Annotated in this window: 98 protein-coding genes, 4 tRNA genes and 1 pseudogene (1 of these 103 cut by a window edge); 61 read left to right on the forward strand and 42 right to left on the reverse strand. The window is 65.7% G+C overall.

The window, feature by feature from the left end:
* A pseudogene (locus tag GTP77_RS31260) lies at positions 1–108 on the forward strand (IS110 family transposase); the annotation flags it as partial.
* An 85-nt stretch (positions 109–193) separates the two neighbouring features.
* Here the strand turns inward: GTP77_RS31260 and GTP77_RS17880 are convergent.
* From GTP77_RS17880 to GTP77_RS17895, 4 genes are all read right to left on the reverse strand, one after another.
* Entirely contained in the window at positions 194–3,169 is a 2,976-nt protein-coding gene (locus GTP77_RS17880; RefSeq protein WP_223149366.1) for a TonB-dependent receptor, read from the reverse strand.
* A gap of 53 nt (positions 3,170–3,222) precedes the next feature.
* Positions 3,223–4,434 carry a BT3233 family polysaccharide utilization protein gene (locus tag GTP77_RS17885; RefSeq protein ID WP_161073510.1) on the reverse strand — a complete coding sequence of 404 codons (1,212 nt, stop codon included), beginning with the start codon at positions 4,432–4,434 and terminating at the stop codon, positions 3,223–3,225.
* A 9-nt stretch (positions 4,435–4,443) separates the two neighbouring features.
* Positions 4,444–5,850 carry a glycoside hydrolase family 88/105 protein gene (locus GTP77_RS17890; protein ID WP_161073511.1) on the reverse strand — a complete coding sequence of 469 codons (1,407 nt, stop codon included), beginning with the start codon at positions 5,848–5,850 and terminating at the stop codon, positions 4,444–4,446.
* Positions 5,851–5,984: 134 nt separating this feature from the next.
* Positions 5,985–6,683, reverse strand: a complete 699-nt coding sequence (locus GTP77_RS17895; RefSeq protein WP_161073512.1) for a FadR/GntR family transcriptional regulator — start codon at positions 6,681–6,683, stop codon at positions 5,985–5,987.
* A 155-nt stretch (positions 6,684–6,838) separates the two neighbouring features.
* On the opposite strand from GTP77_RS17895, the gene GTP77_RS17900 reads away from it, so the two are divergent.
* From GTP77_RS17900 to GTP77_RS17910, 3 genes are all read left to right on the forward strand, one after another.
* Positions 6,839–7,582 (forward strand): SDR family oxidoreductase, encoded by a 744-nt coding sequence (locus GTP77_RS17900; RefSeq protein WP_161073513.1) that lies wholly within the window; start codon positions 6,839–6,841, stop codon positions 7,580–7,582.
* Positions 7,583–8,042: 460 nt separating this feature from the next.
* Entirely contained in the window at positions 8,043–8,906 is an 864-nt protein-coding gene (locus GTP77_RS17905) for a hypothetical protein (protein WP_161073514.1), read from the forward strand.
* Between the two features lie 190 nt (positions 8,907–9,096).
* Positions 9,097–10,134: a hypothetical protein gene (locus GTP77_RS17910; RefSeq protein ID WP_161073515.1), complete on the forward strand. Its 1,038-nt coding sequence runs from the start codon at positions 9,097–9,099 to the stop codon at positions 10,132–10,134.
* A 342-nt stretch (positions 10,135–10,476) separates the two neighbouring features.
* Here GTP77_RS17910 and GTP77_RS17915 read toward each other — a convergent pair whose 3' ends face one another.
* Positions 10,477–11,313, reverse strand: a complete 837-nt coding sequence (locus tag GTP77_RS17915) for a hypothetical protein (RefSeq protein WP_161073516.1) — start codon at positions 11,311–11,313, stop codon at positions 10,477–10,479.
* Positions 11,314–11,537: 224 nt separating this feature from the next.
* Between GTP77_RS17915 and GTP77_RS31265 the strand changes: the two genes are divergently transcribed.
* Together GTP77_RS31265 and GTP77_RS17930 are read left to right on the forward strand one after the other, a co-directional pair.
* On the forward strand, positions 11,538–11,933 hold the full coding sequence (locus GTP77_RS31265; protein ID WP_161073517.1) for a GIY-YIG nuclease family protein: 396 nt from the start codon (positions 11,538–11,540) through the stop codon (positions 11,931–11,933).
* A complete protein-coding gene (locus GTP77_RS17930) occupies positions 11,870–12,391 on the forward strand; it encodes a hypothetical protein (RefSeq protein WP_161073518.1) in 522 nt (173 codons plus the stop codon). Before GTP77_RS31265 ends, GTP77_RS17930 begins: the two co-directional genes overlap by 64 nt.
* 515 nt (positions 12,392–12,906) lie before the next feature.
* On the opposite strand, the gene GTP77_RS17935 is transcribed toward GTP77_RS17930, so the two are convergent.
* The 3 genes from GTP77_RS17935 to GTP77_RS17945 form a co-directional block, all read right to left on the reverse strand.
* Positions 12,907–13,479 (reverse strand): hypothetical protein, encoded by a 573-nt coding sequence (locus GTP77_RS17935; protein WP_161073519.1) that lies wholly within the window; start codon positions 13,477–13,479, stop codon positions 12,907–12,909.
* 147 nt (positions 13,480–13,626) lie between these two features.
* Entirely contained in the window at positions 13,627–14,619 is a 993-nt protein-coding gene (locus tag GTP77_RS17940) for an alpha/beta fold hydrolase (protein WP_161073520.1), read from the reverse strand.
* A 50-nt stretch (positions 14,620–14,669) separates the two neighbouring features.
* On the reverse strand, positions 14,670–15,368 hold the full coding sequence (locus tag GTP77_RS17945) for a dienelactone hydrolase family protein (protein ID WP_161073521.1): 699 nt from the start codon (positions 15,366–15,368) through the stop codon (positions 14,670–14,672).
* A gap of 135 nt (positions 15,369–15,503) precedes the next feature.
* Here GTP77_RS17945 and GTP77_RS17950 point away from each other — a divergent pair, with 135 nt between their 5' ends.
* Positions 15,504–16,385: a LysR family transcriptional regulator gene (locus GTP77_RS17950; protein WP_161073522.1), complete on the forward strand. Its 882-nt coding sequence runs from the start codon at positions 15,504–15,506 to the stop codon at positions 16,383–16,385.
* Positions 16,386–16,397: 12 nt separating this feature from the next.
* Here GTP77_RS17950 and GTP77_RS17955 read toward each other — a convergent pair whose 3' ends face one another.
* Genes GTP77_RS17955 through GTP77_RS17965 form a run of 3 tightly spaced genes read right to left on the reverse strand, consistent with a single transcriptional unit; the run spans position 16,398 to position 20,698 of the window.
* Complete coding sequence (locus GTP77_RS17955) at positions 16,398–19,409, reverse strand: sensor histidine kinase (protein ID WP_161073523.1); 3,012 nt, start codon at positions 19,407–19,409, stop codon at positions 16,398–16,400.
* Positions 19,410–19,460: 51 nt separating this feature from the next.
* Positions 19,461–19,826, reverse strand: coding sequence for a GFA family protein (locus GTP77_RS17960; protein WP_161073524.1), 366 nt, complete (start codon positions 19,824–19,826; stop codon positions 19,461–19,463).
* Between the two features lie 8 nt (positions 19,827–19,834).
* A complete protein-coding gene (locus tag GTP77_RS17965) occupies positions 19,835–20,698 on the reverse strand; it encodes a hypothetical protein (RefSeq protein WP_161073525.1) in 864 nt (287 codons plus the stop codon).
* 297 nt (positions 20,699–20,995) lie between these two features.
* On the opposite strand from GTP77_RS17965, the gene GTP77_RS17970 reads away from it, so the two are divergent.
* The 3 genes from GTP77_RS17970 (at position 20,996) to GTP77_RS17980 (ending at position 24,826) form a co-directional block, all read left to right on the forward strand.
* Complete coding sequence (locus tag GTP77_RS17970) at positions 20,996–21,448, forward strand: type 2 periplasmic-binding domain-containing protein (RefSeq protein ID WP_228896178.1); 453 nt, start codon at positions 20,996–20,998, stop codon at positions 21,446–21,448.
* Positions 21,445–24,120 (forward strand): bifunctional diguanylate cyclase/phosphodiesterase, encoded by a 2,676-nt coding sequence (locus tag GTP77_RS17975; RefSeq protein ID WP_229202252.1) that lies wholly within the window; start codon positions 21,445–21,447, stop codon positions 24,118–24,120. The genes GTP77_RS17970 and GTP77_RS17975 overlap by 4 nt, the downstream gene beginning before the upstream one ends.
* A 67-nt stretch (positions 24,121–24,187) precedes the next feature.
* Positions 24,188–24,826, forward strand: a complete 639-nt coding sequence (locus GTP77_RS17980) for an FABP family protein (protein WP_161073526.1) — start codon at positions 24,188–24,190, stop codon at positions 24,824–24,826.
* Between the two features lie 69 nt (positions 24,827–24,895).
* On the opposite strand, the gene GTP77_RS17985 is transcribed toward GTP77_RS17980, so the two are convergent.
* A complete protein-coding gene (locus GTP77_RS17985; protein WP_161073527.1) occupies positions 24,896–25,276 on the reverse strand; it encodes a hypothetical protein in 381 nt (126 codons plus the stop codon).
* 80 nt (positions 25,277–25,356) lie between these two features.
* On the opposite strand from GTP77_RS17985, the gene GTP77_RS17990 reads away from it, so the two are divergent.
* Positions 25,357–25,920, forward strand: a complete 564-nt coding sequence (locus tag GTP77_RS17990; protein ID WP_161073528.1) for a dihydrofolate reductase family protein — start codon at positions 25,357–25,359, stop codon at positions 25,918–25,920.
* 33 nt (positions 25,921–25,953) lie between these two features.
* Here GTP77_RS17990 and GTP77_RS17995 read toward each other — a convergent pair whose 3' ends face one another.
* Positions 25,954–26,979, reverse strand: coding sequence for a transporter (locus tag GTP77_RS17995; protein ID WP_187358761.1), 1,026 nt, complete (start codon positions 26,977–26,979; stop codon positions 25,954–25,956).
* 37 nt (positions 26,980–27,016) lie between these two features.
* The gene (locus tag GTP77_RS18000; protein ID WP_228896183.1) at positions 27,017–27,295 is read right to left on the reverse strand and encodes a TehB family protein; all 279 of its coding nucleotides are present in this window, start codon (positions 27,293–27,295) and stop codon (positions 27,017–27,019) included.
* Positions 27,296–27,394: 99 nt separating this feature from the next.
* Here GTP77_RS18000 and GTP77_RS18005 point away from each other — a divergent pair, with 99 nt between their 5' ends.
* Both GTP77_RS18005 and GTP77_RS18010 read left to right on the forward strand, forming a co-directional pair.
* Positions 27,395–29,404, forward strand: coding sequence for a PAS domain-containing hybrid sensor histidine kinase/response regulator (locus tag GTP77_RS18005; protein ID WP_161073529.1), 2,010 nt, complete (start codon positions 27,395–27,397; stop codon positions 29,402–29,404).
* An 11-nt stretch (positions 29,405–29,415) separates the two neighbouring features.
* Entirely contained in the window at positions 29,416–30,624 is a 1,209-nt protein-coding gene (locus tag GTP77_RS18010) for an EAL domain-containing response regulator (protein WP_161073530.1), read from the forward strand.
* 186 nt (positions 30,625–30,810) lie between these two features.
* Here GTP77_RS18010 and GTP77_RS18015 read toward each other — a convergent pair whose 3' ends face one another.
* The 6 genes from GTP77_RS18015 to GTP77_RS18040 are packed head-to-tail and all read right to left on the reverse strand — an operon-like array spanning position 30,811 to position 35,332.
* A complete protein-coding gene (locus GTP77_RS18015; RefSeq protein WP_161073531.1) occupies positions 30,811–31,188 on the reverse strand; it encodes a group III truncated hemoglobin in 378 nt (125 codons plus the stop codon).
* A 3-nt stretch (positions 31,189–31,191) separates the two neighbouring features.
* Complete coding sequence (locus GTP77_RS18020) at positions 31,192–31,818, reverse strand: hypothetical protein (RefSeq protein WP_161073532.1); 627 nt, start codon at positions 31,816–31,818, stop codon at positions 31,192–31,194.
* Positions 31,815–32,468, reverse strand: coding sequence for an SCO family protein (locus tag GTP77_RS18025; protein WP_161073533.1), 654 nt, complete (start codon positions 32,466–32,468; stop codon positions 31,815–31,817). The genes GTP77_RS18020 and GTP77_RS18025 overlap by 4 nt, the downstream gene beginning before the upstream one ends.
* Complete coding sequence (locus GTP77_RS18030) at positions 32,443–33,045, reverse strand: c-type cytochrome (RefSeq protein WP_161073534.1); 603 nt, start codon at positions 33,043–33,045, stop codon at positions 32,443–32,445. Before GTP77_RS18030 ends, GTP77_RS18025 begins: the two co-directional genes overlap by 26 nt.
* Complete coding sequence (locus GTP77_RS18035) at positions 33,042–33,656, reverse strand: cbb3-type cytochrome c oxidase subunit II (RefSeq protein ID WP_161073535.1); 615 nt, start codon at positions 33,654–33,656, stop codon at positions 33,042–33,044. Before GTP77_RS18035 ends, GTP77_RS18030 begins: the two co-directional genes overlap by 4 nt.
* A 2-nt stretch (positions 33,657–33,658) precedes the next feature.
* Positions 33,659–35,332 (reverse strand): cbb3-type cytochrome c oxidase subunit I, encoded by a 1,674-nt coding sequence (locus GTP77_RS18040; protein WP_161073536.1) that lies wholly within the window; start codon positions 35,330–35,332, stop codon positions 33,659–33,661.
* 183 nt (positions 35,333–35,515) lie between these two features.
* Here GTP77_RS18040 and GTP77_RS18045 point away from each other — a divergent pair, with 183 nt between their 5' ends.
* Positions 35,516–35,983, forward strand: coding sequence for an RrF2 family transcriptional regulator (locus tag GTP77_RS18045; RefSeq protein WP_161073537.1), 468 nt, complete (start codon positions 35,516–35,518; stop codon positions 35,981–35,983).
* Here the strand turns inward: GTP77_RS18045 and GTP77_RS18050 are convergent.
* Both GTP77_RS18050 and GTP77_RS18055 read right to left on the reverse strand, forming a co-directional pair.
* The gene (locus GTP77_RS18050; protein WP_161073538.1) at positions 35,980–36,819 is read right to left on the reverse strand and encodes an HDOD domain-containing protein; all 840 of its coding nucleotides are present in this window, start codon (positions 36,817–36,819) and stop codon (positions 35,980–35,982) included. The genes GTP77_RS18045 and GTP77_RS18050 overlap by 4 nt on opposite strands.
* A gap of 187 nt (positions 36,820–37,006) precedes the next feature.
* Positions 37,007–38,290 (reverse strand): D-amino acid dehydrogenase, encoded by a 1,284-nt coding sequence (locus GTP77_RS18055; protein WP_161073539.1) that lies wholly within the window; start codon positions 38,288–38,290, stop codon positions 37,007–37,009.
* Positions 38,291–38,401: 111 nt separating this feature from the next.
* Here GTP77_RS18055 and GTP77_RS18060 point away from each other — a divergent pair, with 111 nt between their 5' ends.
* Together GTP77_RS18060 and GTP77_RS18065 are read left to right on the forward strand one after the other, a co-directional pair.
* On the forward strand, positions 38,402–38,893 hold the full coding sequence (locus GTP77_RS18060; RefSeq protein WP_161073540.1) for an Lrp/AsnC ligand binding domain-containing protein: 492 nt from the start codon (positions 38,402–38,404) through the stop codon (positions 38,891–38,893).
* A 140-nt stretch (positions 38,894–39,033) separates the two neighbouring features.
* Positions 39,034–40,578, forward strand: coding sequence for a hypothetical protein (locus GTP77_RS18065; protein ID WP_161073541.1), 1,545 nt, complete (start codon positions 39,034–39,036; stop codon positions 40,576–40,578).
* Between the two features lie 20 nt (positions 40,579–40,598).
* Here GTP77_RS18065 and GTP77_RS18070 read toward each other — a convergent pair whose 3' ends face one another.
* From GTP77_RS18070 to GTP77_RS18085, 4 genes are read right to left on the reverse strand one after another with little or no spacing between them, the layout of a single operon-like run.
* Positions 40,599–41,756 carry an HlyD family secretion protein gene (locus GTP77_RS18070; RefSeq protein WP_161073542.1) on the reverse strand — a complete coding sequence of 386 codons (1,158 nt, stop codon included), beginning with the start codon at positions 41,754–41,756 and terminating at the stop codon, positions 40,599–40,601.
* Positions 41,757–41,764: 8 nt separating this feature from the next.
* A complete protein-coding gene (locus GTP77_RS18075; RefSeq protein WP_161073543.1) occupies positions 41,765–43,267 on the reverse strand; it encodes an efflux transporter outer membrane subunit in 1,503 nt (500 codons plus the stop codon).
* 2 nt (positions 43,268–43,269) lie between these two features.
* Positions 43,270–44,736 carry an MDR family MFS transporter gene (locus GTP77_RS18080; protein WP_187358762.1) on the reverse strand — a complete coding sequence of 489 codons (1,467 nt, stop codon included), beginning with the start codon at positions 44,734–44,736 and terminating at the stop codon, positions 43,270–43,272.
* A 35-nt stretch (positions 44,737–44,771) separates the two neighbouring features.
* Positions 44,772–45,206 (reverse strand): MarR family winged helix-turn-helix transcriptional regulator, encoded by a 435-nt coding sequence (locus GTP77_RS18085; protein WP_161073544.1) that lies wholly within the window; start codon positions 45,204–45,206, stop codon positions 44,772–44,774.
* Between the two features lie 107 nt (positions 45,207–45,313).
* Between GTP77_RS18085 and GTP77_RS18090 the strand changes: the two genes are divergently transcribed.
* From GTP77_RS18090 to GTP77_RS18100, 3 genes are all read left to right on the forward strand, one after another.
* Positions 45,314–46,126: a transporter gene (locus GTP77_RS18090; protein WP_229202253.1), complete on the forward strand. Its 813-nt coding sequence runs from the start codon at positions 45,314–45,316 to the stop codon at positions 46,124–46,126.
* Positions 46,127–46,211: 85 nt separating this feature from the next.
* Positions 46,212–46,682 carry a type 2 periplasmic-binding domain-containing protein gene (locus tag GTP77_RS18095; RefSeq protein ID WP_161073545.1) on the forward strand — a complete coding sequence of 157 codons (471 nt, stop codon included), beginning with the start codon at positions 46,212–46,214 and terminating at the stop codon, positions 46,680–46,682.
* A gap of 23 nt (positions 46,683–46,705) precedes the next feature.
* Complete coding sequence (locus tag GTP77_RS18100) at positions 46,706–48,022, forward strand: NAD(P)/FAD-dependent oxidoreductase (RefSeq protein ID WP_161073546.1); 1,317 nt, start codon at positions 46,706–46,708, stop codon at positions 48,020–48,022.
* Positions 48,023–48,041: 19 nt separating this feature from the next.
* Here GTP77_RS18100 and GTP77_RS18105 read toward each other — a convergent pair whose 3' ends face one another.
* Positions 48,042–48,755, reverse strand: coding sequence for a sensor histidine kinase (locus GTP77_RS18105; protein WP_161073547.1), 714 nt, complete (start codon positions 48,753–48,755; stop codon positions 48,042–48,044).
* 80 nt (positions 48,756–48,835) lie between these two features.
* Positions 48,836–50,452 carry a response regulator gene (locus GTP77_RS18110; protein ID WP_161073548.1) on the reverse strand — a complete coding sequence of 539 codons (1,617 nt, stop codon included), beginning with the start codon at positions 50,450–50,452 and terminating at the stop codon, positions 48,836–48,838.
* Between the two features lie 198 nt (positions 50,453–50,650).
* Here GTP77_RS18110 and GTP77_RS18115 point away from each other — a divergent pair, with 198 nt between their 5' ends.
* A complete protein-coding gene (locus GTP77_RS18115) occupies positions 50,651–51,070 on the forward strand; it encodes a hypothetical protein (protein ID WP_161073549.1) in 420 nt (139 codons plus the stop codon).
* Positions 51,071–51,131: 61 nt separating this feature from the next.
* Here the strand turns inward: GTP77_RS18115 and GTP77_RS18120 are convergent, their stop codons facing one another.
* The 3 genes from GTP77_RS18120 to GTP77_RS18130 all read right to left on the reverse strand — a co-directional run bounded on the left by GTP77_RS18120 (position 51,132) and on the right by GTP77_RS18130 (position 56,220).
* Positions 51,132–52,121, reverse strand: a complete 990-nt coding sequence (locus tag GTP77_RS18120) for a diguanylate cyclase domain-containing protein (protein ID WP_161073550.1) — start codon at positions 52,119–52,121, stop codon at positions 51,132–51,134.
* A gap of 138 nt (positions 52,122–52,259) precedes the next feature.
* Positions 52,260–55,256 (reverse strand): hybrid sensor histidine kinase/response regulator, encoded by a 2,997-nt coding sequence (locus GTP77_RS18125; RefSeq protein ID WP_228896211.1) that lies wholly within the window; start codon positions 55,254–55,256, stop codon positions 52,260–52,262.
* A 124-nt stretch (positions 55,257–55,380) separates the two neighbouring features.
* Positions 55,381–56,220 (reverse strand): response regulator, encoded by an 840-nt coding sequence (locus GTP77_RS18130; RefSeq protein WP_161073551.1) that lies wholly within the window; start codon positions 56,218–56,220, stop codon positions 55,381–55,383.
* A gap of 331 nt (positions 56,221–56,551) precedes the next feature.
* Here GTP77_RS18130 and GTP77_RS18135 point away from each other — a divergent pair.
* From GTP77_RS18135 to GTP77_RS18155, 5 genes are all read left to right on the forward strand, one after another.
* Positions 56,552–56,628 (forward strand) — tRNA-Arg (locus GTP77_RS18135).
* A 60-nt stretch (positions 56,629–56,688) separates the two neighbouring features.
* Positions 56,689–56,765 (forward strand) — tRNA-Arg (locus GTP77_RS18140).
* A 33-nt stretch (positions 56,766–56,798) separates the two neighbouring features.
* Positions 56,799–56,875, forward strand: a tRNA-Arg gene (locus tag GTP77_RS18145).
* Between the two features lie 41 nt (positions 56,876–56,916).
* A tRNA-Arg gene (locus GTP77_RS18150) sits at positions 56,917–56,993 on the forward strand.
* An 87-nt stretch (positions 56,994–57,080) separates the two neighbouring features.
* Positions 57,081–58,238 carry an alpha-hydroxy acid oxidase gene (locus GTP77_RS18155; RefSeq protein ID WP_161073552.1) on the forward strand — a complete coding sequence of 386 codons (1,158 nt, stop codon included), beginning with the start codon at positions 57,081–57,083 and terminating at the stop codon, positions 58,236–58,238.
* Positions 58,239–58,241: 3 nt separating this feature from the next.
* On the opposite strand, the gene GTP77_RS18160 is transcribed toward GTP77_RS18155, so the two are convergent.
* Entirely contained in the window at positions 58,242–58,757 is a 516-nt protein-coding gene (locus GTP77_RS18160) for a hypothetical protein (RefSeq protein ID WP_161073553.1), read from the reverse strand.
* Positions 58,758–59,119: 362 nt separating this feature from the next.
* Here GTP77_RS18160 and GTP77_RS18165 point away from each other — a divergent pair, with 362 nt between their 5' ends.
* Together GTP77_RS18165 and GTP77_RS18170 are read left to right on the forward strand one after the other, a co-directional pair.
* Positions 59,120–59,566 carry a YciI family protein gene (locus GTP77_RS18165; RefSeq protein ID WP_161073554.1) on the forward strand — a complete coding sequence of 149 codons (447 nt, stop codon included), beginning with the start codon at positions 59,120–59,122 and terminating at the stop codon, positions 59,564–59,566.
* A 110-nt stretch (positions 59,567–59,676) separates the two neighbouring features.
* Positions 59,677–59,985: a hypothetical protein gene (locus GTP77_RS18170; RefSeq protein ID WP_161073555.1), complete on the forward strand. Its 309-nt coding sequence runs from the start codon at positions 59,677–59,679 to the stop codon at positions 59,983–59,985.
* Positions 59,986–60,000: 15 nt separating this feature from the next.
* On the opposite strand, the gene GTP77_RS18175 is transcribed toward GTP77_RS18170, so the two are convergent.
* Together GTP77_RS18175 and GTP77_RS18180 are read right to left on the reverse strand one after the other, a co-directional pair.
* Positions 60,001–60,957, reverse strand: coding sequence for a D-2-hydroxyacid dehydrogenase (locus GTP77_RS18175; protein ID WP_161073556.1), 957 nt, complete (start codon positions 60,955–60,957; stop codon positions 60,001–60,003).
* Positions 60,954–61,904: a LysR family transcriptional regulator gene (locus GTP77_RS18180; RefSeq protein ID WP_161073557.1), complete on the reverse strand. Its 951-nt coding sequence runs from the start codon at positions 61,902–61,904 to the stop codon at positions 60,954–60,956. Before GTP77_RS18180 ends, GTP77_RS18175 begins: the two co-directional genes overlap by 4 nt.
* A gap of 123 nt (positions 61,905–62,027) precedes the next feature.
* Here GTP77_RS18180 and GTP77_RS18185 point away from each other — a divergent pair, with 123 nt between their 5' ends.
* The 7 genes from GTP77_RS18185 (at position 62,028) to GTP77_RS18215 (ending at position 73,779) form a co-directional block, all read left to right on the forward strand.
* Positions 62,028–62,237 carry a hypothetical protein gene (locus tag GTP77_RS18185; RefSeq protein WP_161073558.1) on the forward strand — a complete coding sequence of 70 codons (210 nt, stop codon included), beginning with the start codon at positions 62,028–62,030 and terminating at the stop codon, positions 62,235–62,237.
* A complete protein-coding gene (locus tag GTP77_RS18190) occupies positions 62,234–63,073 on the forward strand; it encodes an alpha/beta hydrolase (RefSeq protein WP_161073559.1) in 840 nt (279 codons plus the stop codon). Before GTP77_RS18185 ends, GTP77_RS18190 begins: the two co-directional genes overlap by 4 nt.
* 189 nt (positions 63,074–63,262) lie before the next feature.
* Positions 63,263–64,504, forward strand: coding sequence for an efflux RND transporter periplasmic adaptor subunit (locus GTP77_RS18195; RefSeq protein ID WP_161073560.1), 1,242 nt, complete (start codon positions 63,263–63,265; stop codon positions 64,502–64,504).
* 20 nt (positions 64,505–64,524) lie between these two features.
* Complete coding sequence (locus tag GTP77_RS18200) at positions 64,525–67,707, forward strand: efflux RND transporter permease subunit (RefSeq protein ID WP_161073561.1); 3,183 nt, start codon at positions 64,525–64,527, stop codon at positions 67,705–67,707.
* Positions 67,707–69,176 (forward strand): efflux transporter outer membrane subunit, encoded by a 1,470-nt coding sequence (locus GTP77_RS18205; RefSeq protein ID WP_161073562.1) that lies wholly within the window; start codon positions 67,707–67,709, stop codon positions 69,174–69,176. Before GTP77_RS18200 ends, GTP77_RS18205 begins: the two co-directional genes overlap by 1 nt.
* Positions 69,177–69,436: 260 nt before the next feature.
* A complete protein-coding gene (locus GTP77_RS18210) occupies positions 69,437–70,612 on the forward strand; it encodes an efflux RND transporter periplasmic adaptor subunit (protein WP_161073563.1) in 1,176 nt (391 codons plus the stop codon).
* A complete protein-coding gene (locus tag GTP77_RS18215; protein ID WP_161073564.1) occupies positions 70,609–73,779 on the forward strand; it encodes an efflux RND transporter permease subunit in 3,171 nt (1,056 codons plus the stop codon). Before GTP77_RS18210 ends, GTP77_RS18215 begins: the two co-directional genes overlap by 4 nt.
* A 7-nt stretch (positions 73,780–73,786) precedes the next feature.
* On the opposite strand, the gene GTP77_RS18220 is transcribed toward GTP77_RS18215, so the two are convergent.
* Positions 73,787–74,467: a substrate-binding periplasmic protein gene (locus tag GTP77_RS18220; RefSeq protein ID WP_161073565.1), complete on the reverse strand. Its 681-nt coding sequence runs from the start codon at positions 74,465–74,467 to the stop codon at positions 73,787–73,789.
* 271 nt (positions 74,468–74,738) lie between these two features.
* On the opposite strand from GTP77_RS18220, the gene GTP77_RS18225 reads away from it, so the two are divergent.
* Positions 74,739–75,371: a purine nucleoside phosphorylase YfiH/LACC1 family protein gene (locus GTP77_RS18225; RefSeq protein WP_161073566.1), complete on the forward strand. Its 633-nt coding sequence runs from the start codon at positions 74,739–74,741 to the stop codon at positions 75,369–75,371.
* Between the two features lie 56 nt (positions 75,372–75,427).
* A complete protein-coding gene (gene ligD, locus GTP77_RS18230; protein ID WP_161073567.1) occupies positions 75,428–78,022 on the forward strand; it encodes a DNA ligase D in 2,595 nt (864 codons plus the stop codon).
* Between the two features lie 21 nt (positions 78,023–78,043).
* Here ligD and ku read toward each other — a convergent pair whose 3' ends face one another.
* Both ku and GTP77_RS18240 read right to left on the reverse strand, forming a co-directional pair.
* A complete protein-coding gene (ku, locus tag GTP77_RS18235; protein ID WP_161073568.1) occupies positions 78,044–79,012 on the reverse strand; it encodes a non-homologous end joining protein Ku in 969 nt (322 codons plus the stop codon).
* A 12-nt stretch (positions 79,013–79,024) separates the two neighbouring features.
* Positions 79,025–80,011: an SDR family oxidoreductase gene (locus GTP77_RS18240; RefSeq protein WP_161073569.1), complete on the reverse strand. Its 987-nt coding sequence runs from the start codon at positions 80,009–80,011 to the stop codon at positions 79,025–79,027.
* A gap of 164 nt (positions 80,012–80,175) precedes the next feature.
* Between GTP77_RS18240 and GTP77_RS18245 the strand changes: the two genes are divergently transcribed.
* On the forward strand, positions 80,176–81,660 hold the full coding sequence (locus tag GTP77_RS18245; protein WP_161073570.1) for a GGDEF domain-containing protein: 1,485 nt from the start codon (positions 80,176–80,178) through the stop codon (positions 81,658–81,660).
* A 238-nt stretch (positions 81,661–81,898) separates the two neighbouring features.
* Here the strand turns inward: GTP77_RS18245 and GTP77_RS18250 are convergent, their stop codons facing one another.
* Complete coding sequence (locus GTP77_RS18250) at positions 81,899–83,032, reverse strand: thiolase family protein (RefSeq protein ID WP_161073571.1); 1,134 nt, start codon at positions 83,030–83,032, stop codon at positions 81,899–81,901.
* Positions 83,033–83,125: 93 nt separating this feature from the next.
* Here GTP77_RS18250 and GTP77_RS31075 point away from each other — a divergent pair, with 93 nt between their 5' ends.
* The 15 genes from GTP77_RS31075 (at position 83,126) to GTP77_RS18325 (ending at position 100,902) form a co-directional block, all read left to right on the forward strand.
* A complete protein-coding gene (locus GTP77_RS31075; protein ID WP_161073572.1) occupies positions 83,126–83,698 on the forward strand; it encodes a TetR/AcrR family transcriptional regulator in 573 nt (190 codons plus the stop codon).
* An 82-nt stretch (positions 83,699–83,780) separates the two neighbouring features.
* Positions 83,781–84,860, forward strand: coding sequence for a S41 family peptidase (locus GTP77_RS18260; protein ID WP_161073573.1), 1,080 nt, complete (start codon positions 83,781–83,783; stop codon positions 84,858–84,860).
* Positions 84,861–85,170: 310 nt separating this feature from the next.
* Entirely contained in the window at positions 85,171–86,832 is a 1,662-nt protein-coding gene (locus GTP77_RS18265) for a SulP family inorganic anion transporter (protein ID WP_161073574.1), read from the forward strand.
* 8 nt (positions 86,833–86,840) lie between these two features.
* Entirely contained in the window at positions 86,841–87,365 is a 525-nt protein-coding gene (locus tag GTP77_RS18270) for a sugar O-acetyltransferase (protein ID WP_187358759.1), read from the forward strand.
* Positions 87,366–87,463: 98 nt separating this feature from the next.
* Positions 87,464–87,880, forward strand: coding sequence for a DUF2061 domain-containing protein (locus tag GTP77_RS18275; protein ID WP_161073576.1), 417 nt, complete (start codon positions 87,464–87,466; stop codon positions 87,878–87,880).
* 65 nt (positions 87,881–87,945) lie between these two features.
* A complete protein-coding gene (locus GTP77_RS18280; RefSeq protein WP_161073577.1) occupies positions 87,946–88,764 on the forward strand; it encodes a ferritin-like domain-containing protein in 819 nt (272 codons plus the stop codon).
* A gap of 198 nt (positions 88,765–88,962) precedes the next feature.
* Positions 88,963–90,213: a sensor histidine kinase gene (locus GTP77_RS18285; protein ID WP_161073578.1), complete on the forward strand. Its 1,251-nt coding sequence runs from the start codon at positions 88,963–88,965 to the stop codon at positions 90,211–90,213.
* Positions 90,210–90,815 (forward strand): response regulator transcription factor, encoded by a 606-nt coding sequence (locus tag GTP77_RS18290; RefSeq protein WP_161073579.1) that lies wholly within the window; start codon positions 90,210–90,212, stop codon positions 90,813–90,815. The genes GTP77_RS18285 and GTP77_RS18290 overlap by 4 nt, the downstream gene beginning before the upstream one ends.
* A 101-nt stretch (positions 90,816–90,916) precedes the next feature.
* The gene (locus GTP77_RS18295) at positions 90,917–91,291 is read left to right on the forward strand and encodes a response regulator transcription factor (protein ID WP_161073580.1); all 375 of its coding nucleotides are present in this window, start codon (positions 90,917–90,919) and stop codon (positions 91,289–91,291) included.
* Positions 91,292–91,304: 13 nt separating this feature from the next.
* Positions 91,305–93,026, forward strand: coding sequence for a methyl-accepting chemotaxis protein (locus GTP77_RS18300; RefSeq protein ID WP_161073581.1), 1,722 nt, complete (start codon positions 91,305–91,307; stop codon positions 93,024–93,026).
* A gap of 42 nt (positions 93,027–93,068) precedes the next feature.
* Positions 93,069–95,297, forward strand: a complete 2,229-nt coding sequence (locus tag GTP77_RS18305) for a PAS domain-containing sensor histidine kinase (protein WP_161073582.1) — start codon at positions 93,069–93,071, stop codon at positions 95,295–95,297.
* A 13-nt stretch (positions 95,298–95,310) separates the two neighbouring features.
* Positions 95,311–96,567 carry a sensor histidine kinase gene (locus tag GTP77_RS18310; protein WP_161073583.1) on the forward strand — a complete coding sequence of 419 codons (1,257 nt, stop codon included), beginning with the start codon at positions 95,311–95,313 and terminating at the stop codon, positions 96,565–96,567.
* Positions 96,568–96,604: 37 nt separating this feature from the next.
* Positions 96,605–98,833 (forward strand): EAL domain-containing response regulator, encoded by a 2,229-nt coding sequence (locus GTP77_RS18315; RefSeq protein WP_161073607.1) that lies wholly within the window; start codon positions 96,605–96,607, stop codon positions 98,831–98,833.
* Between the two features lie 16 nt (positions 98,834–98,849).
* A complete protein-coding gene (locus GTP77_RS18320; RefSeq protein ID WP_161073584.1) occupies positions 98,850–100,610 on the forward strand; it encodes a DUF885 domain-containing protein in 1,761 nt (586 codons plus the stop codon).
* A gap of 64 nt (positions 100,611–100,674) precedes the next feature.
* Positions 100,675–100,902: a hypothetical protein gene (locus tag GTP77_RS18325; RefSeq protein WP_161073585.1), complete on the forward strand. Its 228-nt coding sequence runs from the start codon at positions 100,675–100,677 to the stop codon at positions 100,900–100,902.
* 11 nt (positions 100,903–100,913) lie between these two features.
* Here GTP77_RS18325 and GTP77_RS18330 read toward each other — a convergent pair whose 3' ends face one another.
* The 3 genes from GTP77_RS18330 to GTP77_RS18340 form a co-directional block, all read right to left on the reverse strand.
* Positions 100,914–102,002 (reverse strand): hypothetical protein, encoded by a 1,089-nt coding sequence (locus GTP77_RS18330; RefSeq protein ID WP_161073586.1) that lies wholly within the window; start codon positions 102,000–102,002, stop codon positions 100,914–100,916.
* Between the two features lie 90 nt (positions 102,003–102,092).
* The gene (locus GTP77_RS18335) at positions 102,093–103,712 is read right to left on the reverse strand and encodes a hypothetical protein (protein WP_161073587.1); all 1,620 of its coding nucleotides are present in this window, start codon (positions 103,710–103,712) and stop codon (positions 102,093–102,095) included.
* Positions 103,713–103,766: 54 nt separating this feature from the next.
* Positions 103,767–105,074, reverse strand: coding sequence for a cation:proton antiporter (locus GTP77_RS18340; RefSeq protein WP_161073588.1), 1,308 nt, complete (start codon positions 105,072–105,074; stop codon positions 103,767–103,769).
* A 191-nt stretch (positions 105,075–105,265) separates the two neighbouring features.
* On the opposite strand from GTP77_RS18340, the gene GTP77_RS18345 reads away from it, so the two are divergent.
* From GTP77_RS18345 to GTP77_RS18380, 8 genes are read left to right on the forward strand one after another with little or no spacing between them, the layout of a single operon-like run.
* Positions 105,266–106,195, forward strand: a complete 930-nt coding sequence (locus GTP77_RS18345) for an urease accessory protein UreD (protein ID WP_161073589.1) — start codon at positions 105,266–105,268, stop codon at positions 106,193–106,195.
* 7 nt (positions 106,196–106,202) lie between these two features.
* Positions 106,203–106,505, forward strand: coding sequence for an urease subunit gamma (locus GTP77_RS18350; protein ID WP_161073590.1), 303 nt, complete (start codon positions 106,203–106,205; stop codon positions 106,503–106,505).
* 18 nt (positions 106,506–106,523) lie between these two features.
* A complete protein-coding gene (locus GTP77_RS18355) occupies positions 106,524–106,850 on the forward strand; it encodes an urease subunit beta (RefSeq protein ID WP_161073591.1) in 327 nt (108 codons plus the stop codon).
* A 2-nt stretch (positions 106,851–106,852) separates the two neighbouring features.
* The gene (ureC, locus tag GTP77_RS18360) at positions 106,853–108,553 is read left to right on the forward strand and encodes an urease subunit alpha (RefSeq protein ID WP_161073592.1); all 1,701 of its coding nucleotides are present in this window, start codon (positions 106,853–106,855) and stop codon (positions 108,551–108,553) included.
* A gap of 12 nt (positions 108,554–108,565) precedes the next feature.
* Positions 108,566–109,090: an urease accessory protein UreE gene (gene ureE, locus GTP77_RS18365; protein WP_161073593.1), complete on the forward strand. Its 525-nt coding sequence runs from the start codon at positions 108,566–108,568 to the stop codon at positions 109,088–109,090.
* Positions 109,090–109,770 (forward strand): urease accessory protein UreF, encoded by a 681-nt coding sequence (locus GTP77_RS18370; RefSeq protein ID WP_161073608.1) that lies wholly within the window; start codon positions 109,090–109,092, stop codon positions 109,768–109,770. Before ureE ends, GTP77_RS18370 begins: the two co-directional genes overlap by 1 nt.
* 12 nt (positions 109,771–109,782) lie before the next feature.
* On the forward strand, positions 109,783–110,439 hold the full coding sequence (gene ureG / locus GTP77_RS18375) for an urease accessory protein UreG (protein WP_161073594.1): 657 nt from the start codon (positions 109,783–109,785) through the stop codon (positions 110,437–110,439).
* Positions 110,436–111,029 (forward strand): HupE/UreJ family protein, encoded by a 594-nt coding sequence (locus tag GTP77_RS18380; protein WP_161073595.1) that lies wholly within the window; start codon positions 110,436–110,438, stop codon positions 111,027–111,029. Before ureG ends, GTP77_RS18380 begins: the two co-directional genes overlap by 4 nt.
* Here GTP77_RS18380 and GTP77_RS18385 read toward each other — a convergent pair.
* A complete protein-coding gene (locus GTP77_RS18385) occupies positions 111,026–111,637 on the reverse strand; it encodes a 1-acyl-sn-glycerol-3-phosphate acyltransferase (protein WP_161073596.1) in 612 nt (203 codons plus the stop codon). The two genes, GTP77_RS18380 and GTP77_RS18385, sit on opposite strands and share 4 nt — an antisense overlap.
* A gap of 189 nt (positions 111,638–111,826) precedes the next feature.
* Here GTP77_RS18385 and GTP77_RS18390 point away from each other — a divergent pair, with 189 nt between their 5' ends.
* Positions 111,827–112,099 carry the beginning of a sigma-54 dependent transcriptional regulator gene (locus GTP77_RS18390; RefSeq protein ID WP_161073597.1) on the forward strand. 1,191 nt of this gene lie beyond the right edge of the window, so 273 of the gene's 1,464 nt are visible here — the first part of the coding sequence; the start codon lies at positions 111,827–111,829; its stop codon lies beyond the right edge, outside the window.

The raw sequence follows: 112,099 nt of genomic DNA on the forward strand, positions 1-112,099 counted from the left end.
AAGCCGGCCAAGCTGGTGATCGGCGCCATGATGCGCAAGCTCGTCCACGTTGCTTTCGGCGTCTTAAAATCTGGCAAACCATTCAATCAGGAGCTTCAAAACGCTTGACCGGCATAACAGTATCTACAGGGACGCTTAACCATCGTAGGGCGGGTTAGCGGGCTTTGCCCGCGTAACCCGCCGCACACGGACCTTAGAACTTGTAGCGCAGGCCGGCCAGGAACTCGCGGCCGGTGACGTTGTTGACCACCACGCTGTTGCGGGCGCGGCTGACGAACTGGTCGTTCGGCTCGTTGGTCAGGTTCACGCCTTCCAGCGTCAGGTCCAGCTTGTCGTTGACCTTGTACGAGAACGAGATGTCGACGTTGGTGGACTTGTTCTTGCCTTCCACGTCGTTGTTGTTCTGGCCCGGTACGCGGGTGACGAAGGAGGCGCGCTGCGAGGCCGACAGGCGGGCGCTGAACTTGCCGTCGTCGTAGTACAGCGTGGTGTTCCACGAGCGCGGCGACAGGTTCAGCAGGTCGTCGGTGATGGTGGTGTTGCTCGTCGGCGAGACCAGGTACTCGATCTTGGACTTGACGAAGGTGTAGTTCATCAAGGTGCCGAAGTTGCGGCCCCAGCTTGGCAGGAAGGTGAACGGCTGCTGGAAGTTCAGCTCGAAGCCTTTCAGCTTGCCGCCGTCGGTGTTGACCGGGGCGGTGACCTGGAAGATTTCTTCGCCGTTGAAGTTGGCCGGCAGCAGCGACATCGGCAGGCCGGTGTCCTTGAAGGCGACGTTGGTGCGCAGGCTCTGGATGTAGGTGCCGATGTTCTTCTGGAACAGGCCCAGGCCAATGAAGGCGTTCTTGCCGTGGTACCACTCGAAGCTGGTGTCGAAGGTCTTGGCGCGGAACGGTTTCAGCAGCGGGTTGCCGGAGGTGATGGTCAGCGTGCCGGTGGTGGCCACGGTGCCACCCGGCGACAGGTTGCCCAGCTGCGGACGGGTCATCACCTTGGCCGCGGCCAGGCGCACGATGAAGTCCTTGGTCAGGTTGGCGGCCACGTTGAACGATGGCAGCACGTCGGAGTAGTCGTTGCCGACCGTGACTTGGGAGCCGCCGCCGGCCGACTGGTAGCCGGTGGCGCTCATGGCGGTGCGCACGTAGCGGGCGCCGAAGTTGCCGCGCAGCGGGATGCCGCCCAGCTCTTCGGTGAATTCGCCCATCAGGTAGATGCCCTTGTCCTCTTCGGTGACGGAGCGGTTGTTGCCGCGCGCGTTGCCGTTGGTGATGGAGGACAGCGTGAAGTCGCCGGGGCCGCCGGCCGGGCCGCTCTTGATGCAGTTGCAGTAGATGTCGTAGGCCTTGGCGATGGCGTTCAGGTCAGGTATCACCCACGAGGTCGGCGTGCCGGCCGGCAGGCTCTGGCCACGGCCGAAGCCGCTGATGGTGGTCATCAGGCTGGCCATGCTGGTGCCCACGGCCGGCGCGAAGATGGTGTCGCCCTGGTTGACGCGGCGGAACTCGTAGGAGTCGAAGGTGTATTTCTTGTAGTTGGCGCCGGTCTTGAAGCTCAGGCGGTCCGGGAAGGCTTCCCACACCAGGTCGACCTGGCCCACGTCGTTGGTGTTGGTGGCGCCTTGCGGACGGATGCGGATTTCGCTGGTGGTGGTGTTGGTCACCGACGCAGGCTGGGTGCCGCTGGTGACCACCGGCACGCCGACGATGCCCATCGCCGCGCCCGGATTGGCCGGGTCAAACGGGTAGGTGATGGACGGCATGCGGTCGTTCTGGCGGAAGTCGATGGTGTAGCCATTGACGTTCAGCGCGTCCAGCGTGGTGGTGGTCTGCACCGGGTTGCGGAACTTGGATTTGGCGCTGCCGACCTTGGCCAGCAGGCGCAGCGAGTCGCCGATGTCCTGTTCCAGCGTCAGCGTGGGCTGGGTGAAGGTGGTGGACAGTTCGTCGTAGCGCGATTCGGCGCGGATGTCGACGCCGTTGAATTTACCGTACAGCAGCGAGCCGTTGGGCGCGAACTGGGCTTCGACCACGCTGGTCTGCGGCTTGCCGCCCTGGGTAGCGGTGCGGCTGAAGGAGATCGCTTCCAGGAAGTCCTCCTGGCGCGTGGCGTCCAGCTTGGAGTACAGCATGTCGAAGGTCAGCAGGGAGCCGCGCGCCGGACGCCATTGGAAGGAGCCGGTCAGGCCCAGGCGGTCCTGGTCGTGCGTCAGGCGGCCGTAGCGCGGCAGGCGCGGCACGAAGTTCTCGGCCTTGCTTGCTTCGTTGTAGGCGGCGGTGGCGGCGGCCGAGGCGGGCAGGCGCGGCACGCCTTGCGCGGCCGGGCCGCAGGTGGTGGCGGTGGACGTGGTCGGGTTGGCCGGGGTCACGCCGATGGGGGCGCACCAGCCGCCGGACGAGGGGCCGTTATCCCAGCGCACGGTGGAGAAGCCTTCTTCCAGCACCTGGCGCTTGGAGTAGGCGCCGGACACCAGGAAGCCCAGCGTGCGGTCGGCATTGGTGTTGGAGACCAGGAAGCCCACGCGCGGGTCGGTCTTGCGCGACAGGTCGTTGTACTTGCCCTTGGCCATGACGGTGGCGTTGAAGCCTTTCAGGTCGAAGGGGCGGGTGGTTTGCAGGTCCACCGTGGCGCCCAGCGAGCCTTCGTCCACGTCGGCCGAGGAGCTCTTGCGCACCGTCAGGGAGTTGAACAGTTCGGACGGGAAGACGTTGAAGTCGAAGCCGCGCGAGCGGTTGGCGCCGCCGGAGCTGTCGGTGCCGCCGGTGGTGGCCAGGCCCTCGATGCCGTTGATGCGCACGCGGGTGAAGTCCTGGCCCAGGCCGCGCACGGTGATGCTGCGGCCTTCGCCGGCGTCGCGGTCGATCACCACGCCGGGCACGCGCTGCAGCGACTCGGCCAGGTTGGTGTCGGGGAATTTGCCCATGTCTTCGGCCTTGATGACGTCGACAATGCCGTTGTCTTCACGCTTTTTGTTCAGTGCGCTTTCCAGCGCGGCGCGCATGCCGGTCACCACCACGGTGGTGGGTTCCTGCGCTGCCGGCGGCGTGCTTTGCGCGTAGGCCGGCGCATAGGCCGCGCCGATGGCCAGGGCCATCGCCGTGATCGAGGTGGAGCCGGCCAGGCGCACGTTGAAGCGTGCCGGGCGGCGGATTGGTTGTTCGCTGTTGTCCATACTGTCTCCCTGTTTAGTTATGTATATCGAGTACGACGGCGGTTTGAAAAATCTTATTGTTTCCAGCTCACTTTCACCGGGTTGCGGGCACGCAAGGCCACGTTGCGCACATAGGTTTCCCACTGCGCTTGCGAGGTGATGTCGCCGGAACGCTCCCATGCGCCGCCAACGTAGTAGGTCAGCGGCTGGCCCGAGGTGGCGTTGGCCACGATCAGCTCGTTGAGCTTGTCCTCGGTGTAGTCGGTGGCGCCGGGCAGCACCATGGCCACGCCGAAGGAGCCCTTGGTGGCTTGCTGTATCCATTGCAGCACGGCAGTGGAGGCCTTGTCCTTGACCACGGCGATCTTTGGGTCTTCGCCCTTGTCGGTCGGGGTCTTGTTCAGGCCGATGGCGATGGGCAGCGTTTTCGGACCGGAGAAGGTGAAGGTGCTGTCGACGCGGTCCATATAGTGGCCGGCGTCCACGGTGAAGCGCTTCACTTCGCTGACCTGGGTGCCGTTGGCGTTCCAGGCGGAGTAGTTCAGCTCGAAGATGGTGCGCACCGGGCCGTTGGCCAGCACTTTCCAGCTGGCGTAGTTGCTGCTGGTGTACAGGGTGCCGCCCAGCCACACGCCGGCGCCGCCGGCGCCGCGCGACTTGCCGACGTTGTACATGTCCATGCCTTCACCTTCGTCGTGGTGGTAGTGGTCATGGCCCTTGTTGTACCAGCGGTCGACGATGGGGTAGTTCACGCGCTTGAACCACAGGTCCAGGCCGCTCGTCTCCAGCACTTCCTTGCCGCTGCCCGGCGCGGCCGGGGCGGCCAGCGCGGGGCCGTAGGTGCGGTGCGCCAGCTTGTCGTTTTCCCAGGCGAAGTCGTCCAGGCGTTCCGGCACGTAGCGGGCCGAGGACTGGCTGGCGAAGGGCGGGGCCAGCGCATCGATGGTTTCGACGGTGTAGCTGGCGGTTTTCTCGCCGGCCTTGAAGCTGTGCTGGAAGATCAGTTCGCCATACGCGACGCCTTCGTTCTTCGGGTCCTTGGCCTGCGGCGCCACATTGGTCACCTGGTGCGGCACCACGCGGCCGGAGGCGTCCTTCACGGCCAGGCGCTGGATCAGCGCGCCGGGCAGCTGCTTGTTGACCTCGACCCAGGGGATGGTCACGGTTTCGGACGGACGGGCGATGTCCAGGTCATGGCTCAGTTTGACGGTGAAGCTGGCGCCGTGGGCCATCGGCGCCAGGGTGGCCAGCATGGCGGCCAGCAGAGGGGTGGTGGTCATGTTCATGGCGTGTCCTTAGTGGTGTTCGCGGTAGTCGGTCTGGCCGCTGGTCTTCGGCATGTAGTGATAGGTGCGCACGCGGTGCTCCACGGCGATGTTCGGGTTCTTCAACAGCTTGATCATCTCGGCGCCGGCCAGCAGGGTCGGACCGTAGCCGTGCAGCGCGTTCACGCTGGTGGGACGGTGGTAGTAATAGGTCTGGTCGCCGGCCAGCGTGGTGCCCACGCAGATGCCTTCGATTTCGCCTTTTGCCGTGACTTTCGACACCAGGCCGGCCCAGCCCGCCTGTGCAATCGACCCGTAGGTGGTCGGGCTGATCCAGCCCTGGTTGATGGCGTGCGCCGTCACGTAGACGAACATGGCGCTGGCCGAGGTTTCCAGGTAGGAGTCGTTGCGGTCTATCATCTGGTGCCACAGGCCGCTGCCCGATTGCAGCTCGGCGATGCCTTTCAGGCTCAGGCGCAGCTGGGCCAGCACTTTCGGATAGCCCGGGTGGTCTTTCGGCAGCACGTCCAGCAGGTCGGACATGGCCATGACGGCCCAGCCGTTGGCGCGCGCCCAGTAGAAGCGCGGCGCGTCCGGGATGTTGGCGTGCCAGCCGTGGGTGTACAGGTTCAGCTGCGGGTTGAACAGGTAGTTCGACATTTGCAGCGCGTTTTTCACCGCGTCGTCGAAGTGCTCGCGCTTGCCGGTCATGCGGCCCATTTCCGCCAGCGCGGGGATGCTCATATACATATCGTCGCCCCACAGCGACACCGCTTGCGGACGCTTGCGCGCCATGGTGCCGTCTGGCAGGCGGAACTGCTTGTTGGCCACCCAGTCGCTGCAGGTGGCGATCATACCGCTCAGGTCGGGGCCGATCTTCAGCGCGCGGGCGCGCATCAGCGCGGCGCACATGGAGCCGGAATCGTCCAGCGCGCGCGGGTCGAGGAAGCGCGAGAAGCTGTTGTTGCGCTCCAGCTTGAACTGCTGTTCCTGGGCGCGGAAGTAGGGCTGGGTGTCGGCGAAGAACTGGAAGTGCCGCTTGGTCATGTCGGTGAAGTGCGGGTCGCCGGTGGCTTCGGCCGCCTTGAACAGGCCGGCGTGCACCACGCCCATTTCGTACACCATGATGCCGTAGTCGCCCGCGCTGGGCGCGAAGATGGCGTCCTTATTGGGCTTGCTGAAGTCGGTGATCTGGTTGCCGGTTTTCTTGTCGATCACGCGGGTGGGCGTGGACGCATCCATATAGCCGCGTATGCGGTTCAGCACCTCGGTGATTTCGGACACCACCGGCATCTTGTACGGCACGGGATAGGTGCCCTCGCCGGCGTCGGTCAGGCTTTTGTTGTCGGGGTTGCGGTAAGGACCTTCGGCGTGGGCCGAGCCCAGCAGCAGGGTGAGGGCGGCCGCGCTGGCCAGCAGTTTCTTGGTGGTGTGCATGTGTCTCCGTCGCGCGCTATTTAAGATGGTGCGTCATTTGGTCAGGCCATTCTAGTTTGGTCTGACCAAATGTGCAAGGCGGACTAGCCGCCTTGTTGCGCCATTTACAATTTAGGGGGCGGAGACTGTTGGGCTTAGCCCCGGGAGAAGGTGCGGGTCACGCGTTCCAGGTGGGCGCGCATGGCCTGGCGGGCGCCGGCCACGTCGTGCGCGGCGATGGCTTCCAGTACCTTGCGGTGATCCTGCAGCGTTTGCTTGCGCAGGTCCTCGGTCTGGAAGTGCTCCTTCAGCTTGTGCCACAGCGTGCCGCGCTGGTTCCACAGGTACTCAATCACGCCCACCAGCGCCGTGTTGCCGGTGGCGCGCGCGATGGCCAGGTGGAAGTTGCGGTCGGCCTGTTCGTTGCTGGTGCGGTCTTCGTGGTGCTGCTCCATCTCCATCACCGCGCGCAGGATGGCGTCGACGTGGGAATCGGTGGCCACCTTGGCGGCGATGGCCGCCACTTCGGACTCGATCAGGCGGCGCGCGGCCAGCACCTCGAAGGGGCCGGGGCCGACTTCGGGCATCTCGGCCGGGGTTTCCACCAGTTCGGACACATACACGCCGGAGCCGCCGCGCACCTCGACCATGCCGCCCAGTTCCAGCGCAATCAGCGCTTCGCGCAGCGAGGCGCGGCTCACGCTCAGCTTGGCGGCCAGTTCGCGTTCTGCGGGCAGGCGCGAGCCTGGCTGGATATCTTCGTCCTTGATCAGTTGTTGAATACGGGAGGCTACGACACGGTACAGGCGCGGCTCGGCCACAGTGGCTTCGCGCGGCGCAGGAGGTTTCTTCATTGGATGGACGTGTCCGAGAGAGGTGTTAAAGATGCAAGGTGGTCAGATTTTAGTTTGGACAGGCCAATCTTGCAAGGCGGACCAGCCAATACAGGCGCTCCTGCGCTACACTGGGCGCCCAGTTTGGCGGCAAGCTCACGAGAAACCAGGGAGAAATGATGAAAAAAGTATTGATCGTTACCGGCGCCGGGCGCGGCATCGGCGCCTGCATCGCCCTGCGCGCGGCGCAGGACGGCTATGCGGTGGGCGTCAACTATCACAGCGACGCGGCGGCTGCGGCCAGGGTGGTGGACCAGATCGTGGCCTCGGGCGGCAGCGCCGTCGCGGTGCAGGGCGACGTGGGCGTGCCTGCGGACGTGGCGCGCCTGTTCGCCACGGTGGAGGCGCAGCTGGGGCCGGTGACGGCGCTGGTCAACAACGCGGGCATCACCGGCGGGCTGGGGCGCTTCGCCGATGCGGACCCGGCCGGCATCGCCGCCGTGTTCCAGGTCAACGTGCTGGGGCTGATGGACTGCTGCCGGGCGGCGATCGCATCCTTCAAGCGCAGCGGTGTGAAAGGCGTGATCGTCAACATCTCCTCCACGGCGGCCAGCAGCGGCAGCGCGGGCGACTATGTGCACTACGCGGCCAGCAAGGCGGCGGTGGAAGCGTTCACGATGGGGCTGGGGCGCGAGCTGGCGCCGGAAGGCATCCGCGTGTGCGGCGTGGCGCCGGGCATGACGCTGACCGAGATCCACGCCCGTGGCGGCGACGCCTACCGCCTGGAGCGCGCCGCACCCGGCATACCGATGCGCCGTCCGGCCAATCCGGAGGAGATCGCGGAACCGGCGGTCTGGCTGCTGTCACCCGCTGCGTCTTACATTACCGCCACCACGTTGACGGTCGGCGGCGGCAAGTAAAAGCCGTGGTGGAGTTCGTGTCCCTCGCCAGATCTGCATGCTCATATGTGAATATTCTAAAATCCAACGATGACCCAATTAATTATTTAGGTCCTTGCGAAACGGACTATAATCAGCATTTTCACAGAGATTCACACTGAGCAATTTATCCGAATAAAAAAAGCCCTCAAGCAATTTATATGCATAAAAAGCTTAAACTTGGGCTTGCTCGTTATAGGTGATTTGGTCCCTTGAGAAATCCGATATGCTCATGAAGAAATTAGAGGAATTTGCCAAGACGCTGCAAAATGGAAGTAAAGAAGAGTTGGAGTTCTACAAGCTGTACTTTAGTTTGGCAAAAGAGTTCAGGGCGTACCTGCATTATTTGGAAAAATAAGAAGCAATGACAGGGTGTGCTGGAGTTGGGTGAGGTATGCATGTGGATCGAAGGCTATTTCGATACAATCTTAGGAATTCTCTTATGCTGAAAATATCTTTAATTGGGCGCGGCTGGTTTCATGAAGCATGGCATCACAAGACGTCAGTTATCGGCGGAATCTTGGCAATCATATCTCTATCGCTAGCGCATTACGCGGGTTTTCTAATGAAGGTGCCGCTACAGATCGTAGCAGTAGCCGGAATGCCACTAGTTAGAGGAGTAACTGCGACATTTTTGTTCTATGTCTTCTTTTGCGCGGTGTTTGCCCGAGTATTGGCATCGATTTTGCAGCTTGCGGTGCTTCCGTTCATAGCGGTGACCGATCGAATTGACCCCGCATTTCATCGAAAAATGGATTGGCCCCATCAACGTCGGTTTGTTCGATCTCATAGTCGCACCATCAAGTGGGAAGGACTTATTTGGATAGGCATTCAATCACTGATGTTTCTCTTGATGATGCTGTCGATATACGTTGAGTTCGCGGGTACTTGGACGTCGGTCGCAGGATTGTTCGCATCTATAGTATTAGTTATATTGACTGGGCTACTAAGAGCCGGGTTCTTCCTGCAACCAAAACCGAAAACTTTCATCAATAAAATCAAAGCACGTCGGGTGCGAGCAGGACGCGCATCATCTGCTGCTTTCGTTACAGCCACAGCTGCGCTGATTATCATTGCGTTTTTCATGGGGGTCATGCGAGCACATCTCTTGCGGGATCAACAGGAACATCCTATTGTAACGAAGGAGTTTTCTGGCAAAGCAGCCGTAATCGCAAGCGCTGATGGAGCGCTGCTTTTGCTCCAAAAGCAAGGTGCCGAAATGCGGTACATCTACTCAACGGCTGAATTTACTGCATCAATAGAGACAAAGTCAGTATTCCCGCCACTCGGCATGAGGAAGGAATAGTAGAGGTAACTAGCTATTTTGCAGAGGGAGTGGTGCTGATGAATTATAGATCGCGGTGAGTCGGTTTGGCCTGCGCTTTCAAGCTTTAGAGAAAGCACTCATAGTACACGTACAGGTCGCAGAAAGGATAATTATGTCGGAGCCGTTCAAATTTGAAACGATCCATTCGTTGGATTCCAGAGGCAATGTAATGCTCGACGTATTTGCCGACAGCTTTAATTTGTCAGACGAAGGAATCTTCAAGGAAATTCAACGAGGCTATTCCGATCTAGTGGCTTGCCTTGCAGCGAAGGGGATACGATACCAAGAGTTGAAGTCAGCATTGATTCCGGACGCAAAGAAGCTGGAAAGGGCCTATATGTTCGACTGGAACGCTTGTTCATCATCGTGGTATGGAAACGAGGTGCATAATCGCCTGCTGCCACTACTTCCACGGGACTCGTCTCGAAGTGTTCTAGTGGGCGATTGGCTAGGGAGATACAGCTTTGTAGAGATCCTTCAAGATTCAAAAAACGATCCTGGGGAGCATGTTTTTGTCCACGCTGCGGTACCGGAGACTGTCTATTTCGTGTATTTAAATAATCTTTCAGAGTCCGCTGCTCAGAAGATCGACACTGAGCTTAGGAAATACCATGCGTATATCGGATTTCTTGATCTAACCTATATGAGTCTCGTGAAGGCGATGTTGGCTCATATGCTGATGAAGATTTATATCCAGCATAAGTCGATCATCATCCAACATCATGAGGATGACACCCTACCCGAAGAAGATGAGAATCTTCTCGGCTACAATTTTAAGAAGCACGGATACCAAGAGCGAAGCGTACCTCAGACTTTGTATCAATGGTTCCTCTCATATAAGATTGAATGTCCAGTAATCCCAATTCATAGTAGTGATAATTGGTTCTCTCTAAATGCACTGACGCCAAACCCGGTTGCTCTTCAAGACTTAGAGCTCATATTGGATCGCGCCAAACATCAATATCTACTGAACGAAAAAGAAGGGTCAATGAAGCGAAGTGGCATGCTTCAGATGACAGCCGACGAAATCGCTGCTCAGATTAAAGCCAAGCTGGATAATAACTATCTCTACAATCTAGCGTGGACGGATCAAGACTCCACCCTCAAGTTCAACATTATGCTAGAAAAACCTGGGGTAGCAAAATACTTGGTTGCACTCAAGTATGTCCCGCATCACCGTGAACTGAGAGTGCTAACGATTTTTTGATTTCCATTATATACAACCCGCAAAAACCTTTTTAATCGATTCTCCTGCGATTCGCACCCGGTGACAATATTGAGGTGAAAAGTCAAGAGCGCATCTGGTGTGTATCGGAGTTGCTTCCCGTCGCCCGCAGTGTAGGTAATCTATTCGGCTGTGCTTCGATCATTGCCACCGTTGGGTCGGCCACCATCAATTCAAAAAAATCACGCTCAAGCGATGACTCGTAGCGAGCTCCGCTACGAGCATAGAATCCCGTGACTGCTCGATTGTCTATGGGATGTTTCGAACGGGCATAGCAACGCTTGCCTGCATAGGCAGTCTAAAACGGCGTAGCTCAGAGAAGTATTATGGTGTTGGAATGGCCAGAAGGTCGCCATTAGGGCACAGTAGTTTCCACCATCTTTTTATCTTTTCCTCTTGCACGGCAAAGCTTCCTTGAATAGATGCTACGGTTAAGTACTGAGCGTCCAGAACATCATGGCGCAATTTCTCCATCGCTGCTTCGCTTGAACGGATCACATCCGTGTCAGGGTATCTGGCAGCCAGGTCTAAAGCGAACAATCCCCTCACTTGATACCATCGATAAGTAATCCAACGCTCGTCAATCATCTCGGCTGGAATTTTTACTTTACCGGGATTCAGTTTCTGATCGACTTTGAGCTGATCATAGTGCCTTAAAAAAACATCCCGATCATTTACAATCTTGCTCTCTAACTCATAGCGAACTTCCTCGCGTTGGATATTCTTCAATTGGTGGGCATACTCCGCCCTGAACAAATCTATGTCTTGGAGAAAAACCTCAGTGTCGAGAAAAACCTCCTCTCGCCTTTTCTCTAATGCCTGAGCCAAGTGTGGCGCCAGCACGTACTTGGGATCGGAAAAATCTTTTACATGACCGTAGGCTATGTTACGCAGACCCTCGGATGGTTTCGCACAGGCTTGATGGTATGTAAGCTCCTGATTAAGAAACACTCCAACATGCGGCACAGGATAGAATGGCTTATCGACGGTTGGAAATTTTCTAAATTCCTTCGCTCTTTTTTCTGGGGTCGCTTTTGCTAACTCATAAGTAAATGCTTCAGGTAGAAGAAAATCATACTCTTCGAATAGCGAACGCAAGCCCGCAGTAGAGCTCGCCATCACATAACTTTTGTCTAAAACCACGAATTTCTTAACGTTCATTTGTCGGCCTCACCTAATTGAATTCCTAGGCATCTCGAAGTCGTTCTGCCAGATGACCTGGAACTTCCCCGCTGCCTTCACATGGGCCACAATCAGCATCTCCGTTGTAGCCTCTTCCCTTGCAGACTGGGCATTGCACCAACTCATACATTCTCTTATCAAACTGAACCGCGTATGCACTACTGACTTCTCGTTCTCCGCCGCAATAGGGGCACGGCTCTTCATTGTGCTCACCCGTACCTTCACAGAGGGGGCATTCGACTGGCTTAAACCGACTAACATCAATCCTTTCAGCCGAGCGTCGTTACATATACGTCCTTAGCAACCCAATCCTACCAAAGAATATTTTGAAGATTGGACTTACACGTCACAGCGCAATGAAGCGGGCTGCCGAGTTGAGTCGTTCGTCTTCTATTCCATTGAATCTCGTTTTGCGGTATGAGCAAGAAGTAAATGACGTTGCTGCTGCCGAGCGCCGTGTACATCTGATGCTTGATCATACACGCGTAATGAAAGAAAGGAATTTTTTAGAATTTCACTTGCTCAAGCGGTTGCCATGTGTACTGAAATCGCAGCATTTGAGGAGGAAGACTCTGCAATCTGCAATACAATTAATTTAACCTATAACCTTTTAGGTGCGCGCTATCAGCCCGATGTGCCGTTTCGTTGCCACAAGTTAATTTATAGCCTAATGGAAGCTACAGTTAATAACACGTTGATGGACCGTTTGTTCCAAACACGGCGCGGACTTGTTGACGGATTTCTCAGTTCTCGGGAAGTCGCCCAAGCAGCATCTATTAGCACGAGGGCTGCTGCTGATACTATGCGTGTGCTAGCTCAGCTTGGGGTTGGGATTTCTTGTAGTCTACGCATCAGCTACCCGCTAGCACGCAAAATTCGCACCTTCTTGGCTTGGGCCACGGGTACCGACGCACCAAAAGAAAAGATGGTGGTTTTCTTGCCGCTCAATCTGATGGTTGACTTGTTGGTGGGCGGTTTCTTGCAGACTTTCTATGACGCATCCCAAGTGTGCACGCTGTATCAACAGCCCCTTATCCCTTGCACATTCAAGTGCTGAATAAAGCTGCATAGCGAAAACGCATCAAGGGCAGGCTCGCCCTCTTGTGAAAAGCTGGCCGGGTTGCCGATTACACCCGCTGGGTGAAATTTGGCTGCGTCGATAAATGGCGCCGCACGTGCAGTGCCATGCAGCCGCCCCCAACCGCGCCGGTCAAACCGTTACAGTCTGCATGTCCCCTCGCCATATTTTTCAACCAGTATTCGCAAGCTTACATCCGCCTCACCAAGCTAGGGGGGCACGAGCTACATCATGGCGCAAGTAAAAAAAAGCCCGCTACGGGAGCGGGCTAAATCTAATCTCTTGGAGGAGAATAGAGGAGACAGGTGCATCATCTCGCATTGCAGCATATGCGTCCACTTTATCTTTGTGATGAGAGAGATGCGTGTCGTGAATATCCGTGGGCGCCAATGGGTGCTGTTCGACGGATCATGGCGGGTTACGTCGGCTGGCGCCGCCTAACCCGCCCTACGCACGTATGCCCGATATGCACTATGTGCCCAATGTGGCCATTCTTAATTTTCAAATATGCAGCCGACGTAGGCTTTTGTGATCAGTTGCATGCGGTCGGTGTCGCCGATCTGGCCGGGGTAGCGTTGGGCTGTGGCGGTGGCGCAAAGGTCTTCGCGCTCGTGCAGGCGGGCGATGCAGGCGCTTTCGCTCAGGTTGTATTTGTTGCGGGCGCAGGCTTTTTCCAGACGGCCGGACAGGCTTTTCAGCATGCCGGTGTCTGCGCCGGATACCTGCAGGGCGGTGTTGGCGATGGCTACGCCGGCGCCGCCACCCGTGCTGGATTCTGATTCTCTTTCTTCCGCCACGACCGCCTCCGCGTCGGGAACCGCCTTGGACCTGCGCTCAATGGCGGCGTTCAATCCCCAGCCCAATGCAACCAGCAGGATGGCTTTGAACAGCCAGCCCAGATTCCAGCCCTGGTCGGCGTGGACATAGGTTTCACGTGCGGGCCGGACCGGCTCGGCGCCGGGCTTCTGGAATTTGGCGTAGCAGATGCCGCAGGCAGGGCATTGCCAGTCTGGATTGGTGGCGTCGGGTGGCCGCACATGGCTGCATTTCGGGCAGATCACTGTCATGGGGATAAAGATGGCTGCTAGGACAGGGCGAGTATAGCGGGCGCTACGGCGGGAAAAATGCGCGGATTGTCACATGCAGCTATCTGAAAAGACAAAAAGCCTCCGGGGCTGGCCCCGGAGGCTTTCTGGCCCGGCTTTATGCCGGCATCAGGACTTGGCGAAGGCCAGCAGGTCGGCGTTGACCTTGTCCTTGTGGGTGTCGGTCAGGCCGTGCGGTGCGCCGGGGTAGACGATGAGCTTGGCGCCTTTGACCAGCGCGGCCGAGGCGCGGCCCGCTGCGTCGATCGGCACGATCTGGTCGTCGTCGCCGTGGATCACCAGGGTCGGCTTGTCGAACTTTTTCAGGTCGGCGCGGAAGTCGGTTTCCGAGAAGGCCTTGATCGAGTCGTAGGTGTTTTTATGGCCGCCCATCATGCCTTGCATCCACCAGGCGTTGATCATGCCTTGCGAGACCTTTGCCCCTGGGCGGTTGAAGCCGTAGAAGGGGCCGCTGGCGATGTCCAGGTAGAGCTGGGAGCGGTCTTTCACCGAGCCGGCGCGGATGCCGTCGAACACTTCGATCGGCAGGCCGCCCGGATTGTCGGCCGTTTTCAGCATCAGCGGCGGCACCGCCGACACCAGGGCCAGCTTGGCCACGCGCTTGGTGCCGTGGCGGCCCACGTAGCGCGCCACTTCGCCGCCGCCGGTGGAGAAGCCGACCAGGATGGCGTTCTTCAGGTCCAGCGCTTCGATCACGGCGGCCAGGTCGTCGGCGTAGTGGTCCATGTCGTTGCCGTCCCATGGCTGGCTGGAGCGGCCGTGGCCGCGGCGGTCGTGCGCGATGACGCGGAAGCCGTTGTTCGCCAGGTGGAACATCTGCGCTTCCCAGCTGTCCGAATTCAGCGGCCAGCCGTGGCTGAACACGACCGGCTGGCCCGAGCCCCAGTCCTTGTAGTAGATGTCCACGCCGTCCTTGGTGGTGATGGTGCTGGCGGTCTTGCGGACCGGCTTGCCGGCCGGCGCGGCTTGCGCTTCGCTGGTGGCGGCCAGCGGCAGCATGGCGGCTGCGGCGATGGCGGCCAGGCTGGCGCCGCCGGTCAGGGCGCCACGGCGGGCGGTGTTGATCTCATTCACAGCTTGATCCTGGGGCTTGGTGGACATGATGGGTTCTTCCTTTTAGTGTATGTTGGGTTAAAAAACGCTGTGCTACATTAGGCAAGATGCTGTTTGAAGAAAGCGGCGGTGCGCCCGTTCGCCAGTTCGGCTGCCGCGGCGTCGTAGTGGTTGCCGCCGGGACGCGCAAAAGCGTGGTTGCAGCCGGGGTAGGTATGCAGTTCGATCTGCTTGTTCTGGCCCAGCGCGGCATTGATGGCGGCCTGCGCTTCCTTGCCGATGTATTCGTCTTCGCCGGCCAGGTGGTAGAGCAGCGGGTCCTGCACCTTGCCCGCTTCGGACACGAACTTCTCGGTGCCGCCGCCGTAGTAGGCCACGAAGGCGTCGGCGCGGCCGCGCGCCGCGCTCAGGTAGGTGAGCAGGCCGCCCAGGCAGTAGCCGGTGACGGCCACCTTGCCGCTGGCGCCTTGCATGGTGCGGGCCGCCGCCACAGTGGCGGCGATGTCGCGCACGCCCTTGTCGAAGTCGTAGGCGCTGTACAGGGCGAAGCCTTTGGCCCAGTCGCCTTCGCTCGCTTCGGACATGTCCAGGCCCGCCTCGGCGCGCCAGAACAGGTCGGGGGCGACGGCGATATAGCCTTGCGCCGCGTAGTTGTCCGCAATGCTGCGGATGCCGGCGTTGACGCCGAAGATCTCCTGCAGCACCACGATCACCGGGGCTGGCGCGGCGCCGCTGGGGCGGGCTACGTAGCAGTTGAAGCTGCCGTCTTCGGCCTGGATGGAAATGCCTGGTTTCATCTGTTTTCTCCGTTGGGTAGTGCGATGCGATGGATGCATCTTAGGTCGGAAAACGCCGGGTGGGAACGCACAAAGCTGCAATGCCGCTTTGTAAAAATGCAGGTCTTTCGATAGGGATAGGGAAACAAGCGACGAATGGCTAACGATTTTGACTGGAACGATATTCCGCTGATTTTGTCGCTGGCGCGCACCGGCAGCATGAGCGCCAGCGGCCGCGCGCTGGGGGTGGACGCGTCCACCATCAGCCGCCGCATTGCAGCGGCCGAGAAGTCGCTGCAGCTGCGCCTGTTCATCCGCGATAACACGCGCTACCAGTTGACCGAGGCGGGCCGCGTGTTCGTGGAATATGGCGAGGCGGTGTACGGCAATGTGCAGAGCATGCTGCTGGCGTCGTCGCGCGAGGCCGAGGCCATTACCGGCGCGGTGCGCATCACGGCCATCGATTTCCTGTTCGACTACTGGCTGCTGCCGCGGCTGCCGGAACTGGCCGCGCAGTATCCGCAGTTGTACGTGCATCTGCTGGGCGACAACGACAACCTGTCCTTCACGCGCCGCGAGGCGGACTTTGCGCTGCGCCTGGCGCAGCCGGGCGAGGACGCGGCGCTGGTGATGCGCAAGCTGGGCGATATAGGCTGGACCGTCTACGGCAGCGCGGACGCCGAGCCGGTGCCGCGCGAACAGTGGGGCGAGCAACCCTGGATCATGTACGGCGACGAGTTGTCGCATGTGCCGGAGATGGCCTGGATACGCAGCCTGGGGCCGGACGTGCGCGGTTCGGTGCGGGTGAACAGCCTGACCACCATGCTGCGCGCCTGCGAGTCGGGACTGGGGCTGGCGCTGCTGCCCTGCCTGATCGGCCACCCGCCCGGCCTGCGGCGGCTGGGTGGCCAGGCCGAGCTGCAGCGCGAACTATGGCTGCTGAGCCACCGCGACGCCGGTTCCATCGCGCGCTTCAAGGTGGTGTCGGCCTGGCTGGCCAAGCTGTATGCGGACAGCCGGGACGCGATGTGCGGCTAGGCTGCGGACCAATTACTTGCCGGCGTAGGCCTGCGACGCCGCCAGCATCAGCAGCACTTCCACGCCGCTGCCTGCGCGGTTGCTGATCTCGAGCCGCGCGCCGATCTGCTCGGCGCGCTCGCGCATGCCGGTCAGGCCCCAGTGCCCGGCCTTGCCTTGCGTCTGGGTGGCGTGATTCAGGCCTTTGCCGTTGTCGCGCACGGCCAGCGTGAACTCGCGCGCGCCGTAGGCCAGCTGCACGTCCAGCACGCTGGCGCCCGCGTGGCGGCAGGCGTTGCTCATGGCTTCGCGCGCGATGGCGTACACCTCGTCGTGCACGGCCGGCGCCAGCTCGCGCTCCTTGCCTTCCACCCGCACGGTCAGTGCGAAGGGTTCCTCGCCCGGGGCTTCCAGGCAGCCGCCATTGGCCGCCATGGTCTCGCCGGCCTCCTTGAGCGCGGCCGACAGGCAGTTGCGGGAGACGCGCAAGTCCATCACCTGGTCGCGGCCTTCTATCAGCACCTGGTCGGCCTGGGTCAGCGTCTTGTCCATCAGCGCGCGGGTGTCGCTGCCGGGCGGCAGGCGGTTGGCCACGGCCTGGAAATGCAGGATCAGCCCGTGCAGGCTTTGCAGGAAGGTGTCGTGCAGCGCGCGCGCAATGCGTTCGCGCTCCACCAGCCTTTCGTGCATGCGCTCGCGCAGGCGGCGCGTGAGCTGGCGCAGCCGCAGCTGGTGCATGGCGTAGGCCAGCAGGGCCGCCGCCAGCGCGCACAGCGCCGCGAACCAGACGGTCTGCGTGAAGCGCGGCGCGATCACAAAGGCCTCCGCGCTGTGGATGCCGCTGGACACGCCGTCCTCGTTGACCGCCTCCACGTTGAAGCGGTAGTTGCCCGGCCCCAGGTTGGTGTAGTAGGCGGTGCGGCGCGGGCCGGCTTCCTGCCAGTCCTGGTCCACGCCGTCGAGCCGGTAGCGGAAGCGCACGCGTTCGGGCATGGTGTAGCTCAGGGCGGTGTAGTCGATCTGCAGCTTGCCGGTGCCGGGCGGCAGGCGCAGGCCCGCGTCCAGCGCGTGCGGCACGCCGTCGCTGTGCATGCCGGTCACGCGCACGGCCGGCACGGCGGTGTTGCGCTCCAGGCGGGCCGGATCGAACCAGGCGATGCCGCCGGTGCCCACGAACCATAGCCGGCCGCCGCTGCCGGCCAGCGCGGACGGCGTGCGCACCACCATGGCCGCCGCGCCGGGATAGCCGTCCGAGCTGTCCCACAGTTCGTAGCGCAGCGGCGTGTCCTCGTGCGCGATGCTGCGCTGCCAGTCGGCGGCGGTGACGTGGGCCAGGCCCTTGCTGGTGTTGAGCCAGCGGTCGCCGTCGGGCGTGATGGCCATGCCGGACACATTCGACAGCAGTCCCGGATCGGCGGCGCTCAGGGGCAAGAATTTGCCGTCGCGCAGCACCGCCATGCCGTTGTCGCCCGCGATCAGCAGCTCCTTCTGCGTATCGACAAAGGTGACCGCGCCCAGGTCTATGCCTTGCGCCGGCCCGTATTCGGTGAGCTTGCCGCGCTCGTGGTAGAGCAGCTTGTTGTTGCGGAAGCCGAACCAGGTGTTGCCCTTGCTGTCGGCGGCGGCGTACAGCGGCCCGCGCACGCCCTTGTGCTCGCCGGGCGATATCCATTGGCCGTTCTCGCGCCGGTAAAGGCCGCGTCCGCCTATGCCCACCCAGGTGCCGGTGGCGTCGTCCGACAGGATGAGCACGAAGTTCTTGCCGTTCTCGCCCTCGAGCAAGGGCGGCAGCGGCCAGATCTCGACCACGCCGCCTTTGCGCCGCTCGATGCGCTGGTCGCCGCCGATCAGCACCGAGCCGTCGCGTCCCTTGGCCACCACGTACACTTTTTGCCCGGTCTCCTGCTTGACGGCCTGGCCGCCGGCGTCCATGCGCCACAGCAGGCCGGCCTCCGCCGAGGCGGCCCAGGCGGTGCCGTCTTCCTCCTGCGCAAAGGCCAGGTAGCCCGCCGTGGGCGGGAAAAGCACGGTTTGCAGCTTGTTCTGGCGCAGGCGCTCCAGCCCGGCCGGCGTGCCGATCCAGATATTGCCTTCGCGGTCTTCCAGCAACGAGTGCACGTTCAGGCTGCCCATCTGCCAAGGCTGGTCCAGCCTGTCGTCCGCCGCGCTGCGGGGGAAGGCGCCGTTCTTGCCCTGCCAGGTGGACGGCAGCGTGCGGCACAGGCCGGCGGGGCAGCCGGCCCAGAGATTGCCGTGCCGGTCGAACAGATTGGACAGCGCCGTCGCGCGGTTGTGCCAGGGCGAGCGCGGCAGGGGCTGGCCGGGCGGCGGCGGCAGCGGCGTGTAGCCGTCCTTGCCGGTCAGCCACAGGCGGCCGTCGGGGGACTGGTTCAGCATCGGCGCGGTGGCGCTGTGGCCGGTGGACTGGAATTTGCGCGCGGCGCGGTCCAGCAGGTAGAGCTTTTGCTGGTCCGCCACCCACAGCCGGCCGTACTGGTCCAGGTGGACAAGCTCGGCGCGCGGGGACGGGTAGTTCCAGTCCGCGCCTATCTTTTCCCACTTCCCGCCGCTGTAATGCATCAAGCCGCTGGTGCTGGCGACCCAGATGTTGTCGTCGGACTCCACCACCAGGCCGTAGGTGGCGCCGATGGGATTGCCGGCGCCGGACGCGAGGTGCAGCAGGCGGCCGTTGCGCAGGCGGCTCAGGCCGCCGAAGGTGTAGCCTATCCACAAATCGCCATTGGGCAGGGCGGTGAGCGAGGTGATGCGCTTGCCCAGCAGGTTTTCGCCCGGCGCGGGCTTGAAGGCCTCGAAATGCACGCCGTCGAAGCGGTGCAGGCCGGTCACCGTGCCCAGCCACAGCCAGCCGTCGGCGGTCTGCGCCATCGTATCGACCTCGCGCGGCGCGCCTTCGCGGCTGGTCCAGATGTCGTGGTGGTAGCCGGTGATGGGAACGGCCGGGTCCAGCGCCTGGGCGGCAGTGCCGGCCATGAGCGCCAGCGCCAGGGCGGCCCGCAGGAAGTTTTTGTGCGTAAATATTGCCATAGATTCATTATGGCCAGCCCGGGGCTGTTGACGCAAGCGGAGGATGGTTTTTTACCTGACGGGCAGCCAGTTCGGCTTCTGGCCGGTGTGCCACTCGCGCTCCACGGGGCCGCTGAATTCCGGTTCCAGCGTGCCCAGCGTGACGGCGATGCGGTCCGGCGCCTCGGTGCTGCGCCAGTAGAGGTTCGAGCCGCACACGCTGCAAAAGCCGCGCCGTCCGTGGCTGGACGAGGCGTATTCCGTCACCCGCTCCGCGCCGCGCTCAATGGTGAAGCCGGCGGCGGCCACGTTGGCATACGATCCCGCTGCCGCGCCGTGCTGTTTTCGGCACATGGTGCAGTAGCAATGGCTGGCGTGCCGGACCGGGCCTTCCGCGCGGTAAGCCACCGCGCCGCACAGGCAGCTCCCGGTCAGCATGGGCTGGGCTAGCCGCGCACCAGCTGCGCGGGCTGCGGGGTGGGCTGTGCAGTGTGGGGTGCGGCGTAGAAGCAGGCCTGCGAGGCGTGCGGCGCATGCTGGCCGGTCTCGGCCGCCACCAGCGGCATGTCCACCGGCAGCGGCTGGGTGGATTGCTGCGCCAGCGTGCGCAGGATGGCAAAGCCGGGGGCAGGCGTATGCGCCATCGGGCCGGTGCGGCCTTCGGCCACCGATTGCAGCAGCGGGTAGGGGCCGGCGCCGATCTGCGCCGCCTGCTGGTCGTCCGCCAGCAGCAGGGCGGCGGCGCCTTCCCCGGCTTGCGCACCGCAGGCCAGCAGCACCGCCAGGCAAGGTTCGGTACTGTACTTGAGCGCGGCGAGTACTTGCGTAGGATGCTGGTTGCGGCGGGCGTTGCGCAGAATGCGCTCCTGCGGCCATCCCGCGTCCAGCAACTGCTGCTGCAGCCAGCGCCCAGCGGCGTCGCGCCAGGGGCCTTTCCATTCGGCGGGCAGCAGGGCGATCAGTTGCAGGTGGGGCAGCCCCGGCTGCGCACCGTCGGCCAGGCCGCCGTGCTTGCCGGCGGTGGCCGCCAGTGTACGCATGGCCGACGTGGCCAGCGCCATGGTGCGCCAGTACTCGGCGCTGGCGTCCAGCTTGCCCTGTCCGCTGGCCTTCATCCAGGCCGAGATTTCGGCGCGCAACGCCTGCTCGTCCAGATCCGTGCCCTTGCTTCCCATGGCGGCGTCAACCAGGCGCAGCGGTATGGCCGGCGGCTGGGCTGCGGGGGGGACTGGCTTGCCGGCCGCTGCGCCTTTGCGGCGCGGCCAGTATTTCAGTACCGAAAGGAATATATCTTTCAGTGAGGCTTGCATGTTGTCATCCCTGTAAGCGTTTCACATAGTATAGCCGAGCTTGCAACTTAAATTGCTGACAACGCTGAGAAATGACGGCATGGCGTTCTACTACAGATTAATATTTCCATAATCCAAATAAGTAGTTCTACCGAGAAAGTGATCGACAGTTACTAGCAGCTACGATAAAGTGCCGGGCTCACGCTGGATTCCCCATGACAGGCCTCATCCCAGCCTGCTCTCGCCCGGTTACCTTTGGTTAGCCACCGCCCCTGGCGGCTGGCATGTTGCACTGTCGCAGAAAAACAAATAAACGTCATGCTGAACGCCTTTTCCGTCCGCCGCCTCGCTATCAGGCTGCTATGCTGCCTGCTGTGCGCCTGCGCATGGCAGGCGCAGGCGGGTGCGCGCGAGCTGGTGGTGGTCGTATCGGCCAAGAGCCCGGTCATGGCGCTGCAGGCGCGGCAGGTGGCCGACATTTTCCTGGCCGAAGCGGCGCGCTATCCCGGCGGCGGCGAGGCCGTGGCGCTGGACCAGAAACTGGGCTCGGCGGCGCGCAACGAGTTCTACAGCAAAGTGGCCGGGCGCGCGCCGGAGCAGATGAAGGCGCACTGGACCAAGATGATGTTCACCGGACGCGGCCAGCCGCCGCGCGAAGCGGCCGGCAGCGCCGCCGTGCGCCGCATGGTGGCGGCCGACCCCGCCTTGATCGGCTATATCGACCGCGCCGCGCTCAATGCCAGCGTGCGCGTTGTGCTGGTGGTGAAATGATGGCGGGCGGGAGCAACTGGGGCAATGCGGGCGCAGCCGGCGGCGCCAAGCGCAAGCGCTGGCTGCGGCTGCTGCTGGAGACCTATGTCTCGCTGCCGTTTTTCACCGTGCTGCTGCTGGGCGCGATCTGGGCCTTCACTTTCCATTTCATCGGCATTGAGCGCGAGGCGGCCGGCAAGGGCGCGGCCGACTCGGTGCGCGAGCTGGTGGACACCTACGAAGCCCAGGTGGCGCGCAACCTCGGCGGCATAGACCAGAGCCTGAAAGTGATTGCCTACGCGGTCGAGCGCAGGGGCGCGGCCGACGCGCTGGCGGAACTGAACCAGCACGGCCTGCTGCCGTCCGCCCTGGTGTACTCGATCAGCATCGCCGACGCGCAGGGCCGCGTGGTGGCGCGCAATCCGGCGGCGCGGCCGGTATCGGTGGCCGACCAGCCCTATTTCAAATTCCACCAGGAGACGCCGGGCCACAGCGCCATCGCCGGCGAGACCCTGCGCGACGCCGCCAGCGGCGACGCCCGCCTGCATTTCACCCGCCGCCTTGACGACGCGGCCGGCCAGTTCGCCGGCGTGGCCGTGATGGAAGTGGACCCGGCCTATTTCACCAGCGGCTACGAGCGCCGCCGCCAGGGCGAGCAGGGCATGCTGGCGCTGGTGGGCAACGACGGCGTGGTGCGCGCGCTGCGCGTGGGCGACAAGATCAGCTGGGGCCAGCAGCTGGACCTGCGCGCCGAAGTCGGCGCCAGCCTGGCCAATTCCTGGGACGGCGTGGGGCGCTACACAATGGCCCGCCCCATGCACGGCTTTGCGCTGACGGCGGTTGCCGGCCTGGCCGAGCACGAGCAGCTGGCCGTGTTCGAGCGCCGCCGCGTGGCCAGCCTGTGGGAGGCCGGCGTGGCCAGCGCCGTGGTGGTGATGCTGGCGGCGCTGCTGTGGATCTGGACCTGGCAGGGCGCCATGGCGCGCCGCCGCATCCGCCACGCGCAGGAAACCTACGCCGCCGCGTCCGAGGGCAGCATGGACGCCTTCTTCGTGCTGCGCGCGGTGCGCGACCGGCGCGGCATGGTGACGGACTTCGACATCGCGGAGGCCAACGGCCGCGCCGAAGCGCTGTCCGGCCTGACGCGCGCCCAGCTCAAGGGCATGACCTTGTGCGGCTGGCTGCCGCAGGTGCGCGTGAGCGGCAAATTCGAAACCCTGGCGCACATTGCGCAAGTGGGCGGCGTCTACCAGGAGGAGCAGCGCAACGGCATGCCGCAGCTGCACGCCAACTGGCTGCACTGGCAGGTGGTGGGCGTGGACGGCGGCGTGGTGGCCATCGTGCGCGACATCAGCGAGCGCAAGCTGGCCGAGGAGCGCATCGTCCACCTGGCGCACCACGACAGCCTGACAGGCCTGCCCAACCGAAGCCTGATCGCCGACCGTCTGCAGCAGGCGATACTGCACGGCGAGCGCAACGACCGCGAAGTGGCGGTGGCCTTTATCGACCTCGATAGCTTCAAGCTGGTGAACGACGGCCTGGGCCACACCGCCGGCGACCAGCTGCTCACCGAGGTGGCCTCGCGCATGGTGGGCTGCGTGCGCCGGCACGACACGGTGGGCCGTTTCGGCGGCGACGAATTCGTGCTGGTGCTGCCGGAGCAGCGCGACAGCGAAGGCGCGCTGATGCTGCTGCTGGAGAAGGTGCGCGAGGCGGTGATACGCCCTGTGGTGCTGGGCGGCCAGCCGGTGCAGGTGAGCTGCAGCATAGGCGTGGCCATGTATCCGCGCGACGGCTGCGACGCCGACACGCTGCTGATGAACGCCGACGCCGCCATGTACCGCGCCAAGGACACCGGCAAGAACAATGTGCAGTTCTACACCATGGAAATGAACGCCAGCCTGGAGGAAAAGCTGGAGTTGATGGACGGCCTGCGCACCGCGCTGGCCGAGGAGCAGTTCCGCATTTACTACCAGCCCAAGGTGAGCCTGGACACCGGCATGGTGTTCGGCGTGGAAGCGCTGCTGCGCTGGCAGCATCCGGTGCGCGGCATGATGGCGCCGGACCAGTTCATCCCGCTGGCCGAGGAAAGCGGCGCCATCGTCTCCATCGGCGAATGGGTGCTGCTGACGGCCTGCCGCCAGGCGCGCGCATGGCAGCTGGGGGGCCTGGCGCCGGTGACCATTTCGGTCAACGTGTCGGCGCGCCAGTTCGACGACGCGCGCCTGGTCATGCGGGTGCAGCGCGCGCTCGAGCTGAGCGGCCTAGCGCCGCAGTGGCTGGAACTGGAAGTGACCGAAAGCCTGATCATGCGCGACCTGCAGCAGGCCATCGCCAAGATGCGCGAGCTCAAGGCCATGGGCATTTCGCTGTCCATCGACGACTTCGGCACCGGCTACTCCAGCCTGGCCGCGCTCAAGTCCTTCCCCATCAGCAGCCTGAAAATCGACAAGTCCTTCATCCGCGACCTGGATGTGAGCAGCGACGACCAGGCCATCGCGCGCGCCATCATCTCGCTGTCGCACCAGTTGCAGCTGCGCGTGATCGCCGAGGGCGTGGAAACCGTGCAGCAGCGCAGCTTCCTGCAGGACAGCGGCTGCGACGACATGCAGGGCTATCTGTTCAGCCGCCCGGTGATGCCGGAGCAGATCCAGGGCATGCTGGAAGCGCAGGGAGAAGCGCTCTCCACTTAGTCCAGCATCCCGCTCCCGTTGCATGCGCTACAATTGCTAAATCGCATCTATTAAGATTTCAGCAGCCATGAGCCAACAATTCTCCGACGATATCTACACCGAACCGTCCGACGTGGACGTCAATACCCTGGCCAACCTGGGCCCGCTGACCGCGATGGCTGGCATTTTCGAGGGCGAGCGCGGGCTGGACATCAAACCCAAGAAAGACGGCCCGCGCAAGCAGGCCTACGTCGAGCGCATCGAACTGCAGCCCATCGACCCGGTGACCAACGGCCCGCAGCTGTTCTACGGCCTGCGCTACGTTATCCTGATCACCAAGCCGGACCAGGTGAAGACCTACCACGAGCAGGTGGGCTACTGGCTGTGGGAACCGGCCACCAACACCGTGATCCAGACCCTGGCCATCCCGCGCGGCCAGATCGCCATGGCCTCCGGCACCGCCGCGCCGGACGCGAAGTCCTTCGAGCTGGTGGCCTACCGCGAGTCCGACACCTACGGCATCCGCTCCAATCCCTTCCTCGAATTCGGCTTCAAGACGGTGGAGTACCGCATCAAGGTCACCATCAACGACGACGGCACCTGGGGCTACGAGGAAGACACCGTCATGCTGATACGCGGCAAAGAGGACGAGCCCTTCCACCACGTCGACCGTAACCTGCTGCGCAAGGTGGCCGACGCCACGCCCAACCCCCAAGCCCGCAAATAAGCGAGCCGCGTAGGGCGGGTTAGCGCATCGCGCGTAACCCGCCAGCGCCGTCGAAACGCCAGCCCGGTCTCAGCGCGCCAATGCAAAGCGCACCAGCGCAAAGGCCAGCGCAAACAAGTAGCCATAAGCGAAGCGGTCGATGCGCAGCAGCGCCTGGCCGCGCCGCGCGCGCCACGCGCCGGCCGCGCACATGCACAGTCCTGCGGCCACCGGCGTGAAGACCAGGTTAGCGATGCGCAAACCCTGGCCCGACACGAGGTGCGAAGAGATCACCAGCAGGCTCAGGCCGCCCACCATGGCGCCGATCAGGAAGTAGCCTATGGCCGCGATCCAGGGCCGGGGCGGTTTGCGCAGCGGCTCCGCAATCGCGTGGAAGCCCATTTCTATCAGTGCCTCTCCCAGGATCTGGATCAGGAACTCGCCGAGGAACTGGAACAGGATTTCTATCATGGGCAGCCCGGGTATGCAGGAATCGCGATTCTCGCACAAGCTTGTTAATATGCCTATTCCATCGCCAAGGGAGGGGCAGCATGAAAACCCAATACTACGCAGCGACCAGCCTGGACGGCTTTATCGCCACCGAGGACGACTCGCTGGACTGGCTGTTCCCGCTGGGCGAGGTCGGCCAGTCCAGCTATCCCGAATTCATTGCTGAAGTGGGTGCGCTGGCCATGGGGGCGACGACCTATGAATGGATGATGCGCAATGCGGACAAGGTCATCGCCGAGGTAGGCTCGGCCTGGCCCTACAGGCAACCGACGTGGATCTTCACCAGCCGCAAGCTGCCCGCCATCGAAGGCGCGGACCTGCGCTTTGCCAGCGGCGACGTGCGCAGCGTGTACGCCGACATGCAGGCGGCGGCGGGCGGGAAAAATATCTGGGTGGTTGGAGGAGGGGATCTTGCCGGCCAGTTCTACGACGCCGGCCTGCTGGACGAGCTGATACTGCAGGTGGGTTCGGTCACGCTGGGCAAAGGCAGGCCGCTGTTCCCCCGCCGGGTTCTGAGTCCGGTTCTGAGCCTCACATCCATGCGCCAGATGGGCACCAGCATGGCCGAGCTGCGCTACGACGTCCACAAGGCGGCGCTGAAATAGCGTACGGCGGCTGGCGCCGCCCAACCCGCCTTACTATTCCTGGTCCTGCTGCTTGCGGTAAACCAGCCAGCCGGCGACCGCCGTGAACGCGGCCACGATGGTGGCCACCACCCAGAATCCCGACGGGTCGTTCGCCATCGGCACGCCGCCCACGTTCATGCCCAGCAGGCCGGCGATGATGTTGATGGGCAGGGCCAGCACGGTGACGATGGTCAGCACATACAGGCTCTGGTTGTTGCTCTCGTTGACCTGCGCCGCGATTTCCTCCTGCAGCAGCTTGATCCTCTCCTGCAGCGAGGCCATATCGTTCAGCACCACCGCGAATTCCTCGGTGGCCGCGCGCAGCTCCTCGCTGTCCACATCGGCCACCCAGCCGGGCGGCTTTTGTAGCAGGCGGAACAGCGCCGCCGGTTCGGGCGCCAGCAGGCGGCGCAGGCGCACCAGCACGCGCCGCAGCGCGCCCAGGTCGGTGCGCTTGCGTTTTAATTTCCCCTGCAGCAGATTGTCCTCGATGCCGTCCACGCGGACGATGGCGTCGCGCACGATCTTGACCAGCGCGTCCGCCTGGTCGCGCAGCAGATGCGTCAGCAGCTCCACCGGCGAGCGTATCGGCTCGCCGCCGCGCACGGCCTGGCGCAGGCCCTCGATGGCCTTGAGCGGCTGGCGCCGCGCGCTGATGACCACCTGCCGGTCCACGCTCAGCCACAAGGTGGCGATGTCGGAGGGATCGAAGGAAAAGTCGTGCACCACGTCGTTGACGACGGCGATCAGCGCATTGTCGGCCAGTTCGATGCGGGTCGAGCGCTGGCCTTCGTGCAGGCTCTCATAGAACTCCTCGGCCAGCGTGACGTGCTCCTTCATCCATTTTTCCGTGGCGGTGTTGGCCAGGTTGAAGTGCAGCCAGATGAATTCCCCCTCATGGTGGCCAGGCTGCGCCAGCCATTCCTGCGCCGCGCCGGCTTCGATCGGCAAGGGCTGATGGTCGCGGCCGAACAGATAGCCGCAAACCAGGCCGGATTGGTCCGATCCGTAGGCAGGCGCGTTGATCAGCATGGGCATCTCCAAGGTTGAGTGCCGCAAGCATAGCAAACGGTTGTTACCTGTGGAAGTCCACCTGGAAACGCACCGGTCCGATCACCTCGACTTCGTGCAGCACGCGCGGCTCGACGATGCCCGGCTGCTCCGGCGTGAGCCGTATGGTTTCCCGTTCCGGTTCACTGATGTGGTACAGCAGCGCGCCCTCGAGGATGGTGATGCGGCCCCACACGCCGGCGGCGGTATTGTGGTTGCGCTGCAGGGCGCCGGGCACAGTGTGCTCGGTGAAAACGGCGGTGCTTTTGTAGTGAGCGACGTTGTCGGGCAAGGTCTTCATCATGGACTCCTGGTTGAGGTTTGAAGCCATTGTAGACCAAAATTCTTAAACATGCATTTTAAATGCTTGATTTATTGATGAGGCTGGACTACGATGGTTTGCATGGAAACCACCACCACCTTATTGCTGATCGCCGCCGCCGTGGCGGGTGTGCTGCTGCTGATATCGCTGATACGCATCTGGAACGCCTCGCAGCGGCTGCAGCGCATGATCGACTCGGCCTCGGACGCCATCATCACCATCGACGCGCGCGGCATCATCGAGACCGTCAACCCCAGTGCGGAGGAGATGTTCGGCTACCGCGCCCACGAAATGAAGGGCAGCAACGTCAAGCTGCTGATCCCCGGTCCGGACCACGGCCAGCATGACCACTACATCGGCCGCTACGTGCAGACCGGGGAATCCAAGGTGATGGGACACCGGCGCGACGTCTGCGCGCGCCGCAAGGACGGCTCGCGCTTCCACGTGCACCTGTCGCTGGGCGAGCAGGCCGAGCGCGGCGAGCGCAAATTCACCGCCATCATGCGCGACATCTCGGCCCTGAAAGCCACCGAGGCGGCGCTGCAGCAGGCCAAGGAGACCGCCGACGCGGCCAACCGCGCCAAGAGCGCCTTCCTGGCCACCATGAGCCATGAAATCCGCACGCCCATGAACGGCGTGCTGGGCATGCTGGAGCTGCTGGGACTCAGCCGCCTGGACGCCGAACAGCGCGCCACGCTGGAGCTGGTGGAGCACTCGGGCAAGGAGCTGTTGCGCATACTGGACGATATCCTGGACTTCTCGAAAATCGAAGCGGGCAAGCTGGAAGTGCAGGTCGAGCCGGTCGCCATCGGCGAGGACGTGGTGGAGAACATCTACCGCACCCACCTGGGCAATGCGGCCAGCAAGGACCTGCTTCTGGCGCGCCATGTGGACCCGCGCATCAGCCCCGCGCTGCTGGCCGACCCGCTGCGGCTGGGACAAATCCTGCACAACTTCACCAGCAACGCCATCAAGTTCACCGCCAGCGGCAGCGTGGAGCTGCGCGCCGAGCTGCTGCGCGTGGAAGGCGGGCGCGAGACGGTGCGCTTCACCGTCAGCGACACGGGCATCGGCATCGCGCCCGAGCAGCAGGCGCGCCTGTTCCAGCCCTTCGTGCAGGCCGAGGGCGACACCGCGCGCCGCTTTGGCGGCTCCGGCCTGGGCCTGACCATCTGCGCCGGACTGGCGCGCGGCATGGGCGGCGCCATCGAAATGGAGAGCACGCTGGGCAAGGGCACGCGCATGTCGCTCACGCTGGCGCTGGCCGTGGCCGACCCAAGGCAGCGGGACGTGGCGCCGGGCGCCGCCGCGCCCGCGTCGCCGGCCGCGCATGCGGCAAGCGCCGCCGCCGCATCGCAGGGTGCGCGCAGCGGCAGCCCGGTGCTGGTGGTGGACGACCATCCCACCAACCGCAAGGTGCTGCTGCGGCAGCTCGAAGCACTCGGTTTGCAGGCCGAGACCGCCAGCAACGGCGTGGAAGGGCTGCGCAAATGGCGCAGCGGCCGCTACGCGCTCACCATCACCGACTGCGAAATGCCGGAGATGGACGGCTACGCGCTGGCGCGCGCCATCCGCAGCATCGAACAGGAAGAAGGGCGCGCGCGCATGCCGCTGATCGCCTGCACCGCCAACGCCTACGCCAGCGAGATGAGCATCTGCTTCGCCGCCGGCATGGACGACTACCTGGCCAAGCCCACCGCCATCGCGGCGCTGGCGCGGATACTGGACAAATGGCTGCCGCGGCAAGCGCAAGACGAGCAGCTGCTCGACGCCGCCATGCTGGCCGAACTGGCCGGCGGCGACGCTGCCGCCAGCGCCGAGATCCTGGCCGAATTTGCCGCCGCCAACGACAGCGACCACGCCGCGCTGGAGCGCGCCTTTGCGCGCGGCGACCTGCAAGCCATTGGCCGCATTGCCCACGCCATCAAGGGCGCGGCGCGCACCATAGGCGCCGTGCCCTATGCGCAGGCCGCCGAACTGCTGGAGCGCGCCTGGCGCGACAACGACCCCGGCGCCGCCGAGCGTGCCCGCAGCGCGTTTGAAGACGCCTACGCGCAGCTGAGCGCCCGCCTGCCACAAGCCGTCAATTAGGAAGAGCCGCCATGCCAACCGAAACCCTCAACTTCCTGGTCGCCGAAGACCACAGCTTCCAGCGCAAATCGCTGGTGCGCATGCTCAAGCTGCTGGGCGCAGTGCAAGTGGCCGAAGCGGGCGACGGCGCGGCCGCGCTGGAAGTGCTGCAGCGCGCCGCCATCGATATCGCCATCGTCGACCTGAACATGCCAGGCATGGACGGCATGGAACTGATACGCCACCTGGCCGAGCTGCACAGTCCAGCGCACATCATCGTCTCCAGCGCGCTGGACCGGGCCTTGCTGGCCTCGGTGGAAACCATGGCGCGCGCCTACGGCGTGCACTTGCTGGGCGTGATAGAAAAGCCCGCCACGCCGGACAAGCTGCGGCAACTGATCGCGAGCTACGGCCCGGTGGCCGAAAGCCAGCGCGCGCGGCGTGCAGTGTTCAGCGAAGACGAGATCCGCGCGGCGCTGGAGCGGCGCGAATTCCTGCCGTACTTCCAGCCCAAGGCGAGGCTGGCGGACGGCGGTATCGACAGCGTGGAAGCGCTGGCGCGCTGGCGGCATCCGCAAGCCGGGGTGGTGGCGCCGGGCGCGTTTATCGACAAGCTGGAAGGGCTCGGCCTGATCGACGAACTTACCTGGCAGATGCTGGAGCAGTCCGCAGCGGCCTGGAAGGCGTGGGCGGCGCAGGGCATGGAGTTTAGAATCTCGGTGAACCTGTCGCTGTCCTCTCTGGAGCAGCCGGGCTACGCGGACCGCATCATCTTCTACCTCGCAGAACAAGGCATCGGCAGCCGGCATTTTGTTTTCGAGATTACTGAATCGACCGCCATGACGGACCTGCCGCACTGCCTGGAGAACCTCACGCGGCTGCGTATGAAAGGCTACGGGCTCTCGATAGACGACTTCGGCACCGGCTACTCCAGCCTGCAGCAACTGGCGCAGATCCCGTTCTCCGAGCTCAAGATAGACCGCTCCTTCGTCACCGGCGCCTGCGCCAGCGAAACCACGCGCACCATGCTGGCCAGCAGCCTCGACCTCGCAGGGCGTCTCGGCCTCAGCTCCGTGGCCGAAGGCGTCGAGACGCGGCAAGACTGGGCGTTGCTCAAGCGCATGGGCTGCGGCTACGCCCAAGGCTACTTCATGGCGCGCCCCCAAAGCGCAGCCGACCTCCCGGGCGCCATCGCGCGCTGGACCGAAACCCACCGCGCCCTCAGCGCCGCCGCTGCTTAGCGCCACCACCGGGGTCCGCCACCACCGGGGTCAGTTCTGTCATCACGCCATAATCCCGCTGGGGTCAGTTCTCGCATCACGTCATGCCGGAAAGCATGACGCGAAGCGAGAACTGACCCCAATTTTAAGAACTGACCCCAATTTTATATGGCGTGATGACAGAACTGACCCCGGCGGGGCGAAGGCTTATTGGGCGACGACTTTGCCGAAGTAGCCGTATTGCAGGCTGGCGGCGATGCGGCGGGCGACGGTGAGGAATTCGCCGGCCAGCGCCGGGGCGAACAGGCGGGCGGCGGTCATTTCAAACAGGGTGAGCCAGCGGCGGAAGTGCTGCGGTTCGATGCCGCTCAGCTGCATATGCGTGCCGAAGACGTTGCCCTGGAACTGCTTGGTGCCCATCATGACCGTGCTCCAGAAGTCGACCATGCGCGCCAGGTGCGGCTCCCAGTCGCCGCCGATGGCGGCGTCGAATACGGGCTGGAGCTCGGGATCGGCGCGCACGCCGTCATAGAATTCGTGGACCAGGGCGGTGATGGTGGCGGTGTTCAGTTCTTCGTACTGCATGGCTTAGTCTCGGACGGGGGCGGGTGGGGTGGGCGCGTTCAGCGCGGGGAATCGGTAGATGCACCAGCCTACGGCGGCGGCCACGGCGACGATGATGAGGAAGGCGCCGGTGAGCGCCTGGTCGTCTTTCAAATAGGCGTTGCAGAGCTGTTCGGGCACGTCCTGGTAGAGCATGCCACCAATGGCGGTCATGGCGCAGTAGTTGCCGAGGAAGAACAGCTGGATGACGATGTTGGCGCGCGCAATCGATCCGGGCAGCACGGCGCCCAGCAGCGCCCAGGAGGCGAACTTGGCCGCTTCGTAGGCTGGCATGGTGAGGCTGAATTCCAGCGCGCGCGGGATCATCCAGTAGCTGCTGATGAGGAGCAGCGCGGTGAGGCCGGTGAGGCCGTGCCGGTCGTAGCTGGCCAGCACTGCGCTGTTGCGCGCGGCGCGCCCGAACAGCAGCAGGCCGCCGAGGAAGATCATGGGCAGCTGCGCGACCATGTGGCCGAGCATGGTCTTTTCCAGCGCGCCGCGGAACAGGAAGGCGCCCGCCAGCAGCAGGGCGCCGCAGATTTGGCCGAACAGGCGCAGGCGCGAGCGGTCGCGTTGTTCGAGGACGTTGCCGGCGGCGTTGCTGGGGCTCATGGCGCGCCTCCTGCCATGGCGAGGGCGGTGTCGAGCGCACCCTTGCCGTCGGTGAAGTCGATAATGCGCGCCAGGCGGCCTTGCTGGTCGATCAGGTGGAAGGCGGCGTTGTGCTCGAATTCCCCCAGCGGCGCGGGCAGCACGACGATGCCGAAGGCGTCCAGCACCTGCTGGCGCTGCGCGGCGTCGGGCATGGCGAGGAATTGCCAGGTGCCGGGCTGCGCTTTCTGCTTGCCGGCGTAGCTGGCCAGCAGTTGCGGCGTGTCGCGCGGGTCGAAGCTGATGCTGATCAGGCGCACTTTGTCATGCAGGCCGCGCTGGCGCAGGCTGTCCTGCATCTGCTGCAATTCGGAGCCGAGCACGGAGCACATGGCGTTGCATTGCGTGTAGATGAAGGTGACGATGGCGACGCGCGCGTCGCTGCGCAGCGCTTGCTGCAGCGTGGCGGGCTGCGGCTGGCCGGTGGCGGCCACGACCTGGGCCACGGGCAGCGCGCGCGGATGGTCCGCTATGTCCAGGCGCCGCCCGGCTTCCGTGGAGATGACGCGGAAGCCGGAGGTGCCGGTGTACAGGGCGGCCGTGCCGGCTGCGGTCAGCAGCAGCAGGGCGGCGGCGGTGCGGTATTTACTTAAGTTTTTCCAGCTCGTCATCACCATTCCATGGGTCTTTGCGCTCTTTGCCTTCTTCGCGCGCGGCTTTCACCGTGTCGGGACTGACCTTGGGCGCGCTGTTGCCGAACTGGCTGCGGATGTGGCTCAGCACTGCGGCCACTTCGGCGTCGCTCAGCTTGTCCTTGAAGGCGGGCATCTGGCCATTATATGCGCTGCCTTTCACGGTCAGCTTGCCGGTGATGCCGTGCAGGACGATGTTGGCGGCCAGCGTATCCTTGCCGGTTACCCATTCGGAGGCGGCCAGCGGCGGGAACACGCCGGGCAGGCCGGCGCCGGTGGCCTGGTGGCAGGCGACGCATTGGGCGCCGTAGATCTGGGCGCCGTCCACGGCGCCGCCGCCACCGGCGTCGGCGGTCTTGCCCATCAGCGTGGACATGGTGCGGCGGTCGCCCAGGGCGGGGTCGTCGTCGCGCTGGGTGGTGAAGATGTAGCCTATCGCCCAGGCGAACACTGCGGTGACGACCAGCAGCACCAGCTTGGGCACCGGGCGGCCTTGTTCGTGCGGGTCGGCATTTTCGCGCTCTTGCGCGTCGTGCTGCGGGAGTTCGGTTTTCATTTGGCCGCTCCTTTCGCTGCGGCCGCCGGCGTCGGGGCTGCGATCACGGGGTAGGTGTGGTCCAGCCCTTGCAGGTAGCTGACCAGGTCGAGCATTTCCTGCTTGGCGACGACAATCTTGCCGGCCGGGTTGTAGCCGGGCGGAAGGTTGACCACGCGGTCGCCCGGTTCGGCGGCGTCCTTGATGTCGAACAGATAGGGGTAGGACGGCATGATGGAGCCGGGCGTGTAGGCGCGCGGCTGGTACAGGTGGCCCAGGTGCCAGTCGGCGCTGGGCTGGCGCGCGCCGATGTTGAACAGGTCCGGCCCGGTGCGCATGGTGCCCAGCAGGTGGGGCTTGTCGTAGAAGTAGTCGCCGGCCACCGAGGCGCGGCCCCAGCCGCGCTTGTCGTCAGGCGCCTGCGCCTTGTCGCGTGGCTGCTGCGAGTGGCAGTACACGCAGCCGTTGCGGATGTAGGATTCGCGTCCGCGCAGCTGGGCGCTGGTGTAGGGCTTGAGCCCGGCGGGCGCTTCGAGTTTGCTCAGCTGGATGTGGGGCACCACCACCAGCGCGGAAGTGGCCAGGGCCAGCGTCACCATGGCGCCGCCCAGCAGTTTCAGTTCGTCTTGCATGCTTATGCTCCCGCCAGGTTGGTGGCCTGCGCGCCGGCGCTGCGGGTGTGCAGCAGGGCGGCGCCGATGCGGCGCGGGCCGTTGCGCAGGGCCATGGCGGCGAAGTGGCCGGCGAACACGATATGCCCCAGCGTCATGATCGCGCCGCCCACCGAGCGGCTTTGCAGGTAGGGGATGGTGACGGCCACCGAGTCCATGAAGGACTTGGAGGCGTCCAGCATGGCCAGGCCTTGCAGCCAGCCGCCGGTCGTCAGGCCGATGAAGTAGATGGAGAAGCCCAGCACCACCAGCCAGAAGTGCACCGCGATCAGGCTGGGGTAAGGCCATTCCCAGGCCATGATGCGCGGCATGACGAAGTAGATGGCGCCGAACATGACCATGGTGAAGAAGCCGTACAGGCCGAGGTGGGCGTGGGCCACCGTGAAGTGGGTGAAGTGGGCCACGGTGTTGACGGCGCGCAGCGCTTCCACCGAGCCCTGGATGGAACTCAGCGTGTACATCATGCCGCCCAGCACGATGAAGCGCAGCGTGGGCGAGTAGATCAGCTTGGAGAAGTAGCCGCGCATGGTCAGGTGCTGATTGATCGAGAAGGAGATCACGGGCACCACCATCATCACGCTTTGCACGATGGAGAGGGTGATCAGCCAGCCGGGCACGGGGCCGCCTATCAAGTGGTGGCCGCCGACCTGGCCGTAGAAGAAGGCCAGGGTCCAGAAGCCTAGCAGCGACAGGTTGTACGACTGCACCGGGCGGCCGATGATCTTGGGCAGGAAGTAGTAGACCGAGGCCAGCGCCATGGGCGTGTAGAACAGGCCCAGCACATTGTGGCCGAACCACCAGTTCATGGCTGCCTGCTGCACGCCGAAGTGGACGGCGGGCAAGTTGCCGATCAGGAACAGGATGGGGAACCAGAACAGGGCCGCGCCCATGTACCAGACCGACACATACAGGTGGTGCACCTTGCGGTTTTGCAGCGTGTACACCAGCGGGAAGCCCACCAGCGCGCCGCCGGCCACCAGCAGTATGTCCACCTGCCAGGGGATTTCCAGCCATTCCATGCCGTCGTTCAGGCCGGCGGCGATGCAGCCCAGGCCCGCGATCAGGCCGGCGTTCCACAGCATGCAGCCGAGGATGGCGTAGCGCGCGCCCACCAGCGGCGTCTTGAGCAGGCGCGGCAGCAGCCAGATGGCGACGCCGAACGCGGCCATGGGCGCCCAGCCGTAGGCCACGGCGTTCAGGTGGATGGTGCGGATGCGGCCGAAGGTGAGCCAGGCCTGCTGCACCAGCCAGTCCGGTTCGTGCAGCTTGATGGAGCTGGTGAGTCCGGCCAGCGAGGCGACGATGAGCCACACCATGGCGCAGGCCAGGAAGACGAAGCAGACAAAGGCGCTGGAACGGTCGGCTTCGATGCGGTCGGCCAGTTCCTGGTTCTGCGCGGCTTGCTGTTCGGGGTTGAGCACAGCCTTGGTTTCGCCGGGCACCGGCTTGGCCAGCCCGGCTCGCTGGGTGGCGCTGGCGGCGGGTTCTTCGCCGTGGCCCAGCTCGCCGGTGGAGAAGATCACGTGGGCGGCGGCCGATTCCTTGTCGAACATGCGCTTGCGCAGCGACCAGATGAACACCAGCAAGCCGGTGACGGACAAAATAAACGAGGAGAGCAATATGGTCACGGTGTCCATGATGGGCGTCAACCTTTCCTGATTTAAACTACAACAAGTGTCACAGAAAAAGGGATCCGTGTCTTTATTGAAAATGGGAGAACAATGAGCTGAACGAGCAATAAGCTATATAATGAATGCTACATTAGGGCTGGACTTAAAGCAATACTTTGTATGCATGTTTAAATTCTGGATGGCCACGCCATGAGACTGACTTCGTTTACTGATTACACGCTGCGCTCGCTGATGTATCTGGGTATGAACCGCGACAAGCTGGTCACGATCCAGGACATTGCGGACCTGCACAAGATTTCCAAGAACCACCTGACCAAGGTGATCCACCAGCTGGGCGTGATCGGCCTGGCCGAGACGGTGCGCGGGCGCAACGGCGGCCTGCGGCTCAAGCGCGAGCCGGCCGACATCAATATCGGCGCCGTGGTGCGCGGCAGCGAGAGCGATTTTTACATGGCCGAGTGCTTCGACGGCGAACACAATACCTGCGTGTTCAACGGCGCCTGCTTCCTGAAGACCAAGCTGGAGGAGGCGACGGACGCCTATCTGAAGGTGCTGGACGGGGTGACGCTGGCCGACTTGCTGCCCAAGCGGGGCGCGCCGGCGGAAGCGCAGCCGCATCCGGTGCAGCTGCATCTGGCGGCCAAGGCGGAAGCCTAGACCAGCATGGTCGCGTTCATGGCCTCGGCGTCCTTGCCGGCCTGGGCCAGCAGTTCTTCCATCATTTCTTCGTCGATAAACAGGTCGATCACCGATTCGGAGTGGGGCGGCAGCTCGCGCGGCGCGGCCTGCAGCGGGGACGCCACCGGCGACAGGTGATTGGCCAGCAGCAGGGTGTCGAGCAGGGTTTCCGGCGGAATCTGCAGGAAGCTGTCGCGCATGCCCTGGATGGCGGTGCTGACCGGCTCGGGGATGTTCAGTTTCTTGAGCACTTCGCGGGTGATGATTTCCTCGCTGGCGGGCTGCCAGTTTTCCGGGTCGTCTTCCAGCAGGCCGGGGAATTCATCGGCGCGCGAGAGCAGGTAGAAATTGCCCACTTCGTGCACGATGGCGGCAAACAGCGCCGTGTCCGGATTGGTGTAGGTGACGTCGCGCGCGATGATGCGGGCCAGGCAGGCCACGTGCACCGTGTGCTGCCACAGCTGCTCGGCCTTGGCGCGCAGCTCCGGGTCGGCGATCTTGCTGCCGAACTGGCGCACCACCATGGCGGCGGCCAGCGCGAACAGGTTGTGGTAGCCGATGCGCATGATGGCGGCACGCACATTGGTCACTTCCGGGCCATTGGTGCGGTTGAACATGGCCGAGTTGGCCAGCGCGACGGTGCGCGCCGCCAGTTGGGGCTCGGCCAGCACCAGGCGGATCGCTTCGTCGATGGGACACTCGGGGTCGTCTAGCGCGAGCTGAACGCGCAGCGCCGCGTTGACGCTGGTGGGGAAGACCAGATCGCCGCGTATCGCCAGGGCGGCGATGTGGCCGTAAGCTTCTAGTTTATTCATGTAAAAAATTATACGCAGGGCGCGTGGGCCGCACAACGGCCAATCGCACCCGGCGTCCGCCGGTGGTGCCGGCACAACGGCGAGCGCGGCCGTGGCATGGCGGGTTACGGCCTCCGGCCTAACCCGCCCTACAGCATCGTAGCGTAGGGCGGGTTAGCGGAGCGTAACCCGCCGGTGCTTCAGCGGCTCAGGCGTTGGCGAGCTGCGGCGCGCGCTGGCCGGGCTGCTTGCTGTAGCGGCTGACGGACAGGTCGTCGGCAAAGACGGCCGGGCGCTTGGCGGAGATAATATCCGCCAGCAGCTGCGCCGAGCCGCAGGACATGGTCCAGCCCAGCGTGCCGTGGCCGGTGTTGATGAACAGGTTGCGCACGGCGGTGGGGCCGACCACGGGCGTGCCGTCCGGCGTCATCGGGCGCAGGCCGGTCCAGAAGGTGGCCTTGGCGGTGTCGCCGGCGCCCGGGAACAAGTCGTTGACCACCATTTCCAGCGTTTCGCGGCGGCGCGGGTTGAGGCGCTTGTCGAAGCCGGCGATCTCGGCCATGCCGCCCACGCGGATGCGGTCGTCAAAGCGGGTGACGGCGATCTTGTAGGTTTCGTCCAGGATGGTCGAGGTGGGCGCCTTGGCGGCGTCCACGATAGGCACGGTGATGGAGTAGCCCTTCAGCGGATACACCGGGATCTTGACGATGTCCTGCAGCAGCTGGGTGGAATAGGAGCCCATCGCCACCACGTAGCTGTCCGCCTGCACCAGGCCGGCGTCGGTCAGCACGCCCTTGATCTCGCCGCCTTCCATGACCAGGCTGTCGATCTCGGTGTTGTAGCGGAACTTCACGCCCAGCTCCACCGCCATGGCGGTCAAACGGGTGGTGAACAGCTGGCAGTCGCCGGTCTCGTCGTTGGGCAGGCGCAGGCCGCCGACCAGCTTGTCCTTGTCCAGGCCGGGTTCGGCGCTGAGCAGCTGCTCGCGGGTCAGCAGTTCGTAAGGCACGCCGGTTTCCTTGAGCACGTCGATGTCCTTGGCGGCGCCGTCCAGCTGCTGCTGGGTGCGGAACAGCTGGGTCGTGCCTTTCTGGCGGCCCTGGTATTCGATGCCGGTGGCGGCGCGCAGCGCCTTGAAGCAGTCGCGGCTGTACTCGGCCAGGCGCACCATGCGTTCCTTGTTCACGGCGTAGCGGTCGGCATTGCAGTTCTGCAGCATCTGCCACATCCATTGCAGCTGGAACAGGGTGCCGTCGGGCGTGATGGACAGCGGCGCGTGGCGCTGCAGCATCCATTTCATGGCTTTCAGCGGAATGCCGGGCGCGGCCCACGGGGAAGCGTAGCCGGGCGAAATCTGGCCGGCGTTGGCGAAGCTGGTTTCCTGCGCGGAGGCGGGCTGGCGGTCCAGCACGGTCACGTCATGGCCTGCGCGGGCCAGGTAATACGCGCTGGTGACGCCGATGACGCCGCTGCCAAGAATGACGATACGCATAACGCTTCCTTTGTGGATGAGTTTTTATGGCTTGTGCCAGATATAACGCTATGATAAGTTTGTTCTACTAGTGTTTGTTACTATAAAAATTCAACAATTCAGTAAAAAATCATGCGTATTCAGAAGGATTCCGTCCGCATCCTGGACAAGATGGACCGCAAGATCCTGCGCATCCTGCAGGAGGACGGACGCATTTCCATGAAGGATTTGAGCGAGCAGGTTGGCTTGTCGATCACGCCGGCCATCGAGCGCGTGAAGCGCATGGAGCGCGACGGCGTCATCACGGGCTACCATGCCCGCATCGATCCGCCGGCTCTGGGCGCCAAGCTGCTGGTGTTTGTGGAAATTACGCTCAACACCAAGTCGGCCTCGATGTTCGAGCAGTTCCGGCGCGAGGTGCTGCGCATACCGGAGGTGCAGGAGTGCCACCTGGTGTCGGGCGATTTCGACTATCTGATCAAGGCGCGCATCCACGAGATGGCCGAGTACCGCAAGCTGCTGGGCGAGATGCTGCTGCAGCTGCCGGGCGCGGCGCAGAGCAAGAGCTACGTGGTGATGGAGGAGATCAAGGAAACGCTGTTCCTGTCCACCGAAGCGGTCTAGCACACGATTGAGCGTTATCAAGGTTGCCACATTCTCCGGGCGAACTATAATGATCTCGACCGGGCGGCAGCCATGCCAGCCCTCGGATCCAATGTGAGCCGGTATGCCGGATGCCTTGAAATTGTTCCCACGAGTACTGGATGGATGCTGAAAAACCCTTAGAAATCCGCACGCTGGACGAGCACCTGTCGTCCGATCAGAGCTTCGGCTCGGCGCTGGCGCGTACTGTTGGGGCGCTGGCGGCAGCCGATGGCACCGTCACCCTGGGCCAGTTTGCCGCCGTCGCCGACCTGGCGGGCGAAGGCAAGGCCTCCGCCGTTTTCACTGCATTGGTATTGAACGCGATCGAGTCCGGCGTGAGCGTGGACTGGGCGCTGAACGCGCTGGCGCGCTGCTCGCCCGAAGTGGACCAGCAGACCCGGGACAGCGCCTACGCCATGCTGCGTCCGCTGGTGGCGCTGCAAGGCCCCAAGGCGCGCGCGCTGGCGCAGCGCGTGGCCAGGGCGCTGGGCGTGCGCCTGCGCACCGATGAACTGGCCATGCTGCCGCCGGAAGACGAACGCGGCCTGCTCAGCAGCCTGGGCCAGCAGGCGCGCAAGCTGGTGGCGGGCCGCAGCCTGGCCGACGTGGTGGCGGACTTCGGCCGCAGCACCGGCCACGTTGAGCTGCTGGACGGCGCGCGCCGCTTCCAGAGCGGCAAGCTGGACGACGACCAGCTGCGCGGCATGGTGCGGCAGGCTACGGCCACCATCGTCCAGGGCATAGGCGCTTACCAGGAGCTGGCCGCCTCGCTGGCCGCGTCCGCCTCCAATGCCGAGCGCATGATGAGCGCCGCGCTGGAGTTGCGCGCCCAGGTGCAGCAGCGGCTGGCGCTGGTGGATGCGCGCGTGGCCTACGAGCGCAGCACCCTGTTCCAGGACATCGACGACGCTGTGCACGATGCGGGCAACGCCATCGAGCTGGCCATCGCCGACCGCCTTGCCACCGACCAGTGGAAAGAGGGTGAGGTGTGGGAAAGCATAGGCCGCAACCAGTTCGGCCAGGAGATGGAGCGCCGCCTGGACCGCGTGGTGCGGCGCAAGGAGGAGGCGCTCAAGCTGATGCAGCACGATCTGCGCCTGTTCCAGTCCGGCATGCGCCTGGGGCAGGCCAGCGTGTTCCAGCGCGAGCACCATGCCGCGCTGGCCAGGCTGATGCCCGGCTTGCGCATCGGCACGCGCATCGTGAACACGGTCGATACCGCCGCCAGCCTCACGCTGATGGGCGGCGCGGTGGCGGCGGCGGGCACCGGGACGGTGGCTTATCTGTTCGGCGTGGCGGTGGTGATGCCGGTGCTGGCGCCGGCCGCGCCTTTCGTAGGCGGGGCGGTGTTGCTGGCGGGGGCGTTCAAGTGGTTCAGCGACGGCGGCAAGCGCAAGCGTTCGGAAATCCGGGACAAGCGCCGCGCCTTCGAGGACGAGCTGCGCGCGCGCCTGAAAGTGGCGGAGCAGTCCTATCTGGCGCAGCTGGACCAGGTGTCGCTGGGCTTCCACGAGTCCGCCCGGCAGATGCTCACGCCGCTGCTGCTGGAGGCCGAGGCGGCGGGACGGGTGCAGGGCATGCGCGAGCGCATCGCCGGCAAGGTGATCGCGCAGTCGCAGGCGGCCATCGAACAGCTCGAGAACCACCTGCGGCAGCAGGCTTAGTACATCATTCAGTGCGCCACTTAGTGGACCATATTGCGCGCGATGATGGAGTCCGCCGCCGCGCTGGCCTGCGGTAGCGGCTGGGCCAAGGTGCTGGTGCTGTAGATGGGCGCTTGCGGCATGGGGCTGCCCAGCATGGCGCCGTCGGTTTTGCTGATATCCACCTTCACCGTGGTCGACAGGCCTATGCGCAGCGGATGCGCGGCCAGCTCTTTGGCGTCCAGCGCAATGCGCACCGGCACGCGCTGCACCACCTTGATCCAGTTGCCGCTGGCGTTTTGCGCGGGCAGCACCGAGAACGCGCTGCCGGTGCCGGCCGACAGGCCCAGCACCTTGCCGTGGTATTCCACCTTGCTGCCGTACAGGTCCGCCTCCACCGTGGCGGGCTGGCCGATGCGGATGCTGCGCAGTTCCGATTCCTTGAAATTGGCGTCCACCCACAGCTGGTCCAGCGGTACGATGGACAGCAGCGGCATGCCGGGCGTGATGCGCGCGCCCACCTGCACGCTGCGCTTGGCCACGTAGCCGGACACCGGCGCCACGATGGCGTTGCGGCGCGCAGCCAGCCAGGCTTGCATGTAGTCGGCGCGCGCCGCCTGCACGGCGGGGTGTTCGGCCAGCGCCACGCCGGCCACGCCCGCGTGCGCGGCCTCGCTCTGCTTCAGCGCCACCTCGATGGCCGCCTGGGCGTTGGCCACGGCCTGGCGCGCGTGTTCCACGTCCTCGCCGGAGACGGTATGGTCGGCCGCCAGCGGCAGGCGGCGCGCCAGGTCGTCCTGCGCGTTTTTCAGGGCCAGCTTGCGCTGGGTGACGGCGGCGTCGAACTGGCCCACGTCGGCATAGCGCTGGCGTTCCTGGCGCACGGCGGCGCCGAGGCGGGCCTGAGCCAGTTCCAGCGCCACTTCCGCGTCCACCGGGTCGAGCTTGACGATTTGCGCGCCGGCTTGCACCAGCTGGGTTTCGTCGGCGCGGATCTCGGCGACATTGCCCGCCACCTGGGAGGACAGCGTGACGAGGTTGCCGCCCACGTAGGCGTTGTCGGTCTCCTGCTGCCTGGACAGCACGGTCTCGTAGTAGAAGGCGTAGGCCGCGCCGGCGGCGACGAAGGCCAGGGTGATGCCCGCCAGGACGCGGACACGTTTCTTGTTGTTGGCTGGGGTTGGGGTGGCAGTGGTCATGGCTCGGCTTATTTCAGGGTGAATGCGGTATCGGCGCGGTAGCCGCCGCCGAGGGAATGGATCAGGGCGACTTCGGCTTGCAGCGAAAGCTGTTGGAGCTGCAGGGCCGCGTCCTGCTGGCGCAGGGCGTTCAGGCTGGCGTTGAGCACGGCGCGCTGGCCGGCCAGACCGCCCGCCAGCTTGGCTTGCGCGGAGCGCAGCAGGGACTGGGCGCTGGCGCTGGCGGCCGCTTGTTCGGCGGTCTCCGCTTCCAGCGCCTGGACGGCGGCCGCGTCCTGCGCCACGTCGCGCACGGCGGCGACTACGGCGCGGTTGTATTCGGCCACCAGCGCGTTGCGTTCGCTGCGCGTGCCTTCCAGCTGTGCCGCCAGGCGCTTGCTGTCGAACAGCGGCAGCGTGATGGTGGGGCCGGCGAACAGCGTGCGGCTAGGCGCTTCCAGCAGCCGCTCGAAGGAGATCGAGTTGAGGCCGGCGGCGGCGCTGATGTTGATGTCGGGATAGAACGCGGCCTTGGCGGCGTCGATGCGGCTGAGCGACGCTTCCACGCGCCAGCGCGCCGCTTGCAGGTCCGGGCGGCGCGCCAGCAGCTCCATGCCGAGGCGCGACGGCAGCGCGTGCGGACCGGCGGGCAAGGCGCGCGGCTGCAGCGCGGCCAGCAGCTGCGCTGTGGTGGCGCGCGGCGCGGCATCGGCCGCAGTGCCGGATGCGCCGGCGCCGGGCGCGTTGTCGCCGCCGAGCAGGGCGCGCAGGGCTTCGCGTTCGCGCAGGTTGTCGCCGTCGAGCTGGGCGAGCTGCTTCCTGAGCTGCGCCAGTTCGCCGCTGGCTTGCCGCTCTTCGTCGCTCACGCCCAGGCCGCGCGCGATGCGCTTGGCGGCGTCGTCGATCACGGCTTGCTGCGCAGTGGCCAGCTGCGCCAGGTTGGCGCGGCGCGCCCAGCCGCCCTGCAGGCGGAAGTAGCTTTGCGCGATGGCTGCGGCCAGCGCGCGTTCCGCTTGCGCGTAGTCGGCCTGGTGGGCGTGGACCTCGCCCGCCGCTGCCGCCACTTGCGCCTTGTTGCGGCCCCACCAGTCGAAGTTGTAGCGCGCTTCCACGCGCACGGTCTCCTCGGTGAAGTAGCTGCCGCCTATGGGCGCGGGGAACAGCCCGGTGGCGGAGTAGCGCTGGCGGTTCATGCCGCCGTAGACGCCGGCTTCCAGCCCGGCGGCCGAGCGCGTGCGGTCCAGCGTGGAGTGCGCGGACGCGATCTGCGCGGCAGCGGTGTCCAGATTGGGATTGGCCGCCAGCGCGGCGGCGATCAGGCCGTCCAGCTGCGGGTCGCCGTAGCTGCCCCACCAGCGCGCTTCGGGCCAGCCGTCGCGGGCCAGTTTGATGTCTTCCGCGATGACCGTGGCGGCGACGTCACGCTGCGCCAGCGGCGCATTGCGTTCGGCCGGTACGTGGGCGCAGCCGGCCAGTGCGCAGGCGAGCGCGGTCAGCGTGGCGAGCTTGGGGAGTGTGATTTTTTTATTCATGTTCAATCCATGGCCGCATGGTCAACGGGAGCCGGAGCGGCGGTTTTGGCTGCAGGGCGTATCAGCAGCAACAGCGGGATCACCGCCAGGGTCAGCAATGTCATCAGCCAGAAGTCGTCCACGTAGGCGATCATCGATGCCTGGCGCGTGACTTCCGCGTTCAGCAGGGCCAGGGCGTCCGGCGCGGTGTCGCTGACGGCCACGCGCTCGGCCAGCGCCGAATGCACGGTTTGCGTATTCCGCACCAGCAGCGCCTGCACCAGCGCGATGCCCACGCTGCTGCCGATATTGCGCACCAGGCTGTAGATGGCCGTGCCTTCGGCGCGCATCTCGGGCGACAGGGTGGCGAAGGTGGCGGCGCTCAGCGGCACGAACACCAGTCCCAGCCCCAGGCCCTGGATCACGCCGGGCCAGATGATGTCGCCGGTGGACAGCACCAGCGTGTAGCCGCTCATCTGCCACAGCGAAAACGCGGTGATGGCGAAGCCGATTGCCAGCAGCAGGCGCACGTCGTAGCGGCCCACCAGGCGGCCCACCAGCATCATGGCCACCATGGTGCCGAGACCGCTGGGCGCCGTGACCATGCCGGCCAGCTGCGCCGGGTAGCCCATCAGCCCTTGCAGCAGCGAAGGGGTGAGCGCCCGCGTGGCGAACAGCACCAGGCCGACGATGAAGATGAACAGCAGCCCGCTCACATAATTGGCGTTCTTCAGCAGGCGGTAGTTGAAGAAGGACTGGCCGGCCGGCGTGAGCGCGGTGTGCGCGGCGAACCAGGCGAAGCTGAGCGCCAGCACGATGGCCTCGATCCAGGTCTCGCTGGAGGCGAACCAGTCGTTCTGCTCGCCCCGGTCCAGCAGCATTTGCAGCGCGCCTATGGCCAGGCTGAGGGTGGCGAAGCCGAAGGCGTCGAAACGCATCTTGCGCGGCGCTGCCGTGGGGCGGATGTATTTCCAGATGCCGTAGAACGCCAGCGCGCCTACCGGTACGTTGATGAAGAACACCCAGCGCCAGTCGTAGCTGTCGGTGAGCCAGCCGCCCAGCGTGGGGCCGAGGATGGGGCCTATCATCACGCCCATGCCCCAGACCGCCATGGCCGAGCCGTGTTTTTCGCGCGGGTTGATGTCCAGCAGGACGGCCTGCGACAGCGGCACCAGCGCCGCGCCGAACACGCCTTGCAGCAGCCGCGCCGCGACGATTTCGCCCAGCGTGGCGGACAGGCCGCACAGCACCGAGGCCAGCGTGAAGCCTGCCACCGACACGAGGAAGACGTTCTTTTGCCCGAAACGGTCGCACAGCCAGCCCGTCAGCGGGGTGGCGATGGCGGCGGCCACGATGAAGGAGGTGAGCACCCAGGTGATCTGGTCCTGCGAGGCGGACAGGCTGCCCTGCATGTGCGGCAGCGCCACGTTGGCGATGGTGCCGTCCAGCGCCTGGATGATGGTGGCCAGCATGATGGACAGCGTGATCATGCGGCGGTTGATCGGCGCCTCGGCGCTGCCCGTGGTCACAGCTTGGACTCGACGGCCGTTTGCAGCTGCTCAAGGAAGCCGGTAACGATGGCCAGCGTGGCCGGATCGGCGTCGCCCAGCAGCTCCTGGCGGAAGGCGTTGGCCTCTTTCTTCACGCGGTTGTAGATGTCGTTGCCGTCCGGCGTCAGCGACACCAGCTTGACGCGGCGGTCCTTGTCCGACGGCGTGCGCTGCAGGTAGCCGGCTTTCACCAGGCGGTCGATCATGGCCACCATGGTGGGGTCTTCCACGCCGAGCAGGCGCGCCAGCTCGGTCTGCGACAGCGGCTGGCTCTTGGCAACGGCGGCGATCGCCATCCAGCTGGCCTGGCCCATGCCGAGGTCTTTCAGGCGCCGGTCCAGCGCCAGGCGCCAGGCGCGCGCGGTGGTGTGCAACGCGAGCGAGAAGCGTTCTTCGAGTGTCAATTCCATGCTGAGCTATCTAATGGTTAGGGATCTAACGATTAGTGTAGCATGCTACTTTGCTCGATAGCAATGGGGCAGGCATGGTAGGCTGGCGGTATCGATGCGGAGGAACTATGGGACTGCGGAAGACGATGCGGGCGGCAATGGCGGCGGGCGCCGTCCTGGGCTGGGGCGCGCTGGCGCCGGCCATGGCGCAGCAGGGCGCGGACACGGCTGCGGGCGGACCGGAGCTGCCGCCGGTGCTGCCGTACCGGCCCTCGGTGTCCAGTCCGGCGCAACTGCCGGCGCCGGGACAGCTGGAACTGGAGCTCGGCGGCCTGGCCAGCCGCGACGGCGGCGCGCGGCGCGCCAGCCTGCCCTACACCCTCAAGCTGGCGTTCAGCCCGGAGTGGGGCGTGCTGCTGGGCGGCGAGGCCTGGGTATCGCAGCGCGATGACGGCGCTTCCCGCTTGCGCGGCGTGGGCGACACCTTGTTGGTCGTCAAGCGCGCCTGGGCCATGGGCGAAGGCAGCGCGCTGGGGCTGGAACTCGGCGCCAAGATGCCCACCGCCCGGGACGGCATCGGCAGCGGGCGGCCGGATTACAGCGTGAACGGCATACTCAGCCGCGACTTCGGCAGCGTGCACATGGACGCCAACCTGAACCTGGCGCGGCTGGGCGGCGCCGAACCCGGCCTGGGGCGGGTGCAGACCGGCGCTTCCGCCTCCTTCTCGGTGCCGCTGGACGAGCGCTGGGGCGCCACGGCCGAACTGGCCGGCACGCACCGCAGCGGCGCGCCCGGCACCGCGCAGCTGCTGCTGGCGGCGGCTTACAGCCCGCATCCGAGGCTGACCATCGACTTTGGCCTGGCGCGCGGCATTACCCGCGCCGCGCCGGACTGGCAGTTCTTCAGCGGAATTGTGTTGCCGTTGGTAAACTTTTGGTAGAGTTATGTGCGCAAGCGTACATACATGAGGCGGCTTGCGGTTTAATATGGTGGTGCAGTAACACCCATAACTAGAAGATCGACTCATGAAAAAACTCATTATCGCCGCCAGCATGCTGGCCATCTCCCTGACCGCCGCTGCTCAGAACGTTTCCATCAGCGTGGGCCAGCCGGGTTTTTACGGACGCATTGATTTGGGCAACATGGCGCCGCCTCCTGTCATTTACACGGAACCTGTCATTGTGCACCGTCCGGTGCGCGTGATTGAAGAGCCGCTGTATCTGCGCGTGCCGCCTGGCCATGCCAAGAAGTGGTCGAAACACTGCGGCGCGTACAACGCCTGCGGCCGCCGCGTGTATTTCGTGCGCGACGACTGGTATGTGAACGACTATGCGCCGCGCTACCGCTCTGAACATGGCCGCCACGACCGTGACGACCGCCGCGACGACCGCCGTGATGACCACCGCGACAAGCATGAAGGCAAGCACGACAAGCACGACAAGCACGACAAGCACGACAACGGCCACGGCCACGGCAAAGGCCACGGCAAAGACTGATTTTCCACCGCCTCGGGAGCGCCATGCATAGCAAGATCGTTATCGTAGGCGGCGGGGCGGGCGGGCTGGAACTGGCCTGCAAGCTGGGCCGCAAGCTGGGACCGGGGCAGGTGATGCTGGTCGACAGCCGCCTGTACCATATCTGGAAACCGTCGCTGCACGAAGTGGCGGCGGGCACGCTGGACATCCATCAGGAAGGCCTGTCCTACCAGATGCTGGCCCACGACAACGGTTTTACCTATGTGTACGGCGCCCTCACGGCGCTGGACGCGCCGGGCAAGCAGCTCACGGTGGCGGCCATCGCCACCGCCGAGCATGAGGAAGTGCTGCCCGAGCGCCGCATCGGCTATGAATCGCTGGTGCTGGCCATCGGCAGCACGTCCAATTACTTCGGCGTCCCCGGCGCCGAGGAACACACCATATCCCTGAACGCCACCGAAGACGCCGAACGCTTCCGGCTCACGCTGCTCAAGCTGCTGACCAAGGCCGCGCTGAAAAAGGGCGCGCCGGACGCGGGGCAGGACGGTGTGGACATCGTCATCATCGGCGGCGGCGCCACCGGCGTCGAGCTGGCGGCGGAGCTGCGCGAGGCCAGCGGCGTGTATGCCGCCTACGGCTTTGGCCAGCTGGAACCCATGAAGGACGTGCGCATCACGCTGCTGGAAGGGGCGCCGCGCATCCTGGCGCCGCTGCCCGAGCGGGTGTCGGCCGCCGCGCTCAAGCTGCTGCAGGAGCGCGCCATCAAGGTGGTGACCGGTACGCGCGTGACCGCCATCGGCGCCGCGCAGGTGACGGCGGGCGAGGGCGGCCAGCCGGACCAGCTCTATCCGGCCGACATTGTCGTCTGGGCGGCTGGCATCAAGGCGCCGGCGCTGCTGTCCACGCTGGGCTTGCCCACCGCCAAGGGCGGCCAGCTGGAGGTGGACGGCACGCTGGCCGTCAAGGGCCACGGCAATATCTACGCGCTGGGCGACTGCGCCCTATGCCTGGGGGCGGACGGCAAGGCCGTGCCGCCGCGCGCGCAGGCCGCGCACCAGCAGGCCGACTACCTCGCGCAGACTTTCCTGCGCCAGGCCCGGGGCAAGCCCCCGCAGAGCGCGCCTTATGTGTACAAGGACTACGGCTCGCTGGTGTCCTTCGGGCAGACTTCGTCCGTGGGCAGCCTGATGGGCTCGCTCAAAGGCTTGAGCTGGTTCGTGGACGGCTTTGTGGCGCGCCTGATGTATGTGAGCTTGCACCTGATGCATCACCAGGCTGTGCTCGGCACGGTGCGCACCGGCGTGCTGGCGCTGGCGCGCTTCCTGATCAAGCGCAGCACGCCGCTGGTGAAGCTGCACTAAGGCTCCACTCAGAGGCCGTTCAGGGCTGCTGGGCCAGCGGCTTGGGCAGGATGACGGTCAGGATGGCGCCGCCGCCGCCGTTGGCCGACAGGGTCAGCACGCCGCCCAGGTAGGCGGCGCGTTCGCGCAGCACGCGCAGGCCGTGCTTGCCGCTGTCGGCGCCGATGGCGTCCGCCGGCATGGCCAGGCCGACGCCGTTGTCTTTCACGGTCAGCATGATCTCGTCTTCATTGTCGTCCACCACCACTTCCACCGCGCTGGCGCGCGCGTGGCTGGCGATGTTGCGCAACCCTTCCTCCAGCGCGCGCAGCAGCACCACGTTGTGGCTGCGGGGACAGCGCGGCTCGTCCTCCGGCAGGCTGCACCTGGCGGCCATGCCGTGCTGCTCGCCGAACTGCGCCACCAGTTCGCCTAGCGCCACCTTTACGCCGAGAAACTCCAGCTTGTCGTTCCAGAGCCGGTGCTGCATCTGGCGGTTGGTTTCTATGATGGTGTGCAGCAGGTTCTTCATCTGCGTGGTGCGTTCCAGCAGCGCCGGGTCGGGCGGCAGCTTTTGCGTCAGCAGGCCCAGGTGCATGGTCAGCGCGGTCAGCGACGAGCCCATGCTGTCGTGCAGCTGGCGCGACAGCGAGCGGCGCTCGTTGTCCCAGCAGGCGTTGACGTGGCCGAGCAGTTCGCTCAGCTCGGCGGCGCGCTGGCTGTCGTCGGGGGCAAGATGTAACTGTGCGGACATAGTGGTCTCAGCGTAAGAAAGTCTGTTTTTATGCGGCGATCATACCTGAGGTTGATTTTGCCTGTCGCACCGGCGCGCGCTCATTGGCGCTCGGTGGCCGAGCAGGAGCCGATGGCTTTCATCAGGTGGTCGATGTCGACCGGCTTGACCAGGTGCATGTCGAAACCGGCCTCGAGCACGCGGCGCTGGTCTTCGGCCAGGCCGTAGCCGGTCAGCGCGATCAGTTTCATGCCGCGCGTGCCGTCGCTGGCGCGCAGGCGGCGCGCCACTTCGTAGCCGTCTATGCCCGGCAGGCCGATATCGACCAGCGCCAGGTCGGGGCGGAAAGTGGCCGCCAGTTCCAGTCCTTGCAGACCGTCGGCGGCGTGCCGCACTTCGTAGCCATAGCAACTCAGCATCATCGACATCATCTCGCGGCCGTCGTCGTTGTCTTCTATTAGCAGCACGGTAGGCTTGCCGGTTTCTATGGAGTCTGTCATTGCTTGCCTCGTTTCGGATGGCCGCTCGCAGCGCGGCAGCCGGATAGTGAAGTTGCTGCCTGTGTTGGCGCCGGCGCTGTGCGCGGTCACGCTGCCGCCGTGCAGCTCGGTCAGCCGCCGCACCAGCGCCAGGCCGATGCCCAGCCCGCCCTGCGCCCGGTCCAGCGTGCGCGTGCCTTGCACGAACACCTCGAACACATGGGGCAGCAGGCTGGCCGGAATGCCCACCCCGCTGTCCTCGACCGACAGCAGCACTTCGCCGCCGTCCGTCTCGCAAAACACCGTGATGGCGCCGCCCGGCGGGGTGTATTTCAGGGCGTTGTCCATTAGATTGCAGAATATCTGTTCCAGCCGGGTGGCATCGCCGTGCACCCAGCCCGGTTCGGCTTCCAGCGTCACCGTGTGGCCGGTGCTGCGGCCGGTGGTGCGGTAGGTCTCCAGGCAGGTGGCCAGCAGCGCGGCCAGGTCCAGCGGCGCGCGGTTGAGCAAAATCTTGCCCGACATGGCGCGGCTCAGGTCCAGCAAGTCGTCCACGATGCGGCCCAGGTGGCGGCTCTGGCGCTGGATAATCTGCTTGGCGCGCGTGACCGCGTCGCCCTGCACGCCGGGCAGGGCGATCAGCGAGGCGGCGCTGCTGATGGCGCTGAGCGGATTGCGCAGCTCGTGGCCCAGCATGGCCAGGAACTCGTCCTTGGCGTGGTTCTGCCGCTCGGCCACCTGGCGTTCTTCAATCTCGCGCGTGAGTTTTTTGTTGGCGGCCGTCAATTCCGTGGTGCGCAGGCTGAGCTGGCGCGCCTGCCGCTTCAGCTCCTCGTTCTTCACCGCCAGCGCCACGAACACCGAGATCTTGGCGTGCAGGATTTGTGGAATGATGGGCGTAAACAGGAAGTCGACCGCGCCGCGCTGGTAGGCCTTCAGCCGGTCCAGCTCGTCGGCCACGAAGGCGGTGACGAAGATGATGGGAATGTCGGCCGAGCGGGCGCGCTGGTGGATGGCCTCGGCCGTTTCGAAGCCGTCCATGCCGGGCATGTTTACGTCCAGCAGGATCACCGCAAAGTCGTGCATCAGCACCTGGCGCAAGCCTTCCTCGCCGGAGCGCGCCGCGATGACGTCGTAACCTTCCTGGTCCGACCATTGCGCGAGCAGGCTGGTCAATGCGAACAGGCTGTTGGCGTCGTCGTTGACGACCAGGACTTTGGGTTTGTCTACTTTAGGCACGTTGTTGTTGGAGCTTCTGGAGGGAAGGGTTTCGCCTGACAAACTGTTGACTGATCATAACAACCTGATAAATGAAAGTCAAAAGCGCCCCCGGCTATCGCGCGCACCCCGCCGCGGGCTATGTTCGGCTGCGCACATACAGTCCGGGCCGTGCATGCCATAGTGGCCTGGTGCCGACCAACCTAGAAAGGACGCATCATGAATATCGATACCGTTGTGGATAAAGACTATGTGGGCAAGTGCTTCCGCGAACTGGCGGACGCCCCGGTGAGCGCGCTCAAAGGCGTCAGCGCCAGCGACGCCAAGGCGCTGGCCAAGGCCTTCAACGTCAACACGGTGCGCGACCTGGCCGAGCTGGACTTCGTGAAATGGGCGCAGGCCATCACCGTACTGGCCGGCCAGGAGCAGCCCGCGCCGCATGAAGTGGCCAAGGAAACGCTGCTGGACGAGGCGGTGGAGATGACCTTCCCGGCCAGCGATCCGATTTCGGTGGACGCCGGCATCACGCGGATCGAAGTGGCGCCGGACATGGTGAACGCGCAAGGCGATCACCAGCACGCCGGCAAGGTGGAGCAGTCGACCGAGGAGGGCGCAGCCAGGGAAGCGGCCGCGCAGTAAGATGCGGCAAAGGCCGCGCAGCTTGCTGCGCGGCCTGTCCGTTTGTGCAGTGCGCGCACGTTCAGGCTGCCGAGGCGCTGTGGACCGGGCTGCTGGCAACGAAGGACTCGGCCTCCGCCGCCTCGCGCCGCGCCGCGCAGTGGCGGTTCTTGCCGCCGCGCTTGGCTTCGTACAGCGCCTCGTCCGCGCGCTGTATCAGCGCGGCGACATGGTCCGCATGGTCGGGATAGAGCGCAATGCCGATGCTGGTGGACAGGCGCAGCGTCAGCGCCCCCACCTGGTAGGGCTCGGACACCACTTCAATCAGCTTGCAGGCCGGTTCCTGGGCGTCGGCCAGGCTGCCCACTTCGCCCAGCACGATGACGAATTCGTCGCCGCCCACGCGCGCCACGGTGTCCTCCTTGCGCGAGGAACCGACCAGGCGGCCGGCCACCAGCTTCAGGATTTCATCGCCGCAGGCATGGCCGTGGGTGTCGTTGATGGCCTTGAAGCCGTCCAGGTCCAGATACATGACGGCGGCCCTGTGCTGGTGGCGCGCGGCGTGCTGCAGCGTGGTGGCGATGCGGTCTTCCAGCAGGCGGCGGTTGGGCAGGCCGGTGAGCGGGTCGTGCAGCGCCAGTTCCTGCTGCTGCCTGCTGTACTGCGCCAGTTCCTTGTACAGCAGGCGTACTTCCAGCATATTGTGGATGCGCTTGTGCACTTCCAGCAGGTCGAAAGGCTTGCTGATGAAGTCGCGCGCGCCCGCTTCCAGCGCGGCGATCTTGAAGCTGGGCTGGGCCGTGAGCGCCAGCACCGGCAGATAGCCTTCCTGTTCGATTTCCTTGAGGCCCTTCATGACCTGGAAGCCGTTCAGTTCGGGCATTTGCAGGTCGAGCAGGATCAGGTCGTAGCAATGCTGGCGGTGCAGTCCGCACACCTGCTCGGGCAGCATGGTGGACGAGACGTTGCTATAGCCGGCATCGCGCAGGATTTCGAGCATCAGGTCGATATTGTCGGCGCAATCGTCGACCACCAGGATCTTGGCGTTCAGAATCTCGTCCGGACTAGGCATGGTAGGGTCTCATCAAAAGCGGTAGAGGCGGTCAGTTCAATGCTTTGAGTTTAGCAAAGGATAGTCGCGTTGCTTGTAGGACAGCGCCGCGTCGTCAGGTAGGAAGGCAAGTTGTTCCATGCGGCAACATCTTTTCTTTCACCGTATATGTTGCGCAAGAGCAACAGCGGACACCAGCTCGGCCGGCTCCACCGGTTTCGACACATGGTCGCGGAAACCGCACTCCAGCGCGCGTAGCCTGTCCTCGGAGCGGGCGAAGGCGGTCAGCGCGATGGCGGGCAGGCCGCCGCCGCGCGCCGCGCCCAGCGCGCGCACCTGGGCCAGCAATTCAAAACCGTCCACGTCCGGCATGCCGATGTCGCTCACCAGCAGGCTGGGCCGCTCGCGCTCCACCAGGGCCAGCGCCTCGGCCGCGTTGGCGGCCGTCAGCACGACTGCGTTGCAGTCACTGAGTATGCGCCTGATCAGGTCTCTTGCGTCGATTTCGTCGTCCACCACCAGCACCCGCAGGCCGGACAGGTCGCGCAGGCCGGTGTCGGCCGGCACCGAGGGCGGCAGCGGGGCCATGGCGCGGGGCTGGGGCGCCGCGCCGTTGTGCCCGCTGGCCAGCGGCAGGCCGACCGTAAAGCTGGCGCCGCGCCCTTCGCCCGGGCTGGACACGGACACGGTGCCGCCGTGCTGCTCCACCAGGTGCTTGACGATGGACAGCCCCAGCCCCAGCCCGCCGTGGCGGCGCGTGGTGGTGGAGTCGGCCTGGCGGAAGCGTTCGAACACGTGGCCGAGGAATTCGGGCCGGATGCCGATGCCGGTGTCGGCCACGGTGATGGCCACGTGGCCGTCCGCCTCGGTCACGCTGACTTTCAGCGCGCCGCCCTTGGGCGTGAACTTGATGCCGTTGGTGAGCAGGTTCCAGATCACCTGCTGCAGGCGGCTCGGGTCGGCCGCCACCAGGCCGATGCTGTGGAAGTCGCGCTCGATCAGGATGTTCTTGGCGTCGGCGGCCGGGCGCACCGTCTCGATGGCGGCGTCCACCACCGTCAGCGGCGACAGGGTTTGTATATCAAGCAACACTTTGCCCGAGGTGATGCGGCTCATGTCCAGCAGGTCTTCAATCAGCTGGGCCTGGGCGCGCGCATTGCGTTCTATGGTTTGCAGGCCCTTGTGCAGGTCGGCCTCGTCGCGGCTGCCGCGCCGCAGCACCTGGGCCCAGCCCAGGATGGCGGTGAGCGGGGTGCGCAGCTCGTGCGACAGCGTGGCCAGGAATTCATCCTTCATCTGGCTGGTGCGCTCGGCCTCGGCGCGCGCGCTGCGTTCGCTGTCGAGCAGGATTTTGCGCTCCTCGGCGGCCTGCTGCGCCGCTTCGTACAGGCGCGCGTTGTCGATGGCCACGGCGGCCTGCGCCGCGATGCCGCCGACGATGCGCTCGGTGCGTTCGTTGAACATGCGCGGCTCGGGGTGGCCGAAGAACAGCGAGCCTATCACCTCGCCCGAGCGCGACACCACCGGCAGCGCCATATAGCTGCGCACGGTCGGGTGGCCGTTGGGCACGCCGTGGTGGGGCGCGTTCTGGCCGTAGCGCGGGTCTTGCAGCAGGTCGTCGCTACGCAGCGTACCTTCGCCGCGCATGCTGGGGCCGAACAGGGTGGTGGCGCGCGGATGGGGGAAGCGGGCGAAGGCCTCGGGCGGCAGGCCGGACAGCGTGTACAGCGTGAGCACGCCGCCGTCGGCGCTGGTGCTGTTGTAGAAGAAGGCGCCGAAGCGCGCCCCGCTGATGCGGGTGGCCGCGTCGGTCACTTCCTGCAGCAGCGAGCGCAGGTCGCGTTTGGAGGCCAGCGCGTTGCCGGTGCTATTGAGCAGTTCCAGGATGGCGCTCTCGTCGCGCAGTGCTTCCTGCACCCGCTTGACCTGGTCGACGTCGGTGCTGGTGCCGAACCAGCGCACCAGGCGGCCGGTGCTGTCGCGCACCGGGTTGGCGCGCGACAGGAACCAGCGGAATTCGCCGTCCGCGCCGCGGATGGGGAATTCCATTTCAAATGGTTGGCCGGTGCGCAGCGCCTCCTGCCAGCGCTGGCGGATGGCGGGCACGGTGTCCGGGTCGTAGACTTCGTCCCAGCCGTGGGCCGGCGCATGGCTGCCCGCCTCGGTGCGCGGCAGGCCGGTGTACTCGTACCAGCGCTCGTTGTACCACACCACGGCGCCGTCGAAGCGGGCGATCCAGGCCAGCTGCGGGATGGAGTTGGCCATGGCCTGCAGTTCTTCCTGGCTCTGGCGCAGCGTGCTTTCGGCCGCCTTGCGGTCGCTGATGTCCTGCACCATGCCGGTCATGCCGAGCACGGCGCCGTCGTCGGCATAGTTGCCGTGGCCGACCACCGACAGCCAGCGCAGTTCCCCGCCGGCGCGCTCGATGCGGCATTCCACGTTGAAATCGTTGCAGTCGTCGAGCGCGCGCAGGAAGGCGGCGCGGGCCGGCTTTCGGTCCTCCTTGAAGACGTGCGCGCTCAGCGCGTCCCAGGTGCTGGTGGTTTCTTCCGGCAGGTCCAGCAGCTCGGCGGCGCGGCGCCCCAGGGTGACCAGGTTGCTGCCGGCGTCCCACAGCCAGTCGCCCAGCTTGCCCGCCGCCAGCGCCACCTGCAGGCGGTTGGCGCTTTCGCGCAGCGCGCGCTCGTCGAGCTTGCGCTTGGTGATGTTCTGGATGGCGCAGGACAGGCCTTCGGCGGACGGGTAGGCGCGCACGTCCAGCCAGCTCTTGCGCGGCAGATAGTACAGCTCGAAGCCCACGCTTTGCTGCTTCTCCATGGCGCGGCGGAACTGCGCTTCCAGCACAGTGCCGAGCAGCTCGGGGTAGGCGTCCCACAAGCTCATGCCCAGCACGTGCTGGCCGCCGCTCTCCAGCGGATGGATGATGTTGCTCGCTTGCGGATTGATATAGGTGACGGTCCAGTTGTGGTCGAGCACAATAAAGCCGTCGGTAATGCTCTCGAGCACGGTCTTGAGCCGCTCGTTGGAGCGGCGCAAATCCTCGCGCGCTTCCTGCATCTCGTGTTCGGCGCGCTGGCGGGCCAGCAGCACACTGTTGGCGCCGCGCATGGCGGCCAGTTGCATGCGTGCTTCTTCCTCTTTGTCGAGCTTGGCCACTCAGGTTCTCCCATTTTGTGGCGGCTGTTGCGGGCAGCGGTGTGGGGCGGAATAACTCATCGGCATTTGCATCTCGGGAGCGGCCCAACCGGGCCGTGCTTTCATTGTAGCCGCCTTGCGGGGTTTACAAACGCACCATTGGCGCCCGGGCGGCGGCACTGGCCAGCATATCTCGCAGCTGGTCGATTTCGTAAGGTTTTTGCATGGAAGTGGCGGGAAAATCGAGCTGGCTGGTCAGGGCGCCGCCGTAGCCGGAGGCGAACACCACTTGCAGCTGTGGCTGGCTGCGCAGCGCGGTGCGCGCCAGTTCGATGCCGGACATGCCGGGCAGGCTGACGTCGCTGAACAGGATGGCGTAGCGCCCGTCCTGCAGCATGGCTAACGCCCGTTCGCCGTCGCCGGCCGCGTCCACTTCGTAGCCCAGCGCGCGCAGCATTTCGCAGACCAGGTAGAGGGCGTCCGGATTGTCCTCCACCACCAGCACGCGGGCGTGGGAGGGCGCGCTGGCCGTGGGCGGCGGCGCGGCGGACGGCTGCATCGCGCACAGCACGCCGCGCACCACGCCGGCGTCGTCGCGCAGCGGGGTGTAGTGCAGGTCCAGCAGCTGATGGTCGGGCGCGCCGTCGCGCCACAGCGGCATGGCTTGGGCGGGGTAGGCCAGCGCGGCGCCGCCCCAGACCGCTTCCAGCGCGGCATGGTTCCAGCCGAACACGGCAGGGATCATGGTCGGCACGGCGCCGCCGGGCACGGATTCGGCGCGCACGCCCATCAGCGCCGCGTAGGCTTTGTTATATAGCAGGATTTTTTCCGGCCCCCAGACGATGGCCATGCCGGCGGGGCAGTTGAGCATGATGTCGACCGACAGCCGCAAGCACGCCGGCCAGCCGGACGGCGGCCCCAGCGCCGTGCGCGGCCAGTCTATGGGCGGCAGGGTATGCAGGCTGATACTTTCTTGTTGTGTCATCCAGGGCCCGTTGTTGCGTCTTTTGCTACGTGGCTTGATGCTACACCAGCGCCGGGCGAAAAAAAAGCCCGCTGCGGGAGCGGGCTGAATCTATTTCCGGTTAGGAGAATAGAGGAGACAGGTGTAACTATGCAACATGCCCTATGGAAAATCCAATTGCAGTTGGTGATGATCAATATCACTTGCATGAATGAAGTGCTGAAGCGACGCCGAACGCGTTTCATGCGATTTCCCTCTGGACAAGCACAATGGAGTTCCCTATAATCTTGCTTCTTTCGACGGGGAACCAGAGAAAGAAAGCGAAAACTGCAGTTTATCAGTGGTTTCCGATGCGGCTGTAGCTCAGCTGGATAGAGTACTTGGCTACGAACCAAGGGGTCGTGGGTTCGATTCCTGCCAGCCGCACCAGTTTTAGAAGTAGTAAATACGTTATTATCGTGATAGCGTAGCAGTATCAGTAGTGGCGATGCGGCTGTAGCTCAGCTGGATAGAGTACTTGGCTACGAACCAAGGGGTCGTGGGTTCGATTCCTGCCAGCCGCACCAGTCTTACTGATATATTGTGTTGTGATGTAGTTTGCGGCTGTAGCTCAGCTGGATAGAGTACTTGGCTACGAACCAAGGGGTCGTGGGTTCGATTCCTGCCAGCCGCACCAGTTTTACCGTAGTAGAGATGTGAGAAGTTTAGCAATACCAAGCGGCTGTAGCTCAGCTGGATAGAGTACTTGGCTACGAACCAAGGGGTCGTGGGTTCGATTCCTGCCAGCCGCACCAGAATACGAGGGCCAGATCGGAAGATCTGGCCCTTTTCGTTTTGGGCTCCTGTTATGATTTGCTGGAATAGCAATCCCGGGAGCCTGCATGACCATCATCACCTGCATCGAAGACCTGCGCGTGCTGGCGCAAAAACGCGTGCCGCGCATGTTTTACGACTACGCCGACGCCGGTTCGTGGACCGAGTCCACCTACCGCGCCAACACCAGCGACTTTTCCGCCATCAAATTCCGGCAGCGCGTGGCTGTCAACCTTGAAAACCGCACCCTGGCCAGCACCATGGCGGGGCAGGCCGTGTCCATGCCGGTGGCGCTGGCGCCGACCGGGCTGACCGGCATGCAGCACGCCGACGGCGAAATCCTGGCCGCGCGCGCGGCCGAAGCCTTCGGCGTGCCCTTCACCCTCTCCACCATGAGCATCTGTTCCATCGAGGACGTGGCGGCGCACACCACCAAGCCGTTCTGGTTCCAGCTTTACGTGATGAAGGACCGCGAGTTCATCAACCGCCTGATCGACCGCGCCAAGGCGGCGCGCTGCTCGGCGCTGGTGCTGACGCTGGATTTGCAGGTGCTGGGGCAGCGCCACAAGGACATCCGCAACGGGCTGTCGGCGCCGCCCAAGCCTACCTTGGCCAATCTCATCAATCTCGCAACCAAGCCGCGCTGGTGCATGGGCATGCTGGGCACCCGGCGGCGCAGCTTCGGCAATATCGTCGGGCACGCCACGTCGGTGTCGGACATGTCCTCGCTGTCGTCGTGGACCAGCCAGCAGTTCGACCTCAGCCTGTCGTGGAAAGACGTGGAGTGGATCAAGCAGCGCTGGGGCGGCAAGCTTATCATCAAAGGGATTATGGACGCGGAGGACGCGCGCCATTGCGTGGAGGCGGGCGCGGATGCGCTCATCGTGTCCAACCACGGCGGCCGCCAGCTGGACGGCGCGGACTCGTCCATCGGCGCGCTGCCTGCGATAGTGGAGGCGGTGGGCAAGGAGATCGAAGTGCATATGGACGGCGGCATCCGCTCCGGGCAGGACGTGATCAAGGCCCTGGCGCTGGGGGCGAAGGGTGTGTATATCGGCCGGCCTTTCCTGTACGGGCTGGGCGCCATGGGCGAGCAGGGCGTGACGCGCTGCCTGGAAATCATCCGCAACGAACTGGACCTGACGATGGCCTTCTGCGGCCTGCGCGACGTGGCGCTGGTGGACAAGAACATCCTGCTGCCGGGCAGCTATCCGCAGCGGCCCTGACGCCTAGCGCCGCACATTGCGCGCGCCTTTGCATGCGAGCCCGTACTGGGTGGCGGTGCAGTCGAGCTGCACGCACTTGGCCGCGTGATAGCCGGCGGCACGGCAGAGCCTGAGTGTTTCCGCAAGCGGCGCGGTGCGGCCGGGTTTGTCGATGGCGGACTTGACCTTGAGCTGCGCAGCCGCCGATGCAGTCCGGGATCGCGGCGCCGATGCGCGCTTGCGTATCCGATCGGGAGCTGATGCGATGGCCGGCGGGGCTTCCTGGCTGCCGGCCTGCGGCGGTGGGAGGGCAGCAAGGAGTGGCGGCGCGTCGGCTGCCGCTGCCGTCGCCGCCGCTGGCTGTGTTGCCAAAGCTTGCTGTGCATATTGCGTATCGCTGGCCTGGGCATGCGCGGCGGGCGCAGGCATGGCGTGGCGCGCCGGGATGGGCGCCCTGGCCAGCACGGACAGCGATTGCTCCACCTTGCTCTCCTTGTACAGCCACAGACCGGCGCCGCCCACTGCGAGCGTGGCGAGCAAAATTGCCGTTCCCGCAGCGGCTCGCCGGCCCCAGCGTGCGAACCAGTGCGGCGCCTCTTCCGGTTGCGAATAATCGGGCGCCGCCGGCGCGCGCCAGACGGGTGGATCATCCGCAGGCCACGGATCGGAGATCGGAGGGGGCGTTGCCCATGCTCCGGCATCCGATGTTGCGGCCTCATGCGCGGCGTGGGGCGGCGCAGGCGGATGGCTGTCGCCTATGTCTTCCTGCAGCTGGGCTTTCATTCCTCAAACCTGCCAATCTGATATCGATCAAAGATACTAGCGGATCTGCGGCGGCAGTGGTGCGCGCTTGCGGCGGTGTGTTAGTGTGTTGAAATAAATCTATAAAAAGGAGCAAAACCATGTGGAAGCAGAGCTTGGCGGTACTGTGCGGATTCCTGGCCTTCTCCTCGTTGCCGGCTGCGGCCCAGAGCGATCCCGAGCTGGCCAAATCGCTGGGCGGCAATGAAATGGGGATGAAGAAATATGTGCTGGTCATCCTGAAAACCGGCCCCAACAAGATGCCGGCCGGCGCCGAACGCGACAACATGTTCAAGGGTCACTTTGCCAATATGCAGCGCCTCGCCGACGAGAAGAAGCTGGCGCTGGCCGGCCCGCTGGACGGCGTGGACGGCTGGCGCGGCGTGTTCGTGATTGCCACCGATAATATCGAGGAAGCGAAGAAGATCGTCGCCACCGATCCTGTCATCATCAACGGCGAAATGGTGGGCGAATTCCACGCCTTCTTTGCCTCCGCCGGCCTGATGGCGGTAGGTGATATTCACAAGAAAATATCCAAGCAAAAATAGGCGCCAAGGTGGCTGGTCGCCCGCGCGGAGTTTGATACGGCTCAAACTTGTCGGCAGCTTCCTGGCGCATTGTGACAGGAGCTTGCTTGACAAGGAGATGGGCATGTCCGATGCTGAAATTCCGGATGACCGCGCGCGACCTGGAGAAACGCATGTACTCCGCCGAGACAGAATTGGCCCTGATACGCGCCACCATGGCGACGAAGCAGGACATTGCCGAGCTGCGCGGCGAAATGAACGCGCGTTTTGCCGGCATCGAGGCCCAGTTGCCGCACTTCGCGACCAAAGCCGAACTGAAAGACGAGATCGACAAGCTGCGAACCTGGATGATAGGCGTCGCCATCGGCCTGTTTTTCTCGCAGGCCGGCATGAGCATCACCTTGTTCTTCCTGCTGAAAGAAGCAATTCTCCGCCATTAAGGTGGATGCGCTCCGCTATCCCACCACGTTGACCGGCTTGCCCGCCGCGAAAGCTTCGATATTGTCGATCAGCTGATCGGCCAGGATCTGCATGGCCTGCGTGCTGGCCCAGGCGATGTGGGGGGTGAGGATGAAGTTGGGCAGGTGCAGATTGAGCAGCACGTTGTCTTCCGGCGGCGGTTCCTTCACCAGCACGTCGAAACCGGCGCCGGCGATCACGCCGGTGGTCAGCGCTCCGGCCAGGGCCGCCTCGTCCACCAGTCCACCGCGGGCGGTGTTGATCAGCAGGGCGCTGCGCTTCATGCGCGCCAGTTCGGCCGCACCGATCAGATTGCGGGTCTGGTCGTTCAGCGGCGCGTGCAGGCTGAGCACGTCCGACGTCTCCAGCAGCTCGTCCCAGGACACATTCCGCACGCCGTCTTCCTCCACCGGCGTGCGCTTGTGCACGATGATTTCCATGCCGAAGGCGCGCCCCAGCCTGGCCACCGCCTGCCCCAGCGCGCCATAGCCCAGCAAGCCGAGCTTGCTGCCCGCCAGGTCGGCGATGGGGTGGTCGAACAGGCAGAATTTGTCGGACTTCTGCCATTTCCCGGCCAGCACGTCGGCCCGGTAGGCCAGCAGGTTGCGGCGCAGCGCCAATATCATGGCGAAGGTGTGCTCCGGCAGCGTGGCGTAGGCGTAGTTGCGGATATTGGCGACCACGATGCCGCGCGCCTTGCAGGCGGCCAGGTCGATGATGTCGGTGCCGGTGGCCGCCACGGCGATCATCTTCAGCTCCGGCAGCTGCGCCAGCGTGTCGGCGCGCAGCGGGACCTTGTTGGTGATGGCGATGGTGGCGCCGGCCAGGCGGCTGGCGGCATCGGCCGCTCCGGTGGCGGCGTACTCGGTCCAGCTATGGCTGAAAACGGGCCGGCGCACATTGGCGATCAGGCTTTCGCGGTCGAGGAAGACGATGTTGTGCGAATTGTTCATTGGGCGGCCTGCTGGCTGGATAGGAGGTTGGGCGTGGTGCGGATGCGCATGCCGGGGTGGGCGGCGAAGTGCTCGGCCACCCACTCCACGAACACGCGCACCTTGGCCGACAGGTGGCGGTTCTGCGGATAGACTACATGAATCGGGATGGGGTCGGTAATCCACTCGTCCAGCACCTGGGTCAGGCGGCCGGCGCGCAGATGCTCCTCCAGCGCGAAGTCCGTCATCTGCACGATGCCCAGCCCGGCCACGCCGGCCGCCACGTAGGCGTTGCTGTCGTTGAGCGCGATCACGCCCGGCAGCGGCATCTGGATGCGCTCGCCGTTCAGCGTGAAGTCCCAGTCGTAGATCTTGCCGGTCTTGGAGGAGAAATAGTTGACGCAGCGGTGGCGCTCCAGCTCGCGCGGGTGCCGCGGCACGCCGTAGCGCGCCAGGTAGGACGGGGCGGCGCAGGTAACAAAGCTGAGTATCCCGATCCGGCGCGCGATCAACGCCGAGTCGCCCAGCAGGCCGCCGCGCACGGCGCAGTCCACGCCTTCTTCTATCAGGTCCACCGGGCGGTCGCTGCAGCCCAGTTCCAGGGTGATGTCCGGATAGCGCTCGAAGAAGTCGGGCAGGGCGGGGATCAGGATTTCGCTGGCCAGCCCGGTGGGCGCGTCCACCCGCAGCCGCCCGCTGGGGCTGAGCTTGGTGCGCGACAGCGACTCCTCGGCCTCGCGCACGTCCGACAGGATGCGCAGGCAGCGCTCATAATAAGCAGCCCCGTCGGCGGTGACGCTGATCTGGCGCGTGGTGCGGTGCAGCAGCTTGACCGCCAGCGCCGTTTCCAGGCCTTGCACCAGCGTCGAGACGCTGGCTTTGGGCAATTGCATGTTCTCGGCCGCGCGCGTAAAGCCGCCGGCGTCCACCACCTGCACGAACACTTCCATTGCTAGCAGTTTGTTCATCTATTTCCTTATTGTTCGGGATTCTGAACAATCAATTCGACTTCATCGTATTTATCGGATTGTAGATCAAGTTTATAGTTCATGCATGCGGAAATGTTACGCACAGCTACTAGGAGTTTTACCATGAAACATCGGGATGGAATCTTTGCAACGATCGCTTTGACGCTGAGTTCGTTCGCCTTGGCCGGAATGATGTACACCGACGCGTACTCGGCAGCGACCGGTACGGAGGTCCGTGGCGTCAACGCCTTGACCCACGAGGTCATCGGCGGTGGCCTGGTAGCCTCCGCAGACAGCGTGGACGGCACGACTTCTGCGGCGGTGCAGCAATGATGGAGCAGGCCCCATTGGCGTTGAAGACGCGCGATATCGAAGTAAGCGGCGCGCACGGCCCGCTGGCGGCGCGCTTGTACAGCGGCGCCTGGTCGGGCGCCGGCAAGCGCGATACGCTGATCGTCTTCTTCCCTGGCGGCGGTTTTGTCAGCGGTGACCTGGAGGAAGCCGACGAGTTCCTGCGCGGCCTGGTGAGCTGCGACACCGGCTACCTCGTGCTGGCCAGTAATTACACCCTCGCCACTGTCAGCCCTTTCCCGGCTGCGGTGGAGGACGCCCACGCGGTACTGCTGTGGGCAAAAAAGAATAAAACCAAGCTGGGCTGGAATGGCAAGCGCCTGGTGGTGGCCGGCATTGAAGCCGGCGCCAACCTGGCCGCCGTCAGCACGCTGATGTCGCGCGACCGCGGCGGCCCTGCGCTGTCCGGCCAGATCCTCATTATGCCCATGCTGGACCCGGGCCTGTCGAGCAGCTCCATGCGGGAGCTGCCGACATGCACCGACAAGGCCAAGGCGGCCGACGTGTGCGCCGCCGGCTACCGCGGCTACCTGCCCAATGCGGCGGACCGTACCCACCCTTATGCCTCGCCGCTGCAGTCGAGCCGGCTGAAGAATCTGCCGCCCGCGCTGATCCTGTCGGGCGAAGACGACCCATTACGCGATGAAGCTGAACAATACGGCAGCAAACTGATCTCCTGCGGGATCAAGACCACGGTGCGGCGCCTGCCTGCCGCGCCGGTTTCCGACGTCGAAGCGCGCAATGAATGCGCGTGCAAGGTGTTTGCGCTGAGCGAGATTGCCGGCTTTATCGCCGGACTGGACGGTGCGGAGTCCTGACCATGAATAACTAAACAAATAAGTTTACATATTATCTGCCTGCCAGTATATTTGTAAACCAGAGACATTCCATGCAGTAACAATTTTTCCGTGCCTCGTGCGCGGTAGGGCCGTCTTGTCCCTACGTTTTTGCAGTGGCGAGCGGTATCGCCGCATCTATTAAAATTTTTCATACAAAAAGGGATGAATATGAAAACCGAGAAAAACTTCACTGCCATGCTGCGTCCGCTGGCCGCCGCACTGGTCGTAGCAGGGGTGGCAGCCGTCAGCCTTGCAGGATGCGATACCGCCAATGGCAAGACCGCCGAAGCCCCAGCGGCCGGCGGCCCGCCGATCTCCGCCGCTGCCGTGGTGGAAAAAAGCGTGACCGAGACGCAGGAATTCTCCGGCCGCCTGGAAGCCATCGAGCGCGTGGAAATCCGTTCGCGCGTCAGCGGCTTCATCACCGCCGTCAACTTCAAGCCGGGCAGCCTGGTGAAAAAGGGCGACGTGCTGTTCCAGATCGACGCCCGTCCATACCAGGCTGAACTGAGCCGCGCCGAAGCCGCCGCGAATTCCGCGCGCGCCAAGGCCGACCTGGCCAAGCTGGAACTGGCCCGCGCCGAGAAGCTGCTGGCCGACAAAGCCATCGCGCAGCGCGAATACGACGAGAAATCGTCCAGCCTGAAAGAGCTGGACGCCAACGCCCGCGCCGCTTCCGCGCAAGCCGAAGCGGCCCGCCTGAACGTGGCTTACACCCAGGTGGTGTCGCCGATTAACGGCCGCGTCTCGAAAGCGGAAATCACGCTGGGCAACCTGGTGGACGCTTCCGCCGTGCTGACCTCCGTGGTCTCGCTCGACAAGATCTACGCCAGTTTCGACGGCGACGAGGACACCTATTTGCGCGTCGGATCGTCCGCAGCCAAGGGTCAGCCTGTGACCGTGAAAGTGGGCCTGGCCAACGAGACCGGCTTCCCGCACGAAGGCAAGCTGGAATTCGTGGACAACCAGCTTGACCCGCGCAGCGGCTCGGTGCGCATGCGCGCCACCTTCACCAACGCCGACAACGTGCTGGTGCCCGGCCTGTTCGCCCGCGTGCAGCTGGAAGGCGCCGGCAGCGGCAAGCCTGCGCTGCTGATCAACGACCGCGCCGTGGGCACGGACCAGAACCGCAAGTTCGTGTTCGTGGTCGGCGCCGACAGCAAGGCCGAATACCGTCCTGTCACGCTGGGTCCGCAAATCGACGGCCTGCGCGTGGTGCGCGACGGCCTGAAGCCGGGCGAGAAGATCGTGGTCAACGGCCTGCAGCGTGTGCGCCCGGGCTCCCCGGTGACCGCCGAAATCGTGAAGATGGACTTCGATCCGCTCGCGCCGGCGCCAGCCAAGCCAGAAGCCAAGAAAGATGAAAAAGTCGCTGCCGCCAGCACCAAGGCCGGCACCGCTTCGAAGTAAGAAATAAGAAGGAATAATCCATGAACTTTTCACGCTTCTTTGTCGATAAACCGATCTTCGCGGCGGTTCTATCGATCATCATTTTCGTCGGTGGATTGATATCCATCTTCAAGCTGCCCATCTCCGAGTATCCGGATGTGGTGCCGCCGTCCGTGGTGGTGCGCGCGCAGTACCCCGGCGCCAACCCCAAGATCATTGCCGAAACCGTGGCCGCGCCGCTGGAAGAGCAGATCAACGGCGTCGAAAACATGCTCTACATGACGTCGCAGAACACCTCGGACGGCGCGCTGGCGCTGACCGTGACGTTCAAGATCGGCACCAACGTCGAGCAGGCCGAAACCCAGGTGCAGAACCGCGTCCAGCGCGCGCTGCCGCGCCTGCCGGAAGAGGTGCGCCAGATCGGTGTGACGACGGTGAAGTCCTCGCCCAACCTGACCATGGTGGTGCACTTGCAGTCGCCTGACGGCCGTTACGACGACCTGTACCTGCGCAACTACGCCGTGCTGAACGTGAAGGACCAGCTGGCCCGCATCCAGGGCATGGGCGAAGTCCAGCTGTTCGGCTCGGGCGACTACGCCATGCGCGTCTGGCTCGATCCGCAGAAAGTCGCGGCGCGCAACCTGACCGCCGGCGACGTGGTCGCCTCCATCCGCGAGCAGAACGTGCAGGTGGCGGCAGGCGTGATCGGCCAGGGCCCATCGAAAGACGCGGACTTCCAGCTGACCGTCAACACCCAGGGCCGCCTGCAGACGGTTGAGGAATTCGGCAACATCATCGTCAAGACCAACGCCGACGGCGCTGTGACCTTGCTGAAGGATGTGGCGCGCCTGGAAATGGGCTCGAACTCCTACGCGCTGCGCTCCCTGCTGAACAACAAGTCCGCAGTGGCCATCCCTATTTTCGAAGCCCCGAACGCCAACGCGCTGCAGCTGTCCTCGGACGTGCGCGCCAAGATGGCCGAGCTGAAGAAAGATTTCCCGGAAGGCGTCGAATACAGCATTGTGTACGACCCGACCCAATTCGTGCGCGAGTCCATCGACTCCGTCATTCACACGCTGATTGAAGCGATTGTGCTGGTGGCGCTGGTCGTCATCATCTTCCTGCAAACCTGGCGCGCCTCCGTCATTCCGCTGCTGGCGGTGCCGGTGTCGGTAGTCGGTACTTTCGCCGTGATGATAGGCTTCGGCTTCTCCATCAACACGCTGTCGCTGTTCGGCCTCGTGCTGGCCATCGGTATCGTGGTCGATGACGCCATCGTGGTGGTGGAAAACGTGGAGCGCAATATCGCCAACGGCCTGACCCCGCGCGACGCCACCATCCAGGCCATGAAAGAGGTGAGCGGTCCGATTATCGCCATCGCCCTGGTGCTGTGCGCCGTGTTCGTGCCTATCGCCTTCGTGGCGGGCCTGACCGGCCAGTTCTACCGCCAGTTCGCGCTGACCATCGCCATCTCGACCGTGATCTCGGCATTCAGCTCGCTGACCCTGGCCCCGGCCCTGTCGGCAGCCCTGCTGAAACCGCACGACGCGCCGAAAGACGCGCTGACCCGCGGCATGGACAAGATCTTCGGCCGCTTCTTCGCATGGTTCAACCGCTTCTTCGGCCGCAAGTCGGACCAGTATGAAGTGGGCGTGAAGGGCGTGCTGCGCCGCAAATCGGCCGCCGTGGGCGTGTATGCGCTGCTGGCCATCGCCGCCGTGTTCATGTTCAAAGCCGTGCCGTCGGGCTTCGTGCCGGCGCAGGACAAGCAATACCTGGTCGGCTTCGCCCAGCTGCCGGACGCCGCCTCGCTGGACCGCACCGACGCCGTCATCAAGAAGATGTCCGCCATCGCCCAGGAAATCCCCGGCGTGGAAGCCAGCGTGGCTTTCCCCGGCCTGTCGATCAACGGCTTCACCAATGCGCCTAACTCGGGCATCGTGTTCACCACGCTCAAGCCTTTCCATGAGCGCAAGGACAAGAGCCAGTCGGCCGAAGCCATCGCCGCTGAAATCAACAAGCGCATGGGCGCCGTGAAGGACGCCTTCGTGATGGTGTTCCCGCCGCCGCCAGTCAATGGCCTGGGCACCATCGGCGGTTTCAAGATGATGCTGGAAGACCGCGGCAACGTGGGCTACGACGAACTGTATAAGGCCAGCCAGGCGATGCAGATGAAAGCATGGGGCAATCCGCAGCTGCAAGGCGTGTTCTCCAGCTTCCAGATCAACGTGCCGCAGCTGTTCGCGGACGTGGACCGCACCAAGGCCAAGCAGCTGGGCGTGCCGCTGGCGACCATCTACCAGACCTTGCAGATCAACCTGGGTTCGCTGTACGTGAACGACTTCAACCAGTTCGGCCGCACCTATCAAGTGCGCGTGCAGGCTGACGCCCCGTTCCGTTCGCAGGCCGAGCAGATCGCCCAGCTGAAAGTGCGCAACGACAAAGGCGAGATGATTCCGCTGTCGTCGCTGATGCGCGTGAAGGACAGCTATGGCCCGGACCGCGTGCAGCGCTACAACGCCTACGTGTCGGCCGACATGAACGGCGGCCCTGCGGCCGGCGTATCGTCGGGTACCGCGCAAGCCATCTTCGAGCAGATCGCCAAAGAGACTCTGCCAAAAGGGATAGCCTACGAGTGGACCGATTTGACTTACCAGGAGATCCTGTCCGGTAATACCATGATCTATGTGTTCCCTCTGTGCGTGCTGCTGGTGTTCCTGGTGCTGGCTGCCCAGTATGAAAGCTGGACCCTGCCGCTGGCGGTGATCCTGATCGTGCCGATGTCCATCCTGTGCGCCCTGATTGGCGTGAAGGTGACCGGCGGCGACAACAACATCTTTACCCAGATCGCCCTGTTCGTGCTGGTGGGCCTGGCCTCGAAGAATGCTATTCTGATTGTGGAATTCGCCCGCGAACTGGAAGACCATGGCCGCACCGTGCTGCAAGCCGCCCTGGAAGCCTGCCGCCTGCGTCTGCGTCCGATCCTGATGACGTCGATCGCCTTCATCATGGGTGTCGTGCCCCTGGTGTTCTCGAGCGGCGCAGGTTCGGAAATGCGCCACGCCATGGGTGTGGCGGTGTTTGCCGGCATGCTGGGCGTGACCTTCTTCGGCCTGTTCCTCACGCCTGTGTTCTACGTCCTGCTGCGCACCCTGGCCCAGCGCCTTGAGAAGAAATCCCCGGCCGACGCCGTCGCGCCTGCCAAACTGGAAGGGACTCACTAATGAATATGATCGCTAAAGGCGTCGCGCCCCTGGTCGCAGCACTGCTGCTGACCGCTTGCGCCGCGCCCACTTTCAAACAGCCCGAGATCGCCGTGCCGGCCGCCTTCAAGGAAGGCCAGGCGCCCGTGCAAACCGCCGCCGACGGCACCCGCTGGAAGCAGGCGCAGCCCGCCGAGCAGCAGCCGCGCGGCGAATGGTGGCTGGCCTTCAACGATCCGGCCCTGAACCAGCTGATCGCCGAAGCCACCAAGGCCAACGCCAACCTGGCCGTGGCGGCCGCCCGCGTGAAGCAGGCGCGCGCCATCGCCGGCATCGCCGAAGCGGACCGCATTCCGCAAATCGGCGTGGGTGTGGGCGCCCAGCGCGCCCGCGCTTCGGCGCAGTCGCTGGGCCTGCCGCAAGGCAGCCCGGTGGCGCCGCAGACCAGCTACACCGCCAGCCTGACGGCCAGCTATGAAGTGGACCTGTTCGGCCGCGTTTCCTCCGGCGTGGACGCCGCCCGCAGCGACGCCGCTTCGGTGGAAGCGACCTACCGCTCGGTGCTGCTGTCCGTGCAGGCCGACGTGGCGCAGACTTATTTCCGTCTGCGCGCCACGGACGCCGAACTGGCCACGCTGGAGCAGACCGTGCGCCTGCGCCAGGAAAACGTGAAGGTCAACCAGCGCCGCTTCGACCTGGGCGACATCGGCGAATTCGACCTGTCGCGCGCCAAGACCGAACTGGCCACCTCGCGCGCCGAAGCCATCGGCCTGCAGCGCACCCGCGTGACCACCGAGCACGCACTGGCCGTGCTGCTGGGGAAACCGGCGGCCGACTTCACGGCCGGCGTGAGCCCGCTGCTGGACTCGTCGCTGCTGCCAGCCATCCCAGGCGGCCTGCCGTCCACGCTGCTGGAACGCCGTCCGGACATCGCTTCCGCGCAGCGCGCCATGGAAGCGTCCAACGCCCGCATCGGCGTGGCCCGCGCGGCCATGTTCCCGGCGCTGAACATCAGCGCCAACGGCGGCGGCGCGGCGGGCACGTTCTCGGACGTGTTCAAGTGGAGCAGCCGTTCGTGGGTGCTGGGCGCGCTGATGTCCATGCCGCTGATCGACGGCGGCCGCAACAAGAGCAACGTGGTGCGCAGCGAAGCGGCGCTGGAAGAATCCGTTGCCAGCTACCGCCAGAGCGTGCTGACCGCGTTCGCCGAGGTGGAAGACAACCTGGCCGGCCTGCGCATCCTGTCCGGCCAGACCCAGGAAATCGACGACGCGGTGGTCTCGGCGCGCCGCTCGGCGGACCTGGCGCAGAAGCTGTACGACGCCGGCCGTTCCAGCTATCTGGACCTGCTGGACGCGCAGCGCAACCTGGCCAGCGTGGAGCGCAGCGCGGTCCAGCTGCGCGGCAGCCGCGCCGTCACCACCGTGGCGCTGATACGCGCGCTCGGCGGCGGCTGGGATGCGGCGCCGCTGACTGTTGCCTCTAAGTAAGACGAATAGACCTTTACCGGTAGTATTGCCCTTTGACGGCGCCAGAGATGGCGCCGTTTTTTTTGTGCCGCGTGGTGGCGGGTTACGCGCTCGCGCGCTAACCCGCCCTAAGATTTTCAGTGCGTAGGGCGGGTTAGGCGCAGCCGTAACCCGCCACTGTGCCGCCGCCCCTTACCACTTTTTAACATTGATTTACTCGCCACCGGGCGGCAAGCCCGGTAGACTCGGCGCAGGATAGCCACCCCCTGCGAAGGAAAGCCATGCGCCAGCCTGCTCTGCCGTTCGTCTTGTCCGTGACCCTCTCCTTATACCTGCTTGCCGGCTGCGGCGAGAAGCCGAAAGAGGCGCCGCCGCAGGGCGGGGCGCCGGTATCGGCCGCCGTGGTGGTGGAAAAGGACGTCACCGAAACCCAGGAATTCTCCGGCCGGCTCGAAGCCATCGAGCGCGTCGAAGTGCGGCCCCGCGTGGGCGGCTACATCACCGCCGTCAACTTCACCCCGGGCAGCATCGTGCGCAAGGGCGACGTGCTGTTCGTGATCGACCCGCGCCCCTACCAGGCGGCCCTGAGCGGCGCCGAGGCGGGGGCCGCGTCCAGCCGAGCCAAGGCGGACCTGGCCAAACTCGAGCTGACCCGCGCCGAACGCCTGTACGCCGACCGCGCCATCGCCCAGCGCGAACTGGACGAGCGCGCGGCGGGCCTGAAGCAGCTGGACGCGGACCTGCGCGCCGCCCAGGCCGCGCTGGAAACGGCGCGCCTGAACATGGCTTACACGCGCGTGCAGTCGCCCATTGCGGGCCGCGTCAGCAAGGCCGAAATCACCATCGGCAACCTGGTCGACACCACCGCCATGCTGACCTCCGTGGTCTCGGTGGACAAGATCTACGCCAGCTTCGACGGCGACGAGGAAACCTATCTGCGCGTGGGCCCGCTGGCGCACAAGGGCACGCCGGTAGCGGTGCGCGTGGGGCTGGCCAACGAACAGGGCTTCCCGCACGAGGGCAAGCTGGAATTCGTGGACAACCGGCTCGATCCGCAGTCCGGCAGCGTGCGCATGCGCGCCACCTTCGCCAACGCGGACAACGTCCTGGTGCCCGGCCTGTTCGCGCGGGTGCAGGTCAGCGGCGGGAAGGACGGCAAAGCCGGGCAGGCTTTGCTGATCAACGAGCGCGCCGTGGGTACGGACCAGAACCGTAAGTTCGTCTTCGTGGTGGGCAAGGACAGCAAGGCCGAGTACCGGCCGGTGGAACTGGGGCCGTCCATCGACGGCCTGCGCGTGGTGCGCTCCGGGCTGGCGAAAGGCGAGAAAATCGTGGTCGGCGGCCTGCAGCGCGTGCGGCCCGGCGCACCGATCACGCCGCAGATGGTCAGCATGGATTACGACCCGGCGGCCCCGCCCAAGCCTGAGAAGTCCGCCAAGGCCGGGGACAAGTCATGAACTTCTCCCGCTTCTTTGTCGACAAACCCATCTTCGCAGCCGTCCTGTCCATCATTATTTTCGTGGCGGGGCTGATTTCCATTATCGAGCTGCCCATCTCCGAATATCCGGACGTGGTGCCGCCGTCGGTGGTGGTGCGTGCGCAGTACCCCGGCGCGAATCCCAAGATCATTGCCGAAACCGTGGCCGCGCCGCTGGAGGAGCAGATCAACGGCGTCGAGAACATGCTCTATATGGACTCGAAAAACACCTCGGACGGCTCGCTGGCGCTGACGGTGACGTTCAAGATCGGCACCAACGTCGAGCAGGCCGAAACCCAGGTGCAGAACCGCGTGCAGCGCGCCTTGCCGCGTTTGCCCGAGGAGGTGCGCCAGATCGGCGTGACCACCGTGAAGTCCTCGCCCAACCTGACCATGGTGGCCCACCTGGTGTCGCCCAACGGCCGCTACGACGACGTCTACCTGCGCAACTACGCGGTGCTGAACGTGAAGGACCAGCTGGCGCGCATCCCCGGCATGGGCGAGGTGCAGCTGTTCGGCGCGGGCGACTACGCCATGCGCGTCTGGCTCGATCCGCAGAAAGTCGCCGCGCGCAACCTCACCGCCAACGACGTGGTGCAGGCCATCCGCGAGCAGAACGTGCAGGTGGCGGCGGGCGTGATAGGCGCTGCGCCGTCGCGCGGCTCCGAGTTCCAGCTGACGGTGAACACGCAGGGCAGGCTGAAATCGCTGGAGGATTTCGGCGCCATCGTCATCAAGACCAGCACCGACGGCGCCACCACGCTGCTGCGCGACGTGGCGCGGGTAGAGTTGGGCTCCAATTCCTATTCCCTGCGTTCGCTGCTGAACAACAAGTCGGCCGCAGCCATCGGTATCTTCGAGGCGCCCGGCGCGAATGCGCTGCAGTTGTCGACCGACGTGCGCAAGACGCTGGCCGAGCTGAAAAAGGACTTCCCCGAGGGCGTGGACTTCGACGTGGTGTACGACCCCACCCAGTTCGTGCGCGAATCCATCAAGGCCGTTATCCATACGCTGCTGGAGGCGGTGGCGCTGGTGGTGCTGGTGGTGATCGTGTTCCTGCAGACCTGGCGCGCGTCGATTATTCCGCTGCTGGCTGTGCCGGTGTCCATCGTCGGCACTTTCGCGGTGATGCTGATGTTCGGCTTTTCCATCAACACGCTGTCGCTGTTCGGACTGGTGCTGGCCATCGGCATCGTGGTGGACGACGCCATCGTGGTGGTGGAGAACGTGGAGCGCAATATCGCCAACGGACTGTCCCCGCGCGACGCCACCATCCAGGCCATGAAGGAGGTGAGCGGGCCGATTATCGCCATCGCGCTGGTGCTGTGCGCCGTGTTCGTGCCGATTGCCTTCGTGTCCGGCCTGTCCGGCCAGTTCTACCGCCAGTTCGCGCTGACCATCGCGATATCGACGGTGATCTCGGCATTCAGCTCGCTCACGCTAGCGCCCGCGCTGGCCGCCTCGCTGCTGCAGCCGCACGACGCGCCCAGGGACCCGCTCACGAAACTGATGGACAAGCTGTTCGGCCGCTTCTTCGGCTGGTTCAACCGGGTCTTCGGCCGCGCTTCTGCGCGCTACGAGGACGGCGTGGGCGGCGTGCTGAAACGGAAGGCGGGTGCGGTCGGCGTCTACCTGCTGCTGGTGGTGGCGGCCGGCTTCATGTTCCGCGCCGTGCCGGAAGGCTTTGTTCCGGGGCAGGACAAGCAGTACCTGGTGGGCTTCGCGCAGCTTCCGGACGCCGCCTCGCTGGACCGCACCGACTCGGTGATACGCCGCATGTCCGACATCGCCACCGGCGTGCCGGGCGTGCAGGATTCGATCGCCTTCCCGGGCCTGTCCATCAACGGCTTCACCAACGCACCCAATGCGGGCATCGTCTTTGTCGGGCTCAAGCCCTTCCACGAGCGGCACGGCGCCGCCGAGTCCGGGCTGGGCATCGCGGCGGAAGTGAACAAGCGCATGGGGGCGATACAGGACGCCTTCATCATGGTCTTCCCGCCGCCGCCGGTGAATGGCCTGGGCACCATAGGCGGCTTCAAGATGATGATAGAGGACAGGGGTAACCTGGGCTACGACGAGTTGTACAAGGCGGTGCAGGCCTTGCAGATGAAAGCCTGGCAGGAGCCCAAGCTGGCGGGCGTGTTCTCCAGCTACCAGATCAACGTGCCGCAGCTGTTCGCCGACATCGACCGCACCCGCGCCAAGCAGCTGGGCGTGGCTCTGCCCACCATCTATCAGACCTTGCAGATCAATCTGGGCTCGCTGTACGTGAACGACTTCAACCAGTTCGGACGCACCTACCAGGTGCGCGTGCAGGCGGATGCGCAGTTCCGCTCGCGCGTGGAGCAGATGGCGCAGCTCAAGGTGCGCAGCGACAAGGGCGAGATGATACCGCTGTCGTCGCTGATGCGCGTGAGCGATACCTACGGGCCGGACATGGTGCAGCGCTATAACGCCTATGTGGCGGCGGACCTGAACGGCGGCCCGGCGCCGGGCGTGTCGTCCGGGCAGGCGCAGGAGGCGCTGGAGAAGCTGGCGCGCGAAGTGCTGCCCAAGGGGATCAGCTATGAATGGACCGAGCTGACCTACCAGGACATCCTGTCCGGGAACACCATGATCTACGTGTTCCCGCTGTGCGTGCTGCTGGTGTTCCTGGTGCTGGCGGCCCAATACGAGAGCTGGACGCTGCCGCTGGCGGTGATCCTGATCGTTCCCATGTCCATCCTGTGCGCGCTGCTGGGCGTGAAGCTCACGCATGGCGACAACAATGTGTTCACGCAGATTGCGCTGTTCGTGCTGGTGGGGCTGGCGTCAAAGAACGCCATCCTGATCGTGGAGTTCGCGCGCGAGCTGGAGGACCACGGCCGCACCATCTTGCAGGCCGCGCTGGAGGCCTGCCGTCTGCGTCTGCGTCCGATTTTGATGACCTCCATCGCCTTCATCATGGGCGTGCTGCCGCTGGTGTTCTCCAGCGGCGCGGGCTCGGAAATGCGCCATGCGATGGGTGTGGCGGTGTTTGCCGGCATGCTGGGCGTGACCTTCTTCGGCCTGTTCCTCACGCCGGTGTTCTACGTCATCCTGCGCACCTTCGCGCACCGCTTCGAACGCGTGCCGCACAAGGACAGGGCGAAGAACCAGCCGCACTAAAAGGCGATTACTGCGGGGGCGCTGCCTTCACGTCGAATTTCTGCGCGATGGCGTTGATGGTGCCGTCGCGCAGCAACTGGCGCAGGGCCTGGTTGAAGCGCTCCGCCAGTTCCGGCGGCATGCGCGTGCGCGACAGGCCGATGTAGTACTCGGTCTTCTTCAGTTCCCCGATCTGGCGCAGACCCGCGTCGCCATCCTGGTTGAGCAAAAAGCGTCCCAGCTCTTTGTTGATGACAACCACCGCCTTGCCGCCGTAGCGTCCCTGGCGCAGCTTGCGCAGCGCGGTCTGGTTGTCGACTTCAATTTCCACCCGGCTGTTGGGCGCCAGCCGGCCCAGCTCTTCGGCGGCGACGGACGTCCCGGAAGGGCCGTAGCCGGCCACCGTGTAGCCCGCCAGGTCGGCAGGACTGGTGTAGCGCACAGTGGTGCCCGGCGCCGTGTACAGCACATAGGCCGACTGCAGGACAGGCGGCCCGATATTGAAGGCCACCGTGCGCTCCGGTGTTTTCAGCAGCATCAGCATGCCGTCCGCCGTGCCGCCGCTCATCATGGCAAAGGCGCGGCGCCAGGGATAGACCTCGGCTTTGCACTCGACCTTGATGGAGGCGCAAACGGCCTGCAGCACTTCGGGGAAAAATCCGTCTGGTTTATTGGTGCCGTTGGTGGTCAGCGGGGGGAAGGGCTGCATGACAAAGGTAAGGACCTGCGGCTGCGCAGCGCCTGCGGAAAGCGGCAATAGAAGTGGCAACAGAAGCGATAGCATTCGCAGCTGATGCGGCAGTTTCATGGCGGCCCTCGATTGAATGCGATTCCCGACTATAAGCTGATTTTCGGTATGAATCAACCTGCAACCGGCACGTTGCTGACTCGCTGCGGCGGTTCGACTATTATGCTGCTTTGGCGTGGATAACGATGGGGCGGTTTTGATTACGAGTGCGTTGCTGGCGTCTGTGCCAGGAGTGGAACATGGGTTTGGCACGGCGGCGGGCCTGGTGCCGGAAGTGCTGCAGGCCGCGTGGGAACTGCGGCCGGACAAGCGCCAGGTGCATGGCACGCGGTCGGTGCGCATCACCGGGCCGCAGCAGGCGGCCGGCGAGGCCGACGCTTTTTACACCTCTGCCGCAGGCATACCCGTCAGCGTGATCACTGCCGACTGCGTGCCGCTGCTGATGGCGCGGCGCGACGGCGGCATGGCCGCTGCGCTGCACGCGGGCTGGCGCGGCCTGTATGCCGGCATTATCGGCCAGTTCTGGCAGGAGATGCGCGAACGCGGCGAACGGCCGTCCGAGTGGGTGGCCGCCATCGGTCCGACCATTTGCGCGCCGTGCTACGAGGTGAGCGAGGAGCTGGCGCAGGACTTTACGCGCCACTATGCCGGACTGCCAGCCGCCACGGTGGTGCCCACGCACCGCCATCTGGATCTGCGCGCGGTGGCGCAATACGAGCTGGAACGCGCCGGAATGGGCGCGTTTGAGCATGTGGGCGGCTGCACCTGCTGCGCGCGCCGCGCGGACGGTGAACTGGCTTTCCGCAGCTACCGGCGCGGCGACCGCAATTCGCAGCAGCATGCGGGTTTGCTGATCCGTAGCTGAGAACTTTGTTAGCTGCTTAACCGTGGCGCGTGGCCGGCGGGTGTAAAGTTGGCGCCATGAGCGACTCACTCAAAACCTACAAGGCCAAGCGCAACTTCGACGTGACGCCCGAACCTGCCGAGGGAGGCGAGGAGGGCGGCGAGAACCTGTCGTTCGTCATCCAGAAGCACTGGGCCTCGCGGCTGCATTACGACTTCCGCCTGGAGCTGGACGGCGCCATGAAGAGCTGGGCCGTGCCGAAAGGTCCCAGCTACGACACGCACGACAAGCGCATGGCCGTGCATGTGGAGGATCATCCCATTTCCTACAACAGCTTCGAGGGCACCATACCGGAGAAGCAGTATGGGGCGGGCAAGGTCATTATCTGGGACAAGGGAACCTGGCATCCGCTGGTGGATCCGCACAAGGGCTACAAGGCGGGCAGCCTGAAGTTCGAACTGCGCGGCCACAAGATGCACGGGCGCTGGGCGCTGGTGCGGATGAAGGGGCGGGGCGAGAAGCAGGAGGCCTGGCTGCTCATCAAGGAGAAAGACGAGTACGCGCGGCCCGCCGCCGAATTCAGCGTGGTGGACGAGATGCCGGACAGCGTGAAAAAGCTCGGCATGCCCAAGGCTGCGAGCCAGCGCTCAGCCAGCGCCAAGCCGGCCGCCAAGGCGGCGGATGCTGCCGAAGCCGCGCCGGCCCGCGAGCTGCCCGCCACGCTGTCTCCCGAACTGGCCACGCTGGTGGACAAGCCGCCCTCCAGCCCGCAGGACTGGCTGTTCGAGATCAAGTTCGACGGCTACCGCATCCTGGCGCGGGTGGACGGCAAGGACGTGCAGCTGTTCACCCGCAACGGCAACGACTGGACCCACAAGCTCAAGCCCCTGCAAGCCGCACTGCTGAAAATGAAGCTGCCCTCCGGCTGGTATGACGGCGAAATTGTCGTGCATGACGAGACAGGGAGGCCGGATTTCGGCCTTCTGCAGCAATCCTTCGACAACGAAAAAACCGAAGATATTGTTTATTTCGTTTTCGACGCTCCCTACCTGGACGGCCATGACTTGCGCAGCGTGCCGCTGGAGCAGCGGCGCGCGCTGCTGTCCGCCGTCATGACAAAACACGGTACGGATACGGTGCGCCTGAGCGCGCAGATCGACGCGCTGCCGGAGGAAATGGTGGCCGCCGCCTGCAAAATGGGCCTGGAAGGCATTATCGGGAAACGGCGCGACTCGGCCTATACCTCCCGCCGTTCGGGCGACTGGATCAAGCTCAAATGCGGCCAGCGGCAGGAGTTCGTCATCGGCGGCTATACCGACCCGCAGGGCTCGCGCACCGGCATCGGTTCGCTGCTGCTCGGTACGCACGGCAAGGACGGCAAGCTGCACTACGCGGGCAATGTGGGCAGCGGCTTCAATCAAGCCAGCCTGGCCGCGCTGAGGGCCAGCCTGGAGAAGCTGGCGGTCGACGAAAACCCGTTTGCGTCCACGCGCGCCATTGCCAAAAAAGCGCACTGGGTCAAGCCGACGCTGGTGGCGGAGGTCAGCTTCGGCGAATGGACGCGCAGCGGCTCGGTGCGGCACGCCGTGTTCCAGGGGCTGCGCAAGGACAAGCTGCCCCGCATGATCATGCGCGAGCAGCCGGCGCACCTTGAAGATCTGGCACATGCGGAGCCTGGGAAGCCCGCGCGGAAGACGGCCCGGAACCGCGTCGGCGCCAGCGCAAAAGCCAGCGCGAAGCCCAGAGAGGCCGATGCCGCCACGCCGGCGCTGCACGGCACGCTGCCGGACACGTTGAAAGTCACGAATCCGGACCGTGTGATCGATGCGGAAAGCGGCACGACCAAGATTGCGCTTGTGCGCTACTACGCGCTGGTGGGCGAGCTGATGATGGAACATCTGAAGGAGCGGCCAGTATCGCTGGTGCGGGCTCCTGCGGGCGTGGGCGGAGAGCTGTTCTTCCAGAAGCACGCCGACGTGGCCAAAATGCCGGGCCTGAAGCATCTGGACCAGGCGCTGGACCCGGACCATCCGCCCATGCTGGCAGTTGGCAGTGTGGAGGGCCTGCTGTCGGCCGCGCAGTGGAACGTGGTTGAAATCCACACCCAGAACGCCGTCGCGCGCAGCTACGAAAAGCCGAACCGCATGATCTTCGACCTGGACCCCGGCAAAGGCGTGGAATGGCCCGCAATCCAGGAGGCGGCGGAACTGGTGCATGCCTTCCTCGCCGAATTGGGACTTCCCGCTTTTCTCAAGACCAGCGGCGGCAAGGGCCTGCACGTGGTGGTGCCGATCAAGCCCGCGTATGGCTGGGACACGGTGAAGGCGTTCTCGCAAGCCATCGTCGAGCATGTGGCGGGCGCGCTGCCGGACCGGTTCTCGTTCAAGAGCGGGCCGAAAAACCGGGTGGGCAAGATCTATATCGACTACCTGCGCAATGGCCGTGGTGCCACCACGGTGTGCGCATGGTCGGCGCGCACGCGGCCGGGACTGGGCATTTCGGTGCCCGTCCGCTGGGACGAGCTGCCCAAGCTGAAAGGCGGCGACCACTGGACGGTGGCCACCGTGCACCAGCGGCTGGACGAGGGCAACGCGCCGTGGGACGACTACGCCTCCAGCGCGAAGAGCATCACTGCAGCGATGAAGCAGTTCGGATTCAAGCCGGAAGACTAGCGGCAGGGCGGGGCGCCGAGGTCAGGCTGCGCGGCGCACGCGCGTGGACGCCGCCGTGGAGCGGGGCTTGGCCGCCTTCTTGGCCGCAGGTTTCGCAGCGGTCTTCGCTGCCGTCCTGGCTGCGGCCTTCGCCGCAGGCTTGGCGGCGGGTTTGGCCGCAGCCCGCGCCGGCGCATCGGCTTTCGGCGCCTTCTCCTTGCCGCCCAGGCTCTGCTTGAGCAGCGCCACCAGGTCCACCACGTTGCTGCTGGCGGGCTTTTCCTTCTCCGGCGCGGCAACGGTGATCGACTTGGTTTGCTTCGCCTTCACTTTCTTCTCGACCAGTGCCAGCACGTCGTTCTTGTACGTATCGTGGTACTGCTCGGGATTCCATTCCTCCGTCATGCCCTCCACCAGCGACAGGGCCATCTGCAGCTCCTTGTCGGTGATGCCGGCCGACTTGAGCGTTTTCGGCGGCAGCTTCAGCTCTTCGGTGCTGCGGATCTCTTCGGCGAAGCGCAAGGTGTTGAGCACGATGCCGTCGTCCACGCACACCAGCGCGCACAGGTGCTGGCGCACGCGTATCACCACCGTGGCGATGGCGATGCGGCCGGCCTTGCGCAAGGTCTCGCGCAGCAGCGCGTAGACCTTGCCGCCGCCGCGTCCCGGCGCCAGGTAGTAGGGCGTTTCGAAGTAGGTCAGCGGCACGTCGGCGGCGTCCACGAAGGCCAGGATGTCGATGGTCTGCGTGGCCGCCACGTTGGCCTGGCGCAGATCCTCGTCGGACAGCACCACGTACTCGTCCTGCTTGTACTCGTAGCCCTTGACGATGTTGTCCCACACGACTTCCTTGCCGGTGTTCTTGTTGTAGCGCTTGAAGCCGATGGGCGAGAAGTCGCGCCGGTCCAGCATGGTCAGGTCCAGGTCATGCGACTGCACCGCCGTGTGCATCTCGACCGGAATGTGCACCAGCCCGAAGCTGATGGCGCCTTTCCACAATGCGCGTGCCATGGGACCGTCCTCCTAGTTGCCTACGCTGCCGGTCACCGGCAGCACGATGCCCGTGATATAGCTGGAACAGCAGGGCGCCGCCAGGAACACATAGGACGGCGCCAGCTCTTCCGGCTGCGCCGGGCGTTTCATGTCGGTGGAGGCGCCGAACTGCGCGATCTTGTCCGGCGGCTGGTCGGCCGGATTGAGCGGCGTCCAGACCGGGCCGGGCGCCACCGCGTTCACGCGTATGCCCTTGTCCAGCAGGTTGGACGCCAGCGACATGGTGAAGGCGTGGATGGCGCCCTTGGTGGTGGAATAGTCCAGCAGGTGCGCCGAGCCTTGCAGCCCCGTCACCGAGCCGGTGTTGATAATGGACGCGCCGCGCTGCAGGTGCGGTTCCACCGCCTTGGCCATGTGGAAGTAACCATATACGTTGGTGCGCATGGTGAGGTCGAAGCGCTCCTCGGACAGCTCGGCCAGCGAGCCGGCATGCGCCTGGAAGGCCGCGTTGTTGACCAGGATGTCGATATGGCCGAACTCCGCCAGCACCTCATCCACGGCGCGGCGGCAGAAGGCCGGGTCGCTCACGTCGCCGGGCAGCAGCAGGCAGCTCTGGCCCTCGGCCTCCACGAAGCGCTTGGTTTCGGCCGCGTCCCCGTGTTCGTCCAGGTAGATGATGGCCACGTCCGCCCCCTCGCGCGCGTACAGCACCGCCACCGAACGGCCTATGCCCGAATCGCCGCCGGTGATGATGGCGGCCATGCCGGCCAGCTTGCCGCTGCCGCGATAGTCCGGCGCCAGGAAGCGCGGCCGCAGCTCCATGTCCGCTTCGCTGCCGGGCTTTTGCAGGTGCTGCCTGGGTAGGGGCGGGCTGGGCTGGTCGTGGTGGCCGGTCTGCACGGCATCCCGGCTGGCCTTCTGCTGGCCCCGGGACTGGTCGCGCTGGTCCTGCTCTTGCTGCACAGCACGTTGCATGCTGGCGGCGGACTGCGGCGCCTTGTTTTCCGATTGTGCCATGGTGCTCTCCTTCGTCTGCAAGCTGCCAGTATTGGGAAGGATGGCGTGGACAACCGTGCGGTTTCACACATAAATCTGGTTTTTTAACCCACATACGTTGCTAACTATGAACTTTATGGCAAACTGTAGAGGCCATACTTATAAGAATGCTTTGGGGATATCTCATGACCGCAGAAATCGACAGCCATGCCCGGCGCGTGGGGCTCTTTCTCAACCTGGCAGGCGAGCGGCGCGGCGAGTTCCAAGCCAGTTGCGGCGAGCTGTTCAACCGTTTGCTGCTGACGGAAACCTTCGATGGCGCCACCGCCATGCTGGCGCGCCAGCCGGTGGACCTGCTGGTACTCGACCTGGACGGCTTCGACGACAGCGGCGACCTGTCCGCCGCCAGCGCGCTGGTGCGTGCCCGGCAGGGTGCACCGGTGCTGGTTTTATGTCCCTACGGAAACACCGCCTGGCTGCCCGAACTGATGGCGGCCGGACCGCTGACTTACCGCATCAGTCCGCTGTTGAGCGAAGACCTGCAGCAGTCGGTGAGCCAGGCGCTGACGGCGCCGCTGGACGCGGCCGCCGCGCAACAGCAGGCGCTGCTGGACAAGGAGAAAGAGCTGCGCGACCTGCTGGCCATCCAGCGCGGCGTACAGCGCGCGCTGACCGGCATGGACGAGCTGGGCACAATGGCCGCGCGCATCTGCACCGCGCTGTGCAGCTTCCCCGGCGTGCGGCACGCGGCGCTGTTCCACATGCAGGAGCGCGGCAACCTGGTGCTGGCGGCGCAGGAGGCGCGCAACCATCTGGACATGGCGCGGCTGCTGCAGCGCAGCGAGCGGCTGCTGCAGTCGCCGCTGTCGGACACCTTCCCGCCGCTGATGGCGGTGGGCAGCGGCGACATGGTGCTGCTGGACGCGCCGGAAAAAGCGGGCGACCCCGAGCTGGCCATGCAGCTGCACGACAAGGGCGTGCGCATGGTGCTGGCGCTGCCGCTGCGCAGCGAGGCGGGCGGGCCGGTGCAGGGCGCCGTCAGCCTGATGTTCGACCGCCACATTGCGTTTTCGCGCGAGCAGTTTTCCGGCCTGGGCAGCCTGGCGCAGTTCATCAGTTTCGGGCTCGCGATGAGCGAGCTCAAGCACCAGAACGACGCGCTGGCTGGCAAGCTGACGCAGATCACGACGGTGGATGCGCTGACGGGTGCGGTGAACCGGCGCCACGGCGAGGCCGAGCTGGACAACGAAATCCGGCGCGCGCGGCGCTACGGCATGCCGCTGGGCGTGATCGCGTTCGACATCGACAACTTCCGTTCGGTGAACGACATCTACGGCTACCCCTGTGGCGACCAGGCCTTGCGCACGGTGGCGCAGACGGTGCTGAGCCGGTTGCGCACGTCGGACCAGCTGGTGCGGATGCGGGGCGAGGAATTCCTGATCATCGCCACGCACACGGCCGCGATCGACGCGCTGAAGCTGGCCGAAAAGCTGCGCGAGACCATCGCCACCACCGAGCTGCCGGGCTGCGAAATGGTGACGATCAGCCTGGGCGTGGCGCAAGCCGGCCCGGAAGAGGGCGCCAGCACCCTGCTGGAGCGCCTGGACGCCGCCCTGCACCGCGCCAAGCGCGCCGGCCGCAACTGTGTCGAACTCGCCATGGCCTCCTGATCCCTGGCCAGCCTCAGCCGCATTTCCCCCAATTCGGGGTCAGACCCCGGATGGCACAGGATGCGGCTCAGCTCGCTTGCCTTATTGGGCGGCAGCTGGCCAATTGTCGCTGGAGTCCTACGGGATCTGCCATCCCATCCCATCTGGATTCCTGTATTCCTACAAGCAGCCTGAGCCGCATTTCCCGCGTCCGGGGTCTGACCCCGAAATGGGGGAAATGCGGCTGAGGTTGCTTGGCTTAGAGTGCTTCGAGGATGGTGGCGACGCCTTGGCCGCCGCCGACGCACTGGGTGGCCAGCGCGTAGCGGCCTTGCTGGCGCGCCAGCAGCGCGGCGGCTTTGCCGGTGATGCGCGCGCCGGTGGCGCCCAGCGGGTGGCCGATGGCCATGCCGCCGCCGTCGATGTTGACGATCGCCGGATCGATGCCCAGCTCGCGCACGCTGGCCAGCGCCTGGGAGGCGAACGCTTCGTTGATTTCCGCCACGTCCAGCTGCGCCGCCGTGATGCCGGCCTGCGCCAGCGCCTTGCGCGTGGCCGGCACCGGCCCGATGCCCATCACCGCCGGGTCCACGCCCGTCGACGCCATGCCGATAATGCGCGCGCTTGGCTTCAGGCCGTGCTTGCGCGCGAACGCTTCGCTCGTCACCAGCACCGCCGAGGCGCCGTCGGTCAGCGGCGAGGACGTGCCCGCCGTCACCACGCCGTCGTCGCGGAACACCGGCTTCAGGCCGGCCAGCGCTTCCAGCGAGGTGCCGGGACGGATGCAGCCGTCTTCGCTCACCAGCTCGCCTGCGGCCGTGCGCACCGGCACAATCTCGTCCGCCAGCAGGCCGGACTCGCGCGCCGTGGCCGCTTTCCGGTGCGATTCAAAGGCCATCCGCTCCTGGTCGCCGCGCGCCACCTCATAGCGGCTGGCGACGTTTTCGGCGGTGTCGCCCATGCTGATGTAGGTGTCGCTGTGCTCGTATAGCTGCGGATTGGGCGAGAAGTTGAAGCCGCCCTGCGGCACCATCGTCATCGATTCCACGCCCACGCACAGGTAGGCCTCGCCCAGCCCGGCCTCTATCTGCGCGGCGGCAATGTGGATGGCGGACATGGACGAGCCGCAGAAGCGGTTCACCGTCATCCCCGGCACTTCGAACGGGAAGCCGGCCAGCAGCGACACCACGCGCGCCAGGTTGTTGCCCTGTGACGATTCCGGATAGGCGCAGCCCAGGATCACGTCGTCCAGCAGCGCCGGGTCGAGGCCGGTGCGCTGCATCAGGCCTTGCACCACCTGGGCGGCGAGGTCGTCGGGACGGGTTTCGGCCAGCTTGCCTTTGCGGGCGAAATGGAAGGGGGAGCGCGCGTAGGCGCTGATCACGGCTTTCATAGTGGCTCCTTAAATTACGATCATCATCAATGATTCATATATTACGGCCGTAATGTATAATGTCAAGCAGAACTTGGCGACGGGGAGAGCATCATGAAGGTGAGCAGGGAGCAGGCGGCGTTGAACCGCGAGCGGATTGTGGAGACGGCGGCCAGGCTGTTCCGCGAGAAGGGTTTTGACGGCATCGGCGTGGCCGATTTGATGAAGGGCGCGGGCTTGACGCACGGCGGCTTTTACGGCCACTTCGCTTCCAAGGAGGTGCTGCTGGCGGAAGCCACCGCCAAGGCGCTGGAGAAGTCGCTGATGAAGTGGCGCAAGCTGGCCGATGGCGCGCCGGCGCGGCCGGTGGCGGCCATCGCCGAGTCCTATCTGTCGGTGGCGCACCGCGATTGCCCGGGCCGGGGCTGCGCCGTCAGCACCTTGGGCACCGATGCGGCGCGTTCCGGTCCGGAAGTGCGGCAGGCCATGGCGGCCGGCGTGCAGGCGCAGCTCAAGCTGCTGGCCGAGCTGGAGCCGGGCGCGGACGCCGCCGCCCAACGCCAGCGCGCCATCGCCGATTACGCCAGCATGGTGGGCGGCTTGGTGCTGTCGCGCGTGATGGCGGACCCGGCGCAGTCTGAGGAAGTGCTGGCGGCGGTGCTGGCGGAGCTGGAGCAGGGCCGCTAGAGGCAGTGCGGGTGCTTTGCGGCGGGATGGCTGCGGAGCAAGAAAAACGGGTATATTGTTATTTAATAAACCCGGAGGCCGCATGCAACTCTTGAACAGTCTGATCAACCGTAGCATCCGCAGCACCTTATTCATGGGCGTCCTGGCCTTTCACGGGCTGGTGGTGTTTCCCGTGGTGCTGGGCGCAGTTCGCGATGGCGAGAAAATGGCCGAGTCTTTGCCGCCCGCGGAGCGGAGCGGCGTGGTCGGCCGCACCTTGTCCGCGGTGCGAGACAATTATGTGTTCCCGGAGCGGACGCCACGGATCGAGGCGGATGTGCACCGCCGGAATGCGGCAGGTGAGTATGACGCCGCCGAAAGCGGCCACGAGCTGGCGCGCAGCATCAGCGAAGACATGCAAGTCGCCGCCGACGATAATGCCTTGCTGCTGGAATATCTGGCGCTGCCTGTCCTGGGCGAAACGCCGCCCGGCACGGTGCGCGACGTGGAGCCGCTGGAGGCCTGGCCGCAGAGCTGGATCACGCGCGTGCGCCGCTCCTGGGACAGCGGCGGGGTCTGGAATGTGAAAGTCCTGGACGGCAACGTGGGCTTCCTGCAGATCCACAAATTCGACCATTTTTACAATGCGCGCGGCAAGTACGCCGAAACGATGGACAAGCTCAAGGATACGCGGGCCGTCATCATCGACCTGCGGCAAAACGCCGGCGGCTGGCCCGAAGCGGTGAACACTTTCGCCACCTACTTTTTCGACCAGCGCGTGCATCTGGACGACATCTATTACCGCAAGCAGGACCTCACCGTGCAGAACTGGACCGATGCCGAGCCGCTGGGGCCGCGCTACGGCGCAAAGCGGCCGGTCTATATCCTGACCTCGCCCAACACGCACGGCGCGGCGGAGTCCTTCGCTTATTCCATGCAAAAAATGGGGAGGGCGACCGTGATAGGCCGGGCGACCAGGGGCAGCGCTCACCTGTCGGACCGTTTCCCCCTGTCCGAGCACTTCCAGGCCTGGGTTCCCGTCGCGCGCGCCGTCAACGCCACCACGGGCGGAAACTGGCAAAGCAGCGGCGTCAAGCCCGACGTCGAAGCGATCCGCAAGGACGCCATGGAAATAGCGCGGCGCATGGCTATGGAAACGGCCGGGATGGCGCTTGCCCGATAAGCACTGTGGCCGTCAGGGCAGTCGACGCGGTGGCGCCTGCGCAGGTGCTGCTGCCGCTGTAGCCGAAACTGCCGCAGGCGGGCCGTATGGCGGATTGTAGCGGGAGGCAAACCAGACTGCGCCCGTCAGCAGTGCGATCGCGCCGATAATGCGCCATGTCATGCCATGCAGCGCTTTTCCCAAATCTGCCTTTGTGACGAGATAGCTCGCCGATAAGGATCAAGCGGCTTCTATATCTGTTTTCCTTATATCCATATGCGTTGCCCGTATGGTAGGCTTCGCTTATTTCCAGGGGAGGACGGGTTAGAGCATGCTGCATTGGTTGAGGCAATACCGGCGTGCCATGCTGCCGGGCGACATGAGCGCCGGTATCGTGGTGGCGATGATGATGATCCCGCAGGGCATGGCGTACGCGCTGGTTGCCGGCTTGCCGCCGGTGGCGGGGATATACGCCAGCATTTTGCCTCCCCTGGCCTACGCTCTCTTTGGCAGCAGCATGACCCAGTCCGTCGGCCCCATGGCCATCGTGTCGCTGATGACGGCGGCGGTGATCGCGCCGCTGGCGCCGGCCGGCTCGGCGCTGTACGGGGTGCTGGCCGCGCAGCTGGCGCTGGTGGCGGGCGTGGTGCTGCTGGTGTGCGGCGCGCTGCGCATGGGCTTTCTGGCCAATTTCTTCTCGCGCCCCGTGATGAGCGGCTTCACCGTCGGCTCGGCCATCGTCATTGCCGGCGGCCAGCTCAAGCCCCTGCTGGGCGCTTCCTTCCCGCAATTCCACACGCCCAGCGCCGTGCTGGGCGGCGTGTCCTTGCTACTGCTTTTGCTGGGCAAACGCTATCTGGCGCGCCTGCTGCAGCGCTGCGGCCTGTCCGCCGCGCACGCGGACCTGGGCGGACGCCTGGCGCCCATGCTGGTGGTGCTGGCCGCCACCGCCGCCATGCCGCTGCTGGGTTTGCAGGCGCTGGGCATCCACGCCACCGGCGCCGTGCCTTCCGGCCTGCCGGAGCTGAACCTGGCCACTTCCAGCAGCCACTGGCGCGCGCTCTTGCAGCCGGGCCTGCTGATCGGTTTTATCGTGTTCCTGATGAGCATGTCCGCCGCCCAGACCCTGGCGCTCAAGCGCAACGAAAAGCTGGTGAGCAACCAGGAGCTGTTCGGCCTGGGCGCGGCCAATGTGGCCAGCATGGTGTCCGGCGGCTTCCCGGTCACGGGCAGCATTTCGCGCTCGGCGGTGAATTTCTCGGCCGGCGCCAACACGCCGCTGGCCAGCGTGATCACCGCTGTGCTGCTGGCGGCGGCGCTGGTGGCACCCACCGGCTGGCTGGCGCTGCTGCCGCTGCCCACGCTGGCGGCGACTATTATCGTGGCCGTGCTGGGCATGCTGGAGTTCGATACGCTGCGCATGGCCTGGCGCTATGACAGGGGCGACGCCGCCGCCTGGGCGGTCACCGCCGCCGGCGTGCTGGCGCTGGGCGTGGAGGCGGGCGTGGTGATCGGCGTATTATTGTCGATGGGCACGCTGATCTGGCGCGCCAGCCGGCCCCATATCGCCGTGCTGGGCCGCATCGCGGGCAGCGAGCACTTCCGCAATATCGAGCGTTACGCCGCCCAGACCCAGTCGGACATCCTGGTGCTGCGCATCGACGCCAACCTGTTCTTCGGCAACGTGGAGGCGGTGAGTGAGCGTATCGAGGAGGAGCTGCGCACCCATCCGTCCGCGCGCCACGTGGTGCTGGTGATGACCGCCGTCAGTTCGATCGACACCACGGCGCTGTTTGCGCTGTCGGAATGGAACGCCAGCATGCGCCGGCGCGGCGTGTGCATGCACCTGGCCGAGGTGAAGGGGCCGGTGATGGACCGTTTGCGCGAGAGCGACCTGCCGGCGCAGCTGAGCGGTCCCATCTTCCTGAGCACGGCCATGGCCTGCAACGCCTTGCAGGAATGCCGCGAGGGCGGCGTGGCGGAATACATTTAGGAGCCGGTATGCAGGATCAAGTCTACCGTCCGGGCGATTCGCCCGGCAGCGTCGAGCGCCGCGCAGCCAAGCTGCTGTGCGCCGCCTTCAACCGCGAGGACGACGTCGCCAGGCGCGCCGAAATCCTCGAGCAGCTGCTGCGCAAGCCGAACAACGCCCACTTCGAGGCGCCGTTTTTCTGCGACTACGGCTACAACATTACCGTGGGCGATCACTGCTTCGCCAACCACAACCTGGTGATACTGGACTGCGCGCCGGTCACGCTGGGCAACCACGTGCTGATCGGCCCGAATACCGTGATTTCGGCCGCCAGCCATCCGGTGGACCCGGTGGCGCGCGCGGCCGGCGTGTTCGAGGCGCTGCCCATCACCATAGGCAACCATGTGTGGATAGGCGCCAACGTCACCATCCTGCACGGCGTGACCATAGGCGACAACTGCACCATAGGCGCCGGCAGCGTGGTGGCCAAGTCCATCCCGGCCAACAGCCTGGCGGTGGGCAACCCTTGCCGGGTGGTGCGCGCCATCCCTTAGGTAAAATCTATCGCTTCGGTAAAAACAATTGTCTTTCAAGGTTAAATGAGAATCGTTATTATTCAGTGACTGATCCAGACATTGAAACGAGGCTCACCATGATTACCGCAGCGAAAAAAGTCAGCCAGGTTGCCGCCCACACCGGCATTGCATTCGGCCTGATGTACGTCCTGACCGGCTCCGTCGTGTTCGGCGGGCTCGCTGCGGTGCTGGAGCCTGTGGTCAATGTGCTGCTGCTGCCTTTCCACGAGCGCGCCTGGCACAAGCTGCGCGCCCGCGCCGTGCAGGCCCGCGAGCGCTACGCGGCGCTGGCCGGCGAGAAGGTCAGCCAGACCATCATGCACGCGGCGGTGGCCTTCCTGATGCTGTGGTGGGCAACCGGCTCGATGGCGGTGGGCGGCCTGGCTGCCGTGCTGGAGCCGGTGCTGAACGTGGTCGCCTTGCCTTACCATGACCGCCTGTGGGACAAGCTGGAACTGCGCCTGGCGGCCCAGCCCGCCGCAGCGGCGGCCTGAATCGGCGGACGGCGGCCGCGGCGGTTTGGTACACTGCGTCCTTTTCCTCGCTTCAAGGTAGTTCCATGCCGCACCCAACTGAGCTGCGCGCCTATGCGCTGCAATGCCTGCTCGAAACCGATCCCGCCATGAAAGCCGCCGCCGTGGCGGCCATGGCGCAAGCCTGGGCCGAGGGCGTTCTTGCGCTGGACCCGGCGCACGACCCGGCCGCCGCGCCGGCGTCCGAACTGGCCATCCCGGGCCGTCCCGTGCGTCCGGAACTGGTGCCGCCGCGCCTGGTGGGCCGCCGCTCGATGGCGACGCTGGAGGGCAGGGCGATGCTGGTGCATGCGCTGTCCCATATCGAATTCAACGCGGTGAACCTGGCGCTGGACGCGCTGTGGCGCTTCCCCGGCATGCCTGCCGAGTACTACATCGACTGGCTGCGCGTGGCCAGGGAGGAGGCTTACCACTACTCCATGCTGGCCGCGCACCTGCAAACCCTGGGCTACCAGTACGGCGATTTCAGCGCCCACGACAGCCTGTGGGAGATGGTGGAGCGCACGCGCGAGGACATCACGGCGCGCATGGCGCTGGTGCCGCGCACGCTGGAGGCGCGCGGCCTGGACGCCATTCCGCCGCTGCGCGCCAAGATCGCGCAGGCGGGCGACATGGCGGCCGCCGCCATCCTGGACATCATCTTGCGCGACGAGATCGGCCATGTGGAGATCGGCAATCGCTGGTACGGCTACCTGTGCGAACAGCGCGGACTGGAGCCGCGCGCCACCTACGACGAGCTGGCTGCGCGCTACCGGGCGCCCACGCCCAAGGGGCCGTTCAACCTGGAAGCGCGCCGTAAGGCCGGCTTCAGCGAGGCGGAACTGGACCGGCTGCAGTCGGCGTAAGTAGCCGGCCACGCCGCCGCCATGTTGCCTCGGCGAGACAAAATAGGCGGCCTGGAGCCGCCGCCGTGTCATTTTTGTTGCAAACCCGTGCGCTGTGGACGTGGCGCAGCCACTCTTGCTTGCAATATACTGGCGTGGCCGATATCGTCTGGCGGGGCGCAAGAGCGCCCATGACAATCGGCGCACATGGGAGCGGGAATGGAAGCAGAAGGGCGGCGGGAGCAGGCAAGGGAACAGAACCAGGCGCAGCAGGCGCCGGAGCAGGTGCGCGGCGATATCCTGGTGGTCGAGGACACGCCGGCGTCGCTGCAATTGCTGTCCAAGCTGCTTACCGACGCCGGCTACCGCGTCCGCGAGGCGCCGAACGGCGAACTGGCGCTGTGGAGCGCCCAGGCCCAGGCCCCCGAACTGGTGCTGCTGGACATCCGCATGCCCGGCATCGACGGCTACGAAGTGTGCAGCCGCCTCAAGCAGATGCCCGGCCTGGACGAGGTGCCGGTGATTTTCCTGTCCGCCCACAGCGACACGGACGACAAGCTGCGCGGTTTCCAGGTCGGCGGTGTGGACTTCATTTCCAAGCCTTTCCATTTCGAGGAAGTCAATGCGCGCGTGATGGCGCACCTGAAGATACGCCGCCTGCAGCAGCAGCTGGCCGCGCAGAACGACCAGCTGCAGCGCGAGTCGCGCCAGCGCCTGGCCGAGATCGCGCACATGAACCGCAACGCCAGCGCGTCGGTGTACTGCGCCGCCCTGGTGCACGAGCTGAACCAGCCGCTGGCGGCCATCATGAGCAACGCCGAGGCGGCCGAACTGTTCCTGCAGATGACGCCGCCCGCGCTGGACGACGTGGAAGAGATCCTGGGCGACATCCGGCGCGACGACCGCCGCGCCAGCGAGCTGATACAGCGCATGCGCGAGCTGCTGAAGAAATCCGACCCGGTGGCGCAGCGCCTGGACCTGAACGAGGCCGTGGCGCAGGTGATCGCGCTGCTGGGCAGCGAGGCGCGCATGCGGCGCGTGCTGCTGCAGGCCGAGCCGGCCCCGGCGCCGCTGATGGTGTCGGCCGATCCGGTGCAGCTGCAGCAAATCCTGATCAACCTGGTGCTGAACGGCATGGACGCGATGGGCGCCTCGCCCCAAGGCATAGGCGCGGCCGACGGCGGCTGCGGCAAGCCGCGCCAGGTGGTGCTGCGCGCGGGCCTGCGCGGCGACGGCATGGCCGAAGTGCTGGTGCGCGACCACGGCTGCGGTTTCGGCGCCAACCAGGCGCGCCTGTTCGAGTCCTTCTTCACCACCAAGGCGCACGGCATGGGGCTGGGCCTGTCGATCGCGGCGGCCATCGTGCAGGCGCACGGCGGGCGCATCTGGGCCGACAACAACCCGGACGGCGGCGCCACGGTGGGCTTTGCCCTGCCTTCCGCACCGGCGGCGGCCGGAGGCCAGCCATGAAAATCCACATCATCGACGACGACGAAGCGCTGCGCACCGCGCTGTCGCGCCTGCTGGGCGCCTGCGGCTACCGCGTCACCGTCTACGAGTCCGGCGACGCCTTCGTGCGCGCTGAAACCGGCGACGAGGCCGGCTGCATCCTGCTGGACGTGGACATGCCGGGCCTGAGCGGCCTGCAATTGCAGGATCTTTTGCGTTCGCGCAACAGTATCCTGCCCATCGTCTTCCTGACCGGCAACGGCGACATTGCCATGAGCGTGCGCGCCATCAAGGCCGGGGCCGAGGACTTCCTGTCCAAGCCCATCGCCAAGGAGGACCTGCTGGACGCCATCGGCCGCGCCATGCTGCGCTACGAGGCGGCGGCGGCGCACAACAGCGAGCTGAGCGGCCTGCGCAAGCGCGCCGCCACGCTTACAGCGCGCGAGCGCGAGGTGTTCGTGCTGGTGGTGCAGGGCATGCTGAACAAGCAGATCGCCTTTGAACTGGGCAACACCGAGCGCACCGTCAAGGCGCACCGCCACAGCCTGATGGAAAAGCTGGAGGCCGGCTCGCTGGCCGAGCTGGTGCAGATGGCGAACCGCCTGGGGCTGGCCAGAAAATAAAGTTGCATCCCCGCCCCACCTGTACCAAAGGACACGTTACAGCCGTGTGAATTCTCCCTACAGTCATACCTATCGGTGCTTGCACCCACAGGGATGGCGTCATGGAAACAGGAAAAATCGTCGTTGCCGTCGTCGAAAACGATGCAGGCATGCTCAAGGCGCTGGGCCGGCTGCTGCGCGCGGCCGGCTATATGGCGCAGTTGTACGCGTCGGCCGAGCTGTATCTGCAGCGCGACGACCATAGCGATATCACCTGTCTCATCCTCGACATCGACCTCGGCGGGCTGTCCGGCATCGAGCTGCAGCAGATGCTGGTCGGCGCGGGCAAGGCGCCGCCCATCGTCTTCGTCACCAGCCAGATAGACGGCGGCATGCAGGCCGCAGCCCAGCGCCTGGGCTGCCTGGCCTATCTGCGCAAGCCTTTTGACTCGCACGAACTGCTGGCGGCCTTGCAGCTGGCCGCGCACAACCACTGACCAGGGATGCACTATGAAAAACATCACGATTAAAGCGCGCCTGATTGCCGCCATGGCGTTTCTGTCGCTGCTGCTGGCGGCCATAGGGCTGGCCGGCCTGAACAGCCTGAGCCAGACCAACTCCGCACTGCAAACCGTGTATGACGACCGCCTGGTGGCGATGGGCATGCTGAACCAGATCGGCACCGGCCTGCTGTACCAGCAGATCGGCCTGGGCAACGCGGTGGACGCCGCCGACGGCGCCCACACCGGCCTGCTGGAGGACGTGCGCAAGCGCGGCGCCGAGATCGACAAGGTGTGGGCGGCCTATATGGCAACCTATCTGACGCCGGAAGAGGCTGCGCTGGCCAAGACCTTCGCGGCGGCCAACTCGGCCATGCGCGAGCAGGCCATGCAGCCGCTGGCGGCGGCGGTGGCGGCGGGCGAGCGCGAGCAGGCGGCGGTGCTGCAGCACAAGAAGCTGGACCCGGCCATGGCGGCGGCGGACAAGGCGTTGGACGCGCTGGTGGAGCTGCAGCTGGTGGTGGGCAAGCAGGAATACGACGCCTCGCAGGCGCGCTACAGCACCTTCCGCGCCATCTCCATCGGCTCCATCGTGCTGGGCGTGGCGGTGGGCGCGGTGATGGGCTTCTGGCTGCTGCGCGCCATCCTCACGCCGCTGCGCAGCGCCATCGAGGTGGCCGAGGCGGTGGCGGCGGGCGACCTGACCCAGCGCATCGAAGTGCGCTCGAACGATGAAATGGGCCAACTGACGGCCGCGCTGAAACGCATGAACGACAGCCTGGTGAGCATCGTGGCCGAGGTGCGGCAGGGCACGGAGACCATCACGGTGGCCTCGGGCGAGATCGCCAGCGGCAATGCCGACCTGTCCTCTCGCACCGAAACCCAGGCTTCCAGCCTGGAGGAAACCGCCAGCTCGATGGAGGAACTCACGTCCACCGTGCAGCACAACACCGAAAGCGCGCGCTCGGCCGACGCGCTGGCCCACGAGGCGGCCTCGGTGGCGCAGCGCGGCGGCGCGGTGGTGGCGCAGGTGGTGAGCACCATGGGCGCCATCAACCAGTCGTCCAGCAAGATCGCGGACATTATCGGCACCATCGACGGCATCGCCTTCCAGACCAATATCCTGGCGCTGAACGCGGCGGTGGAAGCGGCACGGGCCGGCGAGCAGGGACGCGGTTTTGCCGTGGTGGCCTCGGAAGTACGCAACCTGGCGCAGCGTTCGGCGGCGGCGGCCAAGGAAATCAAGGAACTCATCGGCCATTCGGTGGCCCAGGTGGGCGAGGGCAGCAAGCTGGTCGACCAGGCCGGCGCCACCATGCAGGAAGTGGTGCACAGCGTGGAGCGCATGACCGGCATGATGTCGGCCATCCTGACGGCCAGCGTGGAGCAGTCCTCCGGCATCGAGCAGATCAACCAGGCCGTGGCCGAGATGGACACGGTAACCCAGCAGAATGCGGCGCTGGTGGAGCAGGCGGCTGCGGCCGCCGAGTCCCTGCAGGACCAGGCGCGCGCGCTGGAGCAGGCGGTCAGCGTGTTCAGGCTGGACGGTGCGGCGCTGACCCGCCAGGCTGCAGCCCGCCCGGCGCCTCGTCCGGCGGCGCCGCGCGCCGTGCCTGCGGCCAAGCGCCCTGCGGCGCCTGCGATTGCCCGCTCGGCATCTGCCCCGGCCCCGGCGGCACGCCGCCTCGCTGCGGCGCCGGCCGCGGCGGACGGTGACTGGGAAGAGTTCTAATGAGGCGGCCGGCGCGGCGCGCTACGGCCTGAAAGGAACGCCATGGGCACATTGAAATATCGGACGGGCTGCGCGGCAAGGCTGCATGCCAGGGGCGAGATTTCGATTGCCCTGCTGGTGAGCGTGGCCGTGACGGCGGTGGTGACGCTGGTGCTGGCCGCCTTCGCCGTCTACTTTTACCAGAGCGAGAAAGCCCAGCGCTGGACCCAGCTGCGCGCCGAACTGGCCGCCAGCGCCGGCGAAATGGCCGACGCTGCCGCGCTGCCGGTATGGAATTACGACCACGCGCAGCTGGTCACCATCATGAAAAGCGGCTTGAGCAACCGGGGCCTGCACGCCAGCATGGTGGCGCCGGTGGGCGTGCCGCCCTACATCCTGGTGCGCGGCGCGGACGGCCTGCTGCACAGCGAAACGCAGCCGCCGCAAGACCCTGAACTGCTGCAGGAGCGGCGCGACGTGCGCGCCCAGGGGCAGATCGTCGCCAGCATCACCCTGTACGCCTCGCCGGCCGCGCTGCTGGCTGAACTGCGCAGCCGCAGCTACGCCATCGCCGGCATGATACTGGCGCTGGACCTGGCCCTGGTGGCCGGGCTGTACCTGGTGCTGTGGCATATGATGCTCAAGCCGGTGCAGGCCATCGGGCGCTACGCGGCCGACGTCAAGGCCGGCCTGAATCCCGCTGCGCCGGCGCCGCGCGCCTGGCTGTTCGGTGAACTGAAAGTGCTGCTGGCCTCGCTGCGCGAAATGATCGCGCTGCTCGACAGCCGCTACCGCGCCATGCATGCCAGCGAGCAGCGCCTGCAGATCGCCACCCGCGCGGCGGCCATCGGCATCTGGGACTGGGATATCCAGAGCGGCGCGGTGGAGTGGGACGACCAGATGTACCGCCTGTTCGGCGTCGAGCGCGCGCAGGTGGAGTCGCCCATGCAGCTGTGGATGGACATGCTGCATCCCGAGGACAAGGAACGCATTGGCGCCGCGCTGCAGCGCACGCTCGACAGCGACGACCAATTCGACCGCGAGTTCCGCCTGGTCTGGCCGGACGGTACGGTGCGCCACATCCAGGCCGATTCGATGCTGTTCCGCGACGCCGAAGGGCGGCCGCAGCGCATGGTCGGCGTGAACTACGACATCAGCGCGCACAAGGCGGCGCAGGAGGAACTGCGCCGGCACCGCCACCACCTGGAGGAACTGGTGGTGGAGCGCACGCGCGCGCTGTCGGTGGCGGTGGCGCAGGCGCAGGCGGCCAGCCAGGCCAAGAGCGTGTTCCTGGCCAATATGAGCCACGAACTGCGCACGCCGCTCAACGCGGTGATCGGCTTTTCGCGCCTGATGGCCGGCTCGCCCAGCATGCAGGCGGAGGAAAAGCGCAACCTGGGCATTATCCACCGCTCCGGCCAGCATCTGCTCACGCTGATCAACGACATCCTGGAGCTGTCCAAGATCGAGGCCGGGCGCATTGCGCTGCAAAGCGAGCCGGTGCTGCTGTCGGAGATGCTGCAGGAGGTGATGGACATGGTGAGCATGCGCGCCGGGCCGGAGGTGGCGCTGCGGCTCGACAGCCAGCAACTGCCGCTGCGCGCCCAGCTGGACGGCACCAAGCTGCGCCAGGTGCTGCTCAACCTGATGTCCAACGCCGTCAAGTTCACCCGCGCCGGGCGCATCACGCTGCAGGCGCGCGCCAGCTGGATAGACGCGGACGGCGGCAGCGGTGTCGACGGCGGCGGCTATGGCCACTGGCTGCTGGCGTTCGCCGTCAGCGACACCGGCCCCGGCATCGCGCCGCAGGACCACGAGCGCATCTTCGAGCCTTTCGTGCAGGCCGCGCAGGACGGCGCGGCCGAGGGCACCGGCCTGGGCTTGCCGATTTCGCGCGAATTCGTGCAGCTCATGGGCGGCTCGCTCACGGTGCAGTCGGCGCTGGGCGAGGGCGCGGAGTTTCGCTTCGCGGTGCCGGCCGGGCTGGCGCAAGGCGGTGCGGCCGGCTCGGACAGCCAGGGGTATGATGGGGACTGCGCCGGCAGCGCCGAGCTGCAGAGCATCGACGGCGCCGCCGCGCCGCCGACAGCGGCGGACCTGGCGGCGCTGCCGGGCGATACCGCCGGCGCGCTGCGCGACGCGGTGCTGCAGCTGAACCTGGCGCGCGCGGCCCAGCTGCTGGCGGAGCTGCCGCCAGCCAGCGCCGGCACGGTGGCGGCCATCGAGGCCATGCTGGCGCGCCATCAATACCCCGAGCTGTGCGCCATGCTGGCGCCGGCTCTGGCCGAATAAGAGAGAGGGCGGCATGATGATGCAGCGCGCGGACCAGAACTCCAGCGGCGAAATCCTGGTGGTGGAAGACACGCCGGCCTCGCTCAAGCTGCTCAGTGAATTGCTGGGCAATGCGGGCTATCTGGTGCGGCAGGCGCCGGACGGCGAGCTGGCGCTGTGGAGCGCGCAGGCCCGGCCGCCCGAGCTGATCCTGCTCGACATCCGCATGCCCGGCATCGACGGTTTCGAAGTGTGCCGCCGCCTGAAGGCCGATCCCGCACTGAGCGACATCCCGGTGATCTTCCTGTCCGCCCAGTACGACACCGACGACAAGGTGCGCGGCTTCCAGGCCGGCGCGGTGGACTTCATCGCCAAACCCTACCAGTCGGAGGAGGTGCTGGCGCGCACCCGCGCCCACATCCACCTGGCGCGCGCGCAGCAGGCGCTGGCCGCCAGCAATGCGCAGCTGACGCGCACGCTGGAGGAGCTGGGCACGGCGCGCGCCGAGATCGTGCGTTCGGAGCGGCTGGCGGCGCTGGGCGCATTGGTGGCGGGCGTGGCGCACGAGCTGAATACGCCCATCGGCAACAGCGTGCTGGCCGCCAGCGCGCTGCAGGACCGCAGCAGCGCTTTTTTCGGCAGCATGGAACACGGCGTGAAGCGCTCGGAGCTGGAGCGCTTCGGCGCGGACACCGAGCACGCCACCACCTTGTTGCTGCGTAACCTGCACAAGGCGGCCGATCTGATCGAGTGCTTCAAGCAGGTGGCGGTGGACCAGACCAGTTCGCAGCGCCGCAGCTTCGAGCTGGCCACGCTGGTGGACGGCATGGCCAAGACGCTGGCGCCGTCCCTGCGCGCGGCCGGCGCCGAGCTGCGGGTGGAGTCGGCCGGCGGACTTGCCATGGACAGCTACCCCGGCGCGCTGTGCCAGGTGCTGACCCAGCTCACCAGCAACGCGCTGCTGCACGCGTTCGCGCAGCCCGATTCCGCTTCCAGGCCCGCGTCGGGCGCCATCACCATACGCATGGCGGCCGACGGCGGCGCGGTGCGGCTGGAGTTCGAGGACAACGGCGCCGGCTTCCCGGCCGGCGGCCTGGCGCGCGCTTTCGAGCCCTTCAACAGCGCCCGCATGGGCCGCAGCAGCGGCCTGGGGCTGCATATCGTGCACAACCTGGTGACCAATGTGCTGGGCGGCGCCATCGAACTGGCCAGCGCGCCCGGCCGCACCCGCTTCGCCATGCGGCTGCCGCTGCACGCGCCAGCCCTTGGGCGGGCGTCCAATCTATGGTAGGGTGGCGAGCGAAGCCATATAGGAGAGGACGCAGGTGATGCATCGGGATTTGTCGGAACAGTCCAGCAAGGGGGAAGTGCTGATCGTGGAAGACACGCCAGCCTCGCTCAAGCTGCTCAGCGACCTGCTGACGGAAGCCGGCTACTACGTGCGCCAGGCGCCCAACGGCGAGCTGGCGCTGTGGACTGTGCAATCGCGCCCGCCCGAACTGATATTGCTGGACGTGCGCATGCCCGGCATAGACGGCTTTGAAGTGTGCCGCCGCCTGAAGGCCGCGCCGGCCACGGCCCATGTGCCGGTGATCTTCCTGTCGGCCCAGCACGACACCGACGACAAGGTGCGCGGCTTCGCCCTGGGCGGCGCGGACTTTGTGGCCAAGCCTTTCCAGGCCGAAGAAATCCTGGCCCGCACCGACGCCCAGGTGCGCCTGGGCCGCGCCCAGCTGGCGCTGGCGGCGCAGCGCGCGCTGCTGGAACAGCGGGTGCGCGAGCGCACCGCCGAACTGGCCGAACTGGCCGCCTCGCTGGAACGCGAAGTGGAGCGCCGCCGCGCCAGCGAGGACAATATGCGCCTGGCCTCGCGCGTGTTCGCCGCCACCCAGGACGCCATCGTCATCGCCGACGCGCAAGGCATCATCGTGGCCACCAATCCGGCCTTCTCCACCATCTCCGGCTACGCCAGCGGCGAAATGGTGGGGCGCCACGTCACCACGCTGCACACGGTGCAGCAGAACACCGCCGCCTACGAGGCCATGCTGGCCACGCTGGCCGGGCATGGCCACTGGTCCGGCGAGATGCTGGCGCGGCGCAAGAACGGCGCCACCTTCCCCGGCCTGCTCAGCGTGTCGACCGTGATGGGCGATAACGGCGCGGTGGAAAACTACATCGTGGTGTTCATGGACATCACCGAGCGCAAGGCCGAGCAGCACCTGATCGACTTCCTGTCTTATCACGACGCGCTGACCGGGCTGCCCAACCGCATGCTGGCGCGCCAGTGCTTCGACGAGGCGCAGGCGGCCGCGCAGCGCAACGGCCAGTGCGTGGCGGTGCTGTGCCTGGACCTGGACCGCTTCAAGAGCATGAACGATTCCTACGGCGCGCAGGTGGGCGACCAGGCCTTGCAGGCGGTGGCGCGCCTGCTGCGCGGCTGCGTGCCCGAGGGTGCCACCGTGTCGCGCCAGGGCGGCGACGAGTTCCAGATCATCATGGCGGACGACGCCCAGCTGAGCGCAACGATGGCGGCCGCGCAGGCCATCCTGGCGCGGCTGCGCGCCGGCGTGCAGCTCGACGTGCAGGCAATTGCCCAGGCGCAGGCGGGCCAGCACGCCTCGCTGACCACCAGCATCGGCATCGCCGTGTGGCCGGCCGACGGCGCCACGCTGGACGAGCTGCTGCGCAACGCGGACACCGCGCTGTACCGCGCCAAGGAAGTGGGGCGCGACAATTACGCCTTCTTTACCGAGCGCATGGACGCCGACATCCGCGCCAAGCTGGCGATCCAGGCGCAGCTGCGCGGCGCCATCGTGCGCGGCGAATTCGAAGTGCACTACCAGCCGCAGATGTGCTTGCGCACCGGCACCATGCTGGGGGCCGAGGCGCTGCTGCGCTGGCATAACCCGGTGCTGGGCCAGGTGCCGCCCAACCGCTTCATTCCGCTGGCCGAGGAATACGGCCTGATCGCGCCCATCGGTCTGTGGGTGGTCGATACCGTGTGCGCGCAGATAGCGGCCTGGCAGGCGGCTGGGCTGGGCACGGTCAAGGTGGCCGTCAACCTGTCCGGCAGCCAGTTCGCGCACGACGGCACGGTGGCCAGCGTGGAGCAGGCGCTGCGCCGCCACGGCGTGCCGGCCGCCTCGCTGGGGCTGGAGATCACCGAGGGCACGGTGATGGGCGACCCGGACAAGGCCGTGGCCGCGCTGGGCCGCCTGAAGGACATCGGCGTGGCCATTTCGCTGGACGACTTCGGCACCGGCTATTCCTCGCTGGCCTACCTGAAGCGCTTCCCCATTGACGTGCTGAAAATCGACAAGTCCTTCGTCGACGACGTCACCAGCAAGGCCAGCGACGCGGCCATTGCGCTGTCGGTGATCTCGCTGGCGCACAACCTGAACATGCGCGTGATCGCCGAGGGCGTGGAAACGCGCGAACAGGTCGAGTTCCTGGCCGCGCACGGCTGCGACGAAATGCAGGGCTATTACTTCAGCCGGCCGTTGGCGGCCGGCGCCTACACCACGCTGCTGCGCGAGAAGCGCATGCTGCAGCTTTGATCCGAAAAGGATAGTGATGAAGAAAACCGGTGCCGCCCTGGCCGCCGCATGCATGCTGCTGGCCGCTTCCGCCCTTGCTTCCGCCCCCGCCCGCGCCGACGACGGCGCCGCCTTCAAGGCGCTGTACACCGAGGAATGGCAATGGCGCATGGGGCAGCGCCTGGAGGACGACGAGGACGACGTCAACGGCATCCGTCCCGACCTGCCGCGCATCGACGCCGCCACCCAGCAGGCGCGCCTGGCCTACTGGCAGCGCGTGCTGGCCAGGCTGGACGCCATGTCGCCCGCCACGCTGCCGCCGGCGCAGCGCATCGACTACGCGGTCTACCGCGCCCAGATCGCCGCGCTGATCGAGAACCAGCGCTTCCGCGAATACGAGAAGCCGCTCAATTCCGATTCGGCCTTCTGGTCCAACATCGCCGGCGAAGCGGATAAAAGCTTCCGCACCGACGCCGAGTACGCGGCCTATGTGCGCCAGCTGAACGACATGCCGCGCTACTTCGCCGAGGCCACCGCCAATATGCGCGCCGGCCTGGCGCGCGGCTTCACGCCGCCGCGCGTGACCCTGCAGGGGCGCGACAAGTCGGTGGCGGCAGTGGCCGAGGAGACCGCGCTGGAGAAGCTGGCTTACTACCGCCCGTTCAAGGACATGCCGTCCGCCATACCGGCGGCGCGCCAGGCCGAACTGCGCGCCGCCGCGCTCAGGGCGCTGCGCGAATCCGTGGTGCCGGCGCACCAGCGCCTGCTGGCTTTCCTGCGCACCGAATACCTGCCCAACGCGGCCGAGGCCCTGGCCGCCGAGCGCCTGCCGGACGGCAAAGCCTATTACCAGTCCAAGATCACGGAATACACCACCACCACGCTGAGCGCCGAGCAGATCCACCAGACCGGCCTGGCCGAGATGGCCAAGATCCGCGCCGAGATGCTGGAGGTGATCAAGCAGGTGGGCTTCCAGGGCGGCCTGCCCGAGTTCCTGCAGTTCCTGCGCAGCGATCCGCGCTTCTACGCGCGCACGCCGGAGGAACTGCTGATGCGCGCGGCCTATATTGCCAAGCGCTTCGACGGCAAGGTGGCCAACTACTTCGGCTACCTGCCGCGCAGCCGCTTCGCCATCACGCCGGTGGCGCCGGAAATTGCGCCGTACTACACCTCGGGCCGGGGCGGTCCGGGCGTCTACATGGTGAACACCTACAATCTGCCGGCGCGTCCGCTGTACAGCTTGCCGGCGCTGACCCTGCACGAATCGGCCCCCGGCCACGCTTTCCAGATGCCGATCGCGCTGGAGCAGAAGGGCCGTCCGGCCTTCCGCAACGCCTATATCTCGGCCTACGGCGAGGGCTGGGCGCTGTACACCGAGCGCCTGGGCGTGGAGATGGGCATCTACGAAACGCCGTATGAAATCTTCGGCATGCTGAGCTACCAGGCCTGGCGCGCGTCGCGCCTGGTGGTGGACACCGGCGTGCACGCCAAGGGCTGGACCCGCGAGCAGGCGCAGGCCTATCTGCGCGAGAACACGGCGCTGTCCGAGCACGAAGTGGCGACCGAGATCGACCGTTATATCTCGTGGCCGGGGCAGGCGCTGTCCTACTACCTGGGGCAGATGGCCATCATGGAGGCGCGCAAGAAGGCGGAAACGGCGCTGGGCGCCAAGTTCGACATCCGCGCCTTCCACGACACGGTGCTCAACCTCGGTTCGGTGCCGCTGCCGGTGCTGCATGCGCGCATCGACGCTTTCATCGCGGAAGGCGGCAAGAGCCCGTATCCCAAGGAGGACTGAGTCCGGTATGCGCTTTTTTGCTGCCGCGCCCGCAACGTACTAAACTAGTGGCAGGAGGGCTCCCATGGCCAGCAAAATCACGCATCGCGGCGTTGCCATCGTCACCCTGGACGAGGGCGAAGCCGTGTTGCAGCACTGCACGCAGAATTGTATTGCCATCCGGCACGACGATGCCGGGTGGTGGACCTGCTTTGTCGGCCCGAACGGCGAAGTGGACGATTACGACCAGCCTTTCCCCAGCCGCGACGAGGCCGTGTGGGCCGCCAAGGCCGCCGCCGAGTTCGGCATCTGAGCTGACTCTGGCTACGGCAAGGGCTTCGCCGGTTCCGCCTCCAGCGCCTTCCCGATCACAATGGCGAAGCCGACAAACATCAAGCTCAGGTTGCGCAGCTCGGCCACGGCGGCAAACAGCACGAACAGCGGCAGGTTGACGGCCGCCGCCAGCAGCATGTGCTGGCGCACTTCCCTGGGACTGGCGCGCCAGCCGCGCGCAAACACCGTGGCGATCAGCAGCAGCGTCGGCACGAAGGCCTGGCGCGGTCCCATGATGCCGTAGGTCAGCTCCATCTGGCTGTAGGTGCGCAGGGACAGGTAGGCCGCCAGGTTGTCGCCCAGGTGGAGTTCCACCGGGGCGCCGCCGGCGCCCGCGTAATGCAGCTTGACGGCGGCGTTCACCAGCCCGGACACCAGCAGCGCCGCCGCCGCAATGGCCAGCGCCTTCCGGCGCGGGTAGGCGGCCAGCAGCAGCGGCAGCAGCGTGATGATGTAGAAGAAGAACGACTCCTTGTTCAGCGTAGCGGGCGCCAGTATGGCGAAGAACCAGGCGATGCGGCGGCGCGACACCAGCAGATAGGCCAGGCTGAAGAACAGCAGTTCGGCCGTGTCGTAGAAGTAGCCGCCTATGGTTTGCAGATAGGGAAAGCCCAGCGACAGCACGGCGGGCGCGATCAGGGCCGCCAGCCTGCCCACGCCCGCGTCCAGCGCGATGCAGTGGAGCAGGAGCACGCTGCCCAGCAGCGACAGGAAGGACAGGTAGTACACCACCACGTAGCGGAAGCCGAGCGCCGGGTTGGCGGCGGCGCTGGTCTTGGTGTAGACCTTGGCGGGGTTGAGTTTTTCCGCCACGCGCGCCTGGATGCGCTCCGGCACCAGCCGCGCGGCGCCGTTGGCCAGCATGGGCAGCAGCTGGCGGTAGACGAAGGGGCGGTCCGCGCTGGCGTCCAGCATGGCTTCCAGCGAGAAGCGCGCGGTGTTGTCGCGCATGCCCCATTTGCCGATATAGCCGGAAAAGCTGGCCGCCGCCACCATCCAGAAAAATGCGAAGTGCAGCAGCAGCGACAAACAGCTGGACCAGGCCAGCTTTTGCCAGGTCAGTTTCAAGGTGGACAGCATGGCGGACTCCCGGCGGGGACGGTCCGGCCAATATTCCACGCCGCCCCTCGGGCGGACTACGAATGCGTCAACAGTGCTGCAGATTGCGCTTTATTGCACACCGAGGGCGGACAGCAGCTTGACGATGTCGGCGCGGTGGAACTGCTGCCGCATGCGGTAGGGCTCTGCGCACGGCACGGCCAGCGTGCCGCCGTCCTTCAGGCCCAGCACCAACTGGTGCCGTGCGGTGCAGGCGGCCGCCATGGTGTCGCCGGTGGCTGGGTGGCCGAATACGGGCAGGCCTTCTATCGCGGTGACGTAGGCATCCGTATGGAAGGTCTTGCAGGCTTTCATGCCGTCCAGTATCACCCCGTCCGAGGTTTCGGTGGTGCCGCTGCGGCCGCCGCAGTCGTCGTTCATCAGCTTGACGAAGGCGCGCAGCACCATGGCGTCGCGCACGGCCTGCGACGGGGGCTGCGGCGTGGCCAGGCCGGTGCCGGCGAACATGGCTTGCCATTGCTGCTCCATGGGGCCGTCCGCGCCCAGCAGGCGCGACAGCCAGCGCGGCTGGCAGGACGGGGTGGCCGCGCCGCCGCATTCCAGCGCTTGCGCAAAGTCCGGCTGCGCGCCTTGGCGGAGGCTGCGGTAGAAGGCGTTGATGCGCGCCATCGGCGCTTCGCCGCCCTGGCGCGCCGCCAGCGCGTAGACGTAGGCGGGCAGGCCGCATTTGTATTCCAGCCGGGTTACGCCGATCTGGCGCGGCGTGAGCTGGCGCCAGCTTTTGGTGTCGCTGTACAGGATGCAGGTGGCCAGGGCTTCATCCAGTTCTTCGGCTGCCTGCGCGGGCGTGAGCCAGCCGTTGTGCAGGGAGGCCATCCAGCGCAGGAACTCGCCGCCGCCTTCGTGGATCAGGCGCGCGTCCGGGTAGCTGTCGACCGCGTCGCGCAGCTGGAAGCGGTGGCTGAATTCGTGGGCCACCAGCAGCGTGGCCTTGGCCTGCACGCCGGGGGAGGGATCGGCCGGCCAGTTGTACAGGGCCAGCCGCAGCACGTCGCTGGCGTCGCCGCCTACGTAGGGCGTGCCGGGCGCGGCCACGAAGGCCGCCGCCACAACGGGGCGCCGGAAGACGGCGTCCGGCATGGCGCGGCGCAGATAGGCCACTGTGCCGTCGGCGACGGTCCTGATGTTGGCCACGGTAGCCGGGGACAGGCGCGGGTCGAAATAGCTGGGCGTTTCACCGTCCTGCTGCGGCAGCGGGGCGGCCAGCAGCAGGGCGGGCGTGTCCGGACCCGCTTCCGCCGGGGCGGTGCCGCTGTAGGCGCGGCCGTTGGCGGCGATGCCGGGCGCGGCGAAACGGTAGCTGACCTTGCCGCAGCCGTCGCCCACCGCGTAGTTGGACATGTGGGTGTACACGCCCTGGCCCATGGGAAAGGCGGCCGAATAGCCTGTTTGGCGGATGGCGGCGGGGACGCGGAAGCGCAGCACCGGGCAGACCTCGCCGCTGCGGGCAAGCTGGTTGGCGTCCGCCGTGCCGCACTGGTCCAGCGCTTGCCAGCTTGCCCGTGTTGCGCGGCCGTCGTCGCCGTTCTTGTCGAAGGGCAGCGCCCGGCAGGCGGCGGGCAGCGTGTAGCTGACCTCGAGCGCATCATTGGAGAGTAGTTTTACCTGTACATCAACCTCGGCGCGCACCGCAGGCGCCAGCAGGAACAGCGCAATACACAAAAGCCGCATGTAGGGTCCGGAAAGAAATAATCGTAGGCCTGCAAGATATCATATAAGCAATAATTATTCACGCCAGAAACGGTCGAACAGCGGCTTGACGCTGATGCCGTGCACTGCGATGGAAAGCATGATGACCACCAGCGTGATGTCGATCAGGTTCCTGGCCAGCCCTTGCGGCAGGCCGTGGTTGATGGCGTACATCAGGTAATACACCGAGCCTATGCCGCGCACGCCGAACCACGCGCTGATGCCGCGCACCCGGCCGCGCGCGCTGGAGCGCCACAGGCCCAGGTAGACGCTTAGCGGCCGCGCCACTACAAACAGGAACAGCGCCGTGCTCCACGCGCGCCAGTCCCAGGCCTGCGCCGTCACGGCGCCGCCCAGCAGCAGCACCAGCGTCAGCTCGGACAGGCGCTCCAGGTGCTCCTTGAAGATCAGCGACTCGCCGCTGACGGTCAGTGTCGTCTCGGCCGCGCCTTCGGCGGCAGATGGCGGTCCCGCATGCGCGGTGCTGGCAGGCGGCGCCTTGAGCAGGCCGTGCCTGTCCTTGGGCGCCCCGGCCAGTATCAGCTCGGTCTGACGCAGCGCCACGCCTGCGAAGAACACGGCCAGGAAACCCCAGGCGTGCAGCCACGTGGTGGCGCCGTATACCACCGCGATCAGGCCCAGGCCCACCAGGTCGTCCAGCACCTCGTGCCGGGGATCTTTGCCGCGCAGCGCCCAGCCCAGGCGGGCCAGCGCCGCGCCGCCCGCAATGCCGATCAGCACCGCGCCCGCCGTGCCCCACAGCACGTCCAGCAGCGCCCAGCGCCAGCCAGAGTCGCCCAGGTCGTGCAGGCCCAGCAGGCCCAGGCCCAGCATCACAAAAGGGAAGGCGCTGCCGTCGTTCATGCCGGCCTCGCAGGTGAGGGCGAAACGCAGCTGGTCCTTGTCGCCGGCGTGGCGCACCTGCACGTCGGTGGCCAGCACCGGGTCGGTGGGGGCCAGGATGGCGCCCAGCAGCACCGCCGCGCCCAGCGGCAGGCCCAGCACCAGCGTGCCGAAGGCCGCCATCAGGCCGACCGAGATGCTCATGGACAGCCACGCCAGCCGCAGCGACGGCGCCCAGCGCGCCAGCGAAAACGGCACCGGCATCTTCACCCCCGCCGAGAACAGCGAGACCAGCACGGCCAGCTCGGTCAGCACTTCCAGCATGCCCGCCTGGGCGTAGGGGTCGACCGCGAACACGCCGAGAAACGCCGGCCCCAGCGCCAACCCGACGCCGAGATAGACGATGGCCGACGTTACCGGCAGGCGCGACAGCGTGGTGGCCGCCAGGCCGCGCGCCAGCATCAGGCAGCCGATCAGGATAAACCAGAGAGTGGTACTCATGCTTGAGCAATATACGCGGTGCCTGCCTGCAATGGCGCGGCGTTGGGCTTCATGCCATTTGCGCCATTTTGGTGCATTTGTACAGTAATGGTGCGGCTGGCGCAGCGCTTGGCGGGGGAATAGCACGCTGGTGCTGGCACGCTACTTGCGTAATGCATGTCCAGTACAACACGAGACACGACAAGCGCTACATGCCCGACACCGCCGACCACGCAAACGCGCTTTATAGCGCTAACAGCCAGCCCCCAGGCTCCCGCCTGCCGGGGACGGGCGGCGCTGCGCCGGAGCAGGGCCATGCGCCGTGGCATGCCAGCCTGTCGCTGCGCTTCGCGGACGACCAGGGCACCACGCGCTTGGTCGAACGCCGCCACAGCGGGCCGCTGCGCGTGCAGAAGGCGCTGTATCCGGAAGGGGGCGCGGTGTGCCACGCCATCGTCGTGCATCCGCCGGGCGGCGTGGTGGGTGGCGACCAGCTGGCGCTCAGCGCTGACGTGGGCGAGGGCGCGCGCGCCTTCCTCACCACACCCGGCGCGGCCAAGTGGTACAAGGCCAACGGCAAGGTGTCGCGCCAGAACGTGCGCCTGCAGGCCGGCGCCGGCGCCAGCATCGAGTGGATGCCGCAGGAGACCATCTTCTTCGACGACGCCCACGTGGAGCTGGACCAGGACATTACGCTGGCGGCGGACGCCAGCTTCATCGGCTGCGAAATCCTCTGCATGGGCCGGCGCGCTTCCGGCGAATCCTTCCGCAGCGGCCGCGTGGTGCAGCGCACCCGCATCCGCCATGGCGCCAGGCTGTTGTGGTGGGAGCAGGGCGCGCTGACGCCGGACGGCGTGGCCAGCCCGCTCGGCATGGACCGCTACAGCGTTTGCGCCACCCTGCTGGCCGTGGGCGCGCCGCTGCCCGCCGCCGTGCTGGCGCAGCTGCGCAGCGACGGCGCCGAAGCGGTCGCCGTCTCCGGGGCCGCCTTTGGCGCAACCCAGATGAAAGGCCTGCTGTGCGTGCGCCATCTCGGCCACGACAGCGAGGCTGCACGCGAAATCATGCTGGCCGCGTGGCGCACGCTGCGGCCGCACCTGCTGGGCCGCGCGGCCTTCGATCCGCGCAGCTGGCGCACTTAGGAAAATCATGGACCTGACCCCACGCGAAAAAGACAAGCTGCTGATCTTCACCGCCGCCCTGCTGGCCGAGCGCCGCCGCGCGCGCGGCCTGAAACTGAATTATCCGGAGGCCGTGGCGCTGATCTCCGCCGCCATCATGGAAGGCGCGCGCGACGGCCGCACCGTGGCCGAACTCATGTCCGAAGGCGCCACCATCCTGACGCGCGCCGACGTCATGGAAGGCGTGCCCGAAATGATCCCCGACATCCAGGTTGAAGCCACCTTTCCGGACGGTTCCAAGCTGGTCACCGTACACCACCCCATACCCTGATCCCTGAAGGAGCACATCATGATCCCTGGTGAATTCATGCTCGAAGAAGGCGAGATCGGCCTTAACCAAGGCCGCGAAACCGTCACCGTCGTTGTCGCCAACCGTGGCGATCGGCCCATCCAGGTCGGCTCGCATTTCCACTTTTTCGAGGTCAATCCCGCGCTGGCGTTCGAGCGCTGGAAAGCCTACGGCATGCGGCTGAACATCGCCGCCGGCACCGCAGTGCGTTTTGAACCGGGCCAGACCCGCACCATTGAACTGGTGAAGCTGGCCGGTGACCGCGTGGTGCACGGCTTCAACGGCGCCGTCAACGGCAAGCTGTCCGACACTCCGCCCAAGGCCTGACGATGGCGACTATCCCGCGCGCAGCCTACGCTGAAATGTACGGCCCCACGACCGGAGACCGCATCCGCCTGGCCGACACGGAGCTGTTTATCCAGATCGAGCATGACTACGCCATCCACGGCGAGGAAGTGAAGTTCGGCGGCGGCAAGGTGATACGCGACGGCATGGGCCAGTCGCAGCGCCCGCATGCGGACGTGATGGACACCGTCATCACCAATGCCGTCATCCTGGACCACTGGGGCATCGTCAAAGCCGACATCGGCCTGAAGAACGGCCTGATCGCCGCCATCGGCAAGGCCGGCAACCCGGACATCCAGCCGGGCGTGACGATGGCCATCGGCGCGGCCACCGAGATCATCGCCGGCGAAGGGCTGATCGTCACCGCCGGCGGCATCGATTCCCACATCCACTTCATCTGCCCGCAGCAGATCGAGGAGGCGCTGATGAGCGGGGTGACCACCATGCTGGGCGGCGGCACCGGCCCCGCCGTGGGCACGGCCGCCACCACCTGCACGCCGGGGCCGTGGCACCTGCACGCCATGCTGAGCGCGGCGGACGCCTTCCCCATGAACCTGGGCTTCCTCGGCAAGGGCAACGTGAGCCAGCCCTTGCCGCTGGAGGAGCAGGTGCGCGCCGGCGCCATCGGCCTGAAGCTGCACGAGGACTGGGGCTCGACCCCGGCCGCCATCGACAACTGCCTGACCGTGGCCGACAATATGGATGTGCAGGTGGCCATCCACAGCGACACGCTGAACGAGGGCGGCTTCCTGGAGCACACGCTGGCCGCATTCAAGGACCGCACCATCCACACCTTCCACACCGAAGGCGCGGGCGGCGGCCATGCGCCGGACATTATCGCGGCGGTGGGGCAGGGCAATGTGCTGCCTTCGTCCACCAATCCCACCCGGCCCTACACCGTCAACACGCTGGACGAGCACCTGGACATGCTGATGGTGTGCCACCACCTGGATCCGGCCATCGCCGAGGACGTGGCGTTCGCGGAGTCGCGCATCCGGCGCGAGACCATCGCCGCCGAGGACATCCTGCACGACATCGGCGCCATTTCCATGATGTCGTCAGACTCGCAGGCCATGGGGCGCGTGGGCGAAGTCATCATGCGCACCTGGCAGACCGCGCACAAGATGAAGGTGCAGCGCGGCTCGCTGGCCGAGGACGGCGCGCGGCACGACAACTTCCGCGCCAAGCGCTATATCGCCAAGTACACCATCAACCCGGCCATCACGCACGGCATTTCGCACGTGGTGGGCTCGCTGGAAGTGGGCAAGATCGCCGACATCGTGCTGTGGAAGCCGGCCTTCTTCGGCGTGAAGCCGTCCATGATTTTAAAGGGCGGCATGATCGCCGCCGCGCAGATGGGCGACCCGAACGCCTCCATCCCCACGCCGCAGCCGGTGCATTACCGCATGATGTTCGGCGCCTTCGGCGGCGGCCTGCGCAAGTCCTTCACTTTTGTCTCGCAGGCCGCGTTCGACGCCGGCATCGGCGAGCAGCTGCGGCTGCAGAAGCAGACCATCGCGGTGAAGAATATGCGCACGCTGCGCAAGAGCGACATGGTCCACAACGGCGCCACGCCGCATATGGAAGTCGATCCCGAAACCTATGAAGTGCGCGCCGACGGCCAGTTGTTGGTCTGCGAAGCGGCCGCCGTGCTGCCGATGGCGCAGCGCTATTTCCTGTTCTGACGAGGTTAACCCATGCTTACCCTGCACACCAAGATTGCCGCAGCCGATGCTGGCGGCGTGACGGCGCAGCTTGTGCTGCCTTACGAGCTGCGTGAAAAGTGCCGCCTGCGCGCGGTGCTCAGCACCGGCGAGGAAGCGGCCGTGTTCACCGTGCGCGGCACCGTGCTGCGCGACGGCGACCTGCTGACCGGCGAGGACCGCAGCCAAGTTGTAAAAGTGGTGGCCGCGCGCGAGCCAACCTACAAGGTGACGTGCGCGGACGCCCACACGCTGCTGCGCTGCGCCTTCCACCTGGGGAACCGCCATACGCAGGCGCAAGTGGGCGACGGCTTCCTGCGCATCCGCGCGGACGCCGTGCTGAAGGACATGCTGGCCGGGCTGGGCGCGAACGTGGTGGCGGAAGACGCGCCCTTCGAGCCTGAGTCGGGGGCTTACGGCGGCGGCCATGGCCACAGCCACGACGGCCACGGCGCTCATCCGCTGGCGCCCATCCCGCTGCGCCAGAAAATCCACCGCCCCGGAGACAGCGCGCGATGATGCACGCCACGGCCCTGCTGCATCTGCTGCAATTCGCCAGCCCCGCGCTGCCGATAGGGGCGTACAGCTATTCGCAGGGCCTGGAGGCGGCGCTTGAAGCGGGCACGGTGCGCAACGCGGACACCGCGCGCGCCTGGATCGCGCGCCAGCTGCGCGAGGTGATGGCGCAGTGGGAGGCGCCGGTGTGCTGGCGTTTGATGCGCGCCTTCCAGCAGCGCGACGCGCAGGCCGTGGCGTTGTGGAGCGAGCGTTTCCTGGCCTCGCGCGACACCGCCGAATTCCGCGCCGAGACGCTGCAAATGGGTTTTTCACTGTCGCGCCTGACGGCCGAACTGGGCATCGCCGACGCCGCCGTCATCGCCATGCTGCCGGCGGAAAGCGAGCTGGCGCTGCCGGTCGCCTACGCCTGCGCCGTCGCCGCGCTCGATATCCCGCACGCCGAGGCGCTGCTGGCCATGCTGTTCGCATGGGCCGAGAACCAGGTGCTGGTGTGCGTGAAATCCGTGCCGCTGGGGCAGGTGGCGGGGCAGCGCATGCTGCTGTCGCTGCGGCCCGAGCTGGAGGCGGCCGCGCTGCACGCGCAGCGGCTGGCCGAAGAAGACCTGAGCAACTGGGCGCCTGGCCTGTCGCTGCTGTCGATGCGGCACGAGGTCCAGTACAGCCGCTTATACCGATCATAAAAAGGAAGCATCATGAGTCAGCTAAAACCTCAGTCCAAACCGCCATCCAATCCGCTGCGCGTCGGCATCGGCGGCCCGGTCGGCTCCGGCAAGACCGCGCTGTGCGAAATGCTGTGCAAAGGCATGCGCGACCACTACGACATGGCCGTCATCACCAACGACATCTACACCAAGGAGGACATGGAGATCCTGCTGCGCGCGGACGCCTTGCCCGCCGAACGGCTGATGGGCGTGGAGACCGGCGGCTGCCCGCACACGGCCATCCGCGAGGACGCCTCGATCAACCTGGAGGCCATCGCCCGCATGCAGGTGGACTTCCCGAACCTGGACCTGATCCTGGTGGAGTCCGGCGGCGACAACCTGGCCGCCACCTTCAGTCCCGAGCTGTCCGACCTCACCATCTATGTGATCGACGTGGCCGGCGGCGAGAAGATACCGCGCAAGGGCGGGCCGGGCATCACGCGCTCGGATCTGCTGATCATCAACAAGACCGACCTCGCGCCGCACGTGGGCGCGGACTTGGGCGTGATGGCGCGCGACGCCCGCCAGCAGCGCGGTGCGCGGCCCTTCCTGTTCACCAATCTGCGCAGCGGCGAGGGCGTGGAGGCGGTGATCGCCTTTATTCGAGAGCAAGGCCTGCTGGAGCAGGCACACAAGGAGCAAGCATGACATTACGACTGAATTCCCGCGAAGCGCTGCTGGCGCTGCTGGCCGCCGGCCTGTGCCTGCCGGCGCTGGCCCATCCCGAGGCGTCGCACGGCGCCGCGCACGCCGCTGCCCAGGCGGGCTGGGCGGACGCCTTCCAGGAAGGCTTCCTGCATCCCTTCACCGGCTTCGACCATCTGCTGGCCATGCTGTCGGTGGGCATCTGGAGCGCGCGCCAGCCGCAGGGCAAGGCGCTGCCGCTGGTCTTCCTGGCGGCCATGCTGCTGGGGGCGCTGAGCGGTGTGGCGGGCGTCACCATACCGGGGCTGGAAACCGGCATCGCGGCCACGGTGGTGCTGGCGGGCGTGCTGATCGCCATGGCCACGCGCTTGCCGCTGGCGGCCGGCGCGGCGCTGATCGCTGCCTTCGCCATCCTGCACGGCAATGCGCATGGCCATGAACTGCCGCTGGCGGGCAGCGCCTTCGGTTTCCTGGCCGCGAGCGGCGTGCTGATGCTGGTGGGACGCTGGTTCGGCCGGGCGGCCGAGCTGGGCATGGTGCGCATCACCGGCGCGGGCATCGCCGCCACCGGTGTTCTTTTAATGGCAGCTTAGTTCGGCTTGCGCTCGGACAGCACGATGGGCGCCGCGTTTTCCGGATGCAGGCCCTGGTGGCCTGCGTAGGCGGCGCGGATGGCGGCCATGTCGGCCTCCTGGTCGCCGGTCAGCACCAGGTGGTTGACCAGGCCCAGCGTCTTGTTCGGGTAGTCGATATACACCAGGCATAGCGGCACATTGGCCGCCAGCGCCAGGTGGTAGAAGCCGCTTTTCCAGCTATCGCGGTAGCCGCGCGTCGCTTCCGGGGTAATGCCCACCCAGTACCAGTCGGCCGCGTTCATGCGCTCGGCCTGGCGCTGTATCATGCCGGTCTTGGCGCTGCGGTCCACCGGCTCGCCGCCCATGGCGCGGAACCACTTGCCCAGCAGCGGAATCTTGAACAGCGAGTCCTTGGCAAGCCAGCGGAACGGCAGGTCCAGCGTCCACTTGCCGAAGATGCCGACCATGAAATCCCAGTTCGAGGTATGCGGGTACACCACCGCAATACCGCGCGGGCCGGGTAGCGGACGGTACAGTATGCGCCAGCCGAACGCCATCAACATGCGCAGCGCAATACGCTGGCCCAGCTTGGGCAGGTCTGCCGGTTTTAGTTGATCTTTGTTCATGGTTGGTCTGCTTGCCTGTCGGAAAAAGTGCGCCGGTATTCTATCCGGGTGGCCCGGCTGCGGCAAGCGCGGCCCGCGCCGCTGCACGCCAGACGCACTGAAAACAACGCTCAGCAATATCGCCTCTGGTACAGTCTTCATTGCCGTTTTGTCATTGTTGCAGCTCAGACCGGCACCGGAGACTAATAAATGACAACAAAAACCTTGCTTTGCCTGAGCTTGGGCGCGCCCGCGTCCGCCATGCCGCGCCAGCTGGACGGCCTGCTGCCCGGTTGGGAGTTGTGTCTTGCCGCCAGCCTGCGCGATGCCGCCCGGCAGTTGCGATCGCGTTCTCTCAGTGTAGGACTGTTGCTGCTGGAATACGAGCCGGCCGGGCCGGGCGCAGCCGTTGCCGCCATTGCCGCCGCGACGGCCGCCGCGCTGGCCGAGCTGGACGCGTTTCTGCGCCAGCATCACTGGCTG

This window comes from Pseudoduganella aquatica (genome assembly GCF_009857595.1).
GTDB lineage: Bacteria > Pseudomonadota > Gammaproteobacteria > Burkholderiales > Burkholderiaceae_D > Rugamonas > Rugamonas aquatica_A.

What these genes read in the sequence shown, in the direction of transcription:
- GTP77_RS18320 (WP_161073584.1), top strand. Translation starts at nt 98,850, where the DNA reads ATGAAGAAAACCGGTGCCGCCCTGGCCGCCGCATGCATGCTGCTGGCC.
- GTP77_RS17985 (WP_161073527.1), bottom strand. Translation starts at nt 25,276, where the DNA reads ATGATAGAAATCCTGTTCCAGTTCCTCGGCGAGTTCCTGATCCAGATC.
- GTP77_RS18050 (WP_161073538.1), bottom strand. Translation starts at nt 36,819, where the DNA reads ATGAATAAACTAGAAGCTTACGGCCACATCGCCGCCCTGGCGATACGC.
- GTP77_RS18250 (WP_161073571.1), bottom strand. Translation starts at nt 83,032, where the DNA reads ATGAAAGCCGTGATCAGCGCCTACGCGCGCTCCCCCTTCCATTTCGCC.
- GTP77_RS17965 (WP_161073525.1), bottom strand. Translation starts at nt 20,698, where the DNA reads ATGCAAGCCTCACTGAAAGATATATTCCTTTCGGTACTGAAATACTGG.
- GTP77_RS17930 (WP_161073518.1), top strand. Translation starts at nt 11,870, where the DNA reads ATGTGTACTGAAATCGCAGCATTTGAGGAGGAAGACTCTGCAATCTGC.
- GTP77_RS18350 (WP_161073590.1), top strand. Translation starts at nt 106,203, where the DNA reads ATGGACCTGACCCCACGCGAAAAAGACAAGCTGCTGATCTTCACCGCC.
- GTP77_RS18325 (WP_161073585.1), top strand. Translation starts at nt 100,675, where the DNA reads ATGGCCAGCAAAATCACGCATCGCGGCGTTGCCATCGTCACCCTGGAC.
- GTP77_RS18295 (WP_161073580.1), top strand. Translation starts at nt 90,917, where the DNA reads ATGGAAACAGGAAAAATCGTCGTTGCCGTCGTCGAAAACGATGCAGGC.
- GTP77_RS18380 (WP_161073595.1), top strand. Translation starts at nt 110,436, where the DNA reads ATGACATTACGACTGAATTCCCGCGAAGCGCTGCTGGCGCTGCTGGCC.
- GTP77_RS18180 (WP_161073557.1), bottom strand. Translation starts at nt 61,904, where the DNA reads ATGAACAAACTGCTAGCAATGGAAGTGTTCGTGCAGGTGGTGGACGCC.
- GTP77_RS17945 (WP_161073521.1), bottom strand. Translation starts at nt 15,368, where the DNA reads ATGAAACCAGGCATTTCCATCCAGGCCGAAGACGGCAGCTTCAACTGC.
- GTP77_RS18185 (WP_161073558.1), top strand. Translation starts at nt 62,028, where the DNA reads ATGAAACATCGGGATGGAATCTTTGCAACGATCGCTTTGACGCTGAGT.
- GTP77_RS17890 (WP_161073511.1), bottom strand. Translation starts at nt 5,850, where the DNA reads ATGCACACCACCAAGAAACTGCTGGCCAGCGCGGCCGCCCTCACCCTG.
- GTP77_RS18190 (WP_161073559.1), top strand. Translation starts at nt 62,234, where the DNA reads ATGATGGAGCAGGCCCCATTGGCGTTGAAGACGCGCGATATCGAAGTA.
- GTP77_RS18095 (WP_161073545.1), top strand. Translation starts at nt 46,212, where the DNA reads ATGAAAAAACTCATTATCGCCGCCAGCATGCTGGCCATCTCCCTGACC.
- GTP77_RS18005 (WP_161073529.1), top strand. Translation starts at nt 27,395, where the DNA reads ATGGAAACCACCACCACCTTATTGCTGATCGCCGCCGCCGTGGCGGGT.
- GTP77_RS17940 (WP_161073520.1), bottom strand. Translation starts at nt 14,619, where the DNA reads ATGTCCACCAAGCCCCAGGATCAAGCTGTGAATGAGATCAACACCGCC.
- ureG (WP_161073594.1), top strand. Translation starts at nt 109,783, where the DNA reads ATGAGTCAGCTAAAACCTCAGTCCAAACCGCCATCCAATCCGCTGCGC.
- GTP77_RS18310 (WP_161073583.1), top strand. Translation starts at nt 95,311, where the DNA reads ATGATGATGCAGCGCGCGGACCAGAACTCCAGCGGCGAAATCCTGGTG.
- GTP77_RS18010 (WP_161073530.1), top strand. Translation starts at nt 29,416, where the DNA reads ATGCCAACCGAAACCCTCAACTTCCTGGTCGCCGAAGACCACAGCTTC.
- GTP77_RS18305 (WP_161073582.1), top strand. Translation starts at nt 93,069, where the DNA reads ATGGGCACATTGAAATATCGGACGGGCTGCGCGGCAAGGCTGCATGCC.
- GTP77_RS18205 (WP_161073562.1), top strand. Translation starts at nt 67,707, where the DNA reads ATGAATATGATCGCTAAAGGCGTCGCGCCCCTGGTCGCAGCACTGCTG.
- GTP77_RS18195 (WP_161073560.1), top strand. Translation starts at nt 63,263, where the DNA reads ATGAAAACCGAGAAAAACTTCACTGCCATGCTGCGTCCGCTGGCCGCC.
- GTP77_RS17955 (WP_161073523.1), bottom strand. Translation starts at nt 19,409, where the DNA reads ATGGCAATATTTACGCACAAAAACTTCCTGCGGGCCGCCCTGGCGCTG.
- GTP77_RS18120 (WP_161073550.1), bottom strand. Translation starts at nt 52,121, where the DNA reads ATGCCTAGTCCGGACGAGATTCTGAACGCCAAGATCCTGGTGGTCGAC.
- GTP77_RS18315 (WP_161073607.1), top strand. Translation starts at nt 96,605, where the DNA reads ATGCATCGGGATTTGTCGGAACAGTCCAGCAAGGGGGAAGTGCTGATC.
- GTP77_RS18085 (WP_161073544.1), bottom strand. Translation starts at nt 45,206, where the DNA reads ATGGAATTGACACTCGAAGAACGCTTCTCGCTCGCGTTGCACACCACC.
- ku (WP_161073568.1), bottom strand. Translation starts at nt 79,012, where the DNA reads ATGGCACGCGCATTGTGGAAAGGCGCCATCAGCTTCGGGCTGGTGCAC.
- GTP77_RS18040 (WP_161073536.1), bottom strand. Translation starts at nt 35,332, where the DNA reads ATGGACACCGTGACCATATTGCTCTCCTCGTTTATTTTGTCCGTCACC.
- GTP77_RS18055 (WP_161073539.1), bottom strand. Translation starts at nt 38,290, where the DNA reads ATGCGTATCGTCATTCTTGGCAGCGGCGTCATCGGCGTCACCAGCGCG.
- GTP77_RS18090 (WP_229202253.1), top strand. Translation starts at nt 45,314, where the DNA reads ATGGGACTGCGGAAGACGATGCGGGCGGCAATGGCGGCGGGCGCCGTC.
- GTP77_RS18025 (WP_161073533.1), bottom strand. Translation starts at nt 32,468, where the DNA reads ATGACGAGCTGGAAAAACTTAAGTAAATACCGCACCGCCGCCGCCCTG.
- GTP77_RS18240 (WP_161073569.1), bottom strand. Translation starts at nt 80,011, where the DNA reads ATGGCACAATCGGAAAACAAGGCGCCGCAGTCCGCCGCCAGCATGCAA.
- GTP77_RS17905 (WP_161073514.1), top strand. Translation starts at nt 8,043, where the DNA reads ATGCTGAAAATATCTTTAATTGGGCGCGGCTGGTTTCATGAAGCATGG.
- GTP77_RS18045 (WP_161073537.1), top strand. Translation starts at nt 35,516, where the DNA reads ATGAGACTGACTTCGTTTACTGATTACACGCTGCGCTCGCTGATGTAT.
- GTP77_RS18060 (WP_161073540.1), top strand. Translation starts at nt 38,402, where the DNA reads ATGCGTATTCAGAAGGATTCCGTCCGCATCCTGGACAAGATGGACCGC.
- GTP77_RS17960 (WP_161073524.1), bottom strand. Translation starts at nt 19,826, where the DNA reads ATGCTGACCGGGAGCTGCCTGTGCGGCGCGGTGGCTTACCGCGCGGAA.
- GTP77_RS18035 (WP_161073535.1), bottom strand. Translation starts at nt 33,656, where the DNA reads ATGCAAGACGAACTGAAACTGCTGGGCGGCGCCATGGTGACGCTGGCC.
- GTP77_RS18065 (WP_161073541.1), top strand. Translation starts at nt 39,034, where the DNA reads ATGGATGCTGAAAAACCCTTAGAAATCCGCACGCTGGACGAGCACCTG.
- GTP77_RS17980 (WP_161073526.1), top strand. Translation starts at nt 24,188, where the DNA reads ATGAGCCAACAATTCTCCGACGATATCTACACCGAACCGTCCGACGTG.
- GTP77_RS18270 (WP_187358759.1), top strand. Translation starts at nt 86,841, where the DNA reads ATGCAGGATCAAGTCTACCGTCCGGGCGATTCGCCCGGCAGCGTCGAG.
- GTP77_RS18340 (WP_161073588.1), bottom strand. Translation starts at nt 105,074, where the DNA reads ATGAGTACCACTCTCTGGTTTATCCTGATCGGCTGCCTGATGCTGGCG.
- GTP77_RS18285 (WP_161073578.1), top strand. Translation starts at nt 88,963, where the DNA reads ATGGAAGCAGAAGGGCGGCGGGAGCAGGCAAGGGAACAGAACCAGGCG.
- GTP77_RS18020 (WP_161073532.1), bottom strand. Translation starts at nt 31,818, where the DNA reads ATGAGCCCCAGCAACGCCGCCGGCAACGTCCTCGAACAACGCGACCGC.
- GTP77_RS18300 (WP_161073581.1), top strand. Translation starts at nt 91,305, where the DNA reads ATGAAAAACATCACGATTAAAGCGCGCCTGATTGCCGCCATGGCGTTT.
- GTP77_RS18115 (WP_161073549.1), top strand. Translation starts at nt 50,651, where the DNA reads ATGAATATCGATACCGTTGTGGATAAAGACTATGTGGGCAAGTGCTTC.
- GTP77_RS17995 (WP_187358761.1), bottom strand. Translation starts at nt 26,979, where the DNA reads ATGCCCATGCTGATCAACGCGCCTGCCTACGGATCGGACCAATCCGGC.
- GTP77_RS18280 (WP_161073577.1), top strand. Translation starts at nt 87,946, where the DNA reads ATGCCGCACCCAACTGAGCTGCGCGCCTATGCGCTGCAATGCCTGCTC.
- GTP77_RS18130 (WP_161073551.1), bottom strand. Translation starts at nt 56,220, where the DNA reads ATGACACAACAAGAAAGTATCAGCCTGCATACCCTGCCGCCCATAGAC.
- GTP77_RS18355 (WP_161073591.1), top strand. Translation starts at nt 106,524, where the DNA reads ATGATCCCTGGTGAATTCATGCTCGAAGAAGGCGAGATCGGCCTTAAC.
- GTP77_RS18275 (WP_161073576.1), top strand. Translation starts at nt 87,464, where the DNA reads ATGATTACCGCAGCGAAAAAAGTCAGCCAGGTTGCCGCCCACACCGGC.
- GTP77_RS18175 (WP_161073556.1), bottom strand. Translation starts at nt 60,957, where the DNA reads ATGAACAATTCGCACAACATCGTCTTCCTCGACCGCGAAAGCCTGATC.
- GTP77_RS18330 (WP_161073586.1), bottom strand. Translation starts at nt 102,002, where the DNA reads ATGCTGTCCACCTTGAAACTGACCTGGCAAAAGCTGGCCTGGTCCAGC.
- GTP77_RS18215 (WP_161073564.1), top strand. Translation starts at nt 70,609, where the DNA reads ATGAACTTCTCCCGCTTCTTTGTCGACAAACCCATCTTCGCAGCCGTC.
- GTP77_RS18170 (WP_161073555.1), top strand. Translation starts at nt 59,677, where the DNA reads ATGCTGAAATTCCGGATGACCGCGCGCGACCTGGAGAAACGCATGTAC.
- GTP77_RS18030 (WP_161073534.1), bottom strand. Translation starts at nt 33,045, where the DNA reads ATGAAAACCGAACTCCCGCAGCACGACGCGCAAGAGCGCGAAAATGCC.
- GTP77_RS18370 (WP_161073608.1), top strand. Translation starts at nt 109,090, where the DNA reads ATGCACGCCACGGCCCTGCTGCATCTGCTGCAATTCGCCAGCCCCGCG.
- GTP77_RS18385 (WP_161073596.1), bottom strand. Translation starts at nt 111,637, where the DNA reads ATGAACAAAGATCAACTAAAACCGGCAGACCTGCCCAAGCTGGGCCAG.
- GTP77_RS17975 (WP_229202252.1), top strand. Translation starts at nt 21,445, where the DNA reads ATGATGGCGGGCGGGAGCAACTGGGGCAATGCGGGCGCAGCCGGCGGC.
- ureE (WP_161073593.1), top strand. Translation starts at nt 108,566, where the DNA reads ATGCTTACCCTGCACACCAAGATTGCCGCAGCCGATGCTGGCGGCGTG.
- GTP77_RS18265 (WP_161073574.1), top strand. Translation starts at nt 85,171, where the DNA reads ATGCTGCATTGGTTGAGGCAATACCGGCGTGCCATGCTGCCGGGCGAC.
- GTP77_RS17935 (WP_161073519.1), bottom strand. Translation starts at nt 13,479, where the DNA reads ATGACAGTGATCTGCCCGAAATGCAGCCATGTGCGGCCACCCGACGCC.
- GTP77_RS17895 (WP_161073512.1), bottom strand. Translation starts at nt 6,683, where the DNA reads ATGAAGAAACCTCCTGCGCCGCGCGAAGCCACTGTGGCCGAGCCGCGC.
- GTP77_RS18080 (WP_187358762.1), bottom strand. Translation starts at nt 44,736, where the DNA reads ATGATCACGCTGTCCATCATGCTGGCCACCATCATCCAGGCGCTGGAC.
- GTP77_RS17885 (WP_161073510.1), bottom strand. Translation starts at nt 4,434, where the DNA reads ATGAACATGACCACCACCCCTCTGCTGGCCGCCATGCTGGCCACCCTG.
- GTP77_RS18200 (WP_161073561.1), top strand. Translation starts at nt 64,525, where the DNA reads ATGAACTTTTCACGCTTCTTTGTCGATAAACCGATCTTCGCGGCGGTT.
- GTP77_RS18335 (WP_161073587.1), bottom strand. Translation starts at nt 103,712, where the DNA reads ATGCGGCTTTTGTGTATTGCGCTGTTCCTGCTGGCGCCTGCGGTGCGC.
- GTP77_RS18015 (WP_161073531.1), bottom strand. Translation starts at nt 31,188, where the DNA reads ATGCAGTACGAAGAACTGAACACCGCCACCATCACCGCCCTGGTCCAC.
- GTP77_RS31075 (WP_161073572.1), top strand. Translation starts at nt 83,126, where the DNA reads ATGAAGGTGAGCAGGGAGCAGGCGGCGTTGAACCGCGAGCGGATTGTG.
- ureC (WP_161073592.1), top strand. Translation starts at nt 106,853, where the DNA reads ATGGCGACTATCCCGCGCGCAGCCTACGCTGAAATGTACGGCCCCACG.
- GTP77_RS18000 (WP_228896183.1), bottom strand. Translation starts at nt 27,295, where the DNA reads ATGATGAAGACCTTGCCCGACAACGTCGCTCACTACAAAAGCACCGCC.
- GTP77_RS17990 (WP_161073528.1), top strand. Translation starts at nt 25,357, where the DNA reads ATGAAAACCCAATACTACGCAGCGACCAGCCTGGACGGCTTTATCGCC.
- GTP77_RS18070 (WP_161073542.1), bottom strand. Translation starts at nt 41,756, where the DNA reads ATGACCACTGCCACCCCAACCCCAGCCAACAACAAGAAACGTGTCCGC.
- ligD (WP_161073567.1), top strand. Translation starts at nt 75,428, where the DNA reads ATGAGCGACTCACTCAAAACCTACAAGGCCAAGCGCAACTTCGACGTG.
- GTP77_RS17880 (WP_223149366.1), bottom strand. Translation starts at nt 3,169, where the DNA reads ATGGACAACAGCGAACAACCAATCCGCCGCCCGGCACGCTTCAACGTG.
- GTP77_RS18260 (WP_161073573.1), top strand. Translation starts at nt 83,781, where the DNA reads ATGCAACTCTTGAACAGTCTGATCAACCGTAGCATCCGCAGCACCTTA.
- GTP77_RS18100 (WP_161073546.1), top strand. Translation starts at nt 46,706, where the DNA reads ATGCATAGCAAGATCGTTATCGTAGGCGGCGGGGCGGGCGGGCTGGAA.
- GTP77_RS18245 (WP_161073570.1), top strand. Translation starts at nt 80,176, where the DNA reads ATGACCGCAGAAATCGACAGCCATGCCCGGCGCGTGGGGCTCTTTCTC.
- GTP77_RS17910 (WP_161073515.1), top strand. Translation starts at nt 9,097, where the DNA reads ATGCTCGACGTATTTGCCGACAGCTTTAATTTGTCAGACGAAGGAATC.
- GTP77_RS18155 (WP_161073552.1), top strand. Translation starts at nt 57,081, where the DNA reads ATGACCATCATCACCTGCATCGAAGACCTGCGCGTGCTGGCGCAAAAA.
- GTP77_RS18290 (WP_161073579.1), top strand. Translation starts at nt 90,210, where the DNA reads ATGAAAATCCACATCATCGACGACGACGAAGCGCTGCGCACCGCGCTG.
- GTP77_RS17970 (WP_228896178.1), top strand. Translation starts at nt 20,996, where the DNA reads ATGCTGAACGCCTTTTCCGTCCGCCGCCTCGCTATCAGGCTGCTATGC.
- GTP77_RS17900 (WP_161073513.1), top strand. Translation starts at nt 6,839, where the DNA reads ATGATGAAAAAAGTATTGATCGTTACCGGCGCCGGGCGCGGCATCGGC.
- GTP77_RS17915 (WP_161073516.1), bottom strand. Translation starts at nt 11,313, where the DNA reads ATGAACGTTAAGAAATTCGTGGTTTTAGACAAAAGTTATGTGATGGCG.
- GTP77_RS18105 (WP_161073547.1), bottom strand. Translation starts at nt 48,755, where the DNA reads ATGTCCGCACAGTTACATCTTGCCCCCGACGACAGCCAGCGCGCCGCC.
- GTP77_RS18075 (WP_161073543.1), bottom strand. Translation starts at nt 43,267, where the DNA reads ATGAATAAAAAAATCACACTCCCCAAGCTCGCCACGCTGACCGCGCTC.
- GTP77_RS18165 (WP_161073554.1), top strand. Translation starts at nt 59,120, where the DNA reads ATGTGGAAGCAGAGCTTGGCGGTACTGTGCGGATTCCTGGCCTTCTCC.
- GTP77_RS17950 (WP_161073522.1), top strand. Translation starts at nt 15,504, where the DNA reads ATGGCTAACGATTTTGACTGGAACGATATTCCGCTGATTTTGTCGCTG.
- GTP77_RS18345 (WP_161073589.1), top strand. Translation starts at nt 105,266, where the DNA reads ATGCCCGACACCGCCGACCACGCAAACGCGCTTTATAGCGCTAACAGC.
- GTP77_RS18220 (WP_161073565.1), bottom strand. Translation starts at nt 74,467, where the DNA reads ATGCAGCCCTTCCCCCCGCTGACCACCAACGGCACCAATAAACCAGAC.
- GTP77_RS18210 (WP_161073563.1), top strand. Translation starts at nt 69,437, where the DNA reads ATGCGCCAGCCTGCTCTGCCGTTCGTCTTGTCCGTGACCCTCTCCTTA.